This window comes from Microcoleus sp. LAD1_D3 (assembly GCF_036702135.1).
GTDB lineage: Bacteria > Cyanobacteriota > Cyanobacteriia > Cyanobacteriales > Microcoleaceae > Microcoleus.
The window spans coordinates 1-90,454 of the sequence record NZ_JAUBSB010000025.1; the positions used below are offsets into that span (position 1 = coordinate 1).

The 90,454-nt window shown below is 45.6% G+C and carries 67 protein-coding genes, 2 tRNA genes and 1 pseudogene; 44 read left to right on the top strand and 26 right to left on the bottom strand.

What is annotated here, in order from left to right:
• The first annotated feature begins 218 nt into the window (after positions 1–218).
• From QUA74_RS15815 to QUA74_RS15825, 3 genes are all read left to right on the top strand, one after another.
• A complete protein-coding gene (locus QUA74_RS15815) occupies positions 219–515 on the top strand; it encodes a Uma2 family endonuclease (protein ID WP_333330602.1) in 297 nt (98 codons plus the stop codon).
• 205 nt (positions 516–720) lie between these two features.
• Positions 721–2,151, top strand: coding sequence for an MFS transporter (locus tag QUA74_RS15820; RefSeq protein WP_333330605.1), 1,431 nt, complete (start codon positions 721–723; stop codon positions 2,149–2,151).
• Positions 2,152–3,188: 1,037 nt separating this feature from the next.
• Entirely contained in the window at positions 3,189–5,546 is a 2,358-nt protein-coding gene (locus QUA74_RS15825) for a polysaccharide biosynthesis tyrosine autokinase (RefSeq protein WP_333330608.1), read from the top strand.
• 229 nt (positions 5,547–5,775) lie between these two features.
• Here QUA74_RS15825 and QUA74_RS15830 read toward each other — a convergent pair whose 3' ends face one another.
• Positions 5,776–8,235, bottom strand: a complete 2,460-nt coding sequence (locus tag QUA74_RS15830; RefSeq protein ID WP_333330610.1) for a CBS domain-containing protein — start codon at positions 8,233–8,235, stop codon at positions 5,776–5,778.
• A gap of 268 nt (positions 8,236–8,503) precedes the next feature.
• Here QUA74_RS15830 and QUA74_RS15835 point away from each other — a divergent pair, with 268 nt between their 5' ends.
• The 13 genes from QUA74_RS15835 (at position 8,504) to QUA74_RS15895 (ending at position 20,371) form a co-directional block, all read left to right on the top strand.
• Positions 8,504–9,178 carry a HEAT repeat domain-containing protein gene (locus tag QUA74_RS15835; protein WP_333330612.1) on the top strand — a complete coding sequence of 225 codons (675 nt, stop codon included), beginning with the start codon at positions 8,504–8,506 and terminating at the stop codon, positions 9,176–9,178.
• A 177-nt stretch (positions 9,179–9,355) separates the two neighbouring features.
• Complete coding sequence (locus tag QUA74_RS15840; RefSeq protein ID WP_333330615.1) at positions 9,356–9,610, top strand: hypothetical protein; 255 nt, start codon at positions 9,356–9,358, stop codon at positions 9,608–9,610.
• A 99-nt stretch (positions 9,611–9,709) separates the two neighbouring features.
• Complete coding sequence (locus QUA74_RS15845) at positions 9,710–10,069, top strand: metalloregulator ArsR/SmtB family transcription factor (RefSeq protein ID WP_333330618.1); 360 nt, start codon at positions 9,710–9,712, stop codon at positions 10,067–10,069.
• Positions 10,070–10,185: 116 nt separating this feature from the next.
• Positions 10,186–11,214 carry a PstS family phosphate ABC transporter substrate-binding protein gene (locus QUA74_RS15850; RefSeq protein ID WP_333330620.1) on the top strand — a complete coding sequence of 343 codons (1,029 nt, stop codon included), beginning with the start codon at positions 10,186–10,188 and terminating at the stop codon, positions 11,212–11,214.
• A gap of 101 nt (positions 11,215–11,315) precedes the next feature.
• Positions 11,316–12,026 carry an MIP/aquaporin family protein gene (locus QUA74_RS15855; RefSeq protein WP_333330624.1) on the top strand — a complete coding sequence of 237 codons (711 nt, stop codon included), beginning with the start codon at positions 11,316–11,318 and terminating at the stop codon, positions 12,024–12,026.
• A gap of 7 nt (positions 12,027–12,033) precedes the next feature.
• Positions 12,034–12,693 (top strand): arsenical resistance protein ArsH, encoded by a 660-nt coding sequence (gene arsH, locus QUA74_RS15860; protein WP_333330627.1) that lies wholly within the window; start codon positions 12,034–12,036, stop codon positions 12,691–12,693.
• Positions 12,694–12,743: 50 nt separating this feature from the next.
• The gene (gene arsC, locus QUA74_RS15865) at positions 12,744–13,139 is read left to right on the top strand and encodes an arsenate reductase, glutathione/glutaredoxin type (protein ID WP_190732266.1); all 396 of its coding nucleotides are present in this window, start codon (positions 12,744–12,746) and stop codon (positions 13,137–13,139) included.
• A 435-nt stretch (positions 13,140–13,574) separates the two neighbouring features.
• Positions 13,575–14,561 carry an arsenosugar biosynthesis radical SAM (seleno)protein ArsS gene (gene arsS, locus QUA74_RS15870; RefSeq protein ID WP_333330629.1) on the top strand — a complete coding sequence of 329 codons (987 nt, stop codon included), beginning with the start codon at positions 13,575–13,577 and terminating at the stop codon, positions 14,559–14,561.
• A 103-nt stretch (positions 14,562–14,664) separates the two neighbouring features.
• Positions 14,665–15,390 (top strand): TVP38/TMEM64 family protein, encoded by a 726-nt coding sequence (locus tag QUA74_RS15875; RefSeq protein WP_333330632.1) that lies wholly within the window; start codon positions 14,665–14,667, stop codon positions 15,388–15,390.
• Positions 15,391–15,678: 288 nt separating this feature from the next.
• A complete protein-coding gene (locus QUA74_RS15880) occupies positions 15,679–18,237 on the top strand; it encodes an ATP-binding protein (RefSeq protein WP_333330635.1) in 2,559 nt (852 codons plus the stop codon).
• 248 nt (positions 18,238–18,485) lie between these two features.
• Positions 18,486–19,385: a methyltransferase domain-containing protein gene (locus QUA74_RS15885; RefSeq protein WP_333330638.1), complete on the top strand. Its 900-nt coding sequence runs from the start codon at positions 18,486–18,488 to the stop codon at positions 19,383–19,385.
• Between the two features lie 64 nt (positions 19,386–19,449).
• Positions 19,450–20,178 carry an HAD family phosphatase gene (locus QUA74_RS15890; RefSeq protein WP_333330641.1) on the top strand — a complete coding sequence of 243 codons (729 nt, stop codon included), beginning with the start codon at positions 19,450–19,452 and terminating at the stop codon, positions 20,176–20,178.
• A 120-nt stretch (positions 20,179–20,298) separates the two neighbouring features.
• Positions 20,299–20,371, top strand: a tRNA-Ala gene (locus QUA74_RS15895).
• A 68-nt stretch (positions 20,372–20,439) separates the two neighbouring features.
• Here the strand turns inward: QUA74_RS15895 and QUA74_RS15900 are convergent.
• The 3 genes and pseudogenes from QUA74_RS15900 to QUA74_RS15910 all read right to left on the bottom strand — a co-directional run.
• Positions 20,440–22,347 carry an ATP-binding protein gene (locus QUA74_RS15900; RefSeq protein ID WP_333330643.1) on the bottom strand — a complete coding sequence of 636 codons (1,908 nt, stop codon included), beginning with the start codon at positions 22,345–22,347 and terminating at the stop codon, positions 20,440–20,442.
• A gap of 270 nt (positions 22,348–22,617) precedes the next feature.
• The gene (locus QUA74_RS15905) at positions 22,618–23,508 is read right to left on the bottom strand and encodes a phosphate/phosphite/phosphonate ABC transporter substrate-binding protein (protein ID WP_333330646.1); all 891 of its coding nucleotides are present in this window, start codon (positions 23,506–23,508) and stop codon (positions 22,618–22,620) included.
• A 114-nt stretch (positions 23,509–23,622) separates the two neighbouring features.
• Positions 23,623–24,064 (bottom strand): annotated as a pseudogene (locus QUA74_RS15910) (7-cyano-7-deazaguanine synthase); the annotation flags it as partial.
• Between the two features lie 609 nt (positions 24,065–24,673).
• On the opposite strand from QUA74_RS15910, the gene urtA reads away from it, so the two are divergent.
• The 6 genes from urtA to urtE all read left to right on the top strand — a co-directional run bounded on the left by urtA (position 24,674) and on the right by urtE (position 31,308).
• Positions 24,674–25,993, top strand: a complete 1,320-nt coding sequence (gene urtA / locus QUA74_RS15915) for an urea ABC transporter substrate-binding protein (RefSeq protein ID WP_333330649.1) — start codon at positions 24,674–24,676, stop codon at positions 25,991–25,993.
• 366 nt (positions 25,994–26,359) lie between these two features.
• Positions 26,360–27,514: an ABC transporter permease subunit gene (locus tag QUA74_RS15920; RefSeq protein WP_333330652.1), complete on the top strand. Its 1,155-nt coding sequence runs from the start codon at positions 26,360–26,362 to the stop codon at positions 27,512–27,514.
• A 27-nt stretch (positions 27,515–27,541) separates the two neighbouring features.
• Positions 27,542–28,684: an urea ABC transporter permease subunit UrtC gene (urtC, locus tag QUA74_RS15925; RefSeq protein WP_333330655.1), complete on the top strand. Its 1,143-nt coding sequence runs from the start codon at positions 27,542–27,544 to the stop codon at positions 28,682–28,684.
• Positions 28,685–28,874: 190 nt separating this feature from the next.
• The gene (locus QUA74_RS15930; RefSeq protein WP_333330658.1) at positions 28,875–29,603 is read left to right on the top strand and encodes a TIGR00266 family protein; all 729 of its coding nucleotides are present in this window, start codon (positions 28,875–28,877) and stop codon (positions 29,601–29,603) included.
• Between the two features lie 129 nt (positions 29,604–29,732).
• Positions 29,733–30,479, top strand: a complete 747-nt coding sequence (gene urtD, locus QUA74_RS15935; RefSeq protein WP_333330660.1) for an urea ABC transporter ATP-binding protein UrtD — start codon at positions 29,733–29,735, stop codon at positions 30,477–30,479.
• Positions 30,480–30,609: 130 nt separating this feature from the next.
• Positions 30,610–31,308, top strand: coding sequence for an urea ABC transporter ATP-binding subunit UrtE (gene urtE / locus QUA74_RS15940; RefSeq protein WP_333330663.1), 699 nt, complete (start codon positions 30,610–30,612; stop codon positions 31,306–31,308).
• A 75-nt stretch (positions 31,309–31,383) separates the two neighbouring features.
• Here urtE and QUA74_RS15945 read toward each other — a convergent pair whose 3' ends face one another.
• The 6 genes from QUA74_RS15945 to QUA74_RS15970 form a co-directional block, all read right to left on the bottom strand.
• On the bottom strand, positions 31,384–32,142 hold the full coding sequence (locus QUA74_RS15945) for a pentapeptide repeat-containing protein (RefSeq protein ID WP_333330666.1): 759 nt from the start codon (positions 32,140–32,142) through the stop codon (positions 31,384–31,386).
• A gap of 66 nt (positions 32,143–32,208) precedes the next feature.
• Positions 32,209–32,685, bottom strand: coding sequence for a chemotaxis protein CheW (locus tag QUA74_RS15950; RefSeq protein WP_333330669.1), 477 nt, complete (start codon positions 32,683–32,685; stop codon positions 32,209–32,211).
• Between the two features lie 237 nt (positions 32,686–32,922).
• Positions 32,923–35,775, bottom strand: coding sequence for a hybrid sensor histidine kinase/response regulator (locus tag QUA74_RS15955; RefSeq protein ID WP_333330671.1), 2,853 nt, complete (start codon positions 35,773–35,775; stop codon positions 32,923–32,925).
• A gap of 258 nt (positions 35,776–36,033) precedes the next feature.
• Positions 36,034–41,826 (bottom strand): PAS domain S-box protein, encoded by a 5,793-nt coding sequence (locus QUA74_RS15960; RefSeq protein WP_333330674.1) that lies wholly within the window; start codon positions 41,824–41,826, stop codon positions 36,034–36,036.
• Positions 41,827–41,916: 90 nt separating this feature from the next.
• Entirely contained in the window at positions 41,917–42,420 is a 504-nt protein-coding gene (locus QUA74_RS15965) for a chemotaxis protein CheW (protein ID WP_333330677.1), read from the bottom strand.
• Between the two features lie 257 nt (positions 42,421–42,677).
• Complete coding sequence (locus QUA74_RS15970) at positions 42,678–43,043, bottom strand: response regulator (protein WP_333048274.1); 366 nt, start codon at positions 43,041–43,043, stop codon at positions 42,678–42,680.
• An 877-nt stretch (positions 43,044–43,920) separates the two neighbouring features.
• Here QUA74_RS15970 and QUA74_RS15975 point away from each other — a divergent pair.
• Both QUA74_RS15975 and QUA74_RS15980 read left to right on the top strand, forming a co-directional pair.
• The gene (locus tag QUA74_RS15975) at positions 43,921–44,655 is read left to right on the top strand and encodes a phosphoadenylyl-sulfate reductase (protein ID WP_333330680.1); all 735 of its coding nucleotides are present in this window, start codon (positions 43,921–43,923) and stop codon (positions 44,653–44,655) included.
• A gap of 300 nt (positions 44,656–44,955) precedes the next feature.
• Positions 44,956–45,933 carry a class II fructose-bisphosphate aldolase gene (locus tag QUA74_RS15980; protein ID WP_333330683.1) on the top strand — a complete coding sequence of 326 codons (978 nt, stop codon included), beginning with the start codon at positions 44,956–44,958 and terminating at the stop codon, positions 45,931–45,933.
• Positions 45,934–46,086: 153 nt separating this feature from the next.
• On the opposite strand, the gene QUA74_RS15985 is transcribed toward QUA74_RS15980, so the two are convergent.
• Entirely contained in the window at positions 46,087–46,890 is an 804-nt protein-coding gene (locus QUA74_RS15985) for a Uma2 family endonuclease (RefSeq protein WP_333330686.1), read from the bottom strand.
• Between the two features lie 179 nt (positions 46,891–47,069).
• On the opposite strand from QUA74_RS15985, the gene QUA74_RS15990 reads away from it, so the two are divergent.
• Entirely contained in the window at positions 47,070–49,280 is a 2,211-nt protein-coding gene (locus QUA74_RS15990) for a Tex family protein (protein ID WP_333330689.1), read from the top strand.
• Between the two features lie 205 nt (positions 49,281–49,485).
• Here the strand turns inward: QUA74_RS15990 and QUA74_RS15995 are convergent, their stop codons facing one another.
• The gene (locus QUA74_RS15995; RefSeq protein WP_333330691.1) at positions 49,486–50,733 is read right to left on the bottom strand and encodes an MFS transporter; all 1,248 of its coding nucleotides are present in this window, start codon (positions 50,731–50,733) and stop codon (positions 49,486–49,488) included.
• Between the two features lie 534 nt (positions 50,734–51,267).
• Here QUA74_RS15995 and QUA74_RS16000 point away from each other — a divergent pair.
• Entirely contained in the window at positions 51,268–51,840 is a 573-nt protein-coding gene (locus tag QUA74_RS16000) for a Uma2 family endonuclease (protein ID WP_333330693.1), read from the top strand.
• Positions 51,841–52,173: 333 nt separating this feature from the next.
• Here QUA74_RS16000 and QUA74_RS16005 read toward each other — a convergent pair whose 3' ends face one another.
• Complete coding sequence (locus tag QUA74_RS16005; RefSeq protein ID WP_333330696.1) at positions 52,174–53,253, bottom strand: PIN/TRAM domain-containing protein; 1,080 nt, start codon at positions 53,251–53,253, stop codon at positions 52,174–52,176.
• Between the two features lie 374 nt (positions 53,254–53,627).
• Between QUA74_RS16005 and hemW the strand changes: the two genes are divergently transcribed.
• The 4 genes from hemW to QUA74_RS16025 all read left to right on the top strand — a co-directional run bounded on the left by hemW (position 53,628) and on the right by QUA74_RS16025 (position 57,606).
• The gene (gene hemW, locus QUA74_RS16010) at positions 53,628–54,995 is read left to right on the top strand and encodes a radical SAM family heme chaperone HemW (RefSeq protein ID WP_333330699.1); all 1,368 of its coding nucleotides are present in this window, start codon (positions 53,628–53,630) and stop codon (positions 54,993–54,995) included.
• A gap of 227 nt (positions 54,996–55,222) precedes the next feature.
• Positions 55,223–55,483, top strand: coding sequence for a hypothetical protein (locus tag QUA74_RS16015; RefSeq protein ID WP_333330701.1), 261 nt, complete (start codon positions 55,223–55,225; stop codon positions 55,481–55,483).
• A gap of 102 nt (positions 55,484–55,585) precedes the next feature.
• Positions 55,586–55,858, top strand: a complete 273-nt coding sequence (locus QUA74_RS16020) for a DUF1830 domain-containing protein (RefSeq protein ID WP_333330704.1) — start codon at positions 55,586–55,588, stop codon at positions 55,856–55,858.
• Positions 55,859–56,040: 182 nt separating this feature from the next.
• Positions 56,041–57,606, top strand: a complete 1,566-nt coding sequence (locus tag QUA74_RS16025) for an FAD-dependent oxidoreductase (protein WP_333330706.1) — start codon at positions 56,041–56,043, stop codon at positions 57,604–57,606.
• A gap of 169 nt (positions 57,607–57,775) precedes the next feature.
• Here the strand turns inward: QUA74_RS16025 and QUA74_RS16030 are convergent, their stop codons facing one another.
• Positions 57,776–58,645, bottom strand: coding sequence for a lipid kinase (locus tag QUA74_RS16030; protein WP_333330709.1), 870 nt, complete (start codon positions 58,643–58,645; stop codon positions 57,776–57,778).
• A 224-nt stretch (positions 58,646–58,869) separates the two neighbouring features.
• Here QUA74_RS16030 and QUA74_RS16035 point away from each other — a divergent pair, with 224 nt between their 5' ends.
• The gene (locus QUA74_RS16035; RefSeq protein WP_333330711.1) at positions 58,870–60,162 is read left to right on the top strand and encodes a HEAT repeat domain-containing protein; all 1,293 of its coding nucleotides are present in this window, start codon (positions 58,870–58,872) and stop codon (positions 60,160–60,162) included.
• Positions 60,163–60,274: 112 nt separating this feature from the next.
• On the opposite strand, the gene QUA74_RS16040 is transcribed toward QUA74_RS16035, so the two are convergent.
• Complete coding sequence (locus tag QUA74_RS16040; protein WP_333330714.1) at positions 60,275–63,682, bottom strand: PAS domain S-box protein; 3,408 nt, start codon at positions 63,680–63,682, stop codon at positions 60,275–60,277.
• 612 nt (positions 63,683–64,294) lie between these two features.
• Here QUA74_RS16040 and QUA74_RS16045 point away from each other — a divergent pair.
• From QUA74_RS16045 to QUA74_RS16075, 7 genes are all read left to right on the top strand, one after another.
• The gene (locus QUA74_RS16045; RefSeq protein ID WP_333330717.1) at positions 64,295–65,269 is read left to right on the top strand and encodes a LysR family transcriptional regulator; all 975 of its coding nucleotides are present in this window, start codon (positions 64,295–64,297) and stop codon (positions 65,267–65,269) included.
• Positions 65,270–65,383: 114 nt separating this feature from the next.
• Positions 65,384–66,448, top strand: coding sequence for an anthranilate phosphoribosyltransferase family protein (locus QUA74_RS16050; protein WP_333330720.1), 1,065 nt, complete (start codon positions 65,384–65,386; stop codon positions 66,446–66,448).
• 145 nt (positions 66,449–66,593) lie between these two features.
• Positions 66,594–67,199: a molybdenum cofactor guanylyltransferase gene (locus QUA74_RS16055; RefSeq protein ID WP_333330723.1), complete on the top strand. Its 606-nt coding sequence runs from the start codon at positions 66,594–66,596 to the stop codon at positions 67,197–67,199.
• A 42-nt stretch (positions 67,200–67,241) separates the two neighbouring features.
• Complete coding sequence (locus QUA74_RS16060; protein ID WP_333330726.1) at positions 67,242–68,417, top strand: aminotransferase class V-fold PLP-dependent enzyme; 1,176 nt, start codon at positions 67,242–67,244, stop codon at positions 68,415–68,417.
• 425 nt (positions 68,418–68,842) lie between these two features.
• Positions 68,843–69,190: a DUF6717 family protein gene (locus tag QUA74_RS16065; protein ID WP_333330729.1), complete on the top strand. Its 348-nt coding sequence runs from the start codon at positions 68,843–68,845 to the stop codon at positions 69,188–69,190.
• Positions 69,191–69,204: 14 nt separating this feature from the next.
• Entirely contained in the window at positions 69,205–70,554 is a 1,350-nt protein-coding gene (locus QUA74_RS16070; RefSeq protein ID WP_333330731.1) for an LCP family protein, read from the top strand.
• 85 nt (positions 70,555–70,639) lie between these two features.
• Positions 70,640–71,149: a pentapeptide repeat-containing protein gene (locus QUA74_RS16075; protein ID WP_333330736.1), complete on the top strand. Its 510-nt coding sequence runs from the start codon at positions 70,640–70,642 to the stop codon at positions 71,147–71,149.
• A 126-nt stretch (positions 71,150–71,275) separates the two neighbouring features.
• Here QUA74_RS16075 and QUA74_RS16080 read toward each other — a convergent pair whose 3' ends face one another.
• Positions 71,276–72,529: an S-layer homology domain-containing protein gene (locus QUA74_RS16080; RefSeq protein ID WP_333330738.1), complete on the bottom strand. Its 1,254-nt coding sequence runs from the start codon at positions 72,527–72,529 to the stop codon at positions 71,276–71,278.
• 368 nt (positions 72,530–72,897) lie between these two features.
• On the opposite strand from QUA74_RS16080, the gene QUA74_RS16085 reads away from it, so the two are divergent.
• Positions 72,898–74,499 (top strand): hypothetical protein, encoded by a 1,602-nt coding sequence (locus QUA74_RS16085; protein WP_333330741.1) that lies wholly within the window; start codon positions 72,898–72,900, stop codon positions 74,497–74,499.
• A 165-nt stretch (positions 74,500–74,664) separates the two neighbouring features.
• On the opposite strand, the gene QUA74_RS16090 is transcribed toward QUA74_RS16085, so the two are convergent.
• Positions 74,665–75,357: a GDSL-type esterase/lipase family protein gene (locus QUA74_RS16090; RefSeq protein ID WP_333330745.1), complete on the bottom strand. Its 693-nt coding sequence runs from the start codon at positions 75,355–75,357 to the stop codon at positions 74,665–74,667.
• A gap of 80 nt (positions 75,358–75,437) precedes the next feature.
• On the opposite strand from QUA74_RS16090, the gene QUA74_RS16095 reads away from it, so the two are divergent.
• The 4 genes from QUA74_RS16095 (at position 75,438) to QUA74_RS16110 (ending at position 77,420) form a co-directional block, all read left to right on the top strand.
• Positions 75,438–75,668 (top strand): DNA-directed RNA polymerase subunit omega, encoded by a 231-nt coding sequence (locus QUA74_RS16095; protein ID WP_015175138.1) that lies wholly within the window; start codon positions 75,438–75,440, stop codon positions 75,666–75,668.
• A gap of 252 nt (positions 75,669–75,920) precedes the next feature.
• Positions 75,921–76,568 (top strand): hypothetical protein, encoded by a 648-nt coding sequence (locus QUA74_RS16100; protein WP_333330747.1) that lies wholly within the window; start codon positions 75,921–75,923, stop codon positions 76,566–76,568.
• Positions 76,569–76,940: 372 nt separating this feature from the next.
• Entirely contained in the window at positions 76,941–77,309 is a 369-nt protein-coding gene (locus QUA74_RS16105; protein ID WP_333330750.1) for a DUF1818 family protein, read from the top strand.
• Between the two features lie 37 nt (positions 77,310–77,346).
• A tRNA-Pro gene (locus QUA74_RS16110) sits at positions 77,347–77,420 on the top strand.
• Between the two features lie 231 nt (positions 77,421–77,651).
• On the opposite strand, the gene QUA74_RS16115 is transcribed toward QUA74_RS16110, so the two are convergent.
• Both QUA74_RS16115 and QUA74_RS16120 read right to left on the bottom strand, forming a co-directional pair.
• Positions 77,652–79,328: a mechanosensitive ion channel gene (locus QUA74_RS16115; RefSeq protein ID WP_333330753.1), complete on the bottom strand. Its 1,677-nt coding sequence runs from the start codon at positions 79,326–79,328 to the stop codon at positions 77,652–77,654.
• A gap of 85 nt (positions 79,329–79,413) precedes the next feature.
• Entirely contained in the window at positions 79,414–80,634 is a 1,221-nt protein-coding gene (locus tag QUA74_RS16120; RefSeq protein ID WP_333330756.1) for a transposase, read from the bottom strand.
• A gap of 147 nt (positions 80,635–80,781) precedes the next feature.
• Here QUA74_RS16120 and QUA74_RS16125 point away from each other — a divergent pair, with 147 nt between their 5' ends.
• Positions 80,782–81,246, top strand: coding sequence for an SRPBCC family protein (locus tag QUA74_RS16125; RefSeq protein WP_333330759.1), 465 nt, complete (start codon positions 80,782–80,784; stop codon positions 81,244–81,246).
• A gap of 101 nt (positions 81,247–81,347) precedes the next feature.
• On the opposite strand, the gene QUA74_RS16130 is transcribed toward QUA74_RS16125, so the two are convergent.
• The 7 genes from QUA74_RS16130 to QUA74_RS16160 form a co-directional block, all read right to left on the bottom strand.
• Complete coding sequence (locus tag QUA74_RS16130) at positions 81,348–82,034, bottom strand: alpha/beta hydrolase (RefSeq protein WP_333330762.1); 687 nt, start codon at positions 82,032–82,034, stop codon at positions 81,348–81,350.
• A 322-nt stretch (positions 82,035–82,356) separates the two neighbouring features.
• The gene (locus QUA74_RS16135) at positions 82,357–83,181 is read right to left on the bottom strand and encodes a transglutaminase family protein (protein WP_333330765.1); all 825 of its coding nucleotides are present in this window, start codon (positions 83,179–83,181) and stop codon (positions 82,357–82,359) included.
• A 324-nt stretch (positions 83,182–83,505) separates the two neighbouring features.
• Entirely contained in the window at positions 83,506–85,383 is a 1,878-nt protein-coding gene (mutL, locus tag QUA74_RS16140) for a DNA mismatch repair endonuclease MutL (protein ID WP_333330768.1), read from the bottom strand.
• 182 nt (positions 85,384–85,565) lie between these two features.
• Positions 85,566–86,675: an ATP-binding protein gene (locus QUA74_RS16145; protein WP_333330770.1), complete on the bottom strand. Its 1,110-nt coding sequence runs from the start codon at positions 86,673–86,675 to the stop codon at positions 85,566–85,568.
• Between the two features lie 335 nt (positions 86,676–87,010).
• The gene (locus tag QUA74_RS16150) at positions 87,011–88,282 is read right to left on the bottom strand and encodes a beta-ketoacyl synthase N-terminal-like domain-containing protein (protein WP_333330773.1); all 1,272 of its coding nucleotides are present in this window, start codon (positions 88,280–88,282) and stop codon (positions 87,011–87,013) included.
• Between the two features lie 218 nt (positions 88,283–88,500).
• Positions 88,501–89,286 (bottom strand): peptidylprolyl isomerase, encoded by a 786-nt coding sequence (locus QUA74_RS16155; RefSeq protein WP_333410398.1) that lies wholly within the window; start codon positions 89,284–89,286, stop codon positions 88,501–88,503.
• Positions 89,287–89,608: 322 nt separating this feature from the next.
• Entirely contained in the window at positions 89,609–90,175 is a 567-nt protein-coding gene (locus tag QUA74_RS16160; RefSeq protein ID WP_333330778.1) for a photosystem I assembly protein Ycf4, read from the bottom strand.
• Positions 90,176–90,454: the final 279 nt, after the last annotated feature.

Genomic DNA, 90,454 nt, shown 5'->3' on the forward strand with positions numbered 1-90,454 from the left:
GTTGAAGATAATCTACAATTATAATTGGGTGAAATCAATGCCGAAAAAACTTATCTTTAATCGAGCTTGAATATATCGATCGCTCTTATTCTTGATGTGCGATCGATTATTCAGCAAGCCCTATCTAAGAAGTCTGCTGGCAGGACTTGCTTTAATTCGCATCCAAGACCCGATCGCTCTAAGTATAAATTCAGAACCCGAACCTGATATTGCTGAGCGTGCAAATCGCCCCTCGGCTGTACCAAAATTTTCATCCCGCACCAGACAATATTTTATTATTAATAGAAATAGCTGACACGACTTTAGAAACAGACCGCAAGCGGAAAGCACCGGCTTATGCTAAGGGGGGAATTACTGATTATTGGATACTTGATGTTAACACGCGGCAAGTTTATGTTTTTCGCGAACCGGGCGAGGCCAACTACCGACAAGAAACAGTATTTAATGAAGATGATGTTTTGTCAATGCTGGCATTTCCAGACATAGAAGTTCAGATTTCCCAACTGTTTCCTTAAGTAGGGGCAGGTTTTACCCAGAATAATTGCCTAAGACAAATAATCTCGTAAACCTGCCCCCACCAACCTATCAATTATCAATTATCAATTACCAATTCTTCAGAATAATCCCGATCGCTACAAAAAATTGAGTATTTGGGTCTAGCGCGAGTTATACTCCTACTACAAAGCCCCCACCTGCAAAATAGCCCCGAAATCAAAGTTTATGAGCAACACTTCCCCGCCTCAAGCAGCCGCCAACAATCCCGCCACACAAAAACTCAGCCTCTCAACAAAATTAGCTTATGGTGCCGGCGACCTCGGCCCAGCAATTACCGCTAATGTTTTGGCATTTTACCTCCTAGTTTTCTTTACCAATGTCGCTGGTTTACCTGCCGGCTTAGCCAGCAATATTTTGGTAGTTGGCAAGGTTTGGGATGCGATAAACGACCCGATTGTGGGGGTTTTGAGCGATCGCACTTCTCACCCTTGGGGCCGCCGATATCCTTGGATAATATATGGTGGCATTCCCTTCGGCATATTCTTCTTATTGCAGTGGATTGTACCTAGTAGGGATCACACAGTGTTATTTTGGTACTATGTTGCGATCAGCATTTTGTTCAACACCGCTTACACGGCTGTCAATCTTCCCTACACTGCTCTGACTCCAGAACTTACTCAAGACTACAACGAACGCACTAGCCTTAATAGTTTTCGCTTTGCTTTCTCAATTGGCGGCAGCATCTTTTCATTAATCTTAGCTCTAATTATCTTTGCTGTATTTCCCAATAACCCGAATCAACAATATTTTGTATTAGGTGCAATCTGTGCAGTTATCTCTGTCTTGCCTTTGTACTGGTGCGTTTGGGGAACTCGCAAGCGCGTCGCCGCCCAACTATTAGAAAACGCAGAACTAGATAATTCTACATCCTTACCACTGAAAGAACAGTTGCAGATTGCATTTAGCAATCGCCCTTTTTTGTACGTAATTGGAATTTATCTTTTTTCTTGGCTGGGAGTGCAGTTGACTGCTACTATTATTCCCTACTTTGTTGTTAACTGGATGCAACAGCCCCAGTACGTTTTTAGCTTGGTTGCGATCGCAGTTCAAGGCACTGCATTAATCATGCTATTTGTTTGGAGTAAAGTTAGCGAGAGATACGGCAAAAAAGCCGTATATTTTATGGGCATGAGTTTGTGGATTATTGCCCAAGCGGGACTGTTTTTCCTGCAACCAGGACAAGTATTGCAGATGTACTTATTAGCAGTCATGGCCGGTGTCGGAGTTTCCACGGCTTATCTCATACCTTGGTCGATGATACCGGATGTGATCGAACTCGACGAACTGCAAACAGGAGAAAGACGCGAAGGCGTTTTCTATTCGTTTATGGTACTGCTGCAAAAAATCGGATTGGCAGGGGGTTTGTGGTTGGTAGGCCAAGCATTAGAAGGAGCTGGATTTCTATCTACAGTTCCCGGACAGCCGGCACCCGTGCAGCCAGAGTCTGCACTGTTTGCGATTCGAGTTGCGATCGGGCCACTGCCCACAATTGCTTTAATTGCTGGCATGATTCTCACATATTTTTATCCGATAACCCGCGAAGTTCATGCAGAAATTTTGTTGAAACTTAGAGAAAGAAAAGCACAAAATTCGTAACCTGTAATTAGTATTTGATAATTAGTAACATCAAAAAATAACAACTACAAATAGCTAAGTCGGGCGATATCAATAGCAATCCTCCCATCAGGTGCTAACTCTTTTTTTGTCTTAAGAATGTGTATCATCCTCTTTCATCGGTTAGTTCAAAAAAAAGCCTGTTGCGCTTTTACCGAAAGGATTGCTATAGCTTGCTTGGAGGGCGAACAAAAGCGATAGTTTTAGTAAGAGTCCCGCAACCCAGAAACTTAGTTTTTTTTACTAAAAAATATAAATCGCGTAGCGCCATCCACCCCGGTAGACAAACCCACAAGGCTTGAGTTGTTCGAGATGTCGATCGAGTTTGAGAACACAAATTATTAAATTTTATGTCTGTCGCGGACTATTGAGAGTAGTGTGTGATATAGTGGGGACGACGAGTAAGTCTATAAACTTCCACAGTCATCCAGCTACTCAAAAAGTTTATAATTAAAAGAAGAGACAAATTTTTCTCGGAAATTGAATTCGATTAGTTGCCGTTCCAAAAATTTGCTGAATGTTAGTAATTATATCTACCTGGAAAATGCCAAACGTTTTAGCCTGTCAGTTAACGAGTAAGTTAACATATGCTTCTGCCGTGGACTGCGAACCGAAAAAGGTCATAGATTACAAAGCAATACCAGCGCAAGCGACGGCTGAGGTGTTACAGTCAATTGTAAAAGTTTGGTAAAGTTATTGCGCCCCCTACCGCGAAGCTGAGCGACACCGGAAAAAGTGTGCTTCGTTGCCCGGAAACCCTACATACAAGCACAACGCAGCAGATCCAAATGCAGTCCGATACAACTCTCCAGAAGTTGTAAAATAACTTTTGCAGCCGGCACAGCATAGGGATTTAGTTATTTTTGTATACTATGTGAAAGTCGTGAGAACTATTAGAAGGAATTGGGCTCGACCAACCAAGAATCTCCTGTGATATCCTTAAGCCAATGCTCAAAGTATCAACTAGAAGGCTCGCAGAACAAAGCTGATTTTACCCCCAAAATATCAAAGAGGTCAACATGGAAAGAGAACAGGACGCTCATATCGTACCCATTAGCAACCAGAGCCGACAGGTGCAGCAATTTTCCGTTGACGAGGGAGAAGAGTTAAGCGCGCAGCCTCAGAAAGGATTGAATCTAAAACCGTTGTTGAGGACTTTTCAGCGAAAAGCCCTAATCATTATTGGGATTATAGGTCTAGTAGGCGCTGGAGCTTATTATCAGATCAAGGGAGGCAAGAAAACATATCAAGGCGATTTTCGGATGCTAGTGGAACCCGTGACAACGGAGGCCAGAATTGCTGACCCCGCTGCCCTCGCCAATCGCACCGAGGGGGGAGGAGTACCTAATCGAGATTTTTTTAGTTTGGACTACGCAACTCAACTTCAAATTCTCCAGAGTCCTCAGATGCTGTCGGCTATTGTTAAACAAGTCCAAAAACGATATCCAAAATTTACCGAGAAACTTCTTCAAAAAGAATTAGTCGTTGTGCGGATGGGAGAAGATCAGATGACGCTGACTAAAATTTTGGAAGTTCGCTTCCTGGGGAATGAGCCTGAATTTGTTGAGTTCGTTTTACAAGAAACTAAAAAGAAATATTTAAAGTACAGTCTTGATGAACGCAAGACTCGGATTGGTGAAGGTGTTAAATTTATTGAAGACCAGCTTCCGGGACTCAATAAGCGCGTAAACGACCTGAAGTCGGAGTTACAGGTTATCCAGCAGCAGCAAAAGATTACCAACCCTCAAGAACAAGGCGCGCAATTGATCGCGCAAGTTCGCACCGTAGAAACTTTAGAGTTAGAAACTCAAAGGCTACTGGAAGAACAGAAAACGCTGTACGCTAACTTGCAAAAACAATTAGATTTTACACCCAATGAAGCTATTGCCGCTTCAGCTTTAAGCGAAGAACCTCAATATAAAGAGTTGCTGACCAAGGTTAAGGAAGTAGAAGGGCAGATTGCTGTAGAAACAGCTCGTTTTAAATCTGCTAACCCTATAGTGGAAGCTTTAGAGCGCAAGCGGGCAAATTTAGTAGCTTTGCTCAACCAGCAAACTGATCGAATTTTGGGGCAAAATTTAGTAGGCACCCAAGCTAATTCTAAAGTTCAGAATTTTCAAAATTCTATTCGCATAGGCTTGATTAAACAATTGGTTGATACTGCTAACCAAGTTGAAGTCTTAGAATCTCGCCTTCAAGCAATCACCCAAACTAAAAACAATTTAAACAGGCAAGCAACAGAATTCCCCAGCATAGCCCGCCGCTACAACGAACTGCAACAGCAATTAGAAGTAGCCGCCCGCACCCGTGATCAACTTTTAAGCCAGCGGGAAAATCTGCGCGTCCAAGCAGCTCAAAGCCAAGTACCTTGGGAAATAATTTCTGAACCACGGATACCGCGAGATGAGAAGGGCGAGTTGATGACAGTTCCATCGAAAGCTAAAAACAAATTTTTGATGGCAGTTGTTGGAGCGCTAGTTTTGGGTCTGGGATCGGCTATCCTCATTGAAAAGTTCCGCAATATTTTCTACTGTGCTGATGACGTTAAAGATGCTGTTGAATCGCCTTTATTGGGAGCAATTCCTCTTGACAAAAATGCTAGAAAATTGCCGCCTTCTATTGCTAATGCCTATGCTTATCTTGAAGGAAAAGAGGGTAATAAGAAAATTGCTGCGGAATTTATAGAAGCTTTTGACTCTCTTTATACTAATATCCGCTTTCTTTCTTCAAATCGAACGATTCGCTCTTTGGCAATTGGTTCGGCTACAGTTGGCGAAGGCAAATCTACCGTTGCTTTAAACTTAGCTCACGTGGCAGCGCTGGCGGGTCAGCGAGTGCTGTTAGTAGACGCGAATTTGCATTCCCCCAGCCTGCACTTGCTGTTGGAAGTGCCTAATGTCAAGGGATTGAGCAACTTGCTCGACAATAAAAACGAACCAAATGAAATTATCCAACGATCGCATCTAGCAGATAATCTTTTTGTATTAACTGCCGGTCTCCCGGAGCCTGGTACTGCCAGACGGCTGGCATCATCTCAGATGCAGTATTTAATGGAAGAACTTCAGGCAAAATTTGACTTAGTTATCTACGATACGCCGCCGCTGGCGGACAGTAAAGATACGAATTTTTTAGCGGCGCGCACCGATGGAATACTGATGGTTGTAGCAATTCGCCAGGTTCCCTTTTCTTTAGTCCAAAAAGTTTTCAGTCAATTAGAAAATTTTGGCATACCATGCTTGGGCACAGTTGCGAATCATGCCTCTAAACGCAAGAAGTATCCAGCATCTAGATCATCAGTTGTTGAAGATAAAAATGAATATTTGAATTTGACACCAGCACCGTCTCGTATCCGCAAACTAGCTCCTAAAAAAGAGTGACACCCAAAAAAGCTGACCCCAAAAAAAAGGATACAAGCCCCTGACAGGAGTCATGGAACTCCCAAAGTTTTAGACTCTTGTTCAAACTCCCAGATTCCTCTGTGGAGGAAATCGAAAATCGAAAATCGTTCGACTGAGCGCGGCTTGACTAAGCGCTCGGCGAACCTCTTAGGCCGAAATCTAAAATCTAAAATGTAAAATCTAAAATCTAAAATTGACTGATGGCGGACTAATTTCCATCCGGGTTGGTAGGAAATGTGACTATAAAATTAGTCCAGCCATTCCTGCTTTCAACCTCAATTTTTCCCTGCAACTGTTCGACAAGTTTTTGAACCAAAGCTAAACCCAAACCTGTACCTCCTTGTTTCCAAGGATCGGCGTTGGGAACTCGATAAAATTTCTCAAAAATTCGAGGCAATTCCTCTATGGAAATCGACGATTGATTGCTGAGTGTAAATTGGATTTGTGAAGCCACAGCACTTGCTTGTCGCGAATTTTTCCTTTGTCCTCCTTGTTCGCCGTCTCCGTTTTTGCACTCGACTTTCAGAGAAATTTCGCCGTCATTGGCCGTATATTTGCAGGCATTGTTGAGGAGTTCGGCTAAAATTCGTCCCAAACTAGCGCGGTTGGAACTGATCGTGGGGAGGTGGCGATCGCACTCTACTCGTAAATCCTGGTGACGGTTGTGGGCCCGGGTGTAAAACGGGTCGATAATAGTAGGCAGCCAGACTTCTAAGTCTACTGGTTCGAGGTCGATCGGACAAGTTGCAGCTTCGAGCCGCTGCAAATCTAGCAAAGCATTAATCAAATCTGTTTCTCTAGTACATTCTGTTTCTAAAATTTCTAGATAAATCTGGCGTCGCTCTGGTGTGGGAGAAACTCTCAGCATATGAATAGCCATTTTTATATTAGCTAAAGGCGTCCGCAGTTCGTGAGAAACTGTGCTGAGAAATTCATCTTTGAGGACGTTTAAATGCTGGAGTTCGTGAACTTTTTGTTGCAATTCGGCGGTGCGTTCTTGGACTTGGCGTTCGAGGTCGGTGTTGAGATTTTGGACTTGCTGATAGAGTTGGGCTTGCTGAATGGCGATCGCGATTTGAGTTGCCAGTTGCAGCAGCAAATCCACTTCAGAAGGTTGCCACTGACGGGATTGGGAACACTGATGAACACACATCATCCCCCACAAATTGCCGTCTTGCAAAATTGGTACAATCAAATAAGCTTTGATTTGCGCTTGCTGGAACCGCGCATATTTTTCGGCGCTCAAACAGGCTTGGTCGATGTCGGGGACGGCATAAATTTCCTGTTCGATCACCGAAGCAGATTCTTGCCAAATATTATCCGGCAGGATTTCTCCCAAGATTGAAAGCCAATTTTCGGCAACGGATTCTGCCACTACAATGCCGTAATTGCTGGACTCTAAATGCAGGATTGCTACTCGGTCAGCTTGCAAAACTTGGCGGACTTCATCGACGCTGGCGTTGAGAATTTCTTCGAGGTTTAAGGATTGGTGAATCCGCAAGGAAATGTGAGTTAACAGCCGATCGCGCTGCAATTGTTCGTGGAGTTTTGCAGTCCGTTCCCGCACCTGCTGTTCTAGTTTGGCGTTGCGGCTTTGCAACAGTTCCACTTTTTCGGCTTGGAGTTGATAAACCGACTGCTGCAACTGTTTGACAACTCGGTACATTTCGGTGGGATCGAGGACTCTGAGCAAGCTGGTCTGAGTAATAATTCCCAACAGTTCTCCGCGTCCCCCGCACACGACCAACCGCTGCACTTGTTGCTGCTCCATTTCTTTGTGCGCCGTCCATAGGGAATCGGAAGGTTGAAGAAATTGCAGGGGAGTTCTCATGACTTTTTGAGCTGGGGTTTGCTGGAAATTTAGTTCAAGAAACTGTGCCTGCACAAGGTCATATTCGGTAATAATTCCCAGGGGTTGGTGAAAAGAATAGTGAAAAATGGAGGTATAGTCATCTTTGGGCTTCTCCATTGTTAATTCTTTGTTTTTTGTAATCACGACACAACTGACTTGATGCTCTGACATCAGTTCGGTTATGCTCAGCAGCGAGGCGGTGTGGGGCGCTGTAATTGGCGTAGTCATTAATTCTGCTACCCGCCGCAATTTAAGAATGTTTGAAGGCTGCAATACTTGGCGAATTCTTTCCCGTGTCAGCACTCCTACCAAGTGGCGAAATTGATTGACGATCGGCAAATAGCGAATCTTGTGCTGGCGAAATAAGGATAAAGCGGTAAACACGTCTTGGTCATCGGATTCTGTGAGGGAGACAGGCAACGGAGACATCACTTCGGAAATTGGTATTTTGTGCAGACCTACTTTGTGCTGGCTGTCTATTGTGCCAGAAGCTATCAGCCTCACTAGGTCGGCGGGAGTTAATATGCCGATTAACAGCCCGCGGCTGGGGTTGTCGGATAAGTTGCCTGTGATAATAGTCTGCTGGTTCTGCACGACGAACACGCAGCGGGCACGCACCTTTTCCGGCGCGGATGTTTCGGTCATCACCCCCCGGTCTGAGGGTACAGGTGTTTTGACTAGGGGACAACTGTTTTGCAACTGACTCATCAGGGCGATCGCCACTGCTAAGGAAGTTTCTGGCCCGGCAGTTAGGGGGTAGCGATCGATCGCTTGTTCTAAGGCTGAGGAGTAAAAGGGCGGGTGGTAGAACGGCATAGTTGATTGCAGGTTGTCAGAGGGCGGCTAACTATCGGGCAAAGCCTTAGGGAACGGCAGAAACACCTCGCCTGTGCTTGGGATTTAAATAATAGACTTTCTAATTGATTATTTCTATACAATCTGAGCTTTAGATTAATGGTGTCACTAATCCGCAATCTTACTGATCTCAAATCCTTGGGCGGTTTTTACTGCCTGCTTTTCCCCTGAGACTCCCCTATAATCAAAATAACCCGAATGTAAAGTTTTACTACAAGATTTATCCATAATGACAACTTTAAGCTTAGAGCAAATTGCAGCCAAGTTAGAAAGCCAAAATTCAGCCGATCGAATGGTGGCTTTGGCCAACTTGCGGAACGTGCCTGCTGCAGAGGCGGTGCCTTTGATTAAAAAGGTGTTGAACGACGAAAGTTTGCAGGTGCGATCGATGGCTGTGTTTGCTCTTGGGGTCAAACCGACAGCAGAGTGCTATCCCATTCTAGTCAAATTGCTAGAAACAGACCCAGATTACGGCATTCGCGCTGACGCTGCGGGTGCTTTGGGCTATCTGGAAGATATCCGAGCTTTTGATGCTTTGGTGCGGGCTTTTTACGAAGATACTCAATGGCTGGTGCGCTTCAGTGCTGCTGTTTCTCTGGGGAATCTTAAAGATCCCCGGGCTCGCGATGTGCTGCTGAAAGCTCTCGACAGCGAGCAAGTGGTGATTCAGCAGGCGGCAATTTCGGCTTTGGGGGAAATTAAGGAAATTGGGGCGATTGATCGCATCCTCAATTTTGCTCAGTCGGAAGATTGGCTGATTCGCCAGAGGCTGGCTGAAGCTTTGGGCAATTTGCCGAGTGTTAAGAGCGTTTCGGCTTTAAAATACTTAGAAAAAGATAGTAATTCTCAAGTATCTGAGGCGGCAACAATTTCTCTTGATCGCCTGTCAAAAGCAGAAGCGTGACATAAAACTTTTAGTATGTAGAAAAACCCGGTTTATTCAATAAACCGGGTTAATCCGTATTTTAGCAATCTTAATAAAATTTATAGAGTATTCAGTAAAACCAGAATGTATTATTTAAGCTGCGAGGCTAAATCGCAAGTTAAAATAGTTGTCAATCTCCTTTAACCCAAACTAATCATGAATCAAGCCCCCAATCCCTTTAACTCAAATCCCTCCAATCCGCTAGACCCCTTGGAGCAAGAAGTTGACGAGCAAGGTGAAGCATTGCCGAAACAGTACCACCCGGCAACTAAAAAAACTCTGCAAAAAGTCTTTATTATCCTGGTAGTTGTCGGGGCAATTATTGGGGGAATTTTATCTATAGGGGTGATTTCGCTGATGCAAAAAGCCGGACTCACTGATGTGCCGGCCCGGGTACAGACTCCGAAGTAATATCCACTCCGAAGGATCTGTCGATGGTGAATGCACTGATTTTCTGGGATGAAACTTGAGAAACTATGATGTTTTGTATGGATGTTTTCAAAATAATTGATGGTTAAAAATTCTACGGCTGCGCCCGATCGCATTTCACAACGACAGATTTCGGAAAAACTTGTCTCCTCCGGCTTTCACGCTCTTTCTGACCCCCTGCGGATTCAGATTTTGGAGTTGCTGCGAGAACAGGAGTTGTGCGTTTGCGAATTGTGCGATCGGCTTTCTGTCCCTCAGCCTAAACTCTCTTTTCACCTCAAAACCTTGAAGGATGCAGCTTTAGTCCGCAGCCGCCAAGAAGGCCGCTGGATTTACTACAGCATCAATTTAGCCCAGTTTGTCGCCCTCGAACAGTACCTCGCGGAATACCGCCGCTTCAGCCAGATCCTGCCGGCGCGCCCTTGTTCTGACGCAGATTAACCCATCAACATTTCTTAATGGGTTTATTGCCTGTTTGTCTTCCCTCATACTTGACATATCAATTTTTATTGATATGATTCCAGTGTACCCCTTAGTTATGGCATTGGGTGAGGTCAATGAACCCAGCAGAAAAGCCCAAGGTTTTCGCACTAAGTATAATTGCTTTGACCATAGGTGCGATCGGGCTTCTCAACTCCTGCGGACAAGTCCAGTCGCCAGAATCGCAAAGCATTAAAATAGACGGTTCCAGCACCGTGTATCCAATTACGGATGCGATGGCAAAAGAATATCAAAATACGAATCCCAAAAAAGCATCAATTACTGTTGAATTCTCCGGCACGGGCGGCGGATTTAGAAAGTTTTGTGCGGGCGAAACTGACATCAGCAACGCCTCGCGACCCATCAGCCCGGAGGAAATGGAAGCCTGCAAGAAAGCTGGCATCCGCTACTACGAATTACCTGTCGCCTTTGACGCGCTCACAGTAGTAGTCAATCCCAAAAATGACTGGGCTAAAGACATTACTGTAGAGGAATTGAAAAAAACTTGGGAACCCGCCGCCCAAGGAAAAATTACCCGCTGGAATCAGATTCGACCCAATTGGCCAAACCGACCGATAACCCTCTACGGTGCAGGCAAAGATTCCGGTACATTTGATTACTTCACAGAGGCAACAGTAGGTACTGCGAAAGCCAGCCGCACCGACTATACAGCGAGTGAAGACGATACAGTTTTAGTGCAAGGAGTTAGTAAAGATGAAAATGCTTTAGGTTACTTTGGATTTTCCTATTACGAAGACAACCAAAGTCAATTGAAAGCTGTAGGTATTGACAGAGGCAAAGGAGCAGTGTTGCCCTCCCGCGAAACTGTAGAAAAAGGTCAGTATCAGCCCCTGGCACGACCTCTATTTATCTATGTCAACTACAACTTGGCTCAAAACAAAGTAGAACTACGCAACTTTGTAGAATTCTATATGAATAAAGCTCCCACCTTAGTGAGTTCTGTGGGTTATATTCCTTTACCAAAACAAGGCTATCAACTAATTTATCAGCACTTCTACAATGGCAAGGTGGGGACAGTTTTTGGTGGAAAAGCTCAGCTTGACTCGACAATTGGGGAGTTATTGAGGCAGCAGGCAACTTTTTAGGTATCAGTGGTCATCTGTCAAATGTTTTAGCTTGTTAGCTGTAAATCTAGATTGGTAACTAAAATCTAACAAGAGAGGTAAATTTATCACGGATCGACTCAATGTTCAAGTCAGTTTATAAGACAGCAAGCAGCTTGTTCTCACCAGAGTGCAGGAGAGAAGCAATCGCAGAATTCGTCGGTACGTTTATTCTGGTTTTTGCTGGCACCGGCGCGGTGATGGTTAACAAAATTAGCCAGGGTGCTGTTACTCATTTAGGCATCAGTTTTGTCTTTGGAGCAGTTGTAGCCGCGATGATTTATGCTACCGGTCATATTAGCAGCGCCCACCTGAATCCGGCTGTAACATTAGCTTTCTGGGCGAGCGGCTTTTTTCCAAGCAAACGTGTTTTGCCCTATATTTTGGCCCAGTGTGCGGGGGCCATCGCAGCTTCTCAAGTGCTGCTAATTACTTTAGGAAAAGTAGCAAATCTCGGTGCAACAGTTCCTCTCAACAGTAACTGGTTACAGTCTCTAATCCTAGAAACAGTATTGACGTTTATCTTAATGTTTGTTATCTTAGGTTCGGGATTAGATAGGCGCGCTCCCATCGGTTTTGCAGGAATAGCAATTGGGTTAACGGTAGGACTGGAAGCCGCATTTATGGGGCCAATTACCGGAGCGAGCATGAATCCGGCTCGATCGCTCGGCCCGGCTTTAGTTGGCGGCATTTGGGAACACCATTGGCTTTACTGGGTTGCTCCGATTTGGGGAGCACAATTAGCAGTAGCAGTTTATCGGGAACTGTCGAACGGATTTCGGGATTTTAATTGAAAGTATCATGACAAGTTTTACGCACAAACCGAGAATTTTGTTTCTATACGGCTCTTTAAGAGAGCGTTCTTACAGCCGTTTGTTGGCGGAAGAATCGGCGAGAATTATTGAGGGTTTCGGTGCCGAAGTTCGAGTTTTCAATCCTCTAGAACTGCCGATTTACGGCAGCGTTCCCGATACCCATCCGAAGGTTCAAGAATTGCGGGAACTGAGTCTTTGGTCGGAGGGTCAAGTCTGGTCGAGTCCAGAAATGCACGGCAATATTACCGGCATTATGAAAAATCAAATTGACTGGATTCCTTTAAGCATTGGGGCTGTCAGACCGACTCAAGGCCGAACTTTGGCGGTGATGCAAGTTAGCGGTGGTTCGCAATCTTTTAATGCGGTCAATACTTTGAGAATTTTGGGCCGCTGGATGCGGATGTTTACGATTCCGAATCAGTCTTCGGTTGCTAAGGCTTATCAGGAGTTTAATGAAGATGGGACGATGAAGGATTCGCCTTATCGCGATCGCGCGATCGACGTGATGGAGGAACTGTACAAGTTTACCTTGCTGTTACGGGAGCAAGCCGACTATTTGACTGATCGCTACAGCGAACGCAAAGAACAAGCCGCTAAAGAGGCGATCGCCCTAGCAAATCGCGCCCTTGAATTACCGGGCGCTTAGAAACCGCCGCCATCCCGACAGCAATCGATAACCAACAACTCACAAAAACCATGAAAAAAGTAATGTTCGTTTGCAAAAGAAACTCCTGCCGATCGCAAATGGCAGAAGGATTCGCTAAAACCATCGGCGCCGGCAAGATTGGAGTCACCAGTTCCGGGTTAGAATCAAGCAGAGTTCATCCGACAGCAATTCAAGTCATGTCAGAAATCGGCATTGACATCACCGATCAAACATCCAACCCATTAAACGAATTCAATGCAGAAGACTACGACGCCGTAATTTCTCTCTGCGGCTGCGGCGTGAATTTACCCGAAGCGTGGGTATTGCGAGAAGTATTTGAAGATTGGCAACTCGACGATCCCGACGGACAACCCATCGAAACTTTTCACCGCGTTCGAGATGAAATTAAAGCACGAGTTGAAACATTAGTTGACTCTCTAAAGTAAGATTAGGCTCAAAATTATCACCCTTGTCTTGTCGGTTTTAACTGAGATCTTGCACCATTTTCAACAAGTTTTTTATGAACAGGCTTTCCGGCCTGTTCCACAGGAGATAAATTTTCTTGTGGAACAGGCCGGAAAGCCTGTTAAGCGAGAATGGTGCAAGATGTGAGTTTTAACTGAGTGGCAGTATTGTCAATAAGCCTTGTACGGGCGGGCTCTCCGGCCCAACCCCTACTCCCCACAAGAAATTCACTCTTTGTGGAACAGGCCGGAAAGCCTGTTCTTAAAAATAATGCAAGATGTGAGTTTCAATTAACTTTATAGCGACAGGTTAAAATTTGTCGCTGTCGCATCCACAGAATTAGTGCTAAATTATCAGAGGCGTTCCGCCGGAACGCCTCTAAATCCGTTGCGAGCATAGACTAAAAAGTTTAGCACATGATTCAGACAGCAGTCACCCCTTTCAAAAACAAACTTCACTCAGCTTTAACTAAAAAGCAGATTACAGTTTTACAAATTAATCTCGGCAAACGCTGCAACCTGGCTTGCACTCACTGCCACGTAGAAGCTAGCCCGACACGAACAGAAGAACTTTCCCCGGAAATTTGCGACCAATTAATTGAAATTATTCGCCGCTTTCCTCAAATTAAAACTGTTGATCTCACCGGCGGTGCTCCCGAAATGCTTTACGGTTTTAAACCGCTAGCAGAAGCTGCCAGGGCGGCAGGTAAAGAGGTAATTGTTCGTTCTAATTTGACGATTTACTTTGAAAAAGGTTTTGAGGATATTCCCGAATATTGCGCGAAGCATCAACTAAGAATTGTGGCGTCGCTTCCCTGCTACCAAGCTGACAATGTGGACAAAATGCGTGGCAACGGTGTTTTTGACAGTTCGATTCGGGCGCTGCAAAAGCTAAATCAGTTGGGATACGGGAAAAACCCAAATTTAAGTCTGGATTTGGTGTACAATCCACAAGTGCCGACAACAGACAAATTTTCGCTAACACCGGAACAAGGCAAGTTAGAGCAAGATTACAAGGTTTATTTAGCAGAACATTTTGGGATTTGTTTTAATCAATTGTTCGCGATTACTAATTTGCCGGTGGGACGGACTAAGTTTCATTTGGAACATAAGAAACTGCACAAGCCTTATGTCGGGTTTTTGGAGGATAATTTTAATCCCGGTACTCTGGAACATTTAATGTGTCGTAACGAATTGTCGATCGACTATTTGGGCAATGTCTACGACTGCGATTTTAACCAGATGGAAAATCTGCCGGCGAAAACTGGCAATGGGGAAAAAATAAATACTGCTAAATTGCTCGCATCTGGCAGTTTAGATGTGATTCAAGAGGTGCAAACGGCTGCTTATTGTTACGGCTGTACGGCGGGTAGCGGTTCTAGCTGCGGCGGTACTTTGATTTAATTTAAGGGAAAAGTTGCGCTTTATTACAAAGTTTTTTAGCGCTAAAGCGCAACTACAAACCTTATGGTGTATGCAATGAATGAATGAGTGGGGAGTTTAGGTAATGAATGATTCGCGATCGCCCGATGAAAATCCGCAGCCATCAAATAGGTGGAAGCTGATTTTAGGGATTGGTTTAGCTGTGGCTTTGATTGCAGCGACCCAGTTTTTCAACTTTCAAGGAATTCTGAAAAATGTGCTGGAGTCGATCGCGAGTCTCGGCCCTTGGGGCCCGGTAGCTTTTATTCTAATTTACATTGTAGCAACGGTTCTATTTATCCCCGGTTCTTTGCTGACTCTCGGTTCTGGCGTTTTGTTCGGAGTCGTTGGCGGTTCGATTTGTGTTTCCATCGGCTCGGTTTTAGGCGCAACTTGCGCTTTTTTGGTAGGGCGGTATTTAATTCGCGACTGGGTTTCCAAACAGATAGAAGGCAATCAAAAATTTAAGGCGATCGACTCCGCAGTGGCCTCTGAAGGATGGAAAATTGTGCTGCTGACGCGACTTTCTCCCATTTTTCCGTTTAATTTGCTTAACTATGCTTTTGGAGTCACGCAGGTATCTCTAAAAGACTATTTTTTGGCATCTTGGATCGGCATGATTCCCGGAACAGTCATGTATGTTTATATCGGTTCCCTGGCCGGGAGTTTGGCTGCACTTGGATCTAGCGGGCGATCGCGCACTGCTGCTGAGTGGACTCTCTACGGCATTGGTTTGCTAGCAACGATCGCCCTCACCGTTTATGCAACCCGCTTGGCTAAAAAAGCTTTAGACGAAAAAATTTCTCCTTGAAACCACAGCACAAATTGGTAAAACTGTCAAGAGAGTTTTACTCATACATTATAATACATTGCTAATCTAAAAAACTCCGTATTTTCTCTGTGTTATTTACAATTATTTTGTTATACAAACGAGATAGATATTAAAGATATCGTAAAGCACAAACCTCAAATACGTAAACCGAAGGTCGAAATATAAAATTGATGCCAAAATAGAAGGCGAGCGCCCAACCATAAGAAAAATTGTTTGCAGTCAGGAATGTAAGTCATACCATTTTAAATTTTAGATTTTAGATTGCGAATGACTGATGGCTACCAGGATTTGAATCTTGGCTACAGTTGCATTCTTTTCTTAAACTGTCTCACTACTTACCTGATATTAAGTCTGCCGAATGACGAAGACCGTTTGATGAAGTTGACTCTGAGGGAACATTTGATGATGCAAAACCCAGCCAATCAAGCCAGATCTGTGTCTGCGCCGCCGCCACAAACAAAAAAGCTGCGCCGCTTTTGGCAAAACATCAGCAATTCGGCTCAATCACGGTGGCAGCAAGCGCACAGTCTTTGGCAGCACAGACGGCAGCGCCGCCATTTGCTGACCCTGCTAATTCTGACCACCAGCGCTTTAACCATTAGCACAACTGCTTGCATCAGCTATTTTTTTGTGCGTGGACTAATCCTCGACAATTTAAAGCAAATAGCACTATTAAAACTCGAAAAAGGCACCGACGAAATCGACCGCTGGCTCAGCAGCCGCAAAGCAGAAATAGAAACCATTGCTTACGATCCTACGGTTGGCACTCTCAATTGGCAATTAGTCGAACCCCGGTTGCAAGGAGAAATATACAGGTTAAAAGAGTATTTCATCCTGTCATTAACTCAACCAGACGGCTCATTTATCAACACTCTAGGCAACCGCGCGAACAGCAAAGACCGCCAACATTTCCAAAAAGCAATGGCCGGACACCTAAACGTTTCCGACCCGCTGATCGGCCGCAGTACAAAAGTTTCTACGATCATCATTTCAGCTCCTATTTGGGCTTTGCCTCCCGCTCCCAATCAAGTAATTGGAGTCCTATCGGGCAGCATTAAATTAGACAGAGTAACATCTGTCGCTAACAGCTTGCAGTACGGTTCCGATAGTTATGCTTTTGCGCTCAATTCACAAGGAGTGCCAATTGTTCATCCCAACAATAACTTAATCGGAAATATCGACCGCGAGGTCCCAAGCTTTTTACAGTCACAAGACCCCGCACTCTCCACAATTGCGCGGCAGATGATCGACCGCCAGACGAACATCCAACTGGTAAAAATAGACAAAAAATGGGTGTATGTAGCCTACGCACCCCTCAAGGAAGTTAACTGGTCGATGGCTTTAGTAATTCCCCGCGAAAATATTGAATCCAAACTACAAGCATTAAATTTGCTGACATCCGTAGTCGCCGGACTGCTCATCCCGGCAATGCTAGCAGCAATTTGGCTAATTTATTCCTCCGAAAACAATCGCGCTCAAGCGGAGCGGGAAGCCATGCTCAACCGGATTGCAGGACGCATTCGCGCTTCCCTGGAATTAGACCAAATCGTGCAAAGTACAGTCGAAGAAGTAGTAAGTTTGCTGCATCTAGAACGGGCGGCTTTTGGTTGGTACGAGCCGCAAAACAAAAGGTTAAAAATCCTGTGGGAATCTTGCCCATCTGATTCTCCGACACAAGCCATAAAGTTTGAGTCTTACTTTCTCGAAAATGTGTTATTACGGAGTGGTCAAGGCGAACCAATTATTCTTTCGAGCGACACTTGGGCGAAGGGTGTAACTCAACCTCCGGAACTTAAAGCTAATAGCTATTTAGCCGTACCTGTCCAGACTCAAAACCAGCCGCAGGGTTATTTAATTTGCAGCCACGTTACTCATTGGCTTTGGAGCACGGAGGAAATCCAACTGTTAAAAGCCGTGGCCGACCAATTGGCGATCGCAATTACTCAAGCTCACCTTTACAGTCAAACCCAAGACCAAGTAAAACTACTTAATAGTGCCTTAAATGAACTGAAAAAGACTCAAACTCATTTAGTGCAGAGCGAAAAAATGTCATCCCTCGGTCAAATGGTAGCTGGAATAGCGCACGAAATCAACAACCCCGTTAACTTCATTTCGGCTAATTTGCCTCACACCAGCAAATATACTAAAGATTTATTAGAGTTGGTAAGTTTATACAAAGAAGCCTTCCCAGAGGTTCCCCAGGAAATCGCCGATTTTACCGAAGAAATCGAGTTAGAATTTATCGAGGAGGATTTGCCGCATATATTGGATTCTATGAAAATAGGAACCGAACGCATTCGCAGCATAGTTCTTTCTTTGCGAAACTTTTCTCGCCTTGATGAATCTGACAAAAAGCTGGCGGACATTCACGAAGGTATAGAAAATACGTTACTGCTGCTCTCTAACCGCATTAAAAATAGAATTTATATAGTCAAGAAATACGGGAAAGTGCCTTCAGTCGAGTGCTATCCGTCTCAGCTCAATCAGGTGTTTATGAACTTGCTGAGTAATGCGATCGATGCCTTGAACGAGATCGATCGCCTGGATAAAATTATTACTATTTCCACGGGAGTAGTTCGCGAACATGGCGCTAAATTTCTGAAAGTGGCGATCGCCGACAACGGCCCCGGTATTCCCGACAGCGTTAAAGACCAAATTTTTAACCCATTTTTTACTACTAAAGAGGTGGGCAAAGGCACTGGTTTGGGATTAGCAATTAGCTACAAAATTGTAGTGGATGGACACGGGGGCAGCATCACAATTTCTCAACCTCCGGGCTGCGGCACGGAGTTTTTGGTAAAAGTTCCTATTAGTAACGGGAAGTAAGACTATTTTAGATTTTAGATTTTAAATTTGGGAAGACCTGATAATACAAGGTTTTGGATATTATCTAGAGTTGCATTATTTTTGGAAACAGGTATCAGGAGGAAGTGGGAATGGAAGCCCACGGAGTTTGTAACCGAGGTAAGGGATAGAGGTTCGAGGGAAGATGTTGGAGGGGACAAAAAGTTTTAATTAATGCTAAGTTGACGGGCCTTGGCTAAAATGAGAAGAGTTTTTGTTAAAGGAGTTTTATGGCTGTTGGCAAGGATACAATTTTCGAGCGCTTTTTGTCGCCCCTGATTCGACTGGCGATCGACGAAGAAGCACTGAAACGACTCTACGAAGGCATCGATTGGGAAACAGCGGGCGATCGCTACCGACAACCCGACTTAGTTTATCCCGAATATTACAGCAGCCAAAACTTTCACGGCATTAAACGCGGCTACCTCAACCCCAGTGCCGCGGTTTCCTACGATCCAATCACGCAATATGTTTTGCCTCCCCACGAAACAGTCGTCAGGCAAGGCTTAATTGACGCTGTGCGGGTGAAACCGCGCCGAATTATCGATTTGGGATGCGGCACTGGTTCGACAACGCTCATGCTCAAGCAAGCCTTTCCCCAAGCGGAAGTTGTCGGGCTGGACTTGTCGCCTTATATGCTGGTAGTTGCCGAAATGAAAGCGCAAAAAGCCGGCTTAAATATCCAGTGGTTGCACGGAAATGCCGAAAGCGTTGCTTTTGGCGATGGCAGCTTCGATTTAGTCGCAGCTTCCTTGCTGTTTCACGAGACGCCACCTGTTGTATCGCGGGCAATTTTGCGAGAAAGCTTCCGACTGCTGAAGGTTGGGGGACAAGTGGCAATTTTGGACGGAAATCAAAAAACTTTGCGGCAGACAGAGTGGCTGACTGATATCTTTGAAGAGCCTTATATTAAGTCTTACGCCGCTGGCTGCGTCGATGCTTGGGCGGGGGCTGCTGGATTCGCGGCGGTGCAAACTCAGGAACACTGGTGGGTGCATCAGGTGACGCAGGGCGTTAAACCTTTGCCTGGGGAAGATTTGGAACAGATGCGAGTGGCAAGGGGGTGGAATTTGGGCGATCGAACTCCTGATTTTGATGGCGATTTACCAGGCATTCCAGCTCCTGCTTGATCTATTAACTGTTGCCTGTTAATTGTTAACTGTTAGCAAACTAATGACTAATGACTCATGACTAATGACTCTAAAAGCAGTTTTATTTGATTTTAATGGCGTGATTGTTAATGACGAGCCAATTCACGAGAAAATAATCGATCAATTGATGCTCGATGAAAATCTCCAGCTCAAACGTGGGGAGTTTCGAGAAATTTGTTTGGGAAGGAGCGATCGCGCTTGCATTACCGAACTGCTCAAGCGCCGAGGACGATATCTAACAGAAACATATCTCGATCGACTGCTGCAGCGCAAGGCCCAAGCTTACAAAGCTCAAATAGATACTTTGGAGAAACTGCCGATTTATCCCGGTTTGGCAGAATTTATTGACAAAATTCGGATCGCCGGACTGAAAATGGCCGTAGTTAGCGGGGCAATGCGATCGGAGATAGAATGGGTGTTAGATCGGGCCGGTTTGGCAGCAAACTTTGAGTTAATTGTCGCAGGCGACGACTTGAGGGCGAGCAAACCAGCACCTGACGGCTATCTATTGGCTGTGGAACTTCTCAACCAGAAATATCCCGAATTTAACCTGCAACCGATCGAGTGTTTGGCGCTAGAAGATACTTTTGCGGGAATTGAAGCGGCGAAAAAAGCGGGGATTCAGGTAGCGGGTGTGACTCACACTTACCCGTTTCACATGATCCAGCGCCAAGCTAATTGGACGGTGGACTATTTTGCTGATTTAGAGTTGGACAGAGTGGCGCAAATTTGCTCGATCGCCCCCACTGAGCCGGCTGCGGAAAAAACTTGACCTTTTTAGCAGTTACGTGCTAGTGTAGGTGACGGTCTGCGAACGTGAGAGCAAGCAAGACCTGTAAGCCTTTTAGATTCGGCAATCCCGCATCTAAAATGCTAAATTAAAACTCAATCAGGGGAATTAGCTCAGTTGGTAGAGCGCTGCGATCGCACCGCAGAGGCCAGCGGTTCGAGTCCGCTATTCTCCATATGTCAAATAACCAATAATGTGTCGTCGTTAACACATTAATGTGCTCATAATAGACAATATCTAGCTTCAAGTTTGAGAGGAGGCCGGAAGTGCGATGGCAAACTCTGCTCCCCCTCCCAAAGATGAAATTACCTCTATTTTTCCCCGATGTTTTTCCACAATCTGGTAGCAAATTGCCAGGCCAATGCCCGTGCCTTTTCCTGGTTCTTTAGTTGTAAAAAAAGGGTCAAATAGCTTACTTTGGATTGCGAGTGAAATGCCAGGGCCGTTATCGCTAATTCGCACCAAAATTTGGCTACTGTCCAACTTTTGCGTCTGAATTAAAATCTGAGGAATTTTACTTTTTTTAGAGTTATTCCCTGACTCTTCTAGTGCATCTATCGCATTTACTAGAATATTCATAAATACTTGATTTAGCTGCGCTGGATAACACTCTATTTCTGGCAATTCTCCATAGTTTTTGATAACTTCAATTCCCTGCTTGAGGCGACTGTTCAAAATCAATAGTGTATTGTCAATGCCTTCATGGATATCAACTAATTTCATTTGAGATTCATCTAAGCGAGAGAAGTTTCGCAAAGACAAAACTATTTGCCGGATGCGTTCTGAACCTATTTTCATAGATTCAAGCAGTTTTAGTAAATCCTCTGTGAGAAAGTCTAGTTCTATCTCTGCGATTTCTTCTGCGATCGCCTCGGTGGGTTGCGGGTATTCCTGCTGATAGAGACGAATTAACTTTAGCAAATCTATAATATACTGGTTGGCGTATTCTAGGTTGCCGTGAATAAAGTTAACAGGGTTGTTTATTTCATGGGCTACCCCGGCCACCATCTGCCCTAAACTAGACATTTTTTCGGTTTGAATTAACTGGGTTTGCGTGTGCTTAAGTTGGTAAAGTGCTGCTGTAAGTTCTTCTGTTCTTTCTTCTACTCGCTCTTCCAAAGTTTGGCGATACAGCTCTAATTCATGGGTGTATTCTGCTACCCATTCAACTAATTGATTGATGGATTTGGCTAAGGTTCCCACTTCATCTTCTGTAGTAACAGGTACTTGCAAATCAAAATTTGCTTGTTGAGTAATAGTTTTAGCAACCCTCGTTACCGCTTGGAGAGGAAGGGCGATCGCGCGGCTGGTACAGATGGCTAGAAAAATAGCGATCGCGACTGATACTAACATACTCACTACGATGATTTGGACTCGCAATTCCTCAGCTTTATTAAAATTAATGTAGGCTTGTCTCTGCTGTGCCTTAGCTACTTGTGTCATCAAGCTCAAACTCTCTGACAGCCGCTCAAACTTAACATCCAGCTTAACTGCTTTATCCCCTCTGATTAAATCCAATACCTGCTGCTGTGCCTCTTTAACTTCCTCTGGTTTTAGTGAGGAGGGCTCTATTTCTTGCCAAAAAGATTTGAGCAATTGAGAATACGAATCTGTCGCAGTTGTGTAGCCGTTTAATAATCCTTTTAACTCAACCGACTTTACTGCTAATTTTGTGGAATGTTCTTCCGTAAAAAAAGCTAGTTCAGCAATATTTTTTTGGACTACATCAACATCTTTCAAGAACTTAGCAGTTTCATATTCAAACCAGATTGAATCTCCCAATACAGAGATTAGCCGTTTGGGATGTGACTGCACTGCTTGCACAGAATATTCTAAATCCCTGAGCAAATCTTGTTGCTCGTCGGCGAAGGTTAAAGCTTGGAATGCTTGATTTTGGTAATAGTCTCCACAGATCATTCCCCCTGTGGTTCCTAGTACGGCTATTCCAATTGCTACGGAGTAGCCATAAGTAATTTTTTTGGCAATGCTTAAGCGAGAAATTAAGCGGTTAATGGCAGTCAAGGGAGTTTTTCGGAGAGAATTTTTGATGTCGCGATCGCCTTCAGTCACAGCAACCTTATTTTTTCGTCTATTGAGGGTAAGATTGTTGAAGCTTACAGCCCCATTTTCTCCCTGTTCAAATTTTTGCATCCTGGCAACCTGAGCTAAATTTTAACAATTTTATTAGTAAATGCACATAAAGTCTCTTATTCGTAAACTGTTACGCATTTAAACCACTAACGAGGCTTGTAGGGTGCGTCAGTTATAACACTTACGCCGACTTGGGAAACACTTCTGTACGCTCCGCACCCTACTATCGTATTTTAAATGCCAAACAGCTTAGTAGGGGGAATATTCCCTAGAGTTTATGAATTAAGGATTAAGCCCTACTACAAAGTCGGCATTAGATAAAATTTAACCTTAAAAGACATTCCCCTGACCAATGGCTTTATAAACTTCACGAATTATGTTATAATCACTGTCGTTTGCTGGCACCAGTTTAGCTCCTTGATACTTATCATTAGCTTTTCCAACTAAAATTGCTTGAATTAGCTTCTCTTGATTTTCTACCAGGCGATGGCGGATTTTTTCAACCAGAGTATTAGGCAGGTTACTACTAGCTACAAACAAGTCACTAGGTAAGGGTTTCCCGGTGGCAATAATCCGAAAATCATTGGCCGATAAACCATCTATTTTTAGTAAATCGTTGTATCTATTCACACCAATTCCTAAGGCATCAACTTGGTTTTTTTTAAGAGCCTGCAAACCCTTTTCTCCCAACATTGAGATTTTGAAGTCAGATTGGGGATTTAAGCCAGCATCCATGAGAATTTTAATCGGGCTTAGATGACCACCAGTTGCACCTATTTCCCACATAGCTATGGTTTTACCTTTCAACTGTGCTGCTGACTTAATCTCGCTATTGGCAGGAACAGCAATAATTGAGTGATAGTCGGGGCGGGTGATGGCAATGATGGGAACAGCATTTGTCCGCGCCCGCATAATCACATATTCAGATGGCCCTGTTAGAGCTAATTTTAGCTGACCGGACTGGAGAGCTACGGCTGCTTCTATATAGTTATCTACTGGGAACAATTCAATTTTTTTCTCTAAAACTTCCCCAAGAACAGTCCGAAATGCTTGATAATTTTGCTGCAAATCTTCTGCTCCCTTAACATCAGTTACGGCAAATTCAAGGGTTTCTGGTTCACTTAGGGTCAAATTGGAAGAACTACGATTAGATTGATTTACTGTTGTAGAACAGCTTGCTACAAACAATAGGGATAACCCAACAAAATGCCGCCGCTTCATAATTTTTAGGATTTTTAGTGGCAGTTGAAAATTGCCTAACTATTATAAGCTATTTGGAATAAGCTTTCATTAAAATAGATTATCCATTGGTTAAACTTCAGTGCGGCAAAATTTTTATTGCTCGGTGTTTGGGTTAGCAGCGTAAGGCAGCGGATATTGTAAACTTAACTCCTTAAACGCTGCCCGTGGTAACTGACATGAATCGCAAACGCCACAAGTAACTTCACCGTCGGCGTCACAAGACTAAGTTTTTTCCGAAGGCACTCTCCAATTATTGCCTAATTTAATGATTTCTGTCTTGTTTAGCTCAATCAGCGGTGTTGAGATAGAAATTGCTTCGCCTTCTCTCCCTTGTTTTGTCCCTAGCCGCAATACTTCTTGCAGGGCTTGAATATAATCGGGGCGAAAGTCTCGATAGCCGGAATAGTCTAAAGCTTTGACGCCAATGTAAACGCGATCGGCGTTGAGACTTTCAGCCCAGGCGAAGCCAAAACTTAGGAAAATTGTATTGCCGGAGGTAGGTGATCGGGATGCTTTCGGAGAGTTGATCGAGGGTGCTCGCGCCAAAAAGCGTCTGGCTTTCCTGCAATGGCTTTGAAGGGAGCGATCGCCTCAACGGAGTTCGATCGAGTACAATCTCCTATTACCAGCACGCCTGAAAAGGACTTTGATTGTCTAATCAACATTTTAAGCTGTTTTTTCAAAAAATCAAGCTTAATTTGTTAGACGCTGCCGTAATTTTTGCAAGTCCCGTTTTTTAAGAAGCGACACAGAAGTTGTCAAAAGTTTAAATAGCGATAATGAGCGTGTTCAAGTGACTGCTGTAATTTCGGTGTGAGAAAAGCTGCTCTAATCCTTAGATAGCAAGGACTTCAGCTCATCGTAGTCAGACGACATTAATTTGTTAAAGCGACAAATAATTTATTATTCGACAATCAAGGTGATTTACACAAGTGCGATCGTACTCAAAGCGCAGTGCGATCGCCACCCGTTTTGAGAGACTGTACTGTAAATTGTTGAAAATTCTCCTTAAACATTAATTTACTTAATAATAAATTTTGTATCCAAAAATACAACTATCTTATTAAGGGAGTCTTAATATCAAGTCGCTATGTGTTATTATTCTCAATCATCTGACTCATCTATTCAAGAGTAACAAGAAAAAATGACAAAGCGATTCGATCGGCGGAAATTTCTTTTATACAGTTCTGCTACCCTAACATCAAGTTTATTTCTCAAAGCTTGTAGGACTCCCACTCCAACAGCAACTCCCGCCGCTTCTCCTTCTCCAACTTCAACAGGAACACCAGCAGCAGGTGGCGGAAACACGATCAAAGTAGGAATTTTGCATTCGTTGAGCGGCACGATGTCAATCAGCGAAAAAAGCGTTGTCGATGCCGAACAATTAGCGATCGAAGAAATCAATAAAGCTGGCGGCGTCCTCGGCAAACAAATCGAAGCAGTAATAGAAGATGGCAACTCAGACTGGCCGACTTTTGCCGAAAAAGCCAAAAAATTGATCGACCAAGATAAAGTTGTCGCCGTCTTCGGCTGCTGGACATCCGCCAGTCGCAAAGCAGTATTGCCGGTATTTGAAGAAAAAAATCATATGCTCTGGTATCCCGTACAATACGAGGGTCAAGAGTGTTCCAAGAATATCTTTTATACCGGGGCTGCACCGAACCAACAAATCGAACCAGCAGTTGACTGGCTGCTAGAAAATAAAGGAAAAAGATTCTTCTTAGTCGGGTCTGACTACGTTTTCCCCCGGACGGCAAATACCATTATCAAGGCACAGCTAGCAGCAAAAGGCGGCGAAGTAGTTGGAGAAGATTACATTCCTTTGGGCGGTACAGAAGTCACGCCAATTATTACTAAAATTAAGGCAGCGTTGCCAGACGGGGGCGTAATTTTCAATTCCCTCAACGGCGACAGCAACGTAGCATTTTTCAAACAGTTGCAGGGTGCAGGTTTGGGGCCGGACAGGTATCCGTCAATGTCTGTCAGTATTGCAGAAGAAGAAGTAAAGGCGATCGGCGTAGAATATCTTAAAGGCCATTACGCCGCCTGGAATTACTTCATGACTGTGGATTCTCCGGCCAATACAAAATTTGTGGAAGCTTTCAAGGCAAAATACGGCAACGATAGAGTCACTAACGACCCGATGGAAGCAGCTTACATCATGGTTTACCTGTGGAAGCAAGCCGTCGAAAAAGCAGGGACAGCCGACGATTTGGAAAAAGTGCGGGCAGCAGCTTTGGGTCAAACCTTTGAGGCGCCAGGGGGCACAGTAACGATGGATGTTAACCATCACCTTTCTAAATTTGTGCGGTTGGGCGAAGTGAGAGAAGACGGTTTGTTTAACATCGCTTTTGCTACACCAGCAGCAGTGAAGCCGGTGCCTTGGAATCAGTTTGTCGCTGAAACAAAAGGCTTTTCTTGCGATTGGTCAGACCCCGCAAAAGGTGGAAAATTCAAAGCTTGATAAGTAGGTAATACCAATTTTCTTAACGTTGACAACGTATCTTCGATCCCCCTAGGACGTGTCTTTAAACCCGGAGATCCCCCCCGCCCCCCCTTAATAAGGGGGGAGTAAGAGCATTCTTTCGTCAATCCCTACTCCCTTAATAAGGGGCAACTGGAGTCTTCTTTCGTCAACCCCTACTCCCCTTAAGAAGGGGGAACTGGAGTCTTCAAAGTCCCCCTTCTTAAGGGGGATTTAGGGGGAGCGAGACTCGGCGACAAGCGAGATATACAGAGGGTTTTAGTTCTAAGTTGACACCAATGGGATAAAACCACCCCCTAATTATCCGCGGACGAAGTTAACCGACTTGATGCAGGAGTTACAAAAGTGGCGATATTAGACGGTTTATTTAATGGCATTAGCATCGGCGCTGTTCTACTAATTGCAGCCTTGGGATTAGCCATTATTTTCGGGCTGATGGGCGTGATTAATATGGCTCACGGCGAGTTGATGATGCTGGGGGCTTATACAACTTTCGTGGTGCAAAATGTTTTCAAAGGTATGGGAGGATTTGCTTTTGAAACCTATATTTTATTTGCAATTCCCCTTGCTTTTTTAGTAGCTGCATTGGTAGGATTAATTCTCGAACGCGGAGTGATTCGCTATCTTTACGGGCGGCCGCTAGAAACTCTGCTGGCAACTTGGGGCGTAAGTTTAATTTTGCAGCAGTTTGTCCGCAGCGTTAGTTGGGTGCTGGTAATTGGAATTGCGGTATTTTGTTTGCTGTTTTTTGGCGGTTTGCGGGTGCTGAAATCTCGCCTGGATTTCGATCGCATTCGTAACAAAATTATCGCCCTAATTTTGCCTTTATCTTTGGGTGTTTCCTGGGCGGTGAGCGCCTTTTTAGGGCAAACTTACAAACTGGCAGTAACTCAACCTTGGTTTGGCGCTCAAAATGTGGACGTAACGGCACCGAAATGGTTGCGGGGTGGCATACCGCTGGGCAATTTTCAGTTGCCCTATGCCCGAATTTTTATTATTGTGCTAACAGCAATTTGTTTGGCGGGAATTTACCTATTTTTGCAAAAGTCGGTGTGGGGATTGCGGATTAGATCCGTGACGCAAAATCGCAGCATGAGTGCGTGTTTGGGAATTCCTACCGAACAAGTAGACGCGCTGACTTTTGCTTTGGGTTCAGGGTTGGCAGGTGTCGCTGGGTGCGCGATTAGTTTGATCGGTTCGGTAGGGTCAAATACCGGACAAAATTATATAGTCGATACCTTTATGGTGGTGGTTGTGGGCGGTGTCGGCAAGATTGTGGGGAGTGTAGTTGCTGCGATCGCGATCGGCACTGCCAATTACCTGATCGGTTCGGGAACTTTAGCATTAATGTTCGCTCCTGTCAAGCCTTTAGCCGACTTCTTCACATTTTTCGCCACAACCAGCATGGCCAAAGTAATGGTATTCGCTTTAATTATGGCTTTTCTGCAAGTGAAGCCGGGAGGGATTTTCCCGCAAAAAGGACGGACTGTAGAAAATTAAAAATTACAACTGCGAGCGTAGCGAAAAATGCAGAACAAACATCAAAAACCCTGGCTAAAAGAAGCGGTAATTGTCAGCGCGATCGCCCTCACATTCATCTTACTCATCCCAGGAATACTCCCCGACGTTCGCCTCAATCAATTAGGGCGATTTTTAGCACTAGCAATTGCAGCCCTCGGCATAGATTTGATTTGGGGATACACAGGTTTGCTTAGTTTAGGGCATGGGGTGTTTTTTGCGATCGGCGGCTACGCTTTCGCCATGCACCTAAAATTGCAAATTCCCCCAACCGCCAGCAGTCAATTGCCAGAATTTATGAACCTCTACGGCGTTACCGAACTCCCCTGGTTTTGGCAACCATTTTATTCATTTCCCTTCTCAGCATTAGCAGTAGTTCTCATCCCCGCCATCTTGGGCGCACTTTTAGGTTATTTAGTATTCCGCAATCGAATTCGAGGCGTTTACTTTTCAATTCTTACCCAAGCAGCAACCATTGTATTTTTCAACTTCTTTAACGGTCAGCAAAAACTGATTAACGGAACTAACGGACTCACCGACTTTAAAACCTTGTTCGGAGCCACAGTAAATGACCGAGATACTCAATATATTTTCTACATTCTCACCATACTATTTTTAGCAGCAACTTACGCCCTCTGCCGCTGGCTGACCAGCGGGCGTTTCGGCCGCCTGTTAGTAGCAATTCGCGACGACGAAGTGCGCCTGCGTTTCTCAGGTTACAATCCCACAGGATATAAAGTTTTAGTCTTTGCAATTTCCGCCGGTTTAGCCGGGATTGCAGGCGCATTATTTACGGTACAAACCGGAATCATTTCGCCAAAAGCAATGGATATTGCCTTTTCAATTGAAATGGTAATCTGGGTCGCAGTGGGAGGCCGCGCCACACTATCGGGAGCAATATTGGGAACATTGCTAGTCAACTTTGGCAAAAGTTTCTTGAGCGAACAATTCCCCGAAGTTTGGCTGTTTTTCCAAGGCGCCCTATTCCTAATAGTAGTCACAGTGCTGCCCGACGGCTTAGTCGGATGGCTGCAACATCAAGGTTTCGACCAAATCCGCAGCTTGTTCAGAAGACCGAAGTACGCATCTACTTACCCCAGCCTGGAACAAGACCCCCAAGTGCAGCTCGAAAAAGAAGAACTTGAACATTGAGTGCAAAAATATCGTGTAATTTATAAGTAGGCTGACCTAAATAAATGTCCCCTACAACAGACAAACAAAGCAATCGCAATAGACTTGGCAAACGCTGCGTTTATCTCTGTCTGAGGAAACGTAATATATATGTCCACCTACTTAGATATCCCTAGCAAACAGCTTCGTTCTTGAACTTGAGGGGAAACATATGGCAGATATTATTGACTACAAAATCTACGGCGACGATTTGCAACTCATCGAAATTGAACTCGACCCCAAAGAAGGCGTCAGGGCTGAAGCTGGAACCATGACATACATGGAAGGGGACATCCAAATGCAAACATCCACAGGCGGCGGCTTATTTCAAGGTTTCAAACGGATGCTGACAGGAGCGGGTTTTTTCATTACCACCTTTGTCAACGCCGGAAATCGCAAGGCCCGCGTCGCTTTTGCCGCCCCTTATCCGGGTAAAGTAATTCCCCTAGATTTAGGCCAACTTGGCGGTAAATTTTTATGTCAAAAAGACTCATTTCTATGTGCGGCCAACGGCATTGAAATTGAGGTAGCATTCACCAAGCGGCTCGGTGCCGGTTTCTTTGGCGGAGAAGGTTTTATTCTGCAAAAATTGCAGGGTGACGGGCTAGCTTTTGTTCATGCGGGAGGAACAATAGTTGAGAAAAATTTGGGTGTTGGCGAAGTGTTGCGAGCGGACACTGGTTGTTTGGTAGCTTTTGCGCCGACTGTAGATTACGATATTCAGTTTGTGGGCGGGTTTAAAAATGCTCTATTTGGCGGCGAAGGCTTGTTTTTAGTCAAGCTAACTGGCCCTGGAAAAGTGTATTTGCAAAGTCTGCCGCTCTCGAAGTTAGCTGAGCGAATTATGGCGGCAGCTCCACCTCCCGTGTCGAGCAGTTCTAGCAGTTTTAGTGTAGAGTAAACTGCTATAAAAAAGTAGTAAGTATGGTGTCCCGGAAGCGGAGAAAATCTGCTTGATAAGGGAGAATTTTTACCTTCTGCACCTACAATAGGTCTGGGTTGTTGTCCATTAGTGAGGGAATTCTTAATTATGAATGGCAAAGTATTAGAAATAGAAAACTTGACTGTTAGTTTTGATGGTTTTAAAGCCATCAACGGTTTAAATTTCAGCATGGATGCGGGCGAACTGCGAGTTATTATTGGGCCCAACGGTGCGGGAAAAACAACTTTTCTCGATTCAATTACCGGGAAGGTGCAGCCGACAGAGGGCAGGGTGTTATTTAAGGGACAAAATTTACGCAAGTTGTCGGAAGATAGGATTTCGCGCTTGGGAATTGGCCGCAAGTTTCAGACGCCGCGAGTTTACTTGAATTTAACGCCACGCGAAAATTTGGAATTGTCTTGCAGCCGCCATAAAAATGTTTTTTCGACTTTGTTCAAGCCTGCTTCGGCTGCTGAAAAACGCACGGTTTCCGGTTTATTAGAAACAATTGGTTTAGTTGCTAAAGCTGATGTTTCGGCTGGTTTGCTTTCTCACGGGGAAAAGCAATGGTTGGAAATTGGAATGTTGGTGGCTCAATCTCCTGATTTGTTGTTGGTAGATGAACCTGTGGCGGGTTTGACGGATGAGGAAACGATGTTAACTGGAGAGTTGCTAGTTTCGCTGGCGGAAAGTCATTCGGTGTTGGTAATTGAACACGATATGGAGTTTGTGCGGCAAATTGCGCGGCAGGTGACGGTGTTGCATCAGGGTGCGGTTTTGTGTGAGGGGACTATGGATGAGGTGCAAAATGACGATCGGGTAATTGAGGTATATTTGGGCAAACCGGAAGAGTAAGAGGAAGGAAGTTCGGCAACGGATTGTGTAACGGATGTAACGGATGTAACGGATATCAGGAAAAAGGAAGAAGGAAGAAGTTATTTGTTAGTTGCTACCAATTTGCAGACCCCCTTACCAATTAAAAACTATGCTACAAATCTCTAATTTGAATGTTTATTACGGCGAAAGTCACATTTTGCGCGATGTCGATTTAAGCGTCATGGCGGGGCAAATGGTTTGCTTGATCGGCCGCAATGGTGTGGGCAAAACTACTATGCTAAAAACGATTATGGGGTTGCTGCAACCCCGCAGTGGCACTATTGCTTTTGGCGGAGAATCTATTGCTTCTAAGTTGACTCACCAGCGGGCTAGATTAGGAATTGGTTATGTGCCTCAAGGGCGTGAAATTATTCCCCGTTTGACGGTTAAAGAAAATTTATTGTTAGGTTTGGAAGCGAAACCAACCAAAATCAAAAATCCTGAAGTTCCTGATGAAATTTTTGATTTATTTCCGGTTTTGAAAACTATGCTCGATCGCCTGGGAGGTGATTTGAGCGGGGGACAGCAGCAGCAGTTAGCTATTGCTAGAGCTTTGATGGGAGAGCCGAAATTGCTGGTTTTGGATGAGCCTACGGAGGGGATTCAACCATCGATTATTTTAGATATTGAAGCTGCGGTGCGCCGTGTGGTTGCGACTAGGGGAATTTCTGTTTTGTTGGTGGAGCAACATTTGCATTTTGTGCGGCAAGCTGACTGGTATTATGCTATGCAAAAAGGGGGGATTGTGGCTTCTGGAAGCACTAGCGAATTAAGCGATGAGGTGATTCAGAGGTTTTTGGCTGTTTGAATTGAAGGAAGAGGGAAGGAGGAAGAAGACCCTGAGCGAAGTCGAAGGGTCTTCTTCCTTCTTCCTTCTGCTATATTATTGATTTTTTCGACCGTCTGGCATTGTGGTGCCGGCCATACTTGCTCGATCGATACTAGCGCCATCTATATTAGCATTGCGGAGGTTGGCATCGGAAAGATTGGCATCTCTCAAGTCGGAAAATCGCAGGTCTGCACCGTCTAGATTTGTCTTTGTCAAGTTAGCTTTTCTGAGGTTAGCGTTGCTGATTCTCGCTCCTACTAATTCGGCTCCGCTTAAGTCTGTGCGAGCTAGATTGGTGTTGACAAAATCTGATATCTCGAAGCGACTACCGCTGAGGTTGGCATCTGATAAATCTGCTCCTGTCAGGATGGGATTTTTTAAGTTAATGTTAACTAATTTTACGGCTCGGAGGTCGCAGCGGGAGCAGCTTTGAGTTAGCAGCAGCATTTCGACGTTGGCGTTGATTTGGTCGATTTGTTGCTGTGAGAAATTTTCGGCAAATTCTGGGGAGACGTAGCCGAGCTTTGTGGGGTCGGCTGGTTTTGGTTGGGGTGTTTGGATTGGGGGTGTTTGGATTGGTTGGGGTGTTTGGATTGGTTGGGGCGTTTGTGGTTGAGGTGTTGGGATTGGTTGGGGTGTTGGGATTGGTTGGGGTGTTTGGAGGGGTTGGGGTGTTTGGAGGGGTTGGGGTGTTTGGAGGGGTTGGGGTGTTTCTATTTGCCCGATCGCACTTAGTTGTAGCCCCACCTTCGGCAGTTCGAGAGTTGCTGCAAAAATTAGTAGGGCGATCGACATTATTGTGAGTTTTTTCATAAATCTCTAACTTTTTGTTTACAAAAATACCATTTATATGATATAATACCTCGAAAAGTGAACACCCTACATTTCGCTAAATAGATCGAAATTCAGATAAAAAACTTCGGAACCATCAGGTGCGCGAATTAACTTTTCTATTACCGGAGGCAGTTGCTGTTGACGGTACAATGCCGGAATTTCGCAGAAGCTTTCTTCGGTAATTTCCAAAATTTTTGGCATATCAGGAATGGGAATCCCCAACCGATCGCTTTTATTTAAGGTACAAATAATCAGGTATTTGCACTCCGTAATGCTTGGACTGCGGGGAAATATTTTGGATAAATTAATTAGGGTAATCAGTTCTTCTTGGTGCCGCAATAAACTATTACCGCTAGGTAAAGTGGCGTAGGCATTAAAGTTTTTAACAATGCGCTCCACTCGTTCAATAGGAACAGCATAGTAAATATTTCCTAGTTCAAAGGAAACAAATTTTTTAGGGGCAATTCTAACAGTGGCTTGTTTGTTGCTGCGAAATCGGCGATTGTAATTAGCGTGAGTCATGCGATTTTAGATTTTATATTTTAGATTTTAGATTGAAAATTATTTGATTTTAAATTGAAGAATTATTTAATTTTAGATGGGAATTAAATAATTCTTTGATTAAATATTGAAGATTATTTAATTTTAGTAGGTGCGTCTGCTGCGTAGATTACCCCTATAATTCGCGTAGTCAATTACTTTTTGCCTAAGTTTTGTTGGAGATTAGGGATTATTTGATGGGAAATTTGAGATTGTGGATTAAATTATTGATTGGTGGATTAATTTGGGGATAGCTTGTAAAAGTTGGGCTTCGCTGTAAGGTTTGGTGAAGTATTGATTTGCGCCTAATTCCATTGCCATTTGCCGATGTTTTTCCCCGCTACGGGATGTCAGCATGGCTACGGGAATCTTAGCAAACCGCTCGGTCGATCTGATCGATCGCAACAATTCAAATCCATCCATCCGGGGCATTTCAATATCCACGATCGCCAAACTGCAATCAAGACCATTTTGCAACTTTTCGAGGGCATCCACACCGTCTTTAGCCTGTACCACCCGGTAGCGAGCACGAGTCAGCGTCAGAGACAGCAACTGGCGAATTGTATAGGAATCATCCACTACCAAAATCTGCGGTGACTGACTCGCACTCGCCGGTATCTCCTGCACTTTAGCGGAGACAGCGGCGATCGAACTATTTACCCCAGGTTGGCCCACCAAATCGTCCACATCCAGAATATTCACCACGCGCCCGTCCCCCAAAATAGTAGTCCCCAAAACCCCACGAGGCTTGGATAGAGGCGGTGGCAAAGGTTTAACCACAATTTCCTGCTGACCGATCAGCCGTTCCACGGCCACCGCCAGCATTCCTTCGGTAGAAGCTAAAACTAGAACCGGAATTTCGTCTTGGGTCAAAGGGTCAGGAGAGGGGGCATCGGGCCCGACGACACTGTATTCGAGCAAATCTTGCATCCTCACCAAACGAATAAATTCCTCCCGCCACCAAAGCATCGGCTGATTGCCGGCGGTGTGAACTTCCGAGGCTTTAATGTGCAGAATTTCCTCGACTGCATCCAGCGGCACTGCTATTTTATTGTGATCGGTCTTCACCATCAAAGCATCAGTAATCGACAGTAGCAGTGGCAGTTTAATGATAAAACTCGTACCTTTTCCCAGGCGAGAGTCTACCTTCACAGTCCCCCGCACAGTCCGCAAATTTGTTCGCACCACGTCGAGCCCAACTCCCCGCCCCGAAAGGTCGCTGACCCCTTCTGTAGTGCTGAAATCCGGCCAAAATAGAAAATCGTAGAGTTCGGCAATGGAAAATTCTTGAGCTTGTTCCTCCGTAGCCCAACCCTTTGTGACAATTTTACGGCGAATGATTTCCGGGTCAATGCCTTTGCCGTCATCGGCAACAGTAATAATAGTTTGGCCGCCTTGGTGGCGGGCTTCTATTTCAATTTGACCGCTGGCCGGCTTGCCGCTTGCTTTCCGAACTTCGGGCATTTCGATGCCGTGGTCGAAAGCGTTTCTCACTAAGTGTATTAAGGGGTCGCGCAAAGCATCGAGCAAACTTTCGTCAATTTTGGTATCTCTTCCCATTAGCAGCAGGTTGACCTCTTTATCGTATGTGAGACACATCTCCCGGAGCGCTCTGGGCAAGTGATCGACGGCGCGGCTGAAACTCACGACTCGCAACTGCATGACGCGGCTGCGTAGTTGTTCGGTAATGCGGCGCAGTTGGTCGGTACTGCGCTCGAATTTGATGGCTAAGGTGTCTAATTTGGTGGCGGATTGAGAAATTGCTTGGGCAGTTTCGATGACTTCTGCGGCTGTCGAGTGGAACTCTGTATAACGATCCATCTCTAAGATATCGAAGTGAGCATGGGCAGGAGAGGATTTGCCGTTAGCAATCATTGGGAATTCTGTTTCTGCTGCTGCAAGTTTTCCGAATCCAGAGTTGCCGTTTACCCCTCTCCACTCTGCAAAACTCAGTCTGTCGTATTCTTCTCGCAACTGACCGCCGAATTGGTTCAAATCTACGATACTGCGGCGGATGCGCTTGACTTCGCCACGCAGTTCGGATTCTTGAAGTTCTAAATTTGTACGGTTGATGACTAATTCGCCGACTAGATTCACCAATTCAGTTAAGCGTTCTAAGTCTACCCGGATTGTCGGCCTTTGCGGGTTGGGGACTGGGAGAGTCGGGGAGTCGGGGAGAGTCGGGGAGGGAGAGGGAGAGGGGAGGAGAGTCGGGGAGGGGGAGATTTCCGGGGATGTCGGGGAGTCGGGGAGTCGGGGGGAGTCGGGGGGAGTGGGGGAGGGGAAGATTTCGGGGATGTCGATCGCCCTTCCTTCCAGTATTTGTTGGCGTGCGGTTTGCAAGTTTTGGGCGATCGCCCAACCCTCGGATTGCAACCGTTCTAGAGTCAAGTTGGGAGAGTCGATCAAATCTCTCAGGGGCGCGGCCACTTTCCCAAAATCCGGCAATTGCAGCATTCCAGCCAAACCGGAGAGTTGGTAGTAAACCTGGTTGAGGGCGGTGACGCTTTTTGCCAAATCTGCCTCGGAAGCTTGGGAAAGTTCGGTTTCTAAGCGATTGAAGAGTGGCGGCACTTCATGTTCAAAAATCAGTTTCAGGGTTTCCGGGGCGGGCGATTGGCTGGCTGCGGGGACGGGCGACGGTTCTGACTTGCCGTACTTAGCCTGGAACTGATCGAAAATTTGGGCGATCGCCTCCAAGTTTTCCGTTTGATCCGGAGTTGTGACATCGGAGTGTTGAACTGATTCGATCGTAATCTTTTTGAGAGCATCCACCCCCTGGAGCAAAACACTCACAGTAGTCGGTTCCAGAGCCGACAAGTCTGTGCGATCGCGCAAAATGACAAAACAGTCCTCCAGCGTGTGAGCTGCGACCGACACGTTTTGAAAGCCCAACATCGAACCCGCACCTTTAATCGAGTGAGCCGCCCGAAACATTTCTTTAACTGCCGCTTGTCGCTCTTTCAAACCCGCCGATTCCATCGCCAGCAGATTCGTCTCCATTGACTGAAGAAACTCTTCGCATTCTGCGGTAAAAGCATCTATTAATTCGTTTAAATCGTGATCATTCATATGAGCCTGTTGTCTGTTGACTGTTGTCTGTTGACAGTTAACTGTTGTCTGTTGACTGTTGTCTGTTGACAGTTAACTGTTGTCTGTTGGCAGTTTTTTTATATATATGTCCCGTTCTTTAACTGTAATTGTTGTCGGGGCGGGTTCACGATTATTTATAACTTCGCATTCAGGAAATTTGTCAACCCGCCCCAGCAACAACGATAGTTATTAGTTATTCCTATAACAGTCAACCGTCAACCGTCAACCGTCAACTGACTAACTGCGGAAATTCGCCACCGACTTTTGCAATTGGCCCAGAGAACCAGACAACTCGTCCAAAGATGCTTTGACATCCGCACCTTTTTGTGCGGTCGTATTCGCAATCTCGTTGACTTGCTGCATACTGTTAGCAATTCCCTCAGCCGAAACAGTTTGCTTGGCAGATGCGATAGTAATATTCTGCACTAAAGCATTCATTTCTCGACTAACTTCGATAATGGCATTGAGGTGAGTTTTAGCTTCGCTTGCCAGCTTAGTGCCTTCCACTACCTCCAGCGTCCCGGATTCCATTGCCTTCATCACGCGGCTGATTTCTTCTTGAATTGTACCGACAATTTCCGAGATTTCCTCCGTAGCGCCGGCGGATCTTTCTGCTAATTTCCGCACTTCTTCGGCAACAACTGCAAAGCCTAAACCTTGTTCGCCGGCTCGCGCCGCCTCAATAGTAGCATTCAGAGCTAATAAATTAGTTTGCGAAGCAAGTTGAGAAATCGAAGTCACAATTTTGCCAATTTGCTGCGAAGATTCGCCCAAACGCTTCATCATTTTTGAGGTAGAGGCGATCGTCAACCGGAGCCCGTTAATGCCTTCGACAGCTCTATCGACAGCCATACCGCCGACTTCAGCGGTGTGAGAAGACTGCTGGGCGACTGTTTCGGCGCGCACCGAAACATCTCGCACGTCGCGAATCGAATTCACAATCCGCTCGATTTCCCGCATGATGGCAGATATTTTTGCTGCTTGAATTTCCGCCTGTTGGGTGAGTTGACTGGTATTGTTAATTGACTCGCCCGTGGCAGATGTTACCTGTTCAGCTAAAGTTTGAATTCCCGTTACCACTTTCCGCAGAGAACCGATTAAGAAGTTGAAAGAGTCGGCGACAGCACCTAAAACGTCGTTTGTCACTTCCGCCCTAACTGTCAAGTCGCCTTGAGCCGCGCCTTTAATTTCTCCCAACAATTTAAGGACTTGCTGCGTCAAAGAATCAGCTTCAGCTTTGCGTTCTGCTGCCAATTTTCCTAGTCGTTCTTCTGCTTCTTTGCGCTCGGTGATGTCAAAGCGAATGGCGATATATTTGACTATTGTGCCACTGGTATCAAAAATGGGAGATATCGTCGAATCTACCCAGTAAAACGAGCCATCTTTGCGTCGGTTTTTAACTTCCCCTTTCCACACCAAACCGCGAGAAATTGTCACCCACATTTCTTCAAAAAATGATTGGGGATGGTAGCCTGAATTGACGAGGCGGTGGTTGCGGTGCAGGAGTTCTCCTATGCTGTAACCGGAGATTTCAATGAATCGGTCGTTGACGTAGGTAATCATGCCTTGGAGATCAGTTTCGCTGACTATCGCAGATTCGTCTAGGGCATTTTGCCGCGTTTTGAGTTCTTGCAGCAAGCGTTCCTGTGCCTCGGCCAACTGCTGCATTTGCTGCTGGGATGCTCTTTGTTCGGTGACGTTGCGGCAAACTACTACGCCTCCTTTAAGCGCCCCCGTTTCGTCTTTGAGTGGCCGGCCGTTAATTTTCACCCACAGGCCCTCTGGCTTGCCTGCGTGGCGGGTGAAAAGGTCTACTTCGTCAACGGCTTCTCCTCGAACCGTGCGCGCTAAAGGTATTTCGGCTGGGGGATAGGGAGTTACCGTATCGGGCAAGAATAAACCGTATTTTGCCGACCATTCGTTGGGAATAGCATCTGTAGCACCCTTGCCAAACATATTTTCGGCGGCGGGGTTGAACAAAAGAAAATTGCCTTTTTCGTCGGCAGCAATTATGCCGTCGCCAATGCTGTTTATTAGCAGTTCCAAGAGATTGCTTTGCTGCCGAAATTGGTCTTCGGAACTGGCTAATTGGGCTGTTGTTTTTTCCAGTTGCACCATCGCGTGTTTGCTCTCGGTAATGTCGCGAGCCACTGCATATATGAACTTTTGTTCGGCTTCAGGTCGCGCTTTCCACGACAGCCACTTGTAGGAACCGTCTTTGCAGCGGTAGCGATTTTCAAAAGCGATTGTTTCGACGCCGCTGGATAATTTGCCGGTTTCGGCTACGGTTTGTTCGTGATCGTCTGGATGGACGAAATTGATAAAAGGTTGGTCTTCCAGTTCTTCTAGGTTGTAGCCGAGGATTTTTACCCAAGCGGGATTGACGCGCTTGAATTTGCCTTGAAAATCTGCAATACAAAGCAAGTCTAGGGAAAGGGTAAAAAATCGATCGCGCTCTAGTTCTGCTTTTTTGCGATCGGTAATTTCGATCGCCACAGCCCCGATACCGATGGGTTTGCCGTCAGATCCGGGCAAAGGAAAGTATGACGCCAGCCAATCTCGCAGGACGCCCGGTTCGTTGAAGATTGATCCCGACACCTCAAGGTTTAACAACGGTTGGTTGGTGGCGAGAACCTGCTGCAACATCGGCTCTTGGGTATCGCTCATTTCGGGTATAACTTCCCTCACCGTCTTACCGAGGTGTTCGGCAACTGAGACGCCGGTGGTTGCCGTTAATTTCTCGTTGACTTGCACGAAGCGCAACTGCTCGTCAAAAATACACATTGAGGCCGGGGCGGCTGTGAAAAATGCGTCAAAGCGGGTTTGACGCACAACTAATTCTCGTTCTAGGGCTTTGCGATCGCTGATGTCGCGGCCTTCTGGAATTAGCATCAAGACTTTGCCACTGTCGTCGGTGATGGGTTTGATGGAGAAGTCAACGGTAGCCACTGCACCGTTGGCAACTAGCACATCCACTTCGTAACGGACTACCTCGCCCGCCGCGGCGAGGGCGATCGCTTCTTGTATCTGTTGCTTGGTTTCCGGGGAAATCTGCCACCACAGGGTTTCGGAAAACGGAGTGCCTATTATTTCTTCGCTCCGCAGGCCTGCCGCGGCCAGGGCTGTTTGGTTGGCTTCCAAAACGGTGCCGTCCGGTTTGAGCAGACCTATGAATTGGAACGATTGGTCGAAAATGGCTCGGAACAGTCTTTCGCGATCGCGCAGCATCTCTTCTGCGCGTTTGCGATCGCTGATGTCGCGAGTAACTGTTGCGAACCCCATAGGCTCGTCGGTTTCTGGGTGTTTGACTGTAAATAGGGTGAAGTCAACCGGAAAGTCTTCGCCGGTTTGAAAGTTCCTCAAGCGGAATTCACCCTGCCAAAAACCGTCTCGCACAGTAGCCGGCACGATTTCTTCTTTGAAAATCTTAGCATCTTCTACTGAGAAGAAGTCATACATACTTTTGCTTTTGACTTCTTCAATATTTTGCAATCCTACTTGCTTAAGTCCCGCGGCATTCAGGTATGTTGCCTCTCCCTCCATGGTTGCCGTGCCGATAAAATCCGAGCTGCTTTCTACGATGGCAATCAATCTTTGCTTTTCGATTTCGGCTTGCTTGCGATCCGTGATGTCGTTGTTAGTTTCTAAAATTGCTTTGGGTTTTCCCTGTTCGTCTCGCTGTAAATTCCAGCGACTGAAGACGGTGATTTTGGTATCATAATTGGTGGTGTGAATTATTTCTCCTTCCCAATAATCCTGCTCTTCTAACTGTGCCGAAATAGCTGCTAAACGCTGGGGAAAAATGCTGTGCAATAGAGTATGGGTGAGTTTCCCCAAGGCTTCTTTTTTTGTCCAGCCGTACATCCGTTCGGCTCCCTGACTCCAATAATTAATCGTGCCGTCCATATCCCGAACAATCAAGGCGTCGCTGGCAAGGTCAAGCATTTGCAAGTTCTGCTGCAAGGCTTCTTCTGCGCGCTTGCGTTCTGTAATGTTGCGGGAGATCGTTGACAGAAATTCAATTTCTCCGTTCTCGGATTTGTGAGCAATAATTACTTGAGAAACTGGTATTTCTTCGCCGTCTAAACTCTGCCAAACAGTCTCGCCACTCCAGGCCCCGTCCCGGCAAGCTGCGGGGATGCCGACGTTCACCATAGTGTCGATACTTTTGGGGGATGTCAGGTCAGAAATGCTGATTCCGGTTAAATCTCCGTCTTGGCCAACTCCCAACATTTCTCTGGCTGCGCGGTTGAGATAAATGGGGCGCTGTTGGGTGTCGGCTATGCCTACCCAGTCTGTTGTGGTTTCTAAAATTGCTTTGAACCGCAATAGTTCTTGTTCAGATTTCCGGCGAGCTGTGATGTCGCGCGCCAAGCCGAGCATTCCTAAAATGTTGCCTTCTGCATCTTTGAGGGGCAATTTCTGGGTGTCGAAGCTGTGTACTTTGCCGTCGGCTAAGGCCGCTAAGTCGTTGGAAACGGGGGCGACCTGGTTGCTGGCCCGGAAGTTTTGGATTTGGTTCTCGGAATCGGTTTGGGCGTGGAAGTTGGGGAAGATTCGATCGACCGATATGCCGATTTCTGCGTCGTCTTTGCCGATAATTTCTGCTTTAGTTTTGCCGAAGGCGGCGGCGAAACCTGCATTGACTAGGGTGTAGCGCAAGTTTCGATCTTTGACGAAAATGCAGTCTGGCGTAGCGTCAATGACTGTCCGCAGCAAGTTTTGGGAGCTTTCTGCTTCTGCGAGTGTGTGTCGCAGTTGTTCTTCCATTTGCACGCGGTTGGTGATATCTCTAATCGCGCAAACGAGAAATTGTCTGCCGTCGGCATCTATAAAGGTAGATTTTTTGGCGGAGACAAAGCGGGTGTTTCCTGCTCGGTCTGTAATGGTTTTTTGAAGTTCGGTGCTGGTATTTGTCAAGAAAACTGATTCGTCTTTTTCTCGATATGTCTCTGCTTCCTGTTTGGGCAAGAACTGGTCGTAGGATTTGCCAATTAGTTCTTCTCTGCTGTGACCTAGGTATTGACAAAAGGCATCGTTTAATATTAACCAGCGGTGCTGTTTGTCTTTGACATAAATCGGGTCTGGGATGCTGTTGAGGATGTTATTTAAGAATTGTTCTGAGGCTTTTAATTGCTCTTGGACTGCGGTGCGATCAAGAATTTCCTGTTCCAATTGTGTGTTAGTTTGCAGGAGCTGCTCGGTTCTTTCATTCACTCGCTGCTCTAGTTCTGCGGTTAGCTGCTGCAAGGCGGCTTCTGCCTGTTTACGCTTGGTAATCTCCCGACCTTCTGCGAGGATTTGAAATACTTCTCCTGTTGCATTTAACAGCGGCTTAAATGACAAGTCAATTACTGTTACCTGATTGTTAGCTCCGGTGATTTCGTATTCTTCCCGGACAAAATTACCGACCGAAACTTGTTGAATGTTTGTTTTTAGGCGCTGCTGGTTGGCGGTCGATGATGCCCAACAAGGTGTCAGCCAAAATTTCATCCCCAGCACTTCTGATGCTTGCAAATCGTGCAATTTTAGCGCTGTCTGATTGGCTTCGATCAGAGTACCGTCTGGCTCCAATAATGCGATCGCTTGAAAAGCTTGGTCGAAGATTGCGTGAAATCGTTGGGTAGTTTCGCTCAGCGCTTGTTCTGTTTCTTTTTTAGCGTTAAGGATGCGGGTGGAACCTACTAAGAAGCCGTAGCGGTTGGACAAACTCAAAAAAGCGATCGCCGCAATTACAGTGATCCAATCGAACACAGTTTGCACCACCGGAGAGTGCGGCAGTCCTAGGTATTCGGCAGCGTGGCCACTGTGGCCGAAAGCGCAGGTCCAAAATATGGCTGCTGTGACTGTGGCGAAGATGTCGAACCCGAATTGACGGTTTCGCCACAAACCTAAGCTGATTAGCCAGGCGATCGCAAAGTAACATCCAGAAATGATGACATTAGCAGCCCCAGCTACCAGCGATGGGGACAAGTCAGGCAATGTCAGGGTGAAAGTTGTTGCGATCCAAGTATAGAGAAGTTTGATCATAAAATTAAGGATGGGCAAATCGGATGCGGGCGATCGTTAGTTAAATTTATAGATGCAAAGCCGTTGCAGACTTATGTGTATGGTGGATTTTTACCAGCGTTCGGAATGGGCGATCGCTTCTACATCGACAATCATTAGCAAGCGTCCTTCGGAATTGTACAGACCTTTTAAGAATGGAGCTAGGTCGGGACTGACATCTAGTGCTGAGACAATGCGATCGGGATAGAGAGGTAAAACTCCTTCGACGCGGGAGACAGCTAATCCCACGCGGATTCTCGACAACAATCTCACGTCTCGTGGATCGGGCGCTTCTACAACTAAGATGCGGCTGTTTGGGTGGTAGATGTCAACCGACTCAATAGCGACGAACAGTCCGAAGTCTGCTACTGCTAAGATTTCGCCCCGCAAGTTGGTTAATCCCAGCAAAAATGGCAGGGTGTTGGGAACCAGGGAAATCGGTTGTTCCTTGAGGGAAAGGACTTCCCGCACTGCCTCTAATTCTATGCCGAACAGACTGCCTCCTTGACCGAACAGGAGAAATTGCTTTGTTATACTTGTCTGATTCCCCCCAGCGGGGGGAGCCGTTATTTTCATGGCTTATTTTTAGTTTATAGTGTAGCTTACAAATTAAAATTTTGCTGTTACCCTAAAGTCGATCGCCGATCGAGTTTTTCCAAATCAGTTTGGGTGCATCAAATGTTGCGGTTAAATAAATCACGGGTAGGGCAAATAAACAGGTCGCTATCATTAAACATAAAACTTTTATGGGGTTCAAAAACCCTGTTTATTAAAAAAACGGGGTTTATCGGCATAATGTTTTTTGGGAAGCTGCCGATGACTTTATATTTTGTTTACGCCGAAAGCAGACGCTGCACGATGTGGACGAGTTGCTGAGGTTCAAAGGGTTTGCTAACGTAAGCGTCAGCCCCTAAATCAGTTCCCCAAGCTTTATCGATCTCGGTATTTTTATGAGTACAAAATACTACGGGCAATTTGGCAGTTGCGCGATCGCCCCGCAATTCTCTAATCACTTCAAACCCGTTCATGCGCGGCATCACTACATCTAAAACGACCAAAGCCGGAGGGGTTTTGCGGATCATGGCGATCGCTTCTTCGCCGTCACCTGCCCGGATCACATCCAGTCCGGCATCTTGAAGAATGCGACAGATGATTTCTAGTTCGCTCTTAACGTCGTCCACTACTAAAATTTTTGACATGATTCCACACTTCCTGGCTGTTATTGACAGCGGACTACGTTTATTCAGAAGCTGGCGCGATCGGCGGCGATGAGATTAGACCGCTTTGCGGACAAATTAATGTACTTCCAGATACAATATAGCCGATCGTATGGCTGAAGGTTAGCTGTCAGCGATAAAAAGCGATAAAAATTTACTTTGCTAACGGAATCGCTCTGAATAAATTAATCGGCAATTAGTAATTGATTATTGGTGATTCGCTGTGTTGAAACCAACAGATATTAGTAGAAGGAGCGATTGAGGTACCAAAGCGGGATTTTCTACGTATTTTTTTGAGTTTTGTTCCCAATTATCTAGTTCAGTGCCTTGCCTAAATGGTGCTGGTTAAGTTATTTAATTGGCGCAAATAACAGCAAGTTAAAAGTAGCTAGGGCGCGCTTACTACTGGGAAGGAGAAAATTTTTCACTTAATAAACAGCACTAAATTGCTGAGTTAGGGCTGTTATTTAATTAATAATAGAAGCCCAATTTGAGGATGGTAACAATGACATTTAAAGAACTTTATTGTCTGTAATTTATAATTTTCGGGCAAAATAAATTGACCGCGGGGCAGTCCCATTTTACCCAGTCGAGGAGTGTTCGGTTCACCACAACTACTACCAGGAGGCGATCGTCATCCTTGAGCTTGATTGTGGGCCCAGCCAAAAAGACTGCTGCAAAATGCGGTCAATCGATTTTAGATTTTAGATTTTAGATTTTAGAATTGAAGAAGCGCTCCCACTGATGAATCCGGGGACCCCGGACGACATTGCTTGATTGTCAAATTAGTCGGTGAGAGAGAGACGGCGATCGGCTATAATAAAGGGCTAGAGGAAAAGAACACCGAAAACCCGAAAATATGGTTGCCATCCAAAGAAATCTCAACATTGCCGCCCTAGAAGCAGAATACAGTCAAAAAACACCGCGAGACATTCTCAAATTTGCCCTAGAAAATTTTGACAATATCTCCATTTCTTTCAGCGGGGCTGAAGATGTAGTTCTGATCGATATTGCCTCAAAAATCACCAAAAATTTCCGCGTTTTCACCCTAGACACCGGACGATTGCACTCAGAAACCTATCAGTTTTTGGAGCAAGTCAGAAAACATTACGGCATTAAATTAGAAGTAATGTTTCCCGATGCAGCAGAAGTACAAGCCCTAGTAGATGAAAAGGGATTGTTTAGTTTTTATCAAGACGGCCACAAAGAATGCTGTGGCGTGCGGAAAGTCAAGCCGCTGCGCCGCAAACTGAATACTCTCGATGCTTGGATTACTGGTCAGCGGAAAGACCAAAGTCCCAGTACCCGCAACGGTATCCCGGTCATTGAAGTTGACAGTGCATTCTCAACTCCCGACCATGAATTAATTAAATTTAACCCCTTAGCAAACTGGTCTTCAGCAGAGGTTTGGGAATACATTCGCGCTTTGGATGTACCTTACAACAAGTTGCACGAACGCGGTTTTGTAAGCATTGGTTGCGAACCTTGTACGAAGCCGGTATTGCCGAACCAACACGAACGCGAAGGTCGCTGGTGGTGGGAAGAAGCGACCGTAAAAGAGTGCGGTTTGCACGCTGGTAACGCACAAAAATAGTAAATCGCTTAAGGAGTAAGGTGCGCCTAGCGCACCAAACAAATAGTAGGGTGCGCTAGGCGCACCTTACCCAACCCAAGAATAAATGCACTTCACATAAATCGTAGCCGAAGAATTCGCAATTAAAATAAACACAAATTAAGTTGAGTTTGCCCTTGAACTTTGAGAAAATGATCGACATTCAGAATAAATTCTAGTCGAAGAATTCGCAATTAAAATAAACACCAATTACGCTGAGCTTGCCCTTGAACTTTGATAGAATGATCAACATTCAGAAAAGTTTTTAAAGCAGGTACTATTATGCTCGTCTCCACTCGCGAATTGCTGAACACGGCCCGGAGGAAGGGTTATGCGATCGGCGCTTTTAACGTCTACAACCTAGAAGGAGTAAAAGCCGTCATCAATGCGGCCGAAGCGCTGGACAGTCCTGCTATACTGCAACTTCACCCCAGCGCCCTCCTATACGGAAAATCGCCTTTAGTCGCGCTGTGCATCAAAGCAGCCCGCACATCTTTAGTGCCGATCGCAGTACACTTAGATCACGGCACCTCAGAAAAAGACATTCACATCGGTCTAGCCGCCGGCATCAAATCAATTATGGCAGACGGTTCTCCTTTGCCCTACGAACAAAACTTAATATTTACCCGGGAAATGACTAAATTATCCCACGCTAACGGTGCGGCAGTTGAAGCAGAAATCGGCAGAATTAGTGGCAGGGAAGAAGGTTTGACAATCGATGAGAAAGCCGCAAGGATGACCGATCCAGTAGCAGCAGTAGAGTTTATCAAAGAAACTAAGGTGGATTTTTTAGCCGTAACAATTGGTAACGTTCACGGCAAATATTTAAGCCAACCAAAACTCGATTTTCCGCGTCTGGCAAAAATCCGGGCTGCTGTTTCAGTGCCGTTAGTGATGCACGGGGCTAGCGGTTTGCCGGAATCAATGATTCATCAATGTATTAAACTCGGAGTATCGAAATTTAATGTGAATACGGAAGTTCGCGAAGCTTATATGGACGTGTTAAAAAGTAACATTTCTGAGCCACATCCGGATTTGTTGGAAATAATGGAAAAAGCTATTGATGCCATGCAAGCGGTCATTTCTGACAAACTGCAACTTTTAGGTTCTGTCGGTAAAGCTTATTTGCATCAATCTCCCTACGCAGATGACTTGACTCCAAAGAGTACCAGTAACGAACAAACAAGCCGCAACCAATCAAGTTTTGATCAAATTTTAAAACCTGTGTATAGTGAGGCTTTCTGTCTTCTTGTGAAGTAAAAAAAACTCAAGTCCTGACTGCGAACCAGTTTTTAGTCAGGACGTTAGTCGTCTTTAACCGTTTAAAAATCGATCGCGAGCGATGCCAGATTCCCGCAGCAGCCGAATTAAATACAGCAATTGAGCTTCCGCTGACTCAGCCCACTGCCGTTCCTATTCCGCTTCAGTCAGAATCCAACTGCCATCAACATCATACCAGCGCAACCACAGTCGATCGATTCCCTGAAACTCTCCTTGCCACAAACCCAAGCCCAAACTTAGCTCAGCAATCCACACTCGCGACTCGGGCAATTCTAATTCTTGATAGTGTCCGCCCTTCAATTCAAACACTCGCAATTTGTTAGTATAGCGACTGAAAACGGCATAAACAGGAACCCGCAAAATTTGCTCGTAAACCTGCCATTTTCTCGGCGGTTCCTCCTTCGTCTCGGCCTCCAAAACTTGCCCGTTAGCCGCAGTGTTTCCCGACTGAGGTGGCAACTTTTCCTCCTCGGTATTTTCGCCTAAATCTTCTTTTTCTGTTTCCGGCGAAAGCAGTTCTACAATTACAAAAGGATTCACGCCTTCCTGCCAAGTAACATAACTCATCCGCAGTTCGGAGCGATCGTAAAGTCGGGGAACTCCCACAACTCCAAACCAATCCGGCCGCTTGTGCCACAGAGTGTGATGCACGTCATAATAAAGGTTCATGTCGGTGCCGCTAAATATCTCAGAAGCTGGATAATTCCGAGGCCGAAACGTCAGGCTCAACAACTGCGGCTGCAAATCGTGAAATTCGTCAGGCAAACCAGGTTCCTCCGGGTCTTCGCTCGGTAAATCGTACATCGTCGGCAGCGTTTCTCTGGGCGATCGCGGCGGATCGGTTTGCGGCACAGGATATTTAAAAGGAAACATATAATATTGAGAAATGACTGCATTTATGCTAACATCACGGGAACATCCCAAAGAGGCTTTCACGGGAGTGCAAGCCGGAGAGCTATAAGGGAGATATATCGGCTTTGCTGTGCGGGACTGTCGCACTCCTAGAAAACGATTTTAACAAAATCGGAATGATCCCTGTTCTTCCTCTCGTCTGTGAAGTTAATCTAAAATCTAAAATCTAAAATCTAAAATTGACTGCTCCGAAATTCTGCACTATGATCGACATTCCTCAACTGATTGCTCAAGAACTTTCCATTAATCTGTCTCAAGTCAATAATGCTCTGGAACTTTTCGCAGAGGGAGCAACTATTCCGTTTATTGCCCGCTACCGCAAAGAACGCACGGATTTGCTGAATGAAATTCAGTTGCGGGACATCTCCGATCGCTTCACCTATCTGACGGAAATTGAAGAACGCAAAAAATCGATTTTAGATACGATTAGATCTCAGGGTAAACTCACTGAAGAACTGCAAGCTAAAATCGAATCGTGTTTGCAAAAAAACGAACTCGAAGACCTTTATCTGCCTTACAAACCCAAGCGGCGGACGCGAGCGACAATTGCTAGGGAAAAAGGTTTGGAACCGCTGGCAAATTTTATCAAAACTCTCAACTTACCGACGGCTAAACCAGCCGATTTTGAGGCGGAAGCAGGTAAATACATTTCGGAAGAAAAGGGAGTGAAAACAGCAGAAGAAGCTCTAAAAGGTGCTGCGGATATTTTGGCGGAAGCGGTTTCGGAAAAAGCAGAATTGCGGGCTTATTTGCGAGAGTTTTTAATGAAAACCGGAGTCTTTGTCTCGAAAATTAAAGATGATTTCCCGGAAGGAAGCACTAAATTTGAAATGTACCGCAATTACCAAGTTGCAGCGAGAAGCGTTCAATCGCATAATATGTTAGCGCTGTTTCGCGGGGAAACGGAAGGGGTTTTAGATTTGGAACTGGCTTTTGATGAATCCGCAGTGATGGCTTATTTGGAAGCTCAGGAAATTAGAACTAGGATACCGGAAGTTAAAGAGTTTTATCGATCGACCTTGAAGGATGCCTTCAACCGACTGATGAAGACTTCGTTAATTACAGAAGTGCGATCGCACAACAAAGCCGTCGCTGATATCGAGTCCATCGCCACTTTTGAAACCAACCTCCGCGAGTTGCTGCTGTCGGCGCCGGCGGGAATGAAACCGACACTGGCGATCGATCCGGGATTTCGCACGGGGTGCAAAGTTTCCGCCCTCGATGAAACCGGGCAATTTTTAGAATATCAAGCAATTTTTCCCCACCAAGCGGCCGCTCAGCGACAGCAAGCTGGTAAAATTGTCAAGCATTTAATTGAAAAATATAAAATTGAATTAATCGCGATCGGCAACGGTACAGCTTCCCGGGAAACAGACGAATTTGTTTCGGAAGTTTTGGCCCAAATGGAAAGAAAACCCATTAAAGTCATGGTGAATGAATCCGGTGCATCGATTTATTCAGCAAGCGAAGTGGCGATCGCCGAATTTCCCGATCTCGACATCACCGTTCGCGGCGCAGTCAGCATTGGACGGCGCTTGCAAGACCCCCTCGCCGAGCTCGTGAAAATCGACCCGAAATCAATAGGAGTCGGTCAATACCAGCACGATGTTGACCAAAAACTGCTCAAAAAGAAACTCGACGAAACAGTCGAAAGCTGCGTTAATTATGTCGGAGTTGACTTAAACACAGCCTCCAAAGAACTGCTGACATTTGTATCAGGAATGACGGCAACAGTTGCCAAAAATATCGTCAATTACCGTAACGAAAACGGTGCATTTAAAAATCGCCGCCAACTCCTGAAAGTTCCCAAACTCGGCCCAAAAGCTTTTGAACAAGCAGCGGGGTTTCTCCGCATTCGCGGCGGCGAAAACCCCCTGGACAATACAGCAGTTCATCCAGAAAGTTATCCTGTCGTGCAGGCGATCGCCAAGGATTTAGACTTGCCGCTGACAGGAATAACACAAATATCGGAAAAAATCAAGACTGTAAACATCAAGAAATATGTCACAGAAAAAGTGGGTGAACCAACACTGCGAGACATTATTTCCGAACTAGAAAAACCGGGAAGAGACCCGCGCGCCGAGTTTAAATATGCGACTTTCCAAGCAGGAATCAAAGAAATCTCCGACTTGCAAGTTGGGATGGAATTAGAAGGCATAATCACGAATGTAGCTAACTTTGGAGCCTTTGTTGATGTGGGAGTGCACCAAGATGGTTTGGTTCACGTTTCTCAATTAGCTGATCGCTTCGTAGATGACCCCAAACAGATTGTCAAAGTCGGACAAGTTGTGAAAGTGCGGGTTTTGGAGGTGAATGAGAAGTTAAAGCGGGTTAGTTTGACGATGAAGTTGCAAGAAAAACCGCAACCGCAAAATGGCAATAGTGCGAGGCTTCCGGCCCCGCGGCGACGTTGAAACTTTGGGGGAAAGGTGAAATACTCACCGGCCTTCAGGCGCGGTGAGTGTTTCAAAAGTCTGGAACTCTCATAAATGCGTGAAATGAAATTCGTCTGAAAGGGCTAACCCAAGCGTATTGCTCTATAGATGGTCTACAACAGAACAGTGAGCGCAATGATTTGAGCAGTATTAATGTATGCAACATTGGTTTGGGCAACAGTCGCTAACCCCGTAATCGAGAGGGGACTTCCTGCCAGAATAGTGGGACTGCAATCAAACCAGTTATCAACTGAATGCCACCAAAGATAGCGAGAGAAGGCTCAAACCCAAAGCGCAGTAGCTCTCCAAATATGAGACTGCCTACACCAAATCCAGTAAAGAGAGTAAATACCTTCAGTCCCATCGTTTGCCCCAAATTGTTGTCATCTCCGAGATCGGTCACAATTCCGACAAATAACGGTTGAGTCAGGTCATACCCTAAAGACAAAATAAGAACTGCGATCGTCGTTCCCATTGGCGGAATCTCAAAAATCATTGCAATCCCAGCCACAGCAGCCATGACCAACCCTGCTGGAACGAGCCAACGCCGTCCCCACCGATCGACAGCTTGACCAATGAAAGAACTCAGCAATAAACCGGGAATGCCGTACCCAAGAATGTTTAACCCAATGCTCAAGGCATCCATGTTGTACCGTTGCGATAAATACAACCCTAGCCATGTATAGACCCCTGAGTGGTAGATACCATTCCACAGAACATAAGCATATGTACGCTTTCCCCGAAAGGTTGCTAAGATCTGGCTGTATCCCCTAAAGATTTGGCGAATAGGCGGTAATTTGGTGACTTTTGGTGTATCAAATAAAGAGCCGTAAGGATAAAGCCGCCAAAGCACAACAGCAGCAAGCACAGCAGTACCGAGAAAGAGCGATCGCCAACCTACAAATGGCTCAAGAATCGCTCCCCCCGCAGAGCCTGCTGCCATTCCCCCTTCCATTGCTGCAAACACCAATCCTAGCTTGGCACCTCGCTGATCAAACGGGAATAAATCGCCAATTAAGGCGAAGGTAAGGGGAATCACACCACTTGCTCCAATCCCGGTTAATAGTCGCCAGGTTGCCATCTGGGAAGCATTTTGAGCAGTGGCAGTTAAAGCGGTGAAAATGACAAAAAGAGCAAGCGAGATGCGAATAATAGACCATCGACCAAAGCGATCGGACAGGAGACCGAAGAATAATGCCATCAGTGCATAGGACAGCATATAGGCTGGAACGATAAAGCCGATTTCCTGAACCGGAACATTAAAAACTTCAGCCAAACGTGGAATCAGGGGAGCAATCATGTACCCCTGTAGAAAAATTAGCCCCGCAGCGATCGAAAGCCAGGAAAACAGGTCTTTATGCTGCTTTAGGCGAATCGCGGAATCGGCTGGTTCGGTATGGGGGTGATTTAAAGATTCTTTGAGTTTCGGCATGGATTTAAGAGATTTCAACTCATATCACATTTCACAGACGACTAAAATCTGAGAGAACTTAGCTGGAGTCCCAACGCCAACAACCAAAGCCCCTAGCCTGCTAAAAGCTTGGAGTACCTTCTCAACTCTGGAGGTTACAAATTTTGTAGGTAAGGTGTGGAATCTAGCCCTTAATGTCAGGATAACTTGATAAATGTCATGGTTTATACAAAAAATGTATATTTAGATACAGAATTTCTTATAAGACTTATTAGTTCAGGCTATCAACAAAGCTAGGATTTACGCATTGACAGAAATCTTTTAATCCCACAAAGTTGTTTGTTTGATGGTTCTGCGATCGCATTCAATTTCCCCATGAATCGAATGTGTGGCGAGAAAACCTACACATTAAACAATACGGTTCAGATAAGAATAATCTGATTTTCTTTCACAAGTCGGGAACTCTCATAAATGCGTGAAATGAAATTCGTCTGAAAGCGCTAACCCAAGCGTATTGGGCTATAATTGTGTAATCCTCACCAACCTTAAAATTATATGGTTGCAAGTAAAAGCGACACCTACGTCTCTCCTGAAGATTATTTAGCAGCCGAGAAAGTCAGCCCCATCAAACACGAGTACAGGCAAGGTGAAATCTATGCAATGGCAGGGGCAAGCAAAGCTCATGTTATCATTTCGGGAAATGTGTTTGCACTGTTGAGAAATCATCTTCGAGGAAGTGGCTGCATAACTTACATGGCAGATATGAAAGTTCGGATTGAGGCATCAAATTTCTATTACTATCCCGATGTAGCGGTGAGTTGTGATGAACGAGACAAAAATGCTGATGAAGATTTCATTCGCTACCCGCGCTTAATTGTGGAAGTTTTATCGCCGACAACAGCGGCTTTTGACAGAGGCGATAAATTTGCTGATTACCGCACTTCTGAAAGTTTGCAAGAGTATGTATTAATCAATCAAGAAAGAGTTAGTGTAGAGTGTTTTCGCCGGAATGCAGAGGGTTTTTGGGTGCTTTATCCTTACAGTCAAGGAGAAGAAGTTCAGTTTGCTAGCGTTAATTTTAGCTGTGCGATCGAGACATTGTATGAAGATGCGATCGAGATTGGTTGATTTTAATTACTCCAGAATCAATGGAATAATCCGGAATTAGATATTGAGATGATTGAACCGCGAAGACGCGTTAGCGAAGCGGCGCGTAAGCGCTAGGACGCGAAGGAAGAGAAAAGAAGAAGAAGCTGGTAATTGCTATTTTTTCTTGCTAGCTTTCCAAGTGCCACCGTAGAAGTAAAAAGGATTGTTTTTACTTACCGATTCCCAACATTTAAGACATAAAAAAAACCACTGCCCCGATTCGTCATACCGGGCGCGGTAGAGAGTCGGGGCAGATTGGGAACAGCGATCGCAATATTTGATTCTGATTGCCCTGGCCATTGTTACTCAGTTTCAAACAATAACGGACTCTTGAGGGCGGGCGAATATCATGCGGCCAGCGCTAGTTTGCAGGGCGCTGGTGACTACGACTCGGGCTTCGCCGCCGACATAGCTGCTTCCTGCTTCTACGACAACCATTGTGCCGTCATCTAAGTAACCGATTCCCTGAGAGGGTTCTTTGCCTTCTTTGCGGATTTTTAGTTCGATCGTATCTCCGGGCAAATAAGTGGGGCGCACCGCATGAGTCAAATCGTTGATATTCAAAACCGGCAGTTTTTGGACGGTAGCTACTTTCGATAAGTTGTAATCGTTGGTGAGCAAAATGCCGTCGATATCCAAAGCAAATCGGACTAATTTTGCATCGACTGTGGCAATATCTTCGTAGTCAGCCGAGTGAATTTGAATCCGTTCTGGATATGTTTCTTTGATGCGGTTGAGTACATCTAAGCCGCGGCGCCCGCGCACTCGCTTTTGATCGTTGCCGGAATCAGCTACCAGTTGCAGTTCTTGGAGAACGAATTGCGGCACGATAATTTGACCTTCGAGGAAACCTGTTTCTAGCAGGTTTTCAATCCGGCCGTCAATAATGCAGCTAGTATCGACAACTTTGGCACTTGCTGGTTTGAAAGTACCTTCGGCTACCAACACCGTGTCTAAGCTTTTGGGGTTGATAAGTCGCAAGAAAGCGCGGCCGTGGGTGTCGGTCAAACTGACGCCTGTGAAGCCAAACATTACGCTTCCCAAGACTGCGACTAGAGGTTTGATGAAGCCGAACTCGCGGGGAATGGGCAGCAGGAAAAGCGGAGCCAACATTAAGTTCGCTACTAGCAGTCCGATGATTAAGCCGATCGCCCGCGTCAGCAGCATCTCCACTGGCATATCGCGGACTTGTTTTTCCACCCGGCGGTAGGTTGTTTGAGCTACTAATCCCATCACGAAGCCGATTAATGCTCCAAAGGAACCTAGTACAGAACTTAAACCTTGTATATTTGTAACTTGCAGCAGCAGGTTGCTTGGCAGGAGTTCGACTCCGTAATAGCCAATGCCTCCGCCTGCGATTACGAATGAGATAATTATGATTGCATCTAACATTGTTCTAGGTTAATGAATTTGTTCACATTATATCTTTCCAGTGCTGATACTTGTGTTCATCTTTTGGTCGGATATCGCTATATTTACTGAGGGATTTTTATAAACTTATATTTACCCGTTGTACCCTTTGGGGGATGTGCGAGGGAGTCGAGCGGCATCTAGCGCGCCCCGCCGAAAGCAGGCACGAGGTGCGAATCGACCGCCCTGCGGGCTGTTGGGGAATTTTGGCCGCTCAAAACTGGTACGAGGTTAAATTAAAAGAGCCGATCGTTCGCAGCGCTTTTTTGGTAATAAAATGTCATAATATACATAATTATTCATGATTGTTTAATTAAAACTTTAGATTTGAAGTGGCGCTTTCGGCTTGAAATGTAATGAACCCTACCACCGATTATTTAACATTTGAATTAAAAAAAAGTGTGCAAGCGACAAATTCCGGCATTCCCAGTTCGGCTTACCTGCACATACCTTTTTGTCGTCGCCGCTGTTACTACTGCGATTTTCCGGTTTTTGTGGTGGGCGATCGCAAAAATGGCGAGAATTCCGGCACCATCGTCCAATACGTGGCTGTACTGTGTCAAGAAATTGAAGAAACTCCAAATTTAGGCGCATCTCTGAAAACAGTTTTTTTTGGTGGCGGCACGCCTTCGCTGCTTTCTGTGAGTCAGTTGAGCAATATTTTAGAGACTCTCGACGGCAAATTTGGGATTGCTGCTGAGGCGGAAATTTCTATAGAAATAGACCCGGGTACGTTTACTTTAGAACAGTTGCGGGGATATGCAGCGGCGGGAGTAAATCGAGTTAGTTTGGGAGTGCAAGCTTTTCAAGATGAATTGCTGCAAGCTTGCGGGCGATCGCACTCTGTCGCTGATATTTTTGAAGCAGTAGAAATAGTGCGATCGGCTGGTATTGTCAATTTCAGTTTAGACCTAATTTCGGGACTGCCGCACCAAACTTTAGAACAGTGGGAAGCTTCCCTGAAAGCGGCGGTGGAAATTAGCCCGACTCACCTGTCGAGTTACGACTTAATTGTTGAGCAGGGAACGGCTTTCGGGCGCAACTTTGAAGCAGGCGCACAGCCGCTACCAGCAGATGAGACCGCTGCTGGAATGTACCGTTTAGCAAGGGAAATTCTGACGGGGGCTGGCTACGAACATTATGAAATTTCTAATTACGCTCGCGATGGCTATCAGTGCCGCCACAACCGCGTTTATTGGGAAAATCGCCCTTATTACGGTTTGGGAATGGGGGCGGCGAGTTACGTGGAAGGCCGCAGGTTGACAAGGCCTCGCAAAACTCAAGAATATTATCAGTGGGTGCGATCGATCTCTGGCCTCAATTCCCCAGCTACTCCTCAAATTGGGGGGGAAACCCAGCAGGATATTTACCCAGCAATTGAGCAAAATTTTCAAGTCTCAGAAAATGACATTTTGTTAGAAACGCTGATGCTAGGTTTGCGTTTAGCAGAAGGAGTTAGCCTGTCGGCGCTGACTCAAAAGTTTACTCAGCAAACGGTTGATAAAATTTGGCGTTGTTTGCAGCCCTACTGGCGGCAAGGATGGGTGGAAATTAGGACGGAGGATGGGGCTATTCCCTACGGGATAGCTCCGCTTCACGCAACTTTAGGTGAGGGCGCGAAACTGCCATTGTCGGGAAATTTGAGGTTGAGCGATCCCGAAGGTTTTTTATTTTCTAATACAATTTTAGCCGATTTGTTCAGCAAGTTAGGCGAGGATAATTAGCTCTGTCTGAGGAAGTATATCCCCAGGCAAGCGCGAGCATTCCTAAAGCCGGGGCCGCCAATGCGACCCGAAACAAATTCAATTGCTCCCTAGCTTTATTTTGTCAAAAATGCTCTATTTTCTATCGATCCCTAAACAAATCTTAAAGGCGAACTAAGCCTTGAGATAGACGCAGGGACTGAGATGCGGCTGTCATACTTGAGAGCGAAGATTTAAAAAATACTTTGATGGAAACTCTAACCCTCGAACGCAACAACATCCACAGCAAGCCGAATCTGGTAATTAAGGAGCGCGGCTGCAATCCGACTTCTCAGTGTAATTTTTGCGGTCACTATAAAGTGCAAAGAGGTTCAGTCGGTCACTGTCAATTGTTGAATGCACCTGTTCGGGGAGGATGGAAATCTTGCGCTTTAGCAATGCCGCCTTTTGCACCTACTTGGGAGCAGGTGGAAGGCGTCAAGGTTGCCTCGGGGGTCTTTATTAATTAACTCAAAAAAAGGTTTTAAAATTTTTTTTGAACTGGTGATATGCTAGAGTAAGCTTAGGCCAGTGGTTGTTCGATCGCACACTTTCCCAAACAAGTTAAAAACATGAATTTGACACTGAATCAGGTAATTTCAGAACCTCAATCCCGCATTTTGTGTTGGTATCTTAATAATACTAGCAAAGTGCAAATCGCTAGAATTACAAATATTCCTAATTGGTATTTTGAGCGGACGGTGTTTCCGGGGGAACGTTTTTTGTTTGAAGCGCTGCCGGAAGCTCAGTTAGAAGTTTGCAGGAGTGCGGAGACGGGTGGTATAGTGTGCGAGCGAATTTTGTGCGATCGGCTGCGAGTTGAAGAATTAAGCACGGCTGATTGAAGATAATTCCCCAGACTTACCAACGAGAGGTAGAAACCCGGTTTTTTTCAGAAAGCGGGTTTCTCTGTATGATTATAAAAACTCCGTGATTCTCGCCACCCATGCCTCAGCCCTGAAACTGTCGGAAACGTTGATCTAAGCTAAATTATAAAAAATCCACCACTGTTTAATACTAAAACCCGATGTCCCTCACCGAACAAATCCTCTCCCAAATGCCAGGAGACGCCCTCGGAGGCCTGCGAAAGGTCGATCGACTTTGGGAAAACCTCAAACAAAACACCGCACCAGCACCCCAAGCAGTCAAGCACAGCCAACAACCTCTCGAAAACCTCGACTTCGACATAGTTATCGGCGGCGGAACCCTAGGAATATTAATCGGTACAGCCTTAGTCCTGCGGGGTTGGCGAGTAGCCTTGCTCGAACGTGGCATCCTGAGAGGACGCGAGCAAGAATGGAACATTTCTCGCAAAGAATTAGACGCATTCTTAGAACTAAATTTGCTATCTGTTGCAGAGATAGAACAAGCAATAGCCACCGAATACAACCCAGCCCGCATCAGCTTTGCCAACACCCCAGACATTTGGGTACGCGACGTACTAAACATCGGAATAGACCCAGTTTACCTCCTCGAAACCCTCAAGCAGCGATTTCTAAAATCAGGAGGACAACTATTTGAAAATACACCATTTAAAACAGCAACAATTCACCCAGATGGAGTTCTTGTAGAATCGGAAAATACCGATGCACAAGCTGCTAAAACTTTATTTAAAACCCGATTATTATTAGACGCAATGGGACATTTTTCGCCCATTGTTCGCCAAGCAAGACAAGGCAAAAAACCCGACGCCGTATGTTTAGTAGTCGGCAGTTGCGCTCAAGGATACCCCAAAAACGACACTGGGGATATATTTGCATCCTTCACCCCCATGCAAAATCAGTGCCAATATTTTTGGGAAGCATTTCCAGCCAGAGACGGCCGCACCACCTACTTATTTACCTACATAGACGCCGACACAGAAAGATTCAGTTTAGAAACATTATTTGAAGACTATTTGCGCTTGCTTCCCCAATATCAAAACGTCGAACTCGAACAGTTAAAATTCCAAAGAGCACTCTACGGATTCTTCCCCTGCTATCGCCAAAGTCCTCTAAAAACCCCTTGGAATCGCATACTTCCAGTCGGAGACAGCAGCGGTAGCCAATCTCCCCTCAGCTTCGGCGGTTTCGGGGCAATGGTACGCCACCTCAAACGATTGACTCTAGGAATTGACGAAGCTTTGACAAGCGACAGTCTCAGCAAAAATTCCCTCGCACTTTTGCAACCCTACCAGCCGAATCTATCAGTTACCTGGTTGTTTCAGCGTTCGATGAGTGCTGCAATGAATCAAAAAATAGACCCCAATCAAATCAATCAACTTTTGGCTGCCGTCTTTCAGGTTATGGAAGAGTTGGGAGAACCCGTACTCAAACCGTTTCTTCAAGATATCGTGCTGTTTCCGGCTTTGTCACAAACTCTGTTTAAAACAGCAATTAGCCATCCCGGATTAGTTATGAAAATTATCCCGCAGGTAGGAATAGCTAATTTGCTCGATTGGATGGTTCATTATGTAAATTTAGGAATTTATACGGGATTGCAGCCTTTGGGGAAAGCAGTAGAACCGCAGGTAAAAAATTTAGCACCGGAACAGCAATACTATTTTCACCGATTAGTTGAAGCGTGGCAATACGGCGCTGGAGGCGATTATTAAGTGAACAGGCTCTCCGGCCTGTTGCACAAGAAAATTACTCGTTACCAGGCTGGAGCATGGTAACGCAGATTCCGAGGCTCTGCCTCCATTTTCGGCACCGAGGCAGGGCCTCTAGATGGGTTCCCAGGCTCCAGCCTGGGAACCAGTTAACTGATATATTAGTTGTGAGTTATGAAGGAGCTATAACTGCTAAAGCTTGGGGAATCACTCGGAATTGTGCAGGCGTGTGAGTTGTGATTTCACCGTCAGTATTAATCGGACGGCGTTTGCTAGTATTAACCTCAAATTCTTGAGCGTGCAAGGCGCGAACGTTAGGCCAACTGGTATGATTTCCTTGCCTCATAGCTGGCAGCAAAGCAATGATTTCCCACCAGTTTTTTATTTCCAAACTGTACAAATCCAGTCGCTTGTCGTCGATTGTGGCATCCTCGGCAACTGTCATGCCACCTCCGTAATAGCGGCCATTGCCAATGGCAATTTGAATAGTTTTAACATTAAAAGATTGGTTTTTTACCTTAATTTCTGCTCGGAACGGTCGCGCTGAAAAAAGTGTCTGTAAAGCAGTAAAAGCATAAGCTAACACTCCCCAGCGCTGCTTTACGTCTTTAGTCAGCCGCTGGCTAATTTGCACGCTCAATCCCAAACTCGCCACATTAAAAAAATGCTGGCCGTTCACCCAACCTAAGTCTATTAGCCGAACTTTACCGCTGGCAATGACTTGACAAGCTGCTGATAAATCTGTAGGAATTCCCAGAGTGCGGGCTAGGTCGTTAGCCGTTCCCATCGGCAAAATACCCAAGGGTAACTTGGTATCTATCAAACCTTCTATGGCGGCGTTGAGAGTGCCGTCGCCCCCGCCGATTATTACTAATTCGACTTGATTTTGGTAGCGCCGAATTGTGTCTGGAAGTTCGCGGGCGTGGTCGGTAGATTCTACAATTAACTCAAAACCCAATGCTTCTAATTCTACAGTGGCTTGAGATAAGAGCTGTTGCCCTTTTCGGGAGTGCTGGTTTACTAAAAGTAGAGCTTTCTTCATTTGTTAATTTTTAATTAGGAATATTGAGCGTTTTTAATTACAAAAAGTATACCTTGATGCCTTAACTGGATGAAATTAATGCTTTACTTCCATTTTACCAGTTATGATGGATTGACAAAAATGTCAAAAAATGGATAATTGTAGCAAAAGATTCCTAAAAAGTACCTCCCGCTCTGACCTAGCAGCAAAAAACCTCGCTTCTCGATCGAACTTAATTTAAACTCATGTGTAATATTTTAGAAAAAGCGCAAGTCGCTGCCGATCGCCAAAACTGGCCAGGGTTAGTCGAATGCTTGCAGCAAGTGACAGCCAAGGGTGGCAAGCCGCAGGAACAAGACATTTTAGAGCAAGCTGTCAGTTTAGCAATAGAAGCCTTGGAATGGGGCGATTTTCAAGACCGTTGGGAAATTGCTAAAGTATTGCCCAATCTGGGAAATGGCGCGATCGCACCTTTAATTGCCGTGCTCGAAGACGAAGACGCTGACACGGAACCCCGGTGGTTTGCAGCCCGCATTCTCGGAAAGTTCGATCGCCCAGAAGTGATTCAAGCTTTAGTAGAATTGGTCAAAAATTCCGACGAAGAATTGAGCCAAATCGCCGCCGAAACCCTAGGGAATTTGGGCCCGACAGCCATAGAATCCCTCGCGACTCTCCTACTCCAAGAAGACTCGCGACTGTTTGCAACAGCAGCACTCGCCCAAATTCGGCGCACTGAAACCATCGCACCGCTGTTGAGCGTAGTCGGAGACTCTCAAGTTGCCGTGCGGACGCACGTAATCGAGGCCCTGAGCAGCTTTCACGACTCCCGCATCCCGCCGATACTGGTAGCAGCGCTCAAAGATCCGGCGACAGCAGTCAGAAAAGAAGCCGTGCGATCTTTCGGGGTGCGCCCCTATTTAGATGGAGAATTAGATTTAGTTAACTTGCTCAAACCTTTGCTTTCGGACATCCGATTAGAAGTTTGTCAGCAAGCGGCGATCGCGATCGGGCGAGTGAAAACCGATGCTGCAGCGGCTGCTTTATTTGAATTGCTGCGATCGCCCACAACTCCGGTTGAATTGCAAATCGAAACTGTGCGCGCCCTAAGCTGGATGGAAACTGCAACCGCTTTAGCATATTTACATCAGATATTAATGGCGCAATTTACTAACATAAATTCTACTGTTTATCAAGAGATAGTCACTGTTTTATGGCGAGTAGAAAAGCCGGAATTAAAAGCTGTTGCTGCTGAAATTCTGATTGATTTGGTGAAAACAGGTCATCCGGTCGTGCAGGAGGCAGTTAGCAAAAAATCTTTAGCTTTAGGTTTAGGAAAATTAGGAGATATGAGAGGGCTAGATGCTCTGATTTCAATGTTGGGCGACGCAGACAGCAGCGTCAGGCTGCACTGCATGGCAGCGCTCAAACAGCTAGGTGCTGCCGAGGCCAGGCAGAAATTAGAAAACTTAGTTAAGCAAGAGAGTCTCGAACCAAGATTAAAACACGGAATTGCGATCGCATTGCAAGAATGGCAATAAAATCAAGAGCGAGCGGATTTGCGGAAAACATTTAAATTTAGGGTGTGCCATAAGCACCTTACGTAGAACTTAAATATTGAATTTTGAACTCGATAACTGAAAAATCAAAACTTTAGCTCTGCTCAATCGGCAATCGCACTCCGAAAGTCGATCCGAGTCCTTCCCCAGGACTTTCGGCCCAGACACTGCCGCCGTGGAGTTCCACGAGATGGCGGACGATCGCCAATCCCAGTCCCAGACCGCCGTAATTGCGCGTAGAAGTGCTGTCAGCTTGGCGGAAGCGATCGAACACAAAGGGCAAAAACTCCTTGCTGATGCCAATCCCGGTATCTCTGACAACGATCGAAACAGAGTGAACCGGAGACGGCCCAGACAAGATGGCGCCACCCGCTGCTCCCGGTTCCCCATCCTCCGAGAGCCTTATTTCCACGCGACCCGACGGCGGCGTAAACTTAATAGCATTCGAGAGCAAATTAGACACCACCTGCTGCAAACGAGTAGCATCGCCCCTCACCGAGCTCACCCCTTCGCCACAAAAACTCGCCAATTCAATTCCCCTAGCTTCAGCATCAGGGCTCAGCGCCTTCACGGCCGTTTCTACAATCCGCACCAAATCCACCGGGAACAGCTTCAAAAACACTTTGCCACTGACAATCCGGGAAACGTCCAGCAAATCTTCAATCATCTGAGTCTGCAACCGCGCGTTTCGCTCAATAGTCTCCAAACCCACAGCCGTTTTTTCTGGACTCATCTGGCGCTGCCGCAGCATCTGCGCCCAGCCCAAAATCGCGTTCAGAGGCGTCCGCAACTCGTGAGAAAGCGTTCCCAAAAACTGGTCTTTAATCCGGTTGGCTTCCGCTGCTTCCCGGTAAAGCCGCGCATTGTCGATCGCCACCGCCGCATCCCGCGCCAAATCCTCCAGCAAAACCAAATCCTCCTCCCCGCAGCGGCGGCCCGACTCCCCGCACAGCAACGAAATCGCTCCCAGCGTCCGCCCGCGAGCGATCAGCGGCACGCAGATTGCCGACAGCACCTGGGATTGGGAGCGCAGCACCAACTGCAGTTCCCTGTCCGGCACAACCGCCTCGATCACCCATTCCGGTATTTCTGGGTAGAGCTTCGACTCACCAGTCCGTAGCACCTTTGCTACTCCGTGCCGTCCCTGGGGGTCGAGTGGCATACGCCGATCGATTTGCCACACCAGAGCGACTTTACTCGGATCTGAGTGAGCAACTGCTTGCAAGCGGATCGAGCCGTCGGCATCAAGCAAATGCACACAGCACCAATCCCCCAGCCCCGGTACTGTTAAATCTGCCAAACCTTGCAGCGCCTTCTCGTAATCCAGGGAAGCCGACGACAGCAAAGCCAAAGCTTGAGCGCTAAAATAGGCTGTTTGGGCTGATCGCTGGCGATCGTCAATATCAGTACAAGTCCCGAACCATTTGAGAATTTTCCCCTCAGCGTCCCGCACAGGCAATGCCCTGCCCAGATGCCAGCGGTAAGCTCCGTCAGATGCCCGTTTAAAGCGGTATTCCACCTCGTAAGTCTTCCCTGTCTCCACCGAGGTCTTCCAGCTTTCTACAGCATCTTCCACCTCATCTGGATGCAGGGCTAGCTGCCATCCCCAGCCTTGAGTTTCCTCCAGCGTCAAGCCAGTATATTCAAACCAGCGCTGGTTGTAGTAGTCGAACCAGCCGTCGGCTGTTGCAGTCCAAACTATTTGCGGGATGGCTTCAGCGAGGACGCGGTACAACTGTTCGCTGGCTTCGGCTTGGCGGCGGGCGACCTGTTCCCTCGCCAAGGCTATATTCCGCTGTTCTTCGGCCTCTTTGCGAGCGGTGATGTCGCTAATCACGCCGATCCATTTGCAGGGATTGCCTTGTTTGTCAAGCACTGCTTTGCCCCGATCGATCCAGTGGAGCAAGCGGCCCCGCTGGCACTGAACGCGGTATTCCTGAAAAAATGGGGCGGCAGAAATGTCTGGGGCACTCAAATACCGATCGACAGCGGCCAAAACTCGATCGCGGTCGATCGGGTGCAAGATACTGTTCCAAGCTGTTCTCGTCCTCGGGAATCCGCCTTTTTCGTACTCCAAATTTTGGTCTACGTGACCGAACCACAGCACGATGTCGGTCTCGATATCCCATTCGTAAATCAAATCGCTGGCGCTTTCTGCCGCAATCCGAAACCGCTCTTCAGACTGTCGCAGCACTTCCAGAAATTTAAAGCGTTCCGTCACGTCCAAAACCAGAGACAGCACCGATATCAACTTTCCTGAATCGCTGTAAAAAGCCGAATTGTACCATTCACAGTGCAGCAACGAACCGGACTTATTATAATTGCTGTTGCTAACTACATTGCAGCGATCTCGTGGGTTTCTTAAACTATAAATTGCCGATTTTACATCTTCAGAATCACCCTGACAAATAAAGTTCGCTTCGCTAAAGTGCTTACCTAAAACTTCTGTTGCATTCCACCCAAAAATCTTCTGGGCTGCCGGCGACCACCCGCTGAGCCGAAAGTTTTCATCCCACTCAATCACCGCTAGGGGTGTGTTTTCAAAATGAGAAGTGAGTTTTTGCAGTGCCTCGCGCAGGGATGCTTCTACTTGCTTGCGTCCAGTAATATCGCCAAAAGAAATAGCAATGCCGTCGCCCAATTTAACGGTCATAATCCGAAACCAGCCGACAATGCCTTCGCTTTCGCTGTTGTAATAAATCTCGGTATCGAGGGGAATTCCTGTTTCTAAAACTTGGACGTAACGGTCGAACAAGCCGCTATCTTTATGACCGGGCAGGACTTGCAGCAATCGCTTGCCTATTAATTCGTCCGGGGTACTCTGCTGAATTTTTGCCGCTGCGGGATTGACGTATTCCCATTCAAAATCCACAATTGTGAATTCGTCACGAATGCTGCGAAACACGTTAAATCCGTCTAGAGATAATTCCTGAAAAACGCGGAAGCGTTCTTCACTTTCTTGCAGCTTGCCTACAGCGTCAAGCAAAAGTTCCTCGACTCGCTCGCGCTGGGTTATTTCTGCAAGCAATTGCTGGTTAATTTGCTGGAGTTCGGTTGTGGGGGAGGGGACGGAATTTTTAATAGCAGAGTCGGCTTGCGGTCGATCGACCTTTTGGGTTCCCAGCGCCGTATTTGCTGGTAAAGAGGCCGCCTCAGCTACAGCCAACATTTGAGAAATCCAGGGTATCAGGGACGCTACAGCCCACAAAGAGATCATAGCGGTAACGGCGGCGATCGAACTTGACAGCCAGTAGCTGGGATGCACCAGCATCCAAACTTGCATCAAGTGAGTTGTCCCGCCGCAGAAAAACCAGGCTCCCAATAGGAGAAACTCCTTGGTCAAAGGCACGTTCCGCTGCTTCCGGGCAAAGTATGTCAGAATTGCTGGAATTGAGTAATAAGTCAAGGCAATTAACACATCGCTGACCGCGTGCAGTCCCATCAACTGGGGTTGCCACTGGGAACAGCCATCTGGCGGAATAAAATTGTGGTTAAATGACATAATCTTAATAAATGGCAGCATTTCGGCTTTCCTGTGCGATCGATCCTAGTTGCACTTGTGTTGCTGACCCGCTAGTTTCTAGTTTATACACAAAAAAACAGAAAACAAGAGTGACTTTAGTCCGGAGAGGAAAGTTCACTGCAGGTTTTAACCTGCTTGCAATATTAGTAGATTTATTGAGAGGTGGAGGGAGAGTGAGGTACTATAATTCCCATGGAGGTACGAAATCCAATGCTATATTTTGAATTCACAAATTATGGAAAAACAGAGCCATTCAACTCACTTGATAAAGGGATTACTAGAGTGCCGTTCATTGAAACGGTTTAGCTAGAAGCTGGCAATATTCTATAAATTCATCTTTATTGAATCTATTTTTTGATAAGTTTGCAGATTCAGAAATCCCTTGAACATAGGAGAATCGACCTCTACTTGGAGGCTCAGAAATCCTGCCACAGCAGATTGATGCTGAGAGCGCAGCATCCCCGCCTCTGGCCTCGGAATCAAAACTAATCTGTACCTGTATCAAAGTCTACTAAATTCTGCTACTAAATCGGTTAATGTCACAGATTATCTTCCAGTAAAATTTCTGAAACCATCTCGAATTAAACCTCCATGCGCTTAGAGCAGCTTCAAGCATTTCTTTCAGTTGCTGAAACTGGTAGCTTTCAGCAAGCGGCCCGGAAGTGTGGCGTTACCCAATCGACTATTAGCCGCCAAGTGCAGGGATTAGAAGCGGAAGTGGGTTTGTCGCTGTTTCACCGCACTGCCCACGCGAAACTGACTGTGGGAGGGGAATGCCTGCTGCCTCACGCTCGCAAAATCTGTCAGACTTGGCGAAATGCTGCTGAAGAATTGGGAGACTTACGGGCGGGAAAGCAGCCGGAACTCTGCGTGGCTGCGATTCATTCGGTTTGCGCTGCTTATTTGCCGCCTGTGCTGCAAAAGTTTTGCCGCGACTATCCAGACGTGCAGTTGCGGGTGACTTCCCTCGGCAGCGATCGAGCTCTGAAAGTCCTCAAAGACGGTTTGGTAGACATAGCGGTGGTGATGAACAACCGCTATTTTACTCAAGCCCCGGAAATGTTGGTTGAGGTGCTTTACAATGAGCCGATCGAGGTGTTGATGGCGGCGGGTCATCCCCTGGCTCAGTACGATCGAGTACCTTGGCCGGAATTGATTTGTTACCCGCAAGTGGTGTTTAAGGATGGGTACGGAATGCAGCGGATGGTGCAAGAACAATTTGGACGCATCGGTGCTAAACTTCATGCTGTTTTGGAACTCAACACTCTTGATGCTTTTCGGGGTGTGGTGCGACAGGGAGAATTGATTGCTTTGCTGCCGCATTCAGCTTTGCTGGAGGCGAAGGGCGATCGCACTTTAGCAATTCGGTCGATCGCCCAAGAGCGGTCAAATTCCAAGGTTTCGACGATCGGCCAATCGGCGATCGATCCGACTTGGACTCGCGAAGTGGTGTTGGTGACAACTCACGATCGAATGCAAATTCCGCCGATCGCCCATTTCTGGAATCTGGTACGCGAATTTGTGCCGCCATTTGATGTAATAAAGCTAGAAAAATCAGGGAGTTAATTCGATAATTTTGAATTGAATTTTGGGAATTTTAAATTTAAAACGGTTCAAATATTACCAATTACTAACTACCAATTACTAACTACCAACTACCAATTACCAACTTCAAAAGTTATGAGTGACGCATTTAGAGAGTTGCTGCGAAAAATTGGCAGCGGAATACACACAGGAGAAAACTTAACTCGCTCCGAAGCAGCAGCAGCCACGCGGATGATGCTGCTGGGAGAAGCAACACCGGCTCAAATCGGAGCTTTTATGATTTCCCACCGCATTAAACGGCCCACCGGGGAAGAATTAGCCGGAATGCTCGATGCTTATGAAGAATTGGGGCCTATGCTTGCCCCCCCAAACCGAGAAAAAGGGTTTTCCGTCTCTACCGTCGCCGTGTTTGGTGTTGCTTACGACGGGCGATCGCGCACGGCTCCAATTAGCCCTTTAACAGCCCTAATTTTAGCGGCATCTGGCGTCCCAACCCTCATGCACGGGGGGGATACCATGCCAACCAAGGAAGGTATTCCCCTGATTGAAATTTGGCGCGGTTTGGGAGTAAATTGGGGAAAACTGAGTTTAGAAAAAGTCCAGCAAGTTTTTGACAGTACGGGTTTGGGTTTTGTTTACCTTCCCAAGCATTTTCCTCAAGCAGCCGCTTTAGTTCCCTACCGCCGCGAAATCGGCAAACGGCCACCTTTTTCGACAATGGAGTTGATGTGGTGTCCCTGTGCCGGCGACGTTAACGTCATATCTGGCTACGTCCACCCTCCGACAGAAGGTATGTTTCAAAAAGCCTTTGAGTTGCGGGCAATTAAAAATTATACCACAGTCAAGGGATTGGAGGGAAGCTGCGATTTGCCGCGCGATCGTACTGCGATTATCGGCATTGCTAAGCCGGAAGCTGAGTTTGAACGAGTGCTTTTAGCTCACGGAGATTACGGTTTTAGCAACACAAATCCTGCCTTGGAATCAGCTCCAGAGTTATTCAAACAAATGCAGGAAGTGTTGTTGGGAAAACCCTCGGAATTGATGCAGTCCGCTATCTGGAATGGCGGATTTTATCTGTGGCGCAGCGGAGTTTGTTTGGATGTGAACTCGGGTTTGATTCAGGCAGAAACTTTATTGAGTAGCGGTCAAGTCGTGCAAAAACTTGAGGAAGTTAGCCAAGCCGTTAGTGTTTTGAGTTGACAGTTGACAGTTGACAGTTAACTAATGACTACTGACTACTGACTACTAGACATCTCCAATAATTATTGTGGAACAGGCATCTTGCCTGTTCAAAACAGGCAATTCTTGCGATGACTACTGACTGGTGACTAATGACTACTGACTAATGACTAATCATAAAATTGCTGTAATTGTGCTTGCAGGCGGTCAAAGTTCGCGGATGGGTAGGGATAAAGCTCTGCTGGAAATTGAGGGCAAATCCCTATTGCAGCGGGCGTTGGAAGTGGCCGAAGTTGTAGGGCCAGCAGTTTATGTTCTGACTGCTTGGCCCGATCGCTATCGATCGACCTTAAGCGAAACATCCCAATTTCTGGTAGAGTACAATCCGGGCTCCGGGCCCTTGGTTGCATTGACTCAGGGATTGACAGAAGTAGCCGCCGAGTGGATTTTACTGTTAGCTTGCGATTTGCCTTTGTTGGATACCCAGATTATTCAAAATTGGGCAAGTCAGTTAACCGAATTTCCCCCATCAACTTTAGCAGTTGTGCCTTATCAAAATTCGCGCTGGGAGCCTTTGTGCGGCTTTTACCGCCAAAAAGCTCTGCCCAGTTTGCAAAGTTTTATTGACAAAGGTGGACGTTCCTTTCAAGTGTGGTTAAATCAAATCCCCGCCATCCCTCTACCTGTAGGGGAACGAGAAGCAGTAATGTTATCGAATTGCAATACATTAGAAGAGTTTGAGCAATTAAAAGGTAAAATAAGTAACGGTTGACTGTTGATTGACTAATGACTAATTACTAATGACTAATTACTAATGATTAACGCATATTGGTTGCTCGATCGCAATATAACTTTCCTCAATCACGGCTCTTTTGGGGCTTGTCCGATTCCCGTACTGGAAGCGCAAACCGCTTTTCGAGAACAACTGGAAAGAGAACCATTGCGCTTTTTACTGCGGGAATTTGAACCCTTGTTGGATAATGCAAGAAATCAGTTAGCAGCATTTATTGGTGCGGCTGACGAGGACTTGGCGTTTGTCCCGAATGCGACGACGGGAGTAAATGCAGTTTTGCGATCGCTCTATTTTGCTCCGGGCGACGAATTGCTCACTACAAATCAGGAATACAACGCTTGTCGCAACACACTTAATTTTGTAGCCGAGCGTACAGGCGCTAAAGTAATAGTAGCAGAAGTTCCTTTTCCAATTGAGTCACCAGAACAAATTATTGAAGCAATAATTAAGTGCGTTTCACCGCAAACAAAGTTAGCCTTATTAGACCACGTTGTGAGCCAAACAGGTTTAATTTTTCCCATCAAACAATTAGTTGGCCAGTTAGCTAACCGTGGCGTGGATGTATTAGTAGACGGAGCTCACGCGCCGGGAATGATAGCACTGAATTTAGATGAAATTGGCGCGGCTTACTATACCGGAAATTGCCACAAATGGCTGTGCGCGCCGAAAGGTGCGGGCTTTCTGTACGTGCGGCGCGACAAGCAAAATGCCATTCGACCAACTACGATCAGTCACGGTGCTAATTCGCCCCGCGCTGATAAATCGCGCTTTCAATTAGAATTTGACTGGATGGGAACTGTCGATCCGAGTCCCTATTTGTGCGTGCCTGTAGCTATTGATTTTATGGGTTCTTTGTTGAGTGGTGGCTGGCCGGAATTGAGGGCAAAAAATCATGCTTTGGCGTTGGCGGGGAGAAAAATATTGGCGGACAAATTAGGGGTGCCACTGCCTTGTCCTGATGAAATGGTGGGTTCGATGGCAGTTGTGCCACTGGCAGACTCTCAGTCTGATGTGGTTGCAAAGGGAGGAATTCCACCTTTGCAAGAGGCCCTGTGGGAGATTTTTAAAATAGAAGTTCCGGTGATTCCTTGGCCGGATGCTAGTAAGCAGTTGGTGAGGATTTCGGCTCAGTTATACAATACTTTGCCGCAGTATCAATATTTGGCTAAGGCGCTGGTTGAGCTGACAAGAATTTGATCTGGATCTTCCCGAAAACAAACATAACACCCAGCTACAAACAGTTATAGGTTTCTAGTTAGGGTGGAGTTTTCATACTTTTGGTGAATACAGAGTATTCGTCCTTACTACCAACATAATAATTGTTAGAAAAAAAGGCACAATTAGAGGGAAGATCTGACCCAAAATAACCTTTAACGCTTTTTTAATTTGCCACCCTTTACCTCAACTCAAAAAAATTCCAAAAAACAGCTCTCCCGCCCGATAGCCCTAGATTTCGCCCATCCGCCCAAGCCGAATAAAGTTTGTAAATAACCCGCGACATTTCCTAAGTTAAAACAGGGTTGTCAAATCGGATAGCGCACAACTTCCGCGCCACAGAATATAATGTATCAACACTTGCATTTTCGCAGACAAAACAAAGGAAAAGAAAAGAGGAGAATACCATGTCCAATGCCATGATGGTAATTTACCCCTATCGCGAACAGTACACCTGGGTTTTTGACGACGAGAGAGTCGGACTTGTCCGAGAACCATTTGTTCAGGGCGTCCCCGAAATGATTAACGCGCTCGTCGCAGACATTCCCAATGCCGCTCAAGGTTTCCGACTTTTATTTTCAGCCAATCCATTTCCCGGATATCAAGCAGAAATGCTGTGGTTGAAAGCAGAATACGGCGGTAACTGGTATCGGTGGGAATCGAAAAATCTCGAAGGCTGGCTGTGTCCGGCTATGCTCAAATACTTTCGAGAAGCACCGCCCAAGTTTTACTGCAAAGCTGAAAAACTGCAATAATCAATAGCAAGTCAATGAAAAACTTGTCAATTTTTAAAAGAAATTTTGTTCAACCCGTCGATCGAACATCTCGAAAAAAGCCTAAATTTTTCGTGTATATAGTGGGGCTATTTTTCCTAGTTTTTACAGCGGCAATCTCCGCCACATTGGGGGCAATTACCGCCCTTGTAGCTCCCGTGGAACCGCCAATTATCAATAGAGTATTAGAAGCTACTGGCTTTGACTATCTATCCTCTAACCGCTCGGGATACCGCCTAGTGCGGCCAGTTAATATCTTGATATTGGGAATTGACGGCGTGCCGGAAGCTGCCGCCAATGGCCCTAAGATATTTAACGGTCGCAGCGATACAATACTCTTATTCCACCTTGATCCTAGGGATAAATCTATTAGTTTGCTTTCAGTTCCGCGAGATACTAAAGTCGAAGTTCCCGGAATTGCCTTCAGCAAAATTAGCGAAGCCAATGCCAGGGGAGGGGCAGCTTTGGCGACGCGATTGGTTAGTAGTATGCTGAACAATACGAAAATAGAACGATACGTGCGAGTCAGCAGCAATGCGTTTCGGGAATTAGTCGATTTGTTGGGCGGAATTGAGGTATTTGTACCTCGCGCCATGTCGTATACAGATAGCGCCCAAAAGTTAAAAATAAACTTAGCCAAGGGATGGCAAACTCTCAACGGAGAACAAGCAGAACAATTTGCTCGATTTCGCAACGATGGTTTAGGAGATATTGGTCGCATTCAGCGGCAGCAATCTTTAATTCAAGCTATTCGGAACCGCCTCACAAGTCCATCAGTATTGGTGCGCTTGCCACAAATTGTTGGATTGATGCAAAAATATGTGGATACAAACCTAAATTATGAGGAAATATTGACGCTGGCAAATTTCGGTTTGCAATTGGAGCGAGATAATTTTAAAATGGTAATGTTGCCGGGAAGTTCTAGTTCTGAACAAGGGGATTTGAGGAGTTATTGGATTGTAGATGCGATCGGGCTCGATCGCATTATGACACAATATTTAAACCCGGGCGTGCCGGATTTCGCCCAAGGACGATTTCGCAACCCAACCGAGTCGGTTTTGCCCAGGAACCTCAAAATAGCTGTCCAAAACGCTTCTAATAAACCGACGACTGCGAAAACCGTTGCTGAATTTCTCACAAAAAAGGGCTTTTTTAATGTATCTGTAGTGCAGGATTCCCCCCAGAAGGAGCGTCAAAGTCAAATTATTGTTCAGCAAGGCGATTTAGAGGCAGCGAATCTACTGCAAAAAGAGTTAGGCGGCGGTAAAATTGAAGCATCTTCTACGGGTGAAATCAATTCTGACTTGACACTTCGCGTTGGCGAAGATTGGGTAAAGCGATTTTAATTAGTTATTAGTCCGTTGTCAGCAGTTAACAGTCAACAGTCAACAGTCAACAGTCAACTATGCCCAATTCCCCATTCCCATCATCATGAAAAGAGTTTTCCGAATTTTCCTGAGCCTGCTTTTAAGTTTAGTGTTGGCTTTTGGGTGGGTGCTACTGAGTGCTACTCCGGCATTTGCCCTGCCGAAAACAAATATTAATTACACAAATATTAATTTGTCCGATCGCGATTTTTCCAACTCGGATTTAGCGGGGGGAACATTTGTGGCTGCTGAAATGCGGGGAACAAATTTTCAAGGCGCTGATTTAACTAATGCGATTTTGACTAAAGGAGTTTTGCTGAATGCCAACTTGTCAGGTGCCAACCTCTCCGGTGCTTTGGCAGATAGAGTTACATTCGACGGCGCTAATTTGACGAATGCTAATTTTTCCGAGGCAATTATGACTCGAACTCGGTTTTTTGATGCTGCAATTTCCGGCGCTGATTTTACTGATGCGATTATCGACGCTTATCAAGTGACTCTCCTGTGCGAAAAAGCAGATGGTGTCAATCCCGTGACGGGAGTTTCTACCCGCGAAAGTTTGGGATGTCCGTAGAAATTCACACTTAAAAAAGCCCTGAGTAATTGTTTGATTAGATGCACCTGTAGTGAGGTAAAATACACACATTAAAGCCCCTCTCCTGCAAGGCGATGGGTTTGAGGAAATTTCCAAGTATCGGCTCTATCGAGCGCTACAAATGTCTGTGCTGGCAGTACCAACTACCAAATCGGAATTCAAAAGCAAATCTAAATCGGTGTCAGGATTAACAGCATACAAATCGACTTTATCTCGGCCCAAAAATACTCCGATCAAAGTCCCGATTCCCGCACCGCCGAGCACCTCTTCAGTCGCGATCGCCCGATCGCCCGTAACACCTGCGATCGCCGCCGCTGCTGCTGCACCCAACGCCGTATTCTTAACCAGATTACCAACATTAACGCCCTTGGTAACAGTTTCTTTCCTAGTAATCAGTTGCGAAGTGGCATTGAGAGGCACTCTGCTGCCGTTGATTATACTTAATTCTTGAGCCACAAACTGAACGCCCGAAGCAGTCGATCGCAATTCGCCGCTAATTTTCGAGCCTTCGGGTATCAGCACTTGGCCATTACTGCCCTGGATATCCGAAGCAACAGTCAGCGTAATCGGAGACTTGTCATTAGGGGCGAGCAAAATCTTGCCTTTTGTGTACTCGATTGGGATAGTCACCCCCCTGGGAATTTGGACAGCAACAGACTCGCTAACATCAATCTTAGCAATGTAAGGAGAATTAATTGCTCTTGCTTGATTGGTACTCACTAATGTTTGATAGATAAAAGCAGCTACTTCAGCTCGCGTTGCTGACTTGTTGGGTTTGAGAGATTTAGGACTGGGATAGCTGACAACCAATTGTTTTTCAGTAGCAGCAGCAACGCTTTTGACAGCATAACTTTGAATCTCACCCGCATCGCTATAGTAACTGAGAACATCTTGAAAATCGCACGTAGGCTCATAGCCCATTCCATTATTTAAAGCGACTACAACTTGAACGCGAGGAATCTGCTGTGTCGGTCTGAAAACATTGCCGGGATAGCCAGACATCCATCCCATTTCGTAAGCTTCGGCGATCGCCCCGCTTGCCCAAAAATTAGACGGAACATCGGCAAACCTTACAGCACCGCGGGTTTTTGCCTTTGTCACCGAACGCACCATTGCCGCAAATTCAGCCCGCGTTACCGGTGCATCCGGGCGAAAACTACCATCGGGAAATCCTTTGATAATTCCTCTTTCTGACAAATCTTGGATAAAGTCTTTTGCCCAGTAGTTATTATTAACATCCGAAAAAGCTGTCTGAGCAAAAGCAGGCGCGGGAGCTAGCATCGGCGCTGCGGTTCCGGCCACTGTTCCTAATGTTAATAAAACAGATGTACCGGATTTAATGCGATGTAATACAGACATTTTTTGATTCTCCAATTTACACAAGCTTTTTATTGAGGACGACGCGCAAGCTGTTAATAGGCTGATTGATTCCTGCCTAACTTGCTCTTTCCCTCACTTATGTAATCATTGTTGAATGTTTTAATTTTTAGTGCGGGGAAGATACGGTCTTTTAAAATAAATATTTTTATGGTGATTGGGTAATTTTAAAATGCTTAAATTCCTTAAAATCCTTATGTTGCTTATCTCCCTTATCTACCTGGTTTCTGCAATTAACAGGATTTACGGACAAAGCGGTTTGAGAAGAACTGCGAGTTCCCTTGACATTAGCTCGCCCACATGAGAATATTAGCTCTAGAGACACATCGCATCCACTAGAAAACAAAAATATGAGTGCAGACGAACATATCTTGCAATTACCTCATATAAGTTTAAAGAGCAGAACACTACTGCCGGAAGAATCTGGAATATATTACGTTGTAGATGAAAACTCCATAATTTGGTACATCGGAAAAGCAAAGAATCTTCGTACCCGGTGGACAGGTGATAGTCACCACAGACTATATCAACTACAAAAGCAACGAAAACAACAGTTTACTATCTACTACGAATTATTGCCGGAATCGCTACTTGATATTATCGAACAGCAGCGGATTGAGCAGTACAGCCCGCAGTTGAATGGAACTAAAGTCAAGGCTAAGAAATTAGCTCCCACAGAGAGATTATTACGGGAAACGTTATTTAGCCTAGCCCCTTACAGTTTTGTATTAGGTGTAGAATCCGCCCGAAAAGAAGACCTTAAATTTATCGAAACTTCTATCTATTGGCAAGATAATTGGAGAGTAAAAAAGGCTGTTTTGCCTCTGACTGTAATACATATTTGCATAAATCTAAGTGAATTAGGCTACAACTGGAACTCAGAAATGCGTTTCCTGAGAAGGATTTTTAGAAAGCGCAGTAATTATTATACTAATTGGGAATTTGCTTATACTTATAAAGGTAAACCCATTTATGAATTAGCCGTGAGAAGATTGTTGGTTAATGGGTTAATTATAGAAGTATATGGAATCGAGCGAGAAGCATTACAATACATTCAAGGGTACGATTTGACTCAAGTGGCAAATGTAGAGGTTAGGGCTGTTGATGAAGCTTCTTTAGCCATCCTAAAAAATAAGTGTTTGCTTGGGATTGGAGGGATATCTTTGGCTAAAGATAACCAAGATGACCTATATGAGAGACTTTCCCGCAAGGCTATAGAACGAATATATCCTTATAAACAAGATTTGGTTAAATTACTTTTTAATGAAGAGATAGATTTTAGTAAAAAGCAAGTATTACCAACCAACACAACAACTGTCCGGGATAGTAATACAGGTATGCTTGTAAGGTTAGCTAATCTTGCTAATAAGAAGCAATATCTCGTGGCATTGTTAACGGAACGTGGTATTGACTTAAATCGTTATGAGGTAAATAAGTATTTAGAGTGCATACCAAAAGATGATAATTACATAGACAGTAGTAGAGATAAAAGAATGATGATATTTGTTAAGCCATTCTTTTGCGATTTAAAAGAACCAATAGGAAAGACAGATGTCAAGTCTGGAGTTTTTCCTATAAGCAACAGCATATACGGTGCAAAAGGGAGGACAACTCAAGGTTCTCAGCATAAAATTTACAAAGAAGTTTATTTGCAAACCACAGTAGATAGAGTGTTTTGGTTGCTGCTAGAAGCCTACTTGTCTGACTTTGCTAAAGTAAAGCTCAACGAAGAAGAAGGATATATAGAAAAAGTGTATGTATCGCCGAGAAGATTTATCACACCCGCTACAGTAACTGTCACTTTAAATGGAAAATGGAAAGCAGATATTCCGTTTGGTTCTAAAGATAATATGTCGTACAAGACAAGTGTAGAGACGATCGCAAGTTTATTACAGGCAAGCGGAATCCCTAAGCTGAAGTTCTCATTCACAGTAGAGTCTATACGCACATAGCTGTTTGCAAAAGAAAGAGTTGTGGTAGGGTACGTCAAGTTAGACATTTTCAATCAGCACAGAAAGTATGTTTTTGACGCACCGTTGCTTCCGGGCGTGCATCACTTGTGAGATTGTTAGTTTGTAACGAAAATAATGCGCTGATGACGCACCCTACTTCATTGTCTAATGACTAATACTTGCGATCGGTTCCCAACTTGTCACATCTTCAAATAAAGATTGATACCCACCTACATTGGGATGCAGCCCGTCTGAAATCAGGCGCGATCGCCACCAATCACTTCCCCGATCGATCCATTTATCAAAAATATCTAAATAGGGAATTCCCCGCAACTCACAAGCTAATTTCGTTGCTTCTTTATACTGATATTGGTCAGCATGACTGTAATACAAACAATCTTGAAAAGGCATTTTACTTTCATCCACCGGCACCATCCCGACAAATATCACCGGACAAAGTTGTTGGGACAGGTTTAACAAATGATCCAAAACTGTTTTAAAATGTTCAAACTCAGTGTAGCTGCGCCCGGTAGGCGACTGCACTCTCGCCGAATCGTTGAGACCTACCGAAAGAATAATCGCATCCGGGACGCGGTTTCTGATCTCGCCCCGGTGGCGAAACTCGTTTTCGAGCCGCTGGGAGACTTGATAGGTGCGATCGCCCCGAACGCCCAAATTGTATAAAACGTGTCCTGCACTCTCCGGTAACATCCACTGGCGCCGCAATCTTTCCACCCAGCCACCGCCTACACCGTCGCCGAAACCGTAGATTAAGCTGTCGCCGAAAGCAACCAATTTGAGGGGATGAGAATTTCCCCGATGCAAGTGACCAAAGGAATAGGCTGTTGCTACCTGCATAAGCAATGATACTCAGTTAATAAATTATTAATCTTGACATACTAGACTAGAATGTAACATTACATAAAGTAGGGAGTCTCATGGTTAAGCGTCCAACCTTCGATTCAACTCAGCTAACCCGTCGGGCGGAAGAGTTGATTAACGGTGCATCCAACCGCTATCGGATTACGGTGCAGGTGGCGAACCGCGCAAAACGCCGTCGCTATGAAGATTTTGACAATATGGACGACCATCAAATGAAACCTGTAATGCGGGCGATATTTGAGATGTCGGACGAACTGACTCAGCCGGAAATAATCGGAGATATCTAGGCTTCGGGAGTTTTGAGTTTTGAGTAGTGAATTGCCAGAAATTTTTGTCAACTCAAAACTCAAAACTTTGTCAAACTAGACTTGGGCGCGGGGGACGAGAAACCCGGTTTATTCCTAGTTCCCTCGTTAAGAAACCTCTGATTTTTTTATGAAACCAGGTTAATGATCGTAAATCCTAAAATTATAAACTAGGACATCTGCTTGCAACTAAGTTTATGAAATTCTTCTATTTCTCAAATTTTTGTCAACACCGTGAATAGATTAAAGCAGGGCTTAAGTTTTCTGTTGGTTACTTTGAGTGTGGCTATTTTCACGCTTTTGAGTTGGATATTGGAATCCGGGGAACTGAGTATGTCGGCTTTGGAACCTTCGCTGCTGCGGAGTCCTGAGTCTGCCTCAGTGCAGCGGGTGGCTCAACAATCTGCGCCGTCGCAAGTGAGGGTGCAAGATGCGTGGAAATTGGTGTACGAAAAATTGCCGGATTTGCCGATCGAAAATAACTACATTTCTAAGGAAACTGGAAAAGTCGATTCTACCAATACTTTAGTCGGGCGGTTGATTCGATATCACGTATTTGTCAAAGGACGGCCGCCCAATTACCGCTTTGATTGGAAGTTGAGTTTAGCTGACTATTTGGGGGCAACTCCCGATTATTTGGTAGAAAGCGTGTATCCGGGAAAGGACATTTTGCGCTCAAATCCAATGGAACAGGATCGCGCTGCTATTCAGAAGTTAAATAGAGCACAGCGGGATGCTTTGGTTCAAGCTTTGGTTGATGTTTTTACCGAGAATTCCGGGCGTGGCCCCACACCGGCGACTGGGGAAAAACCACAAGGGCGATCGAATTCGCCGGAGATACCGCAGCCACAGCCGGGAGATGCGAAGTTGCTGGCACCTTAATACTCAGGAATGCAGAAACCCGGTTTTTTAGGAAAATATTGCATCCCGGCATTTGAAAATGGTAAAAAACCCGGTTTCTTTCGTATTTATGGGTAATATCAAATCTGTTAGCATCGGAATTATTTCTATCTCTATTCTCTTCATCGGCGTGAATCAGCGTCCATCCCTTGTTATCTGCGGTCCGAAAAATTCTCTTTTTTTAACCGCAGATACAGGCAGATAAACACAGATTAACGCAGATGAATTCTATCAATTTCGGTGGCACCATCCCTGATTTTTGACTGTTGACTAGATTTGACTATTCCGATGCAACCGGAAGTGATCTAAGTCCTACTAATTTAAAATCCAAAATCTAAAATCTAAAATCCCTTAATGGTGGAACGTGTAATTAAAACGGGTGTTGGGTGGCGTTTGGGATGGAACCCGGAGGCCCAGGAGTTTAAGGGTTTGGTGGCTGGCGACGGTTGGGCGATCGAACTCACGGAGGCTGAGTTGAACGATTTTTGCCGATTGTTGGGGCAATTAGCCGGCACAATGAGTCACATGGCCTCTGAGTTAATGGACGAGGAAAAAATAGCCATTGAAGCCGAAAGCGACTTGCTGTGGGTGCAGGTGGAAGGCTATCCCGAAGCTTACAGCGTGCAGTTGATCTTGAATGCTGGCAGGAGGTGCGAGGGTTTTTGGCCGACGGCTGTGGTTCCGACTTTGGTGCAGGCTGCAAAAGTTTTAAAAGTTTTTTGACTTTTTTGGGAATTATATGCTAAGCTGTTAAAGCTGTCGGGGCGTAGCGCAGCTTGGTAGCGCACTACTTTGGGGTAGTAGGGGTCGTGGGTTCAAATCCCGCCGCTCCGATTGTGATAAAACCTTCTCTATGAGGAGGTTTTGTTGTTTTAGGGCCGGCGACGCAGCTCTTACCATTCTCCCTTAGGGGCATCGGCCCAGAAACAAGAATCAATCTCTGCTTCCGAACAGTCGATAGCTGTATCCTCAAATTCAAAGGCTTTGCGATCGCTTCGCGACCCTCACAATGAAATTAATCATAAAAAAATGGCGTTTGTACTTGACAAACGCCATTTTATAGAATTACAAACGCGGCGTCTTATCTTGTTTAAACGACGCTAACAATTCGCGAATTTGGTCGGCCGCAATCTCGCGCCCGCCCAAACCAAAAGCTAGAGCAATGCCAACTGCGATCGCCCCAAGCAGCAGCCCGAAAGCCAAATTCACAATATCGCTGCCAATGCCCATCTGTTGCAGCGCCAAGGCCGAAACAAAGGCAATAATCGCAATCCGAGCCGCTTGGCCCAAAAGCCGCGCTTGACGAGTTCCAGAACTGGCAATCAAACTAAACGCCAGATTCGCCAAATACAAGCCGATCGCAAATACCACCAAACCGGCTAGCACGCGACCTGCAACCAGCACAATACCGCTAACAATCGCCGTCAGTGCTGGAATTCCGAGCACGTCGGTAGCCGCCACCACAGCAAACAGCATGATGCCCACCTGCACCACGATGCCGACAAACTCAGAAGGGGTGCGGGCCGGAAGTTCCGGTTCCTGAAGAATCGTTGCGTCCGGATCGATCGAACTCGGCGGTAGCCGCAGTCGCTGTTTCGGCTGCTGCACTCCCAACCAAGAAAAGACATTGTTAAAGCCAATTCCCGTCAGGATATTAGTCACCAAATCGCTGATCCAGCGCCCCAAAAAGTAAGCAACCCCCAGAATTAGCGCTGCTGTAAAAATGTTGGGAAGCGCGCCCAGAATCGTGTTGAGCATCGCGATTGCCGGCTGCGAAATCGCCTGAATGTCCAAAGCGTTCAGAGCTGCGATCGCCGTTGGAATCAAAATCAAAACATAGACGATCGTCCCGACAATCCACGACAGCGATTGTCCGCCCGAAGTCCGCGAAATTCCAAACCGAGCGCCCAAACCGTCCGCCCCAGCAGCCCCCAACAGATTCGTGACAATCCGCCGCACTACCATAGCCAGCAGCCAGCCCACAAACCCAATCACCACAGCTTCCAGAATTTTCGGAATTGCCGCCAGAATTTGGTTGAGTAAATTATTAACCGGTAGCAGAGCCTGCTGCATTTCCAGTGAGTCGAGAATCAGTGGCAAAAACAGCAGAAAAATGAACCAGTACAGAGCATTCGCCACAGTATCGCTCAGCAGCAAAGGGCGCTCGCTGGGCGCAGCGCCCACCTCCTGATTCAAGCGCTCGTCCACGTTAAAAGCCCGCATCGCCCGCGCTACGGCCATTTTGGCTACAGTTGCCAACACCCAAGCAATCCCCAACCAAATTAGCGCGCCGGCTAACTTCGGCAAGAAACCGGTTATTTGATTCAGAAAAGTATTGAGGGGTTGCGACACAGCCGTTAGATTCAGCCGGTTGAAAAAGGCAATTAGGAAAAAGACAAAAATGATCCAGAACACCGCTGCGGAAATCCATTTTTCCACTTGCGGGGCTCCAGCTCCTTCCGGGCGGCCGGTAATCCAAGCAGCCAGCCGATTATCGATCGTAGTTTTCTTGAGCAATCCCCCGACTACAGAAGACACGAGGGCTGATACTATCAAGCCAATTAGCAGGATACCGACGGCCCAGATGAGATTTTCAATGTTTGAGCCCTGAATGAAATTGTTAATTCCGCGTTCGGCATCTGTCAGCGGATTTCCGGGCTGGGCCTGGGCCAAAATGCGATCGGACAACGCCGCTATGGGGCCCGATATCGGTTGAGTTATTTCTTGCCAAGTTTCATTCATTTTTTTCTCAGGTTAACGTCAGCTTTGACATGGAAAAGACGAAACTTTAATAATAGTTAACACAAAATTTAGACATTGCCTAAATTTAATGTTTGTACGCTTTTAATCGTACTGGGTTAACTACAAAACCCTCTCTCGAATGCGGGATAAACCCATCTTCGACTGCTTTTGGGTCACTATTCAAAGAACCGTTGACATTGGCCTTTATGAAGCGTCCAGTTTTGGTTCTGAACAATCCTCTTTTTACCCTACTGCCACTGTAGTCGGAATGTTGTTGAATTGGTTCCCAATCCAAGGCTGAACCTTGGGATGTGTAACTCTCCTCAACTAACACAACTTGAATTCCCGCAAGTTGTCCTTTGTACTGCAACATTTCCAGGAATCGGCGATGGGAAATACAGGCAAAATTTTGATTGTTAACCTTACCAGTATTAATCCCATCTTTAAAATCCTGGTTCCCGCCTATAACCAGCAAGCCAATTTGATGATTGACGAGTTCTTTAATAATTGCGGAACTCGTCGTGTGGAGGTAGTAATCCACTTTACAGTTACGCTTGTGCCACAATTTTGCAATTTTTTTACTGGTTTTTTGCGCTGCGGGCAGCAATGATTTCAATGCCGCGGAAACTTGATTGCAGTATTGATTGGTTGACTTAACAGCCCGTCCGTCGTAGATTGTGGGTACTAACCCAGGAACATTGTAGGTTAATGTTGCCCGATTGTTTAATCCTAAATCTATAGCCACTACTCTCTGATTAACTTGTAAAGGCTGTTCTAACTTCTCATAGAGCACCTCGACCACATAACCACCTACCTTGGGAACAATCCGGATTTCCAGAATGGAGGTGACTTTTGATGCCAACCCAATATTAGTCCCAGAGGGGCGAGCATATCCTTTTTTTAAGGCTCTTTTGCTGACAGCTTGACAATTAAATACAAGTACATAGCGCCCGTCCTCTCTTTTTCGCTCTCTTGAACCTTTATTATAATGAGGGATTTTCGGTGCGGTTTTAAATCTAGTGGTGTCTTCCTGATAGTTTCGCCCCGCCAGATAATAGCTAGTCCATGCTTTGAGGACTAAGCCGAGCCTGCTTTGTGCTACTTTTGCGGGCATTGCTTTGTAATCACGACTTGTTTTAAGTGCGTGATAAACAGCCAGAGCGTTTGTTTGTTGGCTGGCGAAAAAGTTTTGACTGTAGATGTAGTTAGGGCTGTTGTAAAGATTTTTGCATAGCCAAGACCGTCGATCGGCTTCTCGATAAAACCTATGATCGGGTTTAATGACGTGCCTTTCGACTAACTGCATAATCAGTATATATACTTTATTTCAAGATGATACACTGTATTTATGAGTGTGTCAATCTTTTAATTTCTGGAAAAATTGACGTTACAAGTAAATAAAGAACTCTAAAGTAAGCAAAGTTTTGTAATACCCTCCTTGTTGCAGGTTTCCATGTCAATGCGTCAAGTTTTCGAGCAATCCATTGAAATTCGCGCTGCTGCTACTCTGGTTGAGCGGTGTATAGTCGATCGCACTTTAATGCACAAGTGGCTCAATCCCCTGCTACGCTGCGAGCCCGAGGGCGAATGGGATACTGCCGTAGGAAGTCGCAGCCTATTTATCATAAAAATTCCCGTTTTGCAACCTTCTTTAGAGAGTGTTGTGTTGGAGCGACAACCAGGTTTAATTGTTTGGGGGTTTGACGGATTTTTCAAAGGATGCGATCGTTGGGAATGCCAGCCTCAAATCCAAGGGACTCTCTTGATTAACCGCTTTGAATTTCAAATTCCCAATCCTTTAATTAGATTTGGTTTCAATCGCTTTGCAGCCCCTTGGACGCAGAAAGATATGAAAGACCAACTCCGGCGGCTCAAGCGGGTAGCCGAGCAACTATCTCAAAAAATGGGTAAGGTATAATTGGGAATTGGTAATTGGTAGTTGCTAATAGCTAAAAACTCCTACCTAATAGGAAAAAAAGCACCTTTTCCCAATTACCAATTCCTTGCAACTTCAGTTATTTACTTCGCACTTCCCGCTGGATTGGGCTGACAAATCATTTCCCTCGCCGAATTCACGGCTTGGTTAGCCGTATTTTGCAAAGCCGGGGAATTCTGATACAAAGCTTGCAAATCTTGCACATCTTTAATCACTCGCTCGTAGATAACCATCGCTTGATTGCCGTCAACTTCTAAAGCAGCAGGGCTGTAATTTTGCATCACTTCAATCAGCGATATTTTGCCATCTTTGGAAGCTGCGACTAAAGCATCGCGCAGTGCGGGTACGCTTTGAAGCCGAGCAGTCGGCGCATAAGCAACCTCGCCCAATTGTTTGAAAACAATTTCCCCAAAATAAGTGCTTGCTAGCCGCGCTACTAATTGGGAATCTAAAGGCACTTCTCGCGTTAATACTTCGCGCATCGACTCGGGAGTTTGTTTCGCAAGACTCAGAACGCTTTGCAGTTGAGATGATGCTTGGCCGGTTTGTGCAAAGCTTTGCAAGTCGCTCATCGGTAATGTTACGTCAACAGCACCGTATTTTACGGTAACATTATCTAATGCAAAGGCTTTGCCGCTGCTTAGGAATACTGCACTTGTTCCCAGCAAAAGCGCCAAACCCAATGATAAAGACTTTGACATTCTTTTGGTCAAATGGGCTGAAAGCGGTTGCATTCCGTTGAGATAATCTTGTTGAAACTGAAAGTTCATGAGTTTGTGCCTCTTTACGTCAAAATACTTTTTAGCTCGCTCGTCTGTGCGAGTATCTGTGCGGGTACCTGTGCGCGGATCAGTCGGGAAAGTCGAATCGGGATTTCCGTAAATGACCTATAACTTTACAGCCAAGTCAAGCAAATGCAACCTATCAAAAGATAGGTGTTAATTGACAATTAATATGTTACCTTTAGATATTTGACAATTTTAGATACCTTTGCAAAAATGATAAAAGCGAAATTTGGTCGTCGGGCAGCAGTTGATTGAGTGTCACTTTTATGTCTTATAATGTGCTGTGCGACATATAGCGAATTTAAGTTCAAAGATCCAGATCGAGCCGATCGACCAATTGGCGAATTCTAGCGGCATCAGGAGCATTAGGAGCATTTGTCAGGTATAGTTCTAAATCGTGGCGCGCTTCCACCAAGCGTCCCAGTTGATAATAAAGAATTCCGCGATCGCGCCGTTCACCCACCGCATCGGGAAACAGCAGCAAAATCCGTTCGATCGCCAAGAGTACCCTCACAGCATCTCCCTGTTGCAAGTAAATCGCCTTCAGATTTCCCAGCATTCGTCCCAAAAAATGTCGGCGACTTACCGGGGCGAGAAAAGTCGGCTGCAACTCCATAGGTTGACCGTAAATTTGAGAAAGTCTGGCTTGACAATCTTCAGGAAATAATATCTCGCCGCCGTTAAACGCATCAACAAAAATACCAGCATCTTCAAAATCCGGTCTAATTAAAAAATGTCCTGGCATCCCAATTCCCGCCATCGGAAAATCAATGCGCTTAGCAACCTCCAAATAAACCAAAGATAAAGAGATCGGAATGCCAGTACGCCGATCGATCACTTGATTCAAAAAGCTATTGCGGGGGTCGTAATAATCCGCATCATTGCCCGAAAACTGCAACTCCCCGTATAAATAGGCGTTAATAGTTTGAAGAATCCGCAGCGGATAATTCTGAGCCGGCAGGCGATCGCGCACTTCATCTGCGATCGTGTCGAGAGCATTTAGATACTCCTCTGGCTCTAAATTTGGGTATTCTTCCAAAGCCATGTAAAGAGCAGCTTTCGCCAGGTCGATCGAGCCATCCGGCTGATTTATTTCTCGATAAAATAGTTGTCGGGCGATCGGAAAATCCATATTTATTATTGATTTATTTTTAATTTACTTTTTGTACCAACATCATGAACCGGCTTTCCGGCCTGTTCCATAACAAAGATTATTCTGCGAAACAGGCATTTTTTGTAGTATAATCAACCTTTTTTATGGTAAAACAGGTACTTCTTATTGTGAAATAGCCCTCGGGTTTGTTGCCCAAAAGATATTAAAAACAGTGAATTATTTAAATTTTAATATATTATAAGTTTTTTCATCTAAATCAGCCACTATTTTTAATAAAGCTTCACGATGTTTTTTTCTAGCGAGCCAGATTGAGGTGAACGCCCTCGGATGTCAAATCAACTTTCAAATCCCGTGACTTTTACCAATCACCCAACTGCGGCGAAAAATCCGAGCCAGAGTCGATTCTTCCAAAGCAAAATAGATAGGGCGGCCGTGAGGACAAGTGCGCGGATTACGAGTTTGCTGCCATTCATCCAACAAATTTTGCATTTGGGAAAGACTCAAAGGAGTACCGTTTCGCATAGCGCTACGGCAAGCAGTCGCAACTTGAGCCGCTTGTAAATCTGCGACTTTACTGAGTTCAAAAAGCGCATCTGCACAGTCATCTCGATCGGCTAACAATTCAGGAACTTCGCGGGCCGCCCATAGCTGTTCCCCAAATGTTTCTACTTCCAAGCCCAAGCGAGATAAATTCTCTATTTGCAGCGCCGATAATTGACTGAGAATCACTGGTTTTTCGAGAGATTTTAGCTGCCAAGCCGCGCACAATTGCTCGTATAAAACGCGCTCGTGAGCGATGTGTTGTTCTATCAACCACATTCCGCTGGAATGTTCGGCAACAATGTAAGTATTGTGAACTTGAGCGATCGCCCTCAATTCCATCAATCCTATTTTATTACCTTTTTCCTCTTCACCGCCTTCATCATTCTGCCTAGCCGAAATTCCGACAGTGTAAGCACTTTTTTGTTCCGATGCCTTCAGCAATTTTCCCACTCGTTCGGGAATTGGGGCAGGCGGCAACACTTCATCATTCAGGTGCAAAGCGCGAGTAATTGCCGCGCTAATTTGTTCTTGCCAAAAACTCGGATCATGCAGATAAATTTCCACCTTAGCTGGGTGGCGGTTCCAATCAATTTCCGAAGGGGAGATTTGCAGGTGAACAAAACACACGGGATAACGATCGCGCGGACAAGTGCGGGCAAAGGCGCTGAGAATAGTTTGCTCTAATTCGGGCGATCGCACAACTCGCCGATTTACCCCAACTTTCACCCAATCCGGCCGCCTGCGGTGACAGCGATCGGGCAAACCCATTATTAACTCCAAACACTGGGAATTGGGCATTTGGAATTGGGAACTGGCAACTGGTAATTGGTAATTGTGCTTAACTGTAGCGCCAACAAGTTGAGTTTCTACCAATAAACTTGCTGCTTTCTGATTTTGAGGACTCGCAGGCAAATCTAACTTTAAATACTGCAAATCACTCGATCGCACACCGCGCACGAATTGAGGTAAAAGTTGTTCCGCTGTGCTACCAGGAGTTACGTGCAAACAAGGCGTATTTCCTTGACGCAACTGCCAATTAACGTGCGGGTGACAAATAGCAATTTGCTGAAGAGTTAATTGGATCGATCGCATTTGCTGTGCCGGCGACAAAAAACTGCGGCGCACAGGCCAATTGCCAAACAAATTATCAACAGTCACCACCGTACCCGGAGCGATCGCGGCTGTTTCCACCTCCACAGCAACGCCTGCGTTATTGTAAACTACCCGCCAGCCCGATCGAGCATTTTCAACTCCCCCCTTGTTAAAGGATGATTTGGCGGGGGTTTGCGCCGACTCTCGATTTTCCGAAAAATCCCCCAATCCCAAATCATTCGATCGGCTCAAAACCTCCAAACAGCCCAACTGAGCTAAACTATGCAAAGCTTCCCCACGAAATCCCAAAGTATCAATTTTGTAAAGGTCTGCTTCAGTGGTAATTTTGCTGGTACTGTGAGGCGAAGCCGCCTGCTGCAAATTTTCCAGATCCATTCCTGTACCATTATCTGCAACTTGCACCCGCCACTGTTCGGGCCAGACAGAAACAACGATGCGAGTTGCGCCAGCATCCAGAGAATTTTCAACTAATTCTCGTACCGCTGCGGCGATCGAGTCAATCACTTCGCCGGCGGCAATTAAGTTGATAACTTCTGTAGGTAAGGTTTGAATAGTAACTGGCATCAAATTTTTAGCAGTTCGTTAATTAAATTATACTTGATTCTCCAAGTCGCTACACTGTATTAGGATTTACGCTCTTAAACCCGGTTTATTAGAAAAATATTGTTTGATCACAAAATATCTACTGCTCAACCAAGTCTCTGAGGCTTAGTGAAAAAGTCCTAAGTATATATCTTCCAACCTACTTAATTTTGCTCTGCTAAAACCATGATTTTCGGCAAGCGGATGTAAAAAGTTGTGCCTTTTCCGTCCTCCGACTCATAAGTAATTTTCCCTTTGTGAGCCTCAACAATCGACTTAACAATCGCCGTTCCCAACCCAGTACCAGTCCGCTTGCCATAAGTTACAAACGGTTCAAATAACTTTTCCTTAATTGTCGGCGGAATGCCTGGGCCGTTATCGTAAATGCTAATTTCTGCCCACTCCTCACTTTGTGTCACCGTAATCTCCACCCTACCCCCTCTGCCACCAAAAGCCTCAACAGCATTCCCAACTAAATTTTGTAAAACGCGCAAAATCTTATTTTCATCCGCTTCCACTATTACTTCTGTTACCCGTACTGCTAAATCTACTTTTGCTGCTTCACAATAAACTCTGTTCAACTTTTCAAACTGCTGCAACGTCTGAATTAAATTAACTGGTTTCTTATTGAATACAGAATTCCCTCGCGAAAATTCTAATACTTCTTCAGCCATCCCCAACATTCGATGAACCTGCAATTGAATAAGTTCACACCACTCCTGAGTTTCCTCATCTGGGTGCATTTCTTTGAGCATTTCACTGGAGAGTTTAATTCCGGTAAAAGGACTTTTGAAATCGTGAATAATTGTACTCACCATTTCTCCTACCAATACCATTTTTTGTTTGTGTACCAACTGGCTAACATATTGATCCGTGGTATCCCGTAAATTTTTAGTAATGAAACTAAACATTTGCAGTACCGAACTGCCTTTAGCAAATTGGAGAGTTGTTATGAGTTCTTCACGGGCTATTTTGGCTAAAGTCGAGCCTGCAACTGCCACAGCTCTAGCACTGCGAGGCTCTCCGTCTAAAACTCCGAGTTCGCCAAAATAATCGTCTGGCTTAGCCACAGCAACAGTTTGATATTTATTGCTTTCAATCCGCTTGCTAAACTCAACTTTACCTTCTAAAACTAGATATAAAAAATCCGCTGTTTCTCCTTCTTCAAAAACCAGCGTTTCCTCCGCAAAACTCTCCAATATAGCGATTTGGCAAAGGTGAGCAGCTTGCTCTGGTTCAAAATAAGACATAAATCGATGAGAGGCCAGATCCATGTGAAAATACCTGATGCTTAATTTAAACAGTTTCTTTTTTCTATTTTCGCTGATCAGTATTAATGCGTTAATAAAATACAATACTGCTTTAATCTGGCTCTCTTTTCTAGCCTCCCAGGCTGTGACGCAAGGATCAGCGTCGGGATGCAGAGCCAGACTAGGACAGCAGCACCAGGAATCTCACCAAAGTTCTCAGTTAGTTGACTAAAATACATAAATATTGTACTATTTTTGAGATTTAAATTGGATGTGGGGGGGTTCTCCGACCACCTCAGAAGATTTTAACTGTAGAGAGATCGTGTAATTTAAATGTCGATCAACCGACTTTACAAAAATTAACGCTTGCCCGATAAAACGATCGCAGCATTCTGCCCGCCAAAGCCAAAACTTAAACAAAGTGCATTTCTGACAATAGCCGATCGCGCGCAGCGAACAAAATCTAATTCAAACCCCGGTTTTTTCATTCCCGCGCCAGGTGGCAACATCTGATATTTAATACTCATCAAACAAAAAGCCGCGCCCAAAGCTCCCGAAGCTCCCAAAGTATGACCCGTAGCTCCCTTAGTCGAACTAACAGCAACTCCTCCGTGAAATAACTTCTTAATTAACAGTGCTTCGTGTCGGTCATTTAACTCAGTTGCAGTACCGTGAGCGTGAATAAAATCTATATCAATCGTCGCTAAATTACTGCGTTTCAAACATTGATTTACCGCCGCGATCGCACTTTTCCCTCCCAACTCCGGCGCATTAGCATGACAAGCATCATTTGTCAAGCCAAAACCGGAAACTCGACCGTAAATTTTAGCGCCACGACGCCTTGCCAACTCGGCAGATTCTAATACAAATAAAGCCCCGCCTTCACCGAGTACAAAGCCTTCCCGATGTTCATCAAAGGGATAGCAACCAGTGTTTGCCAAAGCACCCATCCGGTTAAATCCAGCCAGAGTCAGCGGTGTGATAGGCGCTTCCACAGCACCTGCGATCGCCCGCTGACACTCACCAGTGCGGATTAAATCAACAGCACGGGCGATCGACCAAATACCCGTGGCACAAGCAGCCATCGGTGCCAGTACCGGTCCCGTCGAACCAATTGCCCTCGCCGCTGCGATCGCCCCCATGTGAGGCAATAAATTCACAAATTGAGAATTGGGAATCGGTAATTGGGAATTGGGAATTGGGAATTGGGAATCGGTAATTGGGAATTTCCTTGCTTCTTGCGACTTCCCTCTTCCGAATTCCCTCAGACTTCTTCCAACTTCCGTCTTTCTTCCATCCGTTACATCCGTTACACAATCCGTTGCCGAACTTCCTGCGCTTGCCAACAGTTCCAAATTTGCCTGAAAGCCGCGGCTAGAACCGATCGCAATCCCGCAATCCGGCAAAGGCAAAGTCAAATTAGCATCTTGCAAAGCATCTGCTAAAACCTGCCGAATTAAAGTTCTTAAATCGGCAGGTTTAGTGCCAATTAAAGCCAAAGGTTGCGCTTCAAGTTCTAAAAAAGGTTGATGCCGAGCGATTCCCGATTCTCCAGAAAGTAGTCTTTTCCAGCTCGTTTCCAGAGTGCCTAAAGCCGAAACAAGACCAATTCCAGTAACAACAACATCCATAATGCCGATTTTAGATTTTAGATTTTAGATTTTAGATTTTGGATTAAAATAAGAATCATACCCGACGATTTTAGAGTGTGGATTAAAAAGGGATAATCTCAAATCCAATTCCATTCTCTCAAATCCCAATTTACAAGCATCTGCTCGCAGCCGTGGGAATAATCTCAACTCTCAAATTCAAAATCCAAAATCCAAAATCCAAAATTGGTTGACTACCTTCAGCTAACAGCCTTAAAATTTTCCAAACCCTGAGTAACGGTAGCTTTATCAATGCGATCGCCCGCTTCAATCTTATCAATCACATCCATGCCTTGTTTCACGTACCCAAAAACCGCATAGCTACCGTCCAAAAACGGCACATCGGTCAAAGTAAAGTAAAACTGAGAAGAAGCCGAATCAGGACTCTGCGATCGAGCCATAGCAACAGCCCCGCGACTGTGCATCAACACGGGTTTCTCCTTAACCCCAGCTTCTTCTAGCGTTTGGCTGTAAGTAGGGTTTGCAGCACCTTTAGCTTTAATTTCCAGAGGAATCCTGCGTTCTGCAGTAGTTTTCGGGTCAATAAAACCGCCAGTTCCCAGTCGCGCTGTAGGGAATTTAGGATCTTTGCCCTGGGGGTCGCCGCCCTGAACTACAAAAGGCTGAGGTTCCCGCACGACTCGGTGAAAAACCAATCCGTCGTAGACACCTTTCTGAACCAAATCGACAAAATTGCCCGCAGTAATTGGCGCATTTGTGCCGTCGAGTTCGATCGTAATTGGAGCACCTTTAACCGTCATCACCACCGTTGCTTTTCCTTCCAATCGTGGCAAATTGCTAAATTGCGAACTCGCCGCTACAGCAGCCGGAGAAGGAGACGGAGACAAAGAAATATTTTCACCCGACGCCGGATTCGGTGTCGGAGTCGAGTTGGCCACAGGGGAACTACTGCATCCTCCGACAAACAGTGCGCCAATTATTAAAAGAGAGAACAACCACCGCTGAATTTTGATTTGCATTTGCATTTGCATTTGTATTTTCACTTTGACTCAATTACGGACTTTGCAACTAAAGATTTTAATTCAATAGTCCGAACTGTTTTTAGTTCGTAGTCTGAAACCCGCGATTTTCCTTGGATAGCGAACTTGCCTAATCGCCTTGAAATCCTTATTCTACGGTTGGCAATCAAAAACTATCCGAAGTATTGTTAATTGATAGATTCAAAAATTGGTAACGGGCTTACTCGCAGATCGATCTTTTTCACTTACCAGGTAGGTAAGGTGCGCGGCCCGGCGCACCCTACGAGACATTACCAATCTAAAATCTAAAATCGCAAATCGAAAATCCCTAAAGTCCTTCTAGGGGAACTTGCAAAAATCGAGCCAATTCGGCCGCTTGATTTTCCACTTGCGACAAAGCAATCGGCTGTCCGACTCTAGTCAGGGGAAACTGACGGCGGTCTTTGAGCTTAAGATAAATACTGCGGCGGGGATTGAGACCTTCTTTAATGTCCACCCGCACAGATTGCACCTCCGATGTCTTGCAATTAAAATCAACTTTGCGGTTTTTGCCGGGAAAACCCCAGCGAAAGATCCGAATGTTACCAGTTTGTCGATCGAACTCGTTGTAACCGCCACCGACATCCCAGAGAATAGTCAGCCACAGGTAAAGCGCCAAAAGCACGCCACAGACACCGTAGAAACCCATCGCAATGCCTTGGGGGATGAAAACAAGCTGAGTCGGGTCAGCAAAAGGCAGCAGGTTAACGTGCAAGTAGCTAGAAATGCCTGACAGCAGGAAACCAGTCCCTCCAATGCTGACCACCGTCGCCCACCAGTAATTGCTGAAGCGGCGGGAGCCCAAAACCGGGTAGCGCAGGACAGAATCGATCGAGGTCGTTGTTTTTGCAGTCATAAAATTAAACAGCCTTAAAGCCAAATCTTAATTCAATTAGTCCACCGAGCGTCACGCTTCGCTGACGCGATCGCGATCGGTCGATCGGCATTGTGTATCAACTCCTGCTAATTATGTTGAAAAATTCTGAACTTCTAATATATAGTTATGTTAACTTTAATTAGAAACCTTGGTCTTTTAACAAGCAAAAGGATTTTACCCCAATGACAATCGCAGTCGGACGCGCCCAGACCGAAAGAGGCATATTTGATGTCCTCGACGACTGGCTCAAACGCGATC

What these genes read in the sequence shown, in the direction of transcription:
- QUA74_RS16135 (WP_333330765.1), bottom strand. Translation starts at nt 83,181, where the DNA reads ATGGATTTTCCGATCGCCCGACAACTATTTTATCGAGAAATAAATCAG.
- QUA74_RS16130 (WP_333330762.1), bottom strand. Translation starts at nt 82,034, where the DNA reads ATGAACTTTCAGTTTCAACAAGATTATCTCAACGGAATGCAACCGCTT.
- QUA74_RS15995 (WP_333330691.1), bottom strand. Translation starts at nt 50,733, where the DNA reads ATGCCGAAACTCAAAGAATCTTTAAATCACCCCCATACCGAACCAGCC.
- QUA74_RS16045 (WP_333330717.1), top strand. Translation starts at nt 64,295, where the DNA reads ATGCGCTTAGAGCAGCTTCAAGCATTTCTTTCAGTTGCTGAAACTGGT.
- QUA74_RS16150 (WP_333330773.1), bottom strand. Translation starts at nt 88,282, where the DNA reads ATGGATGTTGTTGTTACTGGAATTGGTCTTGTTTCGGCTTTAGGCACT.
- arsS (WP_333330629.1), top strand. Translation starts at nt 13,575, where the DNA reads ATGATTCAGACAGCAGTCACCCCTTTCAAAAACAAACTTCACTCAGCT.
- QUA74_RS16060 (WP_333330726.1), top strand. Translation starts at nt 67,242, where the DNA reads ATGATTAACGCATATTGGTTGCTCGATCGCAATATAACTTTCCTCAAT.
- QUA74_RS16085 (WP_333330741.1), top strand. Translation starts at nt 72,898, where the DNA reads ATGAGTGCAGACGAACATATCTTGCAATTACCTCATATAAGTTTAAAG.
- arsC (WP_190732266.1), top strand. Translation starts at nt 12,744, where the DNA reads ATGAAAAAAGTAATGTTCGTTTGCAAAAGAAACTCCTGCCGATCGCAA.
- QUA74_RS15930 (WP_333330658.1), top strand. Translation starts at nt 28,875, where the DNA reads ATGGCAGATATTATTGACTACAAAATCTACGGCGACGATTTGCAACTC.
- QUA74_RS16065 (WP_333330729.1), top strand. Translation starts at nt 68,843, where the DNA reads ATGTCCAATGCCATGATGGTAATTTACCCCTATCGCGAACAGTACACC.
- QUA74_RS16070 (WP_333330731.1), top strand. Translation starts at nt 69,205, where the DNA reads ATGAAAAACTTGTCAATTTTTAAAAGAAATTTTGTTCAACCCGTCGAT.
- QUA74_RS15905 (WP_333330646.1), bottom strand. Translation starts at nt 23,508, where the DNA reads ATGAAGCGGCGGCATTTTGTTGGGTTATCCCTATTGTTTGTAGCAAGC.
- QUA74_RS16005 (WP_333330696.1), bottom strand. Translation starts at nt 53,253, where the DNA reads ATGTTAGATGCAATCATAATTATCTCATTCGTAATCGCAGGCGGAGGC.
- QUA74_RS15975 (WP_333330680.1), top strand. Translation starts at nt 43,921, where the DNA reads ATGGTTGCCATCCAAAGAAATCTCAACATTGCCGCCCTAGAAGCAGAA.
- QUA74_RS15980 (WP_333330683.1), top strand. Translation starts at nt 44,956, where the DNA reads ATGCTCGTCTCCACTCGCGAATTGCTGAACACGGCCCGGAGGAAGGGT.
- mutL (WP_333330768.1), bottom strand. Translation starts at nt 85,383, where the DNA reads ATGCCAGTTACTATTCAAACCTTACCTACAGAAGTTATCAACTTAATT.
- QUA74_RS16155 (WP_333410398.1), bottom strand. Translation starts at nt 89,286, where the DNA reads ATGCAAATGCAAATCAAAATTCAGCGGTGGTTGTTCTCTCTTTTAATA.
- QUA74_RS16015 (WP_333330701.1), top strand. Translation starts at nt 55,223, where the DNA reads ATGGAAACTCTAACCCTCGAACGCAACAACATCCACAGCAAGCCGAAT.
- QUA74_RS16160 (WP_333330778.1), bottom strand. Translation starts at nt 90,175, where the DNA reads ATGACTGCAAAAACAACGACCTCGATCGATTCTGTCCTGCGCTACCCG.
- QUA74_RS15820 (WP_333330605.1), top strand. Translation starts at nt 721, where the DNA reads ATGAGCAACACTTCCCCGCCTCAAGCAGCCGCCAACAATCCCGCCACA.
- QUA74_RS15825 (WP_333330608.1), top strand. Translation starts at nt 3,189, where the DNA reads ATGGAAAGAGAACAGGACGCTCATATCGTACCCATTAGCAACCAGAGC.
- QUA74_RS16075 (WP_333330736.1), top strand. Translation starts at nt 70,640, where the DNA reads ATGAAAAGAGTTTTCCGAATTTTCCTGAGCCTGCTTTTAAGTTTAGTG.
- QUA74_RS16080 (WP_333330738.1), bottom strand. Translation starts at nt 72,529, where the DNA reads ATGTCTGTATTACATCGCATTAAATCCGGTACATCTGTTTTATTAACA.
- QUA74_RS16035 (WP_333330711.1), top strand. Translation starts at nt 58,870, where the DNA reads ATGTGTAATATTTTAGAAAAAGCGCAAGTCGCTGCCGATCGCCAAAAC.
- QUA74_RS16095 (WP_015175138.1), top strand. Translation starts at nt 75,438, where the DNA reads ATGGTTAAGCGTCCAACCTTCGATTCAACTCAGCTAACCCGTCGGGCG.
- QUA74_RS15990 (WP_333330689.1), top strand. Translation starts at nt 47,070, where the DNA reads ATGATCGACATTCCTCAACTGATTGCTCAAGAACTTTCCATTAATCTG.
- QUA74_RS15840 (WP_333330615.1), top strand. Translation starts at nt 9,356, where the DNA reads ATGAATCAAGCCCCCAATCCCTTTAACTCAAATCCCTCCAATCCGCTA.
- hemW (WP_333330699.1), top strand. Translation starts at nt 53,628, where the DNA reads ATGAACCCTACCACCGATTATTTAACATTTGAATTAAAAAAAAGTGTG.
- QUA74_RS15875 (WP_333330632.1), top strand. Translation starts at nt 14,665, where the DNA reads ATGAATGATTCGCGATCGCCCGATGAAAATCCGCAGCCATCAAATAGG.
- QUA74_RS15845 (WP_333330618.1), top strand. Translation starts at nt 9,710, where the DNA reads ATGGTTAAAAATTCTACGGCTGCGCCCGATCGCATTTCACAACGACAG.
- QUA74_RS16125 (WP_333330759.1), top strand. Translation starts at nt 80,782, where the DNA reads ATGTCAATGCGTCAAGTTTTCGAGCAATCCATTGAAATTCGCGCTGCT.
- QUA74_RS15835 (WP_333330612.1), top strand. Translation starts at nt 8,504, where the DNA reads ATGACAACTTTAAGCTTAGAGCAAATTGCAGCCAAGTTAGAAAGCCAA.
- urtC (WP_333330655.1), top strand. Translation starts at nt 27,542, where the DNA reads ATGCAGAACAAACATCAAAAACCCTGGCTAAAAGAAGCGGTAATTGTC.
- QUA74_RS15890 (WP_333330641.1), top strand. Translation starts at nt 19,450, where the DNA reads ATGACTCTAAAAGCAGTTTTATTTGATTTTAATGGCGTGATTGTTAAT.
- urtE (WP_333330663.1), top strand. Translation starts at nt 30,610, where the DNA reads ATGCTACAAATCTCTAATTTGAATGTTTATTACGGCGAAAGTCACATT.
- QUA74_RS16120 (WP_333330756.1), bottom strand. Translation starts at nt 80,634, where the DNA reads ATGCAGTTAGTCGAAAGGCACGTCATTAAACCCGATCATAGGTTTTAT.
- QUA74_RS15960 (WP_333330674.1), bottom strand. Translation starts at nt 41,826, where the DNA reads ATGATCAAACTTCTCTATACTTGGATCGCAACAACTTTCACCCTGACA.
- QUA74_RS16000 (WP_333330693.1), top strand. Translation starts at nt 51,268, where the DNA reads ATGGTTGCAAGTAAAAGCGACACCTACGTCTCTCCTGAAGATTATTTA.
- QUA74_RS16055 (WP_333330723.1), top strand. Translation starts at nt 66,594, where the DNA reads ATGACTAATCATAAAATTGCTGTAATTGTGCTTGCAGGCGGTCAAAGT.
- QUA74_RS15955 (WP_333330671.1), bottom strand. Translation starts at nt 35,775, where the DNA reads ATGAATGATCACGATTTAAACGAATTAATAGATGCTTTTACCGCAGAA.
- QUA74_RS16025 (WP_333330706.1), top strand. Translation starts at nt 56,041, where the DNA reads ATGTCCCTCACCGAACAAATCCTCTCCCAAATGCCAGGAGACGCCCTC.
- QUA74_RS16050 (WP_333330720.1), top strand. Translation starts at nt 65,384, where the DNA reads ATGAGTGACGCATTTAGAGAGTTGCTGCGAAAAATTGGCAGCGGAATA.
- QUA74_RS15850 (WP_333330620.1), top strand. Translation starts at nt 10,186, where the DNA reads ATGAACCCAGCAGAAAAGCCCAAGGTTTTCGCACTAAGTATAATTGCT.
- QUA74_RS16115 (WP_333330753.1), bottom strand. Translation starts at nt 79,328, where the DNA reads ATGAATGAAACTTGGCAAGAAATAACTCAACCGATATCGGGCCCCATA.
- urtA (WP_333330649.1), top strand. Translation starts at nt 24,674, where the DNA reads ATGACAAAGCGATTCGATCGGCGGAAATTTCTTTTATACAGTTCTGCT.
- QUA74_RS15965 (WP_333330677.1), bottom strand. Translation starts at nt 42,420, where the DNA reads ATGAAAATAACGGCTCCCCCCGCTGGGGGGAATCAGACAAGTATAACA.
- QUA74_RS15885 (WP_333330638.1), top strand. Translation starts at nt 18,486, where the DNA reads ATGGCTGTTGGCAAGGATACAATTTTCGAGCGCTTTTTGTCGCCCCTG.
- QUA74_RS15900 (WP_333330643.1), bottom strand. Translation starts at nt 22,347, where the DNA reads ATGCAAAAATTTGAACAGGGAGAAAATGGGGCTGTAAGCTTCAACAAT.
- QUA74_RS15950 (WP_333330669.1), bottom strand. Translation starts at nt 32,685, where the DNA reads ATGACTCACGCTAATTACAATCGCCGATTTCGCAGCAACAAACAAGCC.
- QUA74_RS16090 (WP_333330745.1), bottom strand. Translation starts at nt 75,357, where the DNA reads ATGCAGGTAGCAACAGCCTATTCCTTTGGTCACTTGCATCGGGGAAAT.
- urtD (WP_333330660.1), top strand. Translation starts at nt 29,733, where the DNA reads ATGAATGGCAAAGTATTAGAAATAGAAAACTTGACTGTTAGTTTTGAT.
- QUA74_RS16020 (WP_333330704.1), top strand. Translation starts at nt 55,586, where the DNA reads ATGAATTTGACACTGAATCAGGTAATTTCAGAACCTCAATCCCGCATT.
- arsH (WP_333330627.1), top strand. Translation starts at nt 12,034, where the DNA reads ATGACAAGTTTTACGCACAAACCGAGAATTTTGTTTCTATACGGCTCT.
- QUA74_RS16105 (WP_333330750.1), top strand. Translation starts at nt 76,941, where the DNA reads ATGGTGGAACGTGTAATTAAAACGGGTGTTGGGTGGCGTTTGGGATGG.
- QUA74_RS16040 (WP_333330714.1), bottom strand. Translation starts at nt 63,682, where the DNA reads ATGTCATTTAACCACAATTTTATTCCGCCAGATGGCTGTTCCCAGTGG.
- QUA74_RS15880 (WP_333330635.1), top strand. Translation starts at nt 15,679, where the DNA reads ATGACTGATGGCTACCAGGATTTGAATCTTGGCTACAGTTGCATTCTT.
- QUA74_RS15945 (WP_333330666.1), bottom strand. Translation starts at nt 32,142, where the DNA reads ATGAAAAAACTCACAATAATGTCGATCGCCCTACTAATTTTTGCAGCA.
- QUA74_RS15855 (WP_333330624.1), top strand. Translation starts at nt 11,316, where the DNA reads ATGTTCAAGTCAGTTTATAAGACAGCAAGCAGCTTGTTCTCACCAGAG.
- QUA74_RS15830 (WP_333330610.1), bottom strand. Translation starts at nt 8,235, where the DNA reads ATGCCGTTCTACCACCCGCCCTTTTACTCCTCAGCCTTAGAACAAGCG.
- QUA74_RS16145 (WP_333330770.1), bottom strand. Translation starts at nt 86,675, where the DNA reads ATGGATCTGGCCTCTCATCGATTTATGTCTTATTTTGAACCAGAGCAA.
- QUA74_RS15970 (WP_333048274.1), bottom strand. Translation starts at nt 43,043, where the DNA reads ATGTCAAAAATTTTAGTAGTGGACGACGTTAAGAGCGAACTAGAAATC.
- QUA74_RS16030 (WP_333330709.1), bottom strand. Translation starts at nt 58,645, where the DNA reads ATGAAGAAAGCTCTACTTTTAGTAAACCAGCACTCCCGAAAAGGGCAA.